Below are 115,343 nucleotides of genomic sequence, written 5' to 3'. Positions count from 1 at the left end.
CACCACTTTCACCCTCAATCTTGAATCTTGCCTCTTGTGAATGCTTGATTGGATAAAGCTCCATCAAAGCCTTGGCGGCATTTACTGAAACTGCCCTGAGAGGTGCCGGTGACAGACTTACCCCAAACTTGTCTTCGTAATTGCCCGTAGCAGTTTCCTCCATAACGGCTTTCAATGTCTCTGCAACCTGTAACTTAACTGCAATGGTCTCCATATCTGCATGTGTTTTTTCAACAAGTTTTTTTATATGAGCCTGGATATATGGTTTGGCCAGCAGTTGTCTTCCGGACATTAGAGCTTTATCTTCGTCCGCATAGAAAACCTCTTTATAACATTTGCCATGTTGTCCGGCGAACTGTATCCCTCCACATACATAAAGATTACAGAACTCTTCCTCTTCACGGGTTAGCCGCTGTTCTGTATCGTCACATTTTTTTTCATTTTTCATACTTTCAATAAATGATTTTGAACTAAGTCCGGCATAAGTAGAAACCGGACTTATGGCTCTTTTCAAAGAATAGACTTTTCAGGAGGTACAGGTTGTATAATTTCAGACTTTTTCTCAATCAGTTGTTCCATTAATGATTGATAGAAAATATCTGCCAAGGCATCTGCACAACTCTCCGCATCAGCCAGGGAATTGATTAGTTTCATGTTGAAGGCAATTCTCAGATCATACCCTGTAATAGCGGCCATCAGTTCGTTACCGTCATACCCTTGTACCCCGAATAGCATCTTGTCACTTTCTTTTTTGAATGAAATTATTTCCTCGTCTTCCATATGCTTAGAGCTTAGATTTTAAAGTGCATTCTTGTTTTTTCTTTTCTGGGCAGCAAAGTTTCTCCGCTCTCTCCGTTCATCCTTAAACGATTAGAACAAACAGCAACTACATGATGCGTTGCTTCAACATCTGCGTCGGCGTCATGTGCATCCTCCAGCTCAATCCCCAGCCGTTCAGCTAATAATTCCAGTTGATAAGAGGTGACTTCCGGATTATGTGCAAAGCACAATCGTCCCAGGTCAATGGTATCGATATAATGGGGTTGAAAGTTCCCATAAAAGTCTGTAGTACCTGCAAACACCTTCTCAAAGTCTTTTATTAATCCCGCATAGTTTATAATTTGCTGGAGAAAGCCTATATCAAATGTGATATTTTGTCCTATCAACACCGGCTTGGTTTGCTTTCCTTTGGTTAAGGTACAGCGCTCGCCCAAGCGGATAATATCCTTTGCTATTTCATGGATATTCACACCCTGCTGGATAAGCATGTCCATAGTGATACCGGAATAAGCCAATGCCTCCTGGTCATAGCCCATTGGCTGTGATCGCCCAAAGCCTTCCAGTTCCAGTTCACGCTTGTTCTTTAAGACCTTACGTTTGGCCGGGCCTCCAATTTCCTGTTTATCGTATGGTTGAATGTACCTGACATAGCGGTCAATGACCTGCCAGTTGTCCATCCGGACTGCATGCATTGCTATCTGTGTACATGCACTTTTGGTACAATCCAACCCTCCTGTCTCGAAATCAAGTACAATTCCGACGAAGATTTTAGGTTCTATTTTAGGTGCTGCCATACTAAAGCCGATTAAATTCACACAAGATTTTGTACTCGAACTCTTCTTTGGAAACATCATTCCGAATAATGCAGTCAAAGAACTTCTCACCTAAGTGTTTACGTCCTTTATCCCGCTTGAGCCGGTTTGAATCGATACCTCGCAAAATGAGGACATCCTGCGGACAGATAATCAGAACAGAAACAATATCATAACGTTCACAATGATTATAATACAGCATTTCTAGTCCACTCTCGTCTATGACGTAACAACAAATACCTTTACAGGGAACCTGCTCATGCAGAGCGAAATATTCATATCCTCCAAAGCTCGTATATGCCAGCATGTCTTGCTTATCCGGAAGCTGGGAAGCATTTATGAAATAATGCCCTACACCATCAGTTTCTCCAGGTCGTTTGGGGCGTGTGGTGTATGATACAATAGTTGGTACATTCAATTGATTTCGTAGAAATTCAGCCATATAGGTCTTGCCTGAACCGGAATCTCCAACGATGGCAATAATGATAGGTTTCATTTATAGACTCATAAGAGTGGATGTTTTGTAGGTTTGTAAATTGTTGGCGCCATTATAATCACTATAGCGAATGACAGCACTAATAATAATCACTTTATTGGTCACATCGGTTATTTCTTTCTTATGTTCGGTGTAGTAATCGTTCCACATAACCAGCTCTATCATATCATTGTTCTGTTGGAGTTTCAGTTTGCAGAATTTTTTCTTCTCACCGGTGTTTTTGTCTTTGTATGACATCTCAGACATTTCAGAGACTGTGACACAGACAACAATCCTTTTACCTTCATTCTCAAGAATGGAAGCATCACGTAATGACATATAACAGACTTTTCCTTTCAGTTTGTTTCTGGCTTCGGAATTATCATAGATACGATGATAATCAATACTGCCTACACCTGATACGGCAATTTGCTGCATGGACCAATAGTAATGCTTGTCTGTCAATGATTCAGGGAAATCTTCTTCAGAAAGCTGGAAGCTGAGTGCTTTGGCCGCTCGTGTCAGAATTGAGTACCGTTCAGTTATTGCCTTTACATTTTCCAATTTGTCAAAACAACCGGACAGGACTAAATTTTTGACATGACGGGCATTTACTGGAACGCGGACGGCCTCTTGCTCATTATCCGGTTCATCCCAATATTCGTATTTTTTCAATTTATATTTGAAGATGCGGTGGATAAAATTCTCTATAGAGGTGAAACGTCCGTTCTTTTCTCTTTCTTCCAGCATGTATTCTGCAGCCTTATCACCTAACATCTTGATTTTAGTCAGTGACCAAAAGATTTCATCTGTCTGGTAGTCAGTGAAGAACTGCTTCATGGATACGTTGATATCCGGAGGTACAATTTTAGCCCGACTGCATTGTTCCATTTCCGACATCAGCAGAACCACTTCTTTATCATCCGCCCACTGGAGAGCAATTGTATAGAATGCCGAGGGATAGTTCGCTTTCAGCCAGGCACCGGCAAAGGCCGTAAGCGCGTATGCGGCTGCATGCGACCGGTTAAATGAATACTTTCCTGCAACCTCAATTTTATGCCAAATTTCTTCTGCCTCATAATCCGGACAGCCGTTTTGGATAGCCCCGGCAAGAAAATCCGTTTTTAAGGAAGCCATCAAGTCTGCTTTCTTCTTTCCGATAGCCTTTCGCAAGTAGTCGGTCTTTCCCAGATCAAAGCCTCCGAGACTGTGTGCGATGGACATAAACTGTTCCTGATAACAATTGTGAACAATCATATTGTTGGCACAAAAACTATGTCTTTTCCAAACGCTTAGGTCATAAGTCATTTTCTCAGAACTCAGAGTAACAGATAACACTGGGCACCAGATTGGATACTGTCTGTATTCTTCATCTATTTTATCGTCCTGAGTATAAAATGTCTTGATACGATGTTCTCCGGGGATAAGTTTGCTAGCTTGTACCCAGCCTAACTGGGTCAATACCCGATGATCAGCCGTACAATATAGCTTTCTTCCCATAGAGGTTTTGATAAGAACTGTTTTCTTTATCCCCTTCTTGTATGTTCGTGTTACTTGCTGGAAAGTGCCGTCTTCTGTAAGGACAAAATCTCCGGGTATTATATTCTGAATCGGTTTACATCCCTTCCGGGTAGCTATTCTTGTATCTTCGGCGATGCACATGATTCCATATGTGTTTTTGGTAGCTTCATAGGTTCCGAAACTGTACACGGGGGCCACTTCGCCATGTTTGTACTTGATATAGTCATCCGTAGCCTTGATTTCCAGCGTTGCAGGACGATATAGCGCATTAATTGCAATCAGGTCTTCGATGCAGTCGGGTCTGACATCCGTAATGAAACGGGTAATCCCCTTGGAAGCAAACTGAAAGACATTTTGAGTGTGTCCTTCTGCCAATAGCTTATATGTTCTGGTATCCTCTATTTCGTTCTGAGTAATGGATTCAATACTGTAGTTTTTCCCATATACCCTGTTGACTATATTAATAACCGCGCTTAGTTTGGATAGCTCTTTAGTGGCAAGAACATCCTCCTTCAATAGCCCGATTTCATCCACCGCATATCCATCAAATTCCGATACCAATAGCTCATCCATCTTGCGAATTGGCAAAAAATCAAAACATTCAGCCGGTTCTCCGTCCTTGGTTTCTGGTGTTACAACAATGGCAGAGGCATGAATAGAAGTGGAGCGTGGTTGTCCCATAATTGTCCGGATATCCTCGATAACTTCAGGGTAATCATGGACAAACTTATTCACTTTCTTGTTCATCGCCGCCAATAAGAATAAGTCCGTCCAATTTTGTTCGTCATTAAAAATAGCAGTTATGTAGTTGACAATATTCAAGGGAACACGATAAACACGTGCCACATCTTTAATGACTGCCTTGAGTTTCATGCTCGAAAAGGTGCCGGCAGAAAAGACACGTTGTTTGCCGTTTACATTGTACCTCTGTTCCAGGTATTCTTTGATTTCCTGCCTTCTATCCGACGCATAATCGACGTCGATATCCGGGAGGGCGGAATGCCCTCCCTCCACAAGTCCCTTACCGACAAAGCAGTCTATTACCGGTAAAGCGCCCTGACTTTCCTTTAGGTTTATCCCTGATACCTTCATTTATTGATTTCATTTAAAGTCCATAGCAAGTCACGATTATCAAAAAGAATGTCATCGCCTTCACGAAGCTGGTCAGCATATACCTTCATTTGTCTTCCACTACGTATAATCTGAAACTCGGCATCCTTATAAAACCGGTAATCTTTTCCTTCAATCTGAACCCCGACATATCTTTCTCCGGGAAGCAATTCAATGTCTTCGCCAATGATGCTGACCGCTTCCGTCCAGTTCAAACCGCATCGCTCGGGCACTAGAAAACGTGAGAAAATTAAATCATACTTAACCGGGTCTATGGAGATAATGCCTAGCAGGTATGAAACCAGAGAACCACCAGCCGAACCACGGCCAATACCTGTCACAATTCCTAATTCACGTGCTTTTTTCACCATATCCCATTGTATTAAAAAATAGTCCACATTGTTTGTCGATTCTATGATATAGACCTCTTCCTTCAGGCGTTCCCTATATTTGGCGTGACCGTATGAAGGGATTTTTGCTGTCAATCCTTCTTCCAGCAGGCGAGTAAACATACGATGCCGGTTGCCATATTTCTTTTTTTCATCTGGCAACATTACATACTCCGGCATGTACATTTTACCTGTTTCATAGTAAGCCTTTGCATGGGTGGCAATCTCTACTGTATGGCTGCACATCCTTTCAAAGAGGACATCGATATCCCATTTTCCAGAGTCAAATAGCTGGCAGCACACACTGTAATGCTCATCCACGTCTTTAAAAAACTGATCTTCACTTTGCTCATGGGCTGCACCGGAAGCTATCTTATTCAGTATGATCTTGTTTTTCGCATCGTCCTTATCCAGGTAATAATTATCACAGATGAGTACTGGTTCCACGCTGAAAGTCTGTGTCTTATCTTCGTAGAAATGGTTGAAGAAAGTCAGTGTTGCTCGCAGTACTTCCACATCAATGCGCTCGGCCTTATACTCGCTTAAATCTACCTGATAGTATATTTTATTATCAAATGCAATATTCATGGCATAGAGTATCTGGGAATTTTTCTTCATCCAGTAGGAAGCCAGCTTGCCAAAGACCAATACATTTCCTTCTGCATGGGTAAGCAACCCGGACAGAGTTAACGTATTAGTAGGGGAGTCCACCATAATCTCTTTTTGGATGCGTAACAAATTCCGGAGGCCCTTTTGTGACTGGCAGTAAATCTTCATATCCACCTTATTACCCTCGTGCTCCAGAGTGAACGAGTAACCAAAAACATATTTCAATCCTGCTTTGGTACACTCTTTCTGCAAATTCAGGGTAGCCGCCATTGTATTCCGGTCACAGATTCCAATTGCATTCTGTCCCAGATACTTTGCTTTCTTTACCCAGTCAGACAATTCACCACTACCATTTAACAGCTCGTACGGGGTATGAACTCCCAGATTGACAAAGGGAACACTTACTTTGCATGGAGTGCGTTTGCCAATATATTTCAGGATATTGAATTTAAACTTCTCTCTCAGGTCATACCAATACCAATTTCTGCCGAACTGGAAAGCTATATAATAAATCTGTTCCTGCATGAGCACCTCGGGACTTTCCATCAGGTTAAACTGAAGGTTATTCTCTTGTCCCCTGAAGACGCAACGTGCTTCCGTTAAATCGGCCAGATACATCTTACCGAAGCCTGTCACTTCGACTACTTCATTGTCTATTTGTCTATAAGCAATCTTATTGGCTTCCAGCCATTTTTTGAGTTCTTCCATTATTTTGATTCCTGTAATTTAGTTAGTTTATACTCAATGGGAGTTTTCAGTCTTTCAGAGAAAATGTTATAAATCTCTTTAAAGTCCAGTTCTTCCCAGTCTTTCGAAGCGTCTTCGATATCAGCGATAAAGATGTCAAAATACGGGTTCATTTCGTCTGCCGCCTTTTTGATAGCCTCTACCGCATCACCGTCGTACCCTAGTACAATTGTCCGTACCCCTTTGCTTTGCAGCTTATAAATCTGGGCTCTGGATATTTTCTTGCCAAAAGTTGCCACTACAGTGATTTGGTTGTTATCGTATAAATTCAATTTACGTGTCAATGCTACAACATCAAATACCCCTTCCACCACAATAACCGTGTCCGTTTCTTCCTCTATGACTGAGTCGTAATTATAAAGCAGTTTGACAAAATCATTTTCAGTAGAATTACGGAATCTGGTTATCCGGTATCCGCCTTTACGTCTTATCCCGGCATTATGTCTGTCTATCTCGTCTTTGGTCCATATATGGCGCGACACATAGCCAACGACATCCCCGTCATCTATGACCGGGAAAATCACATACGAGTCAAATTTGTAGTTAAGCCTGCGGGTTGTCCCCGCAGGGAAATAATCAAAATCATCGTATGTGAAACCGCGGGACCGGAGATAATTATCGGTAAAGCATCTTTGGTAGAAATCCGGAAGTTCAATGATACCGAGCGTGTCGTCAATCGCTTCTTCCTCTTCACCCAGTGGGAACAATAATGTATCGTCCAGTTTGGCGTCCAGATCGACTGTTGGTGTTACAGCCAGGTCGGGTCTTTCTATACTTTCCAGCAATTGTTCCAGCGTGTATGTAGAGTGCATACATGAGAAACAATGTGCCATAAAAGGCTTCTTACGCGATGTCTCCTTGCCGATGTACACACCGAATTTCTTCTCTTTACCACAAAAAGGACATTTGGATATCAGATTTTTTCCGGCACCGTCCGGCTTGGCATCCAGTTCCCGGCTGATCTCTCGGATTAGGAAGTCCTTTTCTTCTTTTGACAACGCCATCTGCCATTACCGCTTTAAATTCATTGTCCTGCGTGCGTCATAAAAAATCTCGTTATCATAATCAGTTGCTATCTTTAGCGTCTCACCTTTTTTAAAGAATCGCGATTTGGCTATATGCAGCCTCATGGTGTCCTCCTTTCTTTCTGCTGCAGACTGGTTCAAACTTATCAGGTGGGTACACGGTCTTGATAGTCCCTTGGCTTCCGAGCAATTATATTCAGTTAATACATTATTCTCATCATTGAGCCATTCACGGTTTTCTATAGTAGCCTGGTAAGTGACTACCATCCAGACATTTTCATCTGCTGCAAGATCTTTCAGGTCATTCGCAACTGCGATCCTTTTGCTCCGTTCGTGTTCGGCGTCCCATTGACGACGGCTTGCGTCAGTCAGCAGGTCCATACTGTCCACTATCACGATATCGGGTGGTTGGTTGTTCAGCTTTCTATATTCGGCTATTGCATTCTTGACGTCTAAAGTAGATACGCGGCTGTTAAACCTGGGAAAAGTTCGTACGGTAATACTTCCTTTATAGTTTTCTATCTGGCGTTGGAACTCTGCCATTTCCTCATCTGTAATCCGTCCACGTTCAAAGTAAAAGCTGTTTTTGGAAATCAATCCTCCGCTATAGGCATCCAAAGCCTCCGCTTCAGAGCCTTCTAACTGAAGATGTAATACGTGAAGTCCGCTATCAATGCATGCACGGATACCCACGTGCTTGGCTATATGGGATTTTCCCACACCTGTCGATGCGAGAAAACAAGTCAGCTGTCCACGCAAACTACGCCCTCCATTCAGAGCGTCCAACTCGTGAACATAAAAACGGGTAACCGGAACCAGTGTAGAGTGTTGGCTTTCCAAATCTTTTTGCTTGTTCTTTTGGAACCGTTCGCCGAATGTTTTTCCTACGTCTACAAATGCAGAAGACTTTAGTGTAAATCCGGATAGCCAGTCAGCATATTCTCTAAGTTTTTCCTCTGCTTTTCCCTGTTTGCTCTGATTGTATAGTTTGCCTACTTCTGAATAAACAGCCTGTAATCTGACTCCCTTTATGTAAGATTCTAACATATCCAGAACCACTTCCTGGTTTTTCTCACCATCACATTCTCGAAATGTATCGATAAGTTCGATAGCGTCATAATCTCCATTGAACTGTTGTGACAGAACAGCGTATGAAGGTGGAGACTGGTAATTTCTGTAGTAGTTACCTATCCCTAGAAGTAGTTTCTGAAAGCTCTTGTCCGGCATGTATTCAGATTTTACATGCTGGACAAGTACATTACAAACTGCTTCGTAACGCATGGAGGTTGCAAAGAGTTCGTACAAAAAATCAACACTCAAAGGATTTATTCTTTCTGTTTTCATTTTTTCTTGTTAAATTCTTCTATTCTCAGTCGATATAGTTCCGGGTAATTGAGCCGGGTACGCTCCAAGCACACCTCCTTTTTTGTACATCTCTGACAGGAAGGTGAGAAAGGGTTCCATAGTAAAGTGGATGAAGCACATATATAGTACCCTATTGTAGTGGAAAGAGCACGCCTCTTGGTCGTTTCCTCATACTCCGGATTCACATACCTGAAAAGCGGATGTTGCTTTCTGTCTTTTATAAGTTCAAGCAGTTCTTTCCGGGACGTTCCGGTAGCATTAAGCCATTTATCCTCATAATACCGGTTACTTCTTCTGTTAGCCAGAAAACGTTCCACAGCTTTTTTCCCAAAAGAGTGGGGGACTTTCCATCTGTTTCTTAGATATGAATTGTCAAACCTGCTAATTGCATAGGCTTGGCAAGTACAATAATCAACAATCCTTTCTTCGCTGATCCCTTCGCTATACATTTCTCCCAATGTTTCCATGCAAGAACTAACAGCCCGGGTTGCAATACCCCCTTTGGGAAATGCGAATGCTGGCATGATAGAGTTCTGTATCAAAAAAGAGAATGCAGTAATAAAGGCTTTATTTCCGTTTTCCATCTCTTGTGAGTAATTCCCTCAACTGTTTTTTCGCAAGGAAAATCCTACTTTTAGTTGTCTCTACATTAGCACTTTTCAAGCTTCCCTTCTCGTGAAGAATCTTAGTTATTTCTTCCAGTTTATATCCGGCCAGTTGTAGTATCAATGCTTCACGGTATGTTGGTTTCAATGATTCCAATGTCGAAAGCACATCGTCTGAAAACAGTTCCCGGTAATTGTCTAAACTGATATGGTTGGCTGTCTGGTCATCTTCATCCAGTACGCTGTCAGCTATCTGGTCCAGATCGATAGCTCCCACATCGCCAGTCCGTTGGAAACGGTTACGTTTGTTCTCTATGCAGAATAAACAACGGGTGGCTACTGCATATATCCAGGTTTTGATAGAAAGCTGGGGGTTGTAGGAACTGACGTATTTATAGAAGTTGATCAGGACTTCATTGTAGTTATCCCGTATATTATCTTGATTTCCTGTATTTTTAATGCATATATGATAAATCAGGTTTCTGTAGGGATAAACATATTTATTGAATAAGGCTGTCCGTTTTTCTATGGATGCCTCGTCGGTCAAATAGTTACTGATTTCTGAGGATTTATCCATGATTGACCGGAGTTTACAGTTATTGAATAATCTGTTATGGTCAATTCATTGGAAGAAGGGAAGACTCTTGTATTCTTATTCATAATTAGTCTATATGGTATTTTCGTAAATAATAGTAATATATCAGACAGGCATCAGCTACATTGTTATCTGACGGCTCGAAATGGAAACGGCTGGCGCATGCGCACATCATTTGCGCCTTGTCTGCACGTCCGTTACCTGTTGCCCATTTTTTGAGCGTAGCAACATTCACGAATATGGGTTCCGGCAAATCAAGTTCGTCACAGACTTCACACAGAATTCCACGGAACTCGGATAGCTTTCGCATATCGCAAAAATGGTTGTTTACATTGACATCTTCCGCTACGATCTGCTTTATACTATATTGTTGGATGTAAGCTATCAATGTGTCTCTGAAATCTTTGTGTTGTTTGTTGTCATTTCTCCTTTTAGATTCTGTAAAATTCCATGTCCCATTACTGTGGATACTGTAATATCCGGTGTGTGTCGCAATGTCGAGTGCCAGAACTTGCTCTTTGCTTGGTTTGTTGTTAGTTGTCTCCATGTATGAATGATTGTCCATTGTGTTTGTTGATTATTAATGTGTGAGGGTAATTCTCTGCAATATTTCCGTGGCTGATGACCAGTGATGTTATCGCTACCCGGTTTAGTGCGAGGAAAATACAGGCTAGTCCGTTTTCATCGACAGCAGCCAGTATTTCATCAAGTATAAGAAGGTCCATGCCTTTGCCGTCTTCTGCACTGGAGTTAACGAGCTTGTTCATTGCCAGTATATTGGCGAGGTTGACCCGGGCTTTCTCTCCTTCACTGAATTTGTCGAAAGAACCGCAGTCGATCCCATTGCGCAACAAGCTGACAGATATTTTTTCACGGACTTTTCCTGACTTCAGAACGGTATAGCCACTGAATTTTACACGTATGTCACTGTCGATGTTTTCCAAAAATTCGTTGGTAACCTTGCTTAATGCCTCAATTTTGGTATTTGCCAGATAACTTTTGAATTGTAAAAATAGTTGGGCCTGTTCTTCAAATTTTTGCAGTCGTTTCTCAAATCCATTTTTTATGTTTAAGGCTTCTGAAGATTGCTTGCGATACTCTTTCAATGATTTCTTAAGAGAGAGTATTACATCGCTATCCGACATTCTATCCATATCACTCAACATTCCTTCCAACATGCTTATGGCATTATTGGCGGCTACTATATCTTGTTCCAAGTTATTTTTCTTTTTTTCTTTGATATGGTAAGAATCATCTATGCGTTCAAATGCTTCGTCAAATACTCTGCGTAGGATTGTACGGATGTCTTCCTGAATGAATGCGATGGCATCTGAAACCCTTTTCCGGTTAGCTTGGAGATTTTCACTCTTTTGTTTGGTCTGGTTTACCAATGTTTCCAAATCTGTCATCTGATCATTCCATTGTGTGTTTTGGCCTATCAATGCGCGTTTTTCACCTTTCAGATTCCCTTCAGCTCTTTCCATATCTTCTATGTCCTGATGGCAAGTATCCAATTCCCTGATAATGCTTTTGTTATGCAATTCATTTTCTTCAAGCTCCTTTCGTGCAGCGGGTATATCATAATCATCATCAGAAAGCAAAAACTCATACTGGCAGGCAGGGCAAGTGATAATCCCTGTCAGTTTCGCTTTGATGTTTTCAATGGCAGTTAATATGGTACGTCGTTCTTTCTTTAATAGTTCAGAATTTTCAGTGAGTTGTTCAATCCGGGTATTGAGTTCTTTCAGTTGCAGGTCATATTGTAGCACTTTCTCCGGGTACTTTTCACAGAAACCTTTAAACTCGTTTTGCAGTTTTGTATATGCAGCTTGTCGTTGCATTATCTCTGTTTCTGCTTTCTCTATTGCTTTGTTCCACTTGTTCAGGTTTTCTTCCTGTACCTTTATTTCATTCTTTTTCTGTAAGATAACTTCGTCCCATGAAGTAAGTGATTGCTCAATATGGGGCGTGAGCATACTTTTTAGTTTCATCAGGCATTCTTCCATTGGCAATTCGGAGTTTTCAAGTTCCTGAACCTGCTTGTCTGCAATCTCAAGTAGCGATACAGCCTGACGTACCAGTTCGATTTCTTCCCGTTTCTGACGAATGGCAGTACGTTTCTCGTTTATAGAATCATGTATGCCACGTATGTGTTCTGCTTTCGTCTGTTGTTTTTCTTCCAATAGTGATTCTTCCTTTTTGATTTGTTCCGTCAACAAACCGATACGTCCGTCAATACCAGCCAATGTCAGTTCGGCTTCCCTGAGCTTGCTCTCTACAGGCAGTTTGTCTTCTATCAGTTTTTCTATGGCCTTGTCTACGAGGATTGCGTTGGAAAAACGGTTAATGATTTCCTTTTTGTCCTTGTCGGAAGAAGACAGGAAATCCTGGTATTTGTGACGGGAAAGTATGAAGTTGTTGTACAATTCATCTTTGGTGATACCAAGCTTATTTAATATGTATTTATTATAGGCATCCACTGTAGGATGAACAGCTTCACCAGTATTTACGGAAACTCCATCGCGGAAGAGGCTGCATTCCACAACTGCCGGTCCCTTACGTGAAAGATGTCTTTCTATATAAAGCTCTTCGTTTGAAGTATCATTTTGTAGGTGCAAAGTAACCATACACTGTTCAGCCATATCATTGATAATCTCTTCATTCTTGATCCTGCGAAGAGGTGCTCCTGTAATTCCCAGCGCAACAGCTTCAACCAATGCGGATTTCCCTGAACCGTTTGATTTCTGTGAGTCGTTATCCATATTGTTGCCAAAAATCAATGTCGTCACGCCTTGGAACAGTTTATAATGAAGTTCTCTGAATGCACACAGGTTTTTAGCATGAATTGAAAGTAATTTCCACATAATCAATTGATTTTAGATAAATAAGCTAATCCGAATTCCATATCTTCTACTTCTTTTTCTTGACAAAATATTCCATAGTTGTCTTTAATCTTTTGATTATCGAACTTTTCAAACAAACTAGTCTCTGTTGTTTTCATTACATCCAAGTCTTCGGTAACCATTTCTATCTTGTTGGCTCCGGCGCTGATGAGTTTTTCCTTATCCAACCCTGATGCTTTGGCAGCCGTGGAATGGACACGCACTTTGACTCGGTAACGTCCGTCTTCCCTGATTTCTTCCAATCGGTCTGAAAGGTGGATATCCGCTTTCTCAATAGGTATATCAATGACCTGATAACGGATATTCACCTGGTTTTTTATAAACCGGGTCGATCCGTCTGCATAGAGTAGCGTATACCCTTTTTCTTCGTCTTCTCCAAAATTTCCTTGGCGGGAAGAGCCGATATAGAAAATATTATTATCTACTTTATTCCGGTTGTGATAATGTCCAACCAATACCTTGTCCCAACTGGAAAACATATTTGCAGGAAGCTCATCATCCGTGCTTCGTGATAGTCCTCCGCGAATCCCTTCGTGAATCATTAGAATCTTTTTGGAGTAGGGGAGTGCAAGTAGATAGGTTTCTAGCTCTTCCAGCTTTTTAATAAAGGAGCCGTTCTCCGGGAAATAAGAAATCATGCCTATTCCAAGATTTTCGGACAGGCGAACCTCACCCCATTCACTGATTACACGAACGTTCTCAAATGAATCGAATACATTGCAGTAACCGCGTAATGCTTCCTGGTTTACCTTGCAATGGTTACCGTTTATCATAACTACCTGAATTCCATACTTCCGGCATTTTTCAAGCACATCATGAATTGCCAGCAGGATATCCAGGCTTTGGGCTGATCTGCTGAGTACCAAATCACCCAAGAATAAAATAGTCTTGATATTCTGAGAAAGACAAAGTTCAATAGCTTCGTCCCAATTGATTAAAAAATCGCCGACCGTTTCTTTACCACAATGGCAGTCAGTTATAAGAAGAGCTATAGGGGTTGGATTATTACTTGTTTGATTGTTTTCTTCCATGTTCAAGAGGGAATGAATTACATTAATTTTCCATATAATTCATCTGGAAGGAACATACCCTTAAAAGGTACATTCCTTCAGAATCACTCAATTAAAACTAAAAAAGAATGAACATTTATTCCCTTCTGCGCCTTTCTCTGGTTGTTCTGGGTTTGGCTTCCTCTTCATTGCCTGTTTCTTCGGAGCCTTGTTCTTCGGAGCCTGTTTCTTGTACAACTTTAGTTTGGATATCTTTAGATGTTTTATCACCCCCTTGCATAGCTTCTTCAATCATATCCAATAGTTCTTGGTTGGAAGTGGAACGGGTGATGCGAACCGATAGGTGCTCCTGCTCTATAAATGCCCGAATGAGTCCCCGTAATTCTTGTCCTTCCTCTGTTTTATCCCCAAGCCCTTGTTCTTGCAGGTCTTCGAATTTATCAAACAGACTGTCAATAGAAACTGTACTGTTTTCTGCATTTTCCTTGGCATCCTTAGAGCGTTTGTCAAATGTGAACTCGCTAGTATCTTCTTTACTCAATTCTGAGGATAGTTTTTCGATAGCTTCTTTCATCTCTTCACTATCCATGATGTTCAGGTTGTACTTGTTGTCGCATTGCTTAAGAAATTCGACTGTAGCACCGAACTGGTAACGTGAATATCGGAAAATAATCTCCGGAATACGCGGAGTGTTTAATAAAGCAGTCAGTTCTTCTTTGCTCAGTGTATCCGTGTCTGCTTCATTGTCAATGCTGATCGCATATTCTGTCTTTGAGTTATTCTTCTTTTTCTCTATTTCTACCGGGTAAGCATTGGCGATAGAAGATATTGGACAAGGGTAAGACGAATTTTTGGCTAATTTTTTTTGCCAGAGTTTGAATTTCCTTTCATCCAGGTCCTTGAACTGTGAATGACTGAGTGTGAGCAACTGTATGCCTTTGGCACGTTCGTCGAGATCAAGGATATAAGTGGCATGGCCATATGAGAATTTAAGGCCGCCACCGAAGCTGCCACCGGCTATCTTTTCAGCCATTTTCTCATCCCCGTTGTCTTTTGCTTCACTAACGGCCATTCTCCGGTATGTATCAATTAAATCTACTGAATATCCGGCATCAGTTGTTCGTGGCACGGTTACGTAGGCATATTGCGCTTTGTTGCTTTTTGAGGGCTTTTCTAGTTCCAGTAGCATTTGATGAATGGGATATTCGTATCCGTTACGGTCTGTAGTGCCATCCGGATTAGGGGCAATAGGCAACACCCGCAAACGGTAAGTTCCCAATTTTTCCATCCGGAAAAATTCAGTCTTGGCAAAACCTTTGTTTTCTTCAGCAGCTCTGGCCTGGGCTGTTTCGTAGGATTCCTGTGATTTAAGGAACAGATCTTCAACAGACATACCGGCAAGTATGTCTTTTTCTTGCAAATTTTCGTCTTGCATAAATTTTTACGATAGTTAAATTGCCGAAACAATCTTACACAAAATGTCAGCGGGTTCGGTTTCACCGCAGAACTCAATTAACTATCTGGTGGAAGTTTGAGGATTGATGAGGAAAACGCCCTCACAAGCAGACAACTACCGAAATGTACCTGACGGACAGGTATCTCAATTGAATGGATTATGCTCTGGATTTTTCGAGCATGGCGACAAATATAAATGCTATTTTTGAATATGCCAAATAGCTCTGAATTTGTTTTCTTTTTTAAGTGTTAAGGTTCTGATAATCAAAGATGTGTTGAGACGTTTTTTAATAGTATTCTTAAACGATGGCTTGTGGATAGTTATTTCTTTAATAAAGTGCCGTTAGTTAGTTTAAACTTCACTAGACTTTTCTATCAAATAAATGCAAGAAAAGCAAATACAAGAAAAAGCATCTTATATCAGCTTTCTTAGCAATACATAACTAGCTTTGCACAGACTCGGGTTGCTTATTGTAAATACGCCTTATGTTTGGGTTATTTATCCATTTCATATATTTAATTTTTTTCCTGTTTTTCCGAATGTATTGTTCCAATTTTCTTTTGCGTATAGTTTCATAGTATGACTTTCTACTTGGCGTTAGCTTTTTCCCACGCTTACAATATAAGCCGGTTGTTTCATACTCAGATAAATAACGGCGAAACTTAGCTTTTTTAAAGGATGGATCACGTGACGCCTTGCAGACGAGCTTGATTAATTCACATGAGGGTGCTGGAAAGACACCGCCGGGAGTCAGGTTTATGATGACGTTAAAAACAACTGGTGCTTCGTGTTTAATCATGAATCCCAGCCGAGTTTCTTCAAACTGAAACCTTTTTAACGTGCCTTTAGGTCGTCCGTCTTTTTTTTGTCTTTTGTGTAGATTCGGTACTCCCGGATGGGTGATTCTCACATTTCTGCAAACCTTTGCTCTCGGCATATTGTTCCAAATTTAAAGATTTATCATTTATTGTAAATACGGTAGTATCCCTTGTCCGGGATATTTCCTGCCTGCTGTCCAGGTCATTTTGAATATTAACTTTCTTCATTTTTATTTATTTTAAACCATATATGTAAAGTTCATGTCTGTATCAACGTTATACCATCCACTTTCATAAATCACGATATTGCGGGTCCCCCCACGCAATATAAAGGATGTACCCCTATTATACTTGGCGTCATCATTCCAATCACAAAGAGTAGTTCTCATTCCATACGGAGGCGTTGAAATGCCATTTGGCAGGATTGCTACTGTTCCTCCCATGTTGCTGCCATCCCGGCGGGCTGTGTTAATCACCCCCTGGATGCATACAATGTTGCCTATTTGCCGGACGAAAAGCCTACGGGTATCTGTTCCGGAACCGGAATTTGCCATTTGTTTCCAGCCGGTATCTGCAATTTTGGTTTGATACTCTGGGGCATAGGCTGCACCAATATTCTGGCAGGCACTTTTCTTTGCGTCAGCATTTGGTAAAGAAAGGTCAGACAGCTTGCCATCCTTTTTCAAATAGTGTCCTGTAACATCCTCTTTTGACAGAACATTCAGTTTATCCCTGAGAACTTTTTGTGCGTCAGAAGAACTTTTTCCTTGACTGACTAAAAGGGTGATGTAATCCTGAAACAAGGAGTTTACCGATGCGTATTTCTTATCTGCTTCAGTTTTTGAGTACACATTTATGTTTGAAGCTATGCTGTTTTTTTCGGAGTCATTGTAACCTGTGAGTAAGCGTTCGGCCTTTTTAGCAAGTTCCTTCTTTACCTGGCTTGTCATGACGAAACCTTCTACTTCAGCATGGGATGTGCCTTCATCATCGACGTAAGCAAAAGAACCACCTTTTATAGTTTCCAGTTTTTGTTTCATTTCATCTGTAAAATTTGCACCGGTATATGCTGCGTCAGTGTTCAGCTTTCCCGCAAGAAGCTTGTCTATCTCGGTAACAGAATAAACACTCATGTTTTTACGGGCTACACCTTTGTCCGATAAATCAGAAAGATTGGATGATTTGGAAAGCTTCAACTCTCCGGTACCTTTTTTTTCTGCATTAATATTTAACCGGATTTGTGCCTGTTTCTCGTCTTTCAACTGCGCAGCTTGTTCTGCTGAAAGCCCATTTATTTCGTCAGCGGTTAATGACACCAATTCCAGTAGCTTTCCTTCTGTTTTAAGAAAGCGGTTATTCGATTCTGTTTTGGAAAAGACTTGAAGGTTTGTTCTCGCAATGGATTTATCATTCAGGTCACTCAGATTATAGCTAATATTCAGTTTCTTTTTTAATGCTTCTGTGATATTGGCGGTTGTGACATACCCTTCCTCACCGGAATCAATGTTACCTGATGTGATCGCATCCAGCTTTTTTTTGTATTCAGTAGTAAAATCCTCGCTTGAGAGCCCTTTACCGAGCACTATATCTACTTTCTTGGCCAGTGTATCTTTGAAGGTACCAGCAGAAACATAAAGCTTTGTAAGGCTAGTTCCCTTTACCTGCAAATCAGACTGTACATTGACAGAACCCGTACTATTGAGAATCAGATTTCCGATCATGTTACTGATAGAGAAATCAAAGTTATCCGTTCCGATATATCCTACTTCCGCAATATTTTCCTCAGAACTGTCTTTAAACCGGACTGAACCGGTAAGTTCAGAGTCTCCCTTCAGATATGAAGACGAAATCAGAGCTAATTGATTGTCTGCTGCTTTTACTGAAAAGTTTCCGGCGATATTGACCTTTCTCTCTTTACCAACCGTCTGGATAAGTGGTAAGGTGTTCTTTTTCCCATCGTAAACATTAAAATCCCGGAACTTGGTATTACCGTTTTTGTAACCTGCAACATTTATATTCACTGCCCCAGTATCTTTTTCATCATCATAATTAGCAATGGAGTTTTTATTGATGACTAGAGAACCCGTTTTGAGTGATGTACATGAAACTGACGGAACAAATATACCCGCAGTATCGATATAGGCAAGTTCTGTTCCCTGTTTTATAAAATGGATTGAGCCGTCTGTCTGAAGTAATATTTCATTAACCAGCAAACCGTTGTAATAGGCTCCCCAGGAAGCGTCACCATTCACCTTGACAATACCCTTGAATGAATAACTATTTGCTGGATTTACTACAGTCAATGCCGTTTGGGATTCTACTGTCTTATCAATGCCCAGCTTTCCTGTGATAACAAGGTCCTTTCGTATTGTTTGCTTGGAAAATGGTGTGTCAACCAGTACTGCGTATTTTCCGATGAACTTGTCTATAAACCGGGGAGCGTATTCTTTTCGTATCTCAATGAAATGAGGCAATTTACCTGTTAGTGTATCAGGAGTGTCCGGGACAATAGTTCCACCCAGGCATAAAAAATTGTTTCTGCCTTTCTTGTTCATTTCGTTGGCGTAAGTTACTGTGTCACTTAGATTCCGTTCATAGATATAATATGGAAATGAGGCGGTGGGGCAACCTTCAAAGTATCTTACTTTTCCGTTGAGCCATACATAACCGGATGCAATAGCGTTTCCTGACACTATACAGCCTGAAATAATGAAATCAGTGCATTCTGAAAAGATACTTGTCATGGACAAGGCCAGTTCTTGAAGATTAAGTATGTCATCGGCATATGTATATCTACCACCCGTTTCTGCTACGTATTCTTTCATTCTAAAGGTTTATTAGGTCTTATTTCTTGGTTATCAATCTTTATAAGATAAGTTTTACCAGCCGTCTTATAGGTATTTACTACATATGAAAGCATATAGACAAACTCTTGTTGTTCTATATGAATTGGCGGAACGACGATCATGAAACTAACTTTGTTTATTGCTTTTTCTTCCGTTAGATAGTAAAATTCCCTGGGACGTTCTATGTCCGGGGTAAAAGAGGCTATCTCTTCCATATTGTACCAGACTGTGAATGGACGTCCCGTTAACGAGTTCTCATGATATATATCTACACCGATAGAATGGCTTTCCTGAATAGTAATCCTTTCATCTTTAGCTGCTATATATTTTCCGAATTTGTGGTTTAGATACCATTCGAAATACATTATTTGACTTGTCATACGGGCTTCTATATGTTTTTCCTTTGCATATTCTATAAACCGCTCATTTAAAGTTTTTAACGGATACACAAGACTTTGGATAAATAATATATATCTTCTTCCCGTCAGGAAATGTGGAACCAGCTGATTCACCAGTCGGTCTGTGGGTAATTTATAACGCTTCATTCTACAAGTAGTTTGATTGCTTGTCTAAAGGCTGGTAAAGCACTTTCTTCCCCATTCCCGCTAGACTCCTTCAAAAATCCGGAAGAGGTCTTTACCATCCGGTAAATCTTCTTCAGTTCACCTATATGTCCGTCGCTATCATAGGTCGCAATAAAAATTCCCTGTTCCGGAATAGCCTTTTCATCAATATACACATCCGTCACATGTTCTGTACTGCGGATCGCTTCGATTATACGTGAAACATATACAGATGAATCGAACGGTGTATTCATAATATACAGCTTGAGTTTGTCTTCTATCTTGGTATATATTTCCGCTTCGGGAATCGCGCCATCATAAAACACGGTGACAATAGGTACAAGTACATCGCCTTCATAACTGACAACTTCAACCCGGGTACCTGCAAACTTAATCTTGTTTATATATGAATTGATAGGAACAAGTTCTTCTTTGGATATCGCTGTCAGGTTACCTTTTTCACCTGTTGCGATTTTAAGAATCAGTTTGCTGTCCAGATTATGGTCATCCACGCTTTCAGTGTAAGAAACCTGTGTGATCATCCGTTTTGTTTCATCTATATTGCTATATCCAAATGCTAATCCGTCTTCGCGTACGGATAATGTATCCCCCTTTTGGTATTGCAACAATGCATTTGTATAATAAACCGGAGTGCCGTTTATCCTGTTATTTATTGTGTTAGAAATGTCCACGGCGAAGACATCGAGTAATGTCTCAAAACTATGAATTATAGCAGCTACTACCCAGGTCAGACCGTTCATGATCGACAATTTTGAGTCACTGTTGAATTCGGTCAGTTCCATGCGTTTGTTTCTTTCTGCAATAGCCTCCGTATAAATGTCTTTTATCGTTCTGCTCATGGTTCTGTTGTGTAAATCTGGTCTTTAATCTGAAATTTCCAAAATCCTGCCGAATTCCATGCCTCTTCGTGAGTAATTATCCAGACAGCCTCCATACCGGAGGTTATGATATACCTGCCATTCTCATCTTTCCCGGGCTCTTCATAGCTCCCGGATGGTTGCATGGTGAGGATAATATTACAATTCCTTCGTCCTTCATAATGTCTTACCAGTGCAATCAGGTATTCATCCAGCTTTTGTTGCTTGATTGAGATTTTGCGTAAATCCAAATTCATCAGGCTTTTATGTCGGAGAAGAGGTAATAAATCAGAGGTTGTCAGTCCGGTTATATCCATTTCATAAGTGTTCTCTATAAGAGAAAGCCAGCTTATATTCATAGCAGCTTGTGTAAGAATGAATTTTTCTACACTAACCGGGCGGTTGCAATAGACTGATAAAGCTTGCATCGCACTGATATCCAGTTTCCGGAAGTGTACATCCTCACTATATATCCGTATCCTACGTTTATCAGAGATATTACTATCGAAAGAGTGGAAAATCCCCTTTTGTACATTTTCCAGAATCAAAACCTCTATGGATGTATTGTCTCCCCAGTCTATTTCTATTTTTCCTGTACCGGAGAAAACAATGCCTGCAGATGTTTTCTTATTATCCAAAATCAACTCCAGTATCTGAGGATAATCAGAGCTTTTGTAATAAACGTGTTGCTCGCCGGATGCCGGAATAGTCATATGTGACGTATTGTAAGCTACTATATCCCCATTGATAACATACTCATCTGTATATATCAGTTGAGCACCTGCCTGTAACTTGTCATCCAGTGATAATTCCGAATTATTAATCATCAGATCTACTATTCCTTCGATAGAGCCATGAATATGCATTGCTATATCATATAGATTTTGTCCGGTAGTAATTGTATAGTTACCCATTTTCTTTTTCTGTTACATCCAATACCAGTTCCCCAGTTTGGGAGTTCATGTATGCGTTATTAATTATCATCCCATCTGCTTCAAATTCTTGCAATAGCTTGGCTGACAGACCTGATGTTTCAAAATTTCCATGTAAGTAATTTATTAGTCCTACACCGGTTGTGGGGTATTGATACAAGCTACCGGTCAACGACTTAAGCAGAAATGTCTTGTTCTGGATCAATGACGGTTTAATAATGAAATCCGACTCTGCACCACTGTATAGATAAAGTTTCCCTTGACGTAACACCAGGGTAAAGATGCCATTACCGTTGAGCTTGCCGTATTCTGAAAGCCGTATGTCTCCTTCTTCTTGTCTGACAATGAACCAGTAACTGTTAGTGCTTCTATTCACAACGTATTGTCTGTTGTCATTCCCGGTGTCCAAAACAAACCTAACTTTTAAGAACTTGTATTCAGGAGTATAGGGAATGAATAGACGAACTTCATAACCATCTACATTCATGGATTCAAAATCAACGGGAACCATGATTTCACCATAACAATAGTGGTCATTATCCATCCCAAATAGTTCTCCCAAAGGCATGAAAGGGTATATGGTTTTGGAAGTCAGGTTATCCGTCAGGTTCACTTCTCCACTGGTCGCATCCATGTTTATGTCTTGTCGTGCCATAGCTGTTTAAAATTGAGGGGTGCCCCAATGCATCGGGAGCACCCCATGGGGAGAGTTAAGAAATATGAGTGAGTTCAAGAAAAGTATTATTCAGTTTTGCCATCCTGTATAGCATTGTAAATCTTTTCAACAACAGTCCACATATCATCCGGTAACTGTTCATCAGAGATTTTTTCGAAAGATTGTTTAAGGTAATTCATCTCTTCAGAAGTGAATTCAATCAAAAGGGGTACTTCTTTCTCAGTATCCCATTCGATACGTTTCGTCTCTTGGTTTTCCTTGAGCCCTACACATTCTCGTTCTTCGCTGGTAATTTCAATTTTGCGGAGAATCTCTTTCTTCGTATTGAACTGGCGGAAGTTACCTTCCTTTGGTAAAAGGGCCGGGATATACAGCCTGTCTTTGATGACTAATTCCATAAATCTTAATTTTGTTTTTCAAGAATAGAATATTCGTTTTCGATAAGTTTTATTTTTCTGCTTCCGTAGCGATATATTCTTTAATCTTAGTAACGAAAATATCAAAGTCACCAAAATATGGGGCCACTTTTACTTTAGATGCCAATGGAACGTTACAGTTTAGGCTGTCCTGTTCCAACCAAATGTTACCAATAAATGGATATTCACCGTTCTCTTCTGCTTCTAGTTTTAGGATTGTCATTTGAACTCGGTCGAGCTTTCCGTTTATGATTGTATACTCAATAGTATAGTTACCATTGGAGGTCATTTCAATGGCTGTTTTTGTTAGAATCGTGTTAGTTATATTCATGATAAATAGGTTTTGTAAGGAATAGCCAGACAACTATATAAAATGTTTAATACAGACTTACCATACATTCCTGCCCATAATTGTAAAGTCAAAAGGTGAGCCATCTCCCCCTCCTTTACTCCCCACATTTTGGATCACAAAATTGTTCGTGTTTCTTTCCAATAATCTGAAAAAGCCATAATATCTTTCATTTTGGCATCCTTGTGCTATAACTGTATAGTTGGTATGATTCAGGTTATGATAGAACCTATATTTTCCATTCCCCAAAAAATAACAGGATGTTACGGAGACCCCTTCTCCCCAAATTTTGCCGAAGCTTGTATTATCTCCGGCATTGAATTTGCATCCTATATATAGTACGCCCGGGACATTCCATTTTTCACTAATACGTTGTCCTAATAATACAGGACCATAACTTTCGATTGCAAATTTTGAGCCTGCATTGGCTACAATATATATGCCTCTGGCTCCTGCCGCATACGTTTGCAAATAGATGCCTGTACGGGCTGAATCTGCACGCAAGGAGAGAAGTGCACTGCTGGAGTTTATCGTCATGGAAGCATTGCCCATCAGCGATGAAAACATAATTGAAGAATCAGCTGCCGTATTTATTAGTTTGTTGCCACTAATTGTAAAGCCTGCTATTAATCCTGAATTGGCGGTGATGTTACCCTTAACTTCCACATTACCTTTTGAGTCCCATTTGATGTTCTTATTTGCTACATATCCGGAACCGTCATTGTCGAAAAGAATCTTGCCATAGCCGAAAGTTGCAGAACCATCCGCACGTAGTCCCCAAAAATCCTGTGTACCGTCGTCATTATATAAATATCCGCTGGAAGTAATGAATACCCGGTGCCCTCCGGCAGGAGCGCAGGCGTAGATAGAACCGGAGTTGATATTCCATCCCCCTATCTTTCCCGCTACTGCAGTTATCCCCGAACGGTCAAGTGTCGCCATTATATTATTTCCCGAGTCACGTAGCGAAATGCTTCCGTTATAACTGCTGCCACCTACCACTAAGGCGCTGTCGATAAGCATCTGACCTGCACGCACCGTTCCGGTATATATTCCGTTGGCATCAATGGTGGTGGTGTACCTCTCGCTGGAAGTCGTGTCAAACACGGTTGCATAAGCTACCTGCCAAATGATGGGGGCAGCCGAAGTTCCCTGTACACCGTCAAGATAAAAGAAGTTCGTGGAAGAAAAATTTGAAGTGCCGCACGTCACTTTGTACACATACTCTGCCCAATCACCTGTTCCTGCGTTGGGTGTTAGCCATTTGCTGCTGCCTGAAGTACCGATAGAGTTACTTGCCCATTGAATATTCCTTCCAACCGGTATTTTGGCTATAATTTTGGAAATAAAAACTTTCCGGTTGGAGCATGTCGTACCAAAAAAGAAGCCACCATTATCGGGTGAAGCAGTACCTGTGGTCTTAATCTCCAGTACCATTTTGCTGTCGTTAGGAGCACTGGATAACCCTGTCCGAGTAATTGTTACCGTACCGTTTCCACTATTATTATATACATTGATGCCGTTATTACCATTCCGGAATTCAGGGTCGCGATATATCATTTTCCCAAAAGCAGTTGCCAGAGCAAGCTCTTTGGCAGCATTGGCTTTTGCCGTCGCATCCGTAGCTGCTACACTGACAGCTTCCGTCTTTTTGGTATCCGCATAGTTTTTTGCGGAGTTTAAAGCATTTGTAGCTGCATTTGTCCAGTTCAGGGATACGGATGAGCCAAAGGTTACAGTTCCCGCTGCGTTCCAACTAATGTTTCCATTGGCGATTTGTCCCGACCCGTCGTTACCAAGTTTCCATTTCGTACCATTGGTGATAGAACCGTCACTTCCTAAATATACATTATTTTTGTATATCTGTGTGGGGTTAATCGTCCATCCGGCAATTTTGTTGTTTGAACCTAATTGAACAACGACTGTTCCTTTCGAATCTGTTGTGTAGAGTCCGAAATCTGTATTACTGTTATGGTAAATCTGTACCCTTTGTCCGCTTGTCGGACCTGATGAAGCACCATATACGACTACCCGTTTGTTTGCCTTGTCAAGAACAATTTGTCCTCCTGAGATGGAATTGCTGGTTATTGTCCAGCCACCGATTGATCCTTTTGTAAAGGCGCATGTTAATCCGTTGATATATCCGACATTTATGATATTGGCTTTAATACTCGTAGCATCCAGTTTCGTAGACGAGATGCTTCCCGCAGCTATCCTGTCAGCACTGAGCGTACCTGTGGTAATGCTACTTGCATTGATAGCAACCGCATTCACTTGGTTTGCTGTTAGTGTCCCCGTATAGATGCCCGTTGAACCGATGTAAGTGAGGGGGTGTGCTTTCAGGGTAGTATCGTTTCCTTGTGCCAGTCCAATAAAACGGTGGTAACGGATTTCTTCTTCCACAGCAGCCGTTAAGGTACGGGGTGCAGGAGCGTTCGCGGTACTTGTTCCGCTTTGGAAAATACGGTCCGAGTTATAAGCGATCTGGGGTGCGGGGGGAATGGGTGAAGGGCTGTACGTCGCACTCTCAATCGGCTGGTCGGAATACAGGTGGTAAACGGCTCCTCCATCGCCCCCGCCACGCAGGTAAACGGCGAACATACAGTAATTGCCGCAATAAGCGGCACCGGCAAACATACGTGAATAGACCTCCGACAGTTCATATATGTCCCATGAATAAGATGCACCGCCCCAACCTCCGAAGTTCACTTTCAATAACAGGCTCAGGCCACCTTTGTGTGTGGTACTTTTGTTATCCCAGTCAGTTGGCGCCTGTTCACTGTAGCCTCGGCGAATAAGGATATCCCTTTTTATCGTCTGGTCACCACCTTTGAAGACGATGGGATAATATTTACCCGATTCACCGTTCACTACGATTTTCTTGTAATATCGGTAACCGTAGTTCGTAGTTTTGGCACTTTCAATATCGTTCTTCCATTGCAGGGAAACGGATGTTCCGAAAGTCACTGCCCCCGCAGCGTTCCAGCTGATATTCCCATTGGCGATTTGCCCTGACCCGTCATTGCCGAGTTTCCATTTTGTACCATTATATATAGAGCCATCAGAGCCCAGATAAACGTTGTTCTTGAAAATCTGGTTCGCATTGATATTCCAACCGGCTATCGTTCCCTTGTTGAATGTGCATGTCAGGCCATTGACGGCGTTTGCCGTAACGACAGATGCCTGTATGCTTGCCACGTTTATTTCAGCCGCGGTGATCGTGCCGGCGGCAATCTTGGCGGCAGTAATCGCTTTGGAGCCTATCCTGTCCGCACTGAGTGTGCCTGTGGTAATGCTCCCGGCATTGATCGCAACCGCATTCACCTGTGAGGCAGTCAGCGTGCCCGTGTAGATTCCTGTACCGGAGATATGGGTCAGCTTGGGAAAGGAAGTTCCTCCCAAGGCTGTAATTGTCCCGTCGGCTTTGTCCGATACAGTCTTGATGCTACTGTCTGTATCTTCCGGTGCCGGGCTCCATCCCGTTGCTTTGGTGCCTTCCTCTATTTTAAAATCCTTTAGCCAATAATAGAGCCATCCCAGGTTTTCAATATCGAGGAAATGATAGACAGCATCCGTGTAATTACTTACATTGACCTTCAGTTCAAATTTCTTCCAAGAGGTTGTAAATTGTGCATTACCTGAGCAAGCGATGTCACACACATTAAAGTTGGGAGTACTTGTACCGTTGCTCTTTCCCAAAAAACTGACTACATAGGAGCCATTGCGGGTGATTATATTGTTAATCCTGATTGCACAGGTCAGGTCTTTTTTTCCAGTCAGTTTGAATCCATTCCGGGAGTCGGCGCTTTCTTCTTTCTGCACTGTCGGGGAGTTTATCAAGCTTGTGATGGAAGTACTCTTTTTATAGAAATTCCTACCACCGATTTGCAGGGCATTTACCTTGTTCGTAGCATCTGTGGCGGCAGAATTGATGGCTTCGGTTTTCTTGGTGTTCGCATACGACTTTGCAGCATCCAACGCATTACCTGCGGCGGCAGTGGCGGCATTGGTCCAGTTCAAAACAACAGAAGAACCGAAAGTAACATTCCCCGCCGCATCCCAACTGATGTTCCCACCTGCAACGGCACCCGCCCCAGTTGCATCTAGCCTCCATTTGAATCCTCTGATACCATTAGAACCAATACAGACCGAGCCTGCAGTTCCTGTATATGCTCCGGAGGAGTTATTTTTCGTTCCCCTGAAAATTGAGTCGGCATCCAGAGACCAGCCACCAATTTTTCCTTTAGTTACATTCAGCGTCAATGCCTCGATGTTACCTGCCGTTATCAGCGATGTTTTCAATGCCGCTACGTTGATACGCGCCGCATCGATGGTTCCGATTGTGATCTGGGAAGCATTGATACGGACGGCGTTCACTGTATTGGCAGAAAGCGTTCCCGTAAAGATGCCTGTGGAGCCTATATAGGTGAGCTTTGTTGCCCAGCCTTCCGTATTCGCCTTACTCGTGATGGCATCGGCAACCAGCTTGGCATCTGTGCCGGCTTTTTTGGCGGCAGCAACACTGCTGTCCACATCTTCGGGAGCGGGAATCCAGTCTGCCGTTTTACTGCCTTCCACTAACATAGGAAGAGCACACCAGTATGTCCCCACAGTTTGGAATCCGAAAAGGACCACTGCAGAGGTAGGGGTGATATTTTCAAGAACAACACGTTGCCATGAAGTAGTGATATTCACAGTTCTGATTCCGGAACCACCGATGCGTATTTTCATAACTGATGCAACCGAGCCTTTCACATACATCGAAAAGCTGGCAGGTGTACATATCTTGCCATTGATTACATTAAAATAAGTCCTTTGCGTGGCCGCGTTGGAATCCGTACACGCCGTGTTTTGTAATACCTTTAGCGTTCGGTAATTATTGTATAAAGTAGCAGTATCTATGGATACGGTAGTTCCATCAGCGGAAACTCCTGTCAGGTTTGACGTGAAAGCACTATTACGGATGTAATTGCGACCACCGATTTTGATTGCGTTTACCTTGTTGGCTGCGTCAGTAGCAGCAGCGGCAATCGCAGCGTTCTTTGCTGCATCCGCTTTCGTCTGTGCAGTGGATGCGGCGGAATTTATCACTTCTGTCTTGGTTGTATTAATGGCATTCACCCAGTTCATGGTAACGTCAGAACCAAATTCAATTTTTCCTGTAACAGAATTATACTTGATAAATTGATTATTACGCCCTAGTTGAACATTACCTGTACTATCAACAAAAAAAGTCTTATATCCATCTTTGAAACCACAAATACCATTAACCGTTTCCGTAATAATAGAACCTGATGCATTTAATGTGCTTAATGCAAAATGTCCTATGGCAATCCCCGTAAGAGTACCATTGGAATTTTTGGTACCGGCAAATAGCTTGGGAGTTATGACAGTACTAGTGTTTATGAGTGTCTTATTGGTATTCCATTCCTTAACCCAATCTAGCATATTGGCGTCAACACCTGCTGCTCCAGTATTGCCATTAGCTCCACTACGCGCTTTCGCGTAAGAAAATGATACACCAAAAGCCAGTCCATTTATTGTTATGGGGATATCTATAGTTCCACTTTCAGCTAAAGAGGTTCCAATGTTGAAGGTAATGGTGATAGTAGATCCGGATTTACTTAAAACACATCCGGCTATTGTTGGTAGAGTACCGATTACTGGAGTGACTACAGTTTTCCCTATAAGCGCAGAAATAATGGTAGATGTTTTTACTTCTGTATGTATCTTTCCATCTTTATCTGTTGATATGACACAACTTTGTCTGGATGACTTAATTGTATATCCATCATTACCATTTACTCCAGATTGCCCACTTCTGGATTTTGCCCATACAAACGATAAACTATATGTTATTCCTTTTATTATGACTGGAATCATAATAACTCCATTATCAGCTAGATTTGTTGTATTAGCTAATATGGAGAATGTTATACTCTTATAAGTATTGTTTACTGTTATTGAAGAAAAACCCGCAGGTTTTGTGATAACGCCAATTGTAAAATCAGTAAATTCCTTATTATCCAGCGTAGCTTTTACAAAAGAAGTAATAGTTACTGCATTCCGGATAGTGCCGTTTGCTTCTGATGTAAATACATAATTGTTGATTGATAAGGTCAATGTATATGAATCCTGAAGGGTGTTTATGGTAGCTTGTCCACGTGCCAATAATTTTTTTGCCATATAATTTCTTTGCCTCAGTAACTTGTTCTGAATAAAGAAAGGCAGCTTTTACTGCCTTTTCTATGTTTTAAATCTTTCTGTCAATTCTATTTTGATACTTCACACATCAAAACACCTTTACCTGTCACATCCGCTTTACTTACTGTGATTGATTTGCCTGTGTAAGTTTTGACGACTGAAGTTCCAGCTGTATTCCATAGCTTCCAGATATATGTATATGCTGTTCCTGCTGCATCTAACTCCTCGCCATTACGATAAAGGATTGCTTTGGCGTCAACATCGTTAGCATTGTTTTTTATAGTAAATCCTTTCTGGCTGACTATATCGACGCTAATGGGGTCCGACATGTCTGCAAAAGATATTATATCACAAACAACTTTATTTGCGGAAGCATTGCCAGTGCTTGTATCCGTATCTTTAATAGAACATTTGAAAGTTTCAAAATTGAGTACGGCATCTGGCGTTATAGTAATTTCATTTGTTGTCCAGCCGGACGTTACTCCACGTTGATTGCTCTGTGTAAGACATGACCAACCAACACCCAATACTGAACTATAATAAGGACATGATACTGCTGTGCCAGAAGTGGCTGCTGCAGTAAGAGTCGTAGTGAGTGTTACAACTTTGGTGCTTGTATTAATAGAAGATATTGTGTATTGTGAGGAACCTATTGTAACTTTACCACCTGCCTCCATATTCGCAATAGAGTTTACTGTTACAGTAGTTGCTCCTGAAGCTGCTGCGGCAGTTAAGGTCGTTGGAGAAAATACTCCTCCATCCTTAATTCCCCATGCATAGCTTACATTGGTATTATCAATAGTAGCCCCTCTCCACATGTCACAATGGGCAGAAAGTGTTGAAACTGCATCGTTTTTGAAAACGACACCTTGAGGTGCATATGCAACTGCACAAATGGTTGCTCCTGCATTCAAATGCTGTGTAAATTGAATTTCAGCTCTGAATGGGATTTCCAAACCGTTAGCATCGATGTATATGGACTCAAACGTATATCTCACCTGTGGAGCATTGACGGACATGTGATTAGCGCTAACGGTTAGTGCATATTTAGCTGACGCAGCGCCAATCGTACAACTGTCTTGACCACTTGTGATTAATACACCATTTTTATACCATTTGGTTGTCCCACTCTTTACTCCCGGGGTTAAATTTGCAGCATTACCAACAGAGCTTATCTGGTCTGTTGCCCCTTTTCCACTTATAAAAAGTGAAGGAGTAAGAATTAGATGTGAACTTGCTGCCCAGTTAGGAGCATATACATTGGTATCTTTATTATATACTTGCGTCAAAGGTTGACTGGAACCAAGGAAAGCCTGAATAGATACTGCATCGTTCTGATCGATAATAGTGATTTGTCCTCTTGCTACTTTTAATGCCATTGTCAGTGATTTAAGGTTTAAGATATATACAGAGATTAGTGCTATTAACTGGTACATAGTTTAAAAGAGGAGAGGGGTTATCTATAATGATTGTAATTATACTTTGCAAAATGATATATAATTGGTGTTATATTACGCTTAATGAATCTACCTTGTTAATAAATGTATCAATAAATCGGACTATGATGAAAACAAACGTGTTTTTGATAAAAAACGTTCCATTTGCCCTTCAAGAACGAACTATACTCATATACTGAATGTTTGAATTAAGGTATATTATTGGTATTAATATGCACGTCACACAAAAGCTATTTAACTAACTTATTTGATTTTGTATGAAATTTATTTTGATATTTGTTTTTGCGCTGATTGGCACACGGTTAAATCAATTGCATTCATATTCAACTATTTCTCATCTCTCCCTGCGACTAAATGGAAATGAACATCCGGACTATCAGTATATAACATATCCTATGACCTCATCTCTTTCATGGTTTGTTCCCTGGTCATATCCTTTTGAGAGTCTTGTCATGGGATTAATCATTTTTCTTATGTCGTACTATAGGTTAAAGCGTAGCAAAGAATTACTTTGTCATGAGAAGTTAAGGATTGCTCTGAATATGGTGCATAAGACTCAGACACCGTTGGCATTGATGCAAAACCTTTTATATGATATTGAATCTACCGATTTACCTTCAGATATATCGGGAAAGATGAAACATATACTCAGGTATAATAAACATGTTCTTGACTGTTTCCAGAATATTGTTGCGCTGAATATGCTTGTAAATAAAACCCGGACTAAATTACGGAAAAATGAGCTTGAGCTTTATACTTTTATTAGTTCGATACTCAAAAATTGCCAAATGTATGCTGATACCCGTCAGATTCAGTTGGATATCAACAGGGAACCTGGTTATATTAGCTGTCGTGTAAATGAAGTTATGATGACAGCCGCTTTGCAATGTCTTTTGTTTAGAGTAATTGATTCTACTTCCCGGAAAGGCTGTGTAAGCGTTAAAGTGTCACATGAGGGGGATAGTTGGAATCTTCTGATAACTAATAATCCGGAAATGGGGAAAAAAATGTCTCGATTAAAGCTGTCTATCCTGACAAGGGTACCGATATTTTGTTGCAGGACTTTCTGTGTTGTAAGAAAGATGATCCGGTTGCATGGGGGAGAAATGACAGGTGGCATAAGCAGAGGGGCGGCTTTTATACAAATCTGTGTACCGATGGAGTATTTTTGTAGAACAGAGCATTGTCCTGTAGTTCAGGAATCAATACGGAAAGGCTATAGTTCAACTTTTTCCTGTAATAGTCATTTGCATGTAAATTGTGTGTCTAAATCCGATAAGGCTCCTCATGTAATGTTAGTTATGGCAGACAAGGATCTTAGTGGTTACTTGGATGATACGCTTTCCAAAAACTTTCAAGTGTCGGTCTATGACGATCCGGAACGGATTTGTCCTTTTATGGGGCAGCGTAATCCGGATGCTATAATCATCGATGAGACAGTTAATGGTGTGTATGGAAGTGAACTTTGTGCTGAAATAAAGGAGGATGCCTGTATGTGTAATATTCCGGTAATTCTTTTGATAAGCTCTAATGCTGACTATTTAACGCATACAAGTTGTGGTGCCGATAGAATTGAACTGCGAATGGTAAATGTTTGTAAACTCAAAGCGGATATTGCAGCTCTCATAAACCATCGTATTGTTCAAAAAGAACGTTTAAAAGAATTTGCTGCCAGCACGCTTCCCGGAGATCACTCGGAAAAGGTGACACAGGGTGATAGTGACGCTATATTAGTAGATAAATTACAGAAATGTCTGGAGAAAAATCTTTCTACAGAAAAATATACTGTCGAGATGCTTTGTGCTGACATAGGAATGAGCCGGACTGCATTTTATAATAGAGTAAAACTCATAGCCGGGCAGTCTCCCACAAATTATATTCTATCCTATAAAATGGGAATTGCGAAAACCATGTTGGCATCCAGGCGGTATAGTGTCTCAGAGATTGCCACTTTGCTGGGGTATTGTGATGGCAAGTATTTTTCTAAAAGATTCAAGGATTTCTATGGCGTTTCTCCTATGCAATATGTCAGGGATGCTATGGGCTGACTTATATACGAAAGGTTTATGAATCAGAGAGTGTTATTTCACAATCAAAAACAGCCTTCCGGTATACATCTTCTGCCGATATCTCCAGTTTTTTACCTATGTGTTCTGTGGAGTTCCATAATTCATCACTTTGAAGGTTGTTACTAATTCTATTCCATTTAAAATTAGAATCCGGTATTCTATCCGTTACATCAATGCCTCCTTTAAAAACGAGTGCACTTAGTATGGTAGATATAATACCATTTCTGAAAGTCGCCCCCTGGCTGGAAGTGACATATACAGAATAAGCATCTTGTCCGTCATATTGCTTTGTTATGGTGTAGGTTGATACAAATTCCGTTTCTTCCCAAAAAGCCTTATAACGCAGTATAAGTATGTCCTGACCTTCCCAGCCATGAAATGTTGGAGTGACAATATATATACTGCCTGTACAAATATCTTTCCATACATTATCAGTGGAAAGATATTGCCATTTGTTGGCAATACTATTGAAATTATGTTCTGTTGCAACCAGTTCAATCTTTTCCGGTTGTACAACCTCCTTTGTTAAGGTGTCTGCATAGTGAAAAACATTTGCCCCCTCTATACTTACTGATTTAGGGAGGAGTTTATTATGTGTTTTCTCATCGAAGTCTTCCCAACGGATAGTCACGTCCTGCAAAGTAATCGTGTCTTCTGTCCATTTGAATCGGCCTCCTGCAAAGTACCCAGTACCATCCGGATTGATTACAAAAGACTTATTGCCAGCTTCGATAGAACCATCGGAATTTAGACGAAGTAAAGGATTTTGTATTGTACCACCAACACCACCTCTGCAAAACCAGGCGCCATATTCGTCTGTATCATTCAGAATGCCATCTGTTGCCTGATATAAAGAAGGCTTTTCACCCGCTTCCAGTTGAGGGGAACAAAAACAGATATTCCCCATATCATGTTTGAAACCTATTCTAAGTTCATTTTCTTCATTACAATTGACGACAAAAGAAATGTGGTATCGTTTCCATTCATTTTCTTTTTCAATGTGAATCTCCTGATAAAGCTTTTCATCCAAGATAAATGATAAACTACCGGCTTTTCCGGATTTTGCCCAGAATGAGAAGCAATATTTCTCTCCTATATGTCTTTTTTTCCACTCATAATCCTGGCAAATATACTCTGTTGTGGAAAAGGGGAGCTGAAAAACGTGTCCTATACCTGCAGGCGCTTTTTCTGAGTCAGATACCAAAACCGTCTGAACAAAGTTGCCGTATAGACTATTTATAAGGCTATTTTTGTGAATGCGGCCCACATAAAAAGTACTTGCAAACCCTGTTCTGTCTCCGGCGGTCAATGTTCCCGCTACGTTAACATTTTGGGTAGCATATAAGCTCTGAAAGTAGGCGCCGTAACCATCCAATACCCCAAAGAGAGGATCAACAATACCTCTTATTTTGCCAATGCGTGCCTTTGTCCCATTTGAAAAATTGGTAATATCCGAGAGTAGAACGATATTCAGGTCTGATATTTCACACCAGTCTTTTTCTTGCAGAAAAGATGTCATGTCAATTAACAGGCTTCGGGAATATTCTTCCGGATAGTCCACTGTAACTAACATCAGCTTATAACTCCATTCAGTATCTATATTTATTGTATCAGTTCCTTCGGGCTGCGTGCCATCTGTATATCCAAAACTAACTTGTACATTTTCTATGGGACAGGATGCTCTGATTTTATAAGATATAACGACGCGCTGGGGATGATGAACTCCCTTTTCCAATGTCTGTTTAAACCCGATAACTTCCCCAATGGCAGGTATATTTCTATTTCTTGTTATCCTGAAGACCCTATAAGCATCCAATTGTGAATCAAAATAGGTGGATGTTACGAAGTCAGCTCCTACACATGAATATCTTCTGCTATCAGCTTCGTTAGTCCGGCCTTCTCCCATAAAAGGATAGCATAGAGAGTTTTCAAAAGCCATTCCATCTATGATATCCATAAAAGGGGCCTCAGAGTCAGAAGCAGTTAGGTACAATGCACCACTCCGATCTGCATTGAACAGGTTGGTAGTACGTACAAAATCCAGTAGTTCACCATTTACAGGTTCATCGCCTTCAATAAGTGCCCCTATGAAATAAGAAGACTCTAACTCCTTTCCGGTTTTATCTAAAATTGTATCGATTCCGGTTTGCAATACAATCATCAGGGAGTAAATCAGATTTTTCCCATCAAGGTATTGTCTACGTACTACATCACCTACCTGTAAACCCTGAGTCTTGTGAGATTCAGGGTCAAGAAGGACTTTGTATCTGGCATATTTGTATAGTGACATGAAAAGTTGTTGTTTGGTTTATAGTTTTTCTACTTTATCGCCGCTGCAAGAATCACTTACCCATAAAGAACCGTTAGTTGTGTACATTTTCTGAACTTCCATTTCATAGATTCTCATTTTCTTACGTACTGTTACTTCATCAAAGGTTGCAGCTACGTTCCCTGTAGTTTCATTACGTAAAATAGCCCATCCCGAGCCCGCAAAGCCAGAGGAAAAATGCTCTGAACTCAAACTGTTTTTGAAGTATGCATTGCCATAATGCTTAATGCCTCCTGTTGCGGATAATAGGTAATTCTCACTGTTAAAGTATAGACAATTGTCTGTCAGTCGAGTGAGCGAACTGTCTATTCCAACATGTCCTTTTACTTCTAAAGGGATATTGGTATTTATAAAATCGGCATCCGATTTAATGAATAGACTGTATGAGGGGCTATTTAGGGGGCGATAAAGGCTTGTAGAAATGCCATGCTCGAAACCGGTACGGCATTCTGTTGTTTCGTTTATCTCAGGAGATGTATATTCTACCTGAGAGATAAAATCCAACCTTTCTTTGTTGCCTTGTAAAATGACTCCATTATAAGCGCCGAAACGTAATTTATGATGAATTACTATCCCCTCGTCTGCATCATCCACCCGATAGGAGGAAAGTAATTCATTGCCATAATGGTGACGTACTGTAAGAGCATCCGGAAAATAACCGGCTCCGTATTTACTTACCAGAATGTTGTCTCCGTCTATATCTGATAGTCCGGCAAGTAAGCGGATTTTATTAGTATGCTCGTTTGCAAGTAGTAAATCTCCGCCTACAGCGCCCAACTGGATATCATTTTCATTGGCACGAATCAATACTGGTATATTGTCGATTTTGATACCGTATCCCACAGCAAAGGATAAATACCCTGACAATGTCGTTCCTGCCTTATTAATATACAAAATGGTACGTCCATCTACACCTAATTCTGCTCCGTGAAGTGAATGTAGCATTCCGTTGAGGGTAGTAGAGCCTGTAACTTGTAAATTTCCGGATATCATTCCGTTCTTCATCTTCCAGTCTATAGCCGCCTGATTGGCATTACCGCTATGGTAAACAGGGTAACTACCAACTAAAACAGTGGATGGTGATATATATACTCCTGATTGTTTACTCCCAAATATGATTTCTCCATTTGAATGTATGGAGGCATTTCCTGTATCTAAATACGTACCATGAATATATGTTGTGGCAGTCAAGTGATCATAAGCAAGGACTTTTTCATCTCCCAAATAGAAATTATTTCCACCTATCCTAATATCTCCGTTGATCTGTACACCCGAACTATTTCCATCTTTATATAGAGAGAAGATACGGTTATTACCAATACCGGCCTCAAATCCATAGTTTGCCCGTAAAACTCCAGCCATGTCCCCACCGCTTTTTTTTAGATATCCTAAGAGTATGCCTCCATTATCACTACCTCCTTCACCTGCTACACTTCCTGAGATGGCGGCGGCAAAGCTAAATGCTGTGTTTTTAAGCCTTGCACTGGTATCATCACCTTCTACAACACCCCAGGGATGGGTGTCATCTTTCCTGTCCTGTGCATTGAAGAAATTACTATAAAGCTGTGAATAAATAGAATAGCATAAGCTAGCCGGATCTAACTTGCCGATATCAGGGTGTAATTCAATACTCATTTTGTATAAGCTGTTTTAGAAAGAAAGTTCTGAATCTTGGAAGTTAAGGATGTGAAATTAGGTATGTTCAATGCGGGCATTGTACCCATCAAGGTAGGCGTCGTAATTTTAGAACATTCTGTCAGGAACTCCAGCATTAACTGTGCCAGTTGATTACCTAATACAAGGGGCTCGTTAGCACTTTCTTCGCCAATAGTCACCTTCTTATCCTGGATAGTGACACTGGTGCTTCCCACTTTCTGTTCCAGTCTGTTTCCGGTCTGACTTACTTCCGACTTATCCAGTTTCTGCAAAATACTTTCCGGTGTTATATTTACTTCTGCCTTTTTGCCGTCTTTGTTTTTTGCCATAGTTTGTATTTCGGTTGCTGTGTATTTGGTTGCTGTTTCATTGCCGGTAGCTGGTAGCTCGTTATAATCAGGTGAGTTGTTATCATCCGGGTCTAATTCTTCTGTTTCTCTAACTCCGATAGAAGTCTCTTCATGGGCGGTTAACTGAATGACTTGCGCATGGGAGTAATTCAGAACATACGTGTAATGAGTTGCTGCGTCCATCACAATCGTAACATCTGAATATAGAAGGGGAATGATAAGGAAGCCACCTGAATTGTCCTGTAGTCCTGAAAGTAACACTCCTTTATGGATGATTGGTTCGGAACTTGCCGTTTCATCCGGGAATTCCCGAACATCTATGGTGCCGGCGTATTCCTCATATTCTTCATCATTCGGATTATTATGTACTTTAGCAACATAACCATGTACCATTCTTGCCGTACCCACGCCAGCGGTTCCGGAAGGTGCCATATCGATGCGTTCTATGCTTCTTCCCAAGGCTATCTTGCGAATAGCTTCGCGTATCATTCGTTGGCTGGACTTCCCATTTGTTTGTGTTTTTTCTTCCATTAGTGCTATATTTTATATATATGAAAGAATAGATTTTTCAAGGGAGAAAAGATGTACATGTGGTTTCGGTCTGATTTTTCTGTAATTACTGTTGTTTTTCGATATGTATTTTCTGAATTTTCTTAGTGAATTCGACCTTACTTTTCTGTGTTTATTGTTGATTTTCGGTCTGACTTTTATTGAATATATCTATAAATTCGATATGACTTTTCTTTGAATAATGTTTTGTTTCGATATGATTATTCTAAAATAAGTCATATATTTGCATTGTAAATCAATAAAATATGAACTTATGAGGCAATATTTTAAAAGACATATAGATAAGTACCTTGAAGAATGGAAAAATAGTGCCAACCGAAAGCCTTTGTTGGTGAGGGGAGCAAGGCAAGTTGGGAAGTCTTCAGCTATCCGGCATTTAGGGGAAAGTTTCAAGTATTATATTGAAATAAACCTTGAACGCCAAAAGGATATAAAGACGCTATTTGGAGACAACCTTAATGTGAAAAGTATATGCAGCCAGTTAAGTGTAATCTACAACACTCCGATTGTGCCCGGCGAAACTCTTTTGTTCTTTGATGAGATACAAGAATCTCAACGGGCCATATCATCCTTGCGCTATTTTTATGAGGATTATCCGGAACTGCATGTTATAGCTGCCGGTTCTCTTCTTGAGTTCACACTGAAAGAATTACCTTCGTTTGGTGTAGGCAGAATTCGTTCAATGTATATGTATCCTTTTTCATTCGATGAATTCCTCGAAGCACAAGGATTGTCATTACAAGTCAACTTTAAAAGAAATGACGCTGATTGTGAACACCCTCTTCCGGGGCCGTTACATGAAGATATGATCTCTCAACTCAGGTCTTATTATCTGGTTGGCGGAATGCCTGAAGCTGTAAGGATATGGGTGCAGACTGGTAACTATAAAGAATGTGCAATTGTGCATAATGATATATTGGATACTTATCAGGATGATTTTAAAAAGTATAAAACCCGTATTTCTCCTTTGCTGCTTGCTCAAACATTGAAGTCAGTTGCATTGCAAGCGGGGGAAAAGTTTGTATACGCACAAGTTGGCAATGACATCGGTGGGGCGATGGTGAAAGAGGCTTTGTCGTTGCTTTCATTGGCCGGGCTGGTGACTCCAGTGGTTCATACTGCTGCAAATGGCATTCCTTTAGGGGCGGAAATTAATGAGAAATTCAGAAAGTTCTTATTTCTCGACATTGGCTTGATGCAATCAATGCTGAAAATACAACCCAAAGATATCCTCATTGCTGATGAAGTAGATTTTATTAATAGAGGAGGGTTGTCAGAGATGTTTGCCGGATTGGAATTAATGAAGTATGATAGTTATCTGACAAAACCGGAACTTTATTATTGGCAGCGTACGGAGCGTGGCACACAGGCCGAAGTTGACTATGTAATTAGCCGGAGAGGAAAGATATATCCGATTGAGGTGAAAGCCAGCAATTCGGGATCGATGCAGAGTATGTATAAATTTATAGAGTTGAAGAAAAGTGATTATGGAATAAGGACAAGTCTGGAGCCTTTTTCTTCCTACAAGGATATAAAGGTAGTGCCTTTGTATGCGCTATCAAATAAAGTTGTACAAGGAGAGTAACGTATATTATGTAATATAGTTCAGGGGATTTCCGAGTCGGGAATCCCTGTTTTGTTTTTACCCGTTTTTCTCTGTTTTATTTCCCTTTATTCGATATGGGGTGCTGATTGTTTGTCTATATCCTTCTGTTCCGAACTTGGTAACCACTTCATCCACGATATACACTCCGTTTTTGGAGGAATTTATATCATCAATTAATTCAACCTGAACGGCGGTGTTTAGCGCCAGGTCACCGAATAAGGTGAGTTTGCCCGTTATACCATTTAGATTATAACCCTTGAAGTATTCAATGGCTTCCTCTACCAATTTGTCTGAGTTTATTTTCATATTAGAAGACATGTAGGGGACAATGGTATAGGTACTCAGATCGACTTTAGTTTTGGTTTTTGCTCCCTGGGCAGTAACATTCCCGGTTACTTTATGTGTTTTTTTTGATATTTGTGTGGCATTGACTGTTTGAAACTCCTTGCTGCCTTTCTTCTCTGGGGCATATTCGGGATTTAACCGTATGGTGACTTCAAAGAATTTTTCGTCTGTACCAAGGGCTTTGGCCGTGACAGCCAAAAACTTCGGGTCTGTCTTAACCACCTTCAAAGTGCTGTTTGCTACGTGATAGTCAAAATAGACTTTGAAAGGACCGGATTGCTCATTGCCAGGGAAGACCGGCTGGCTCTTGGAGGAAGAATATGGACGCCCCACGGCTATTGTCGGCATATCATCCGGTGAATTCTCATCGTATTTAAGAAAACAGTATACTTTGAATTTAGACCAGTCGGACAAGACATCGGCAACAGTGAAATTATCGGTTACCTTAATTTGTCCGATGTTGATGTCGAAACGTTTGGTTTCGCTGTGTATTTGAAAGCCGGTATCTTTTAGCAGGTTGTATTTCTCGCCTAATACATCGTTGACCTTTGTGCCGATGATGGGAGTTACAAATTTGGGGGCTTGTTTTAGTTTTAACTTATAGGCCATGTTTTCACAGTTCAGTTCAAACTGGTTGTCTGAGTTATAGCCGGTGATGTAACCCTCAAACATTTTCTTCAGTACCCCGTTGTATCCTAAAGATATGCTGATGCGTTGGCCGGTTTTGAAGGTGGAGGCATCCACTGCACTTTGGGAGGTGTGTTTCTCAATGATGATACCATCCTGCATCACTTCTGCAGTAATTCTTGACGCGTCTTTTCCTTCCAATGTAGCGGCTCCGAGTAGGGTGCTTTTGAAAACTGTTCCTTTTGGAAAAACAACCTTTGCTGTACCAATCAGCTTTTTATAGGATTCATTGATTTCTATCTCCTTTACTTCGGTCAGGGTGATGGGGTTGTTGATAGCCATCAGATTGGCAGGATCAGCATCTCCGATGACGATCCTGCAACAGAGTACATCAAGTGAACTTATAGCCATAACTTTGATATTTTTAATAAAGAGGACGGGTCAACGACTTCCGTACCGAATTTGACAAGTTTAATCCATTTGTTTGAGTGTTGAATGGCTTTATCTACTTTCTCCTGGTCGGCCAGTTTGAGTTCTACGGCCTCTGAAGGTTCAACGGCTACACAGTTCAGACTATAGGGCTGTATGTTCCTGCAATCTGAAGAAGAAAAGGTGTAGCTCTGCACGATCAACTGTGATATTTTGAATTGCCGTAATATTGTGTTGTCACAAGTGATAACTCCTTTGTATTGCATCAGCTTCAGGAACTTGGATACTTCTGCTTCGGGATAAATGTCGGGATACTTGCTGCTTATCTTTCCTGATATGCTGATTTCAAAGTCTCCGCCCGAGATAAACTCTTTGCGGCTGTAGTTTCTCCCTTGTACGGTTGTTAAAAGTATATTGTTGCGGCTGCTGACCTGCACAAGGGGCTGTAAGTCTACAAATGTGACTAATCCGTACTTTGAATTCAGTTCAACCTTTCCACTTTGCGAATCATAATAGGTGCCTTCATCGGAAATACTGAGCTCCAGATAGTCACTTACCAGATTCCCGACAATGGTGTCCGTGTAGTTTTTCTTTGTCGCTACGTCCTGCTGATCCTTAATCAGCTGGGCATATTGCCCGGCTTTGTTGGCGAGACTGCTTTGGGACTTTTCTTGGAGATACTTGTCGCGTACTTTCTGTTCCCAGTACTTCAAATATCTGGGGTAGGAGCGAAGTATACCATATGCCAATTGTGAGGCGGTTTGGATAACTGCGCGTTTGAGTATATGGCTGTCCTTGGATAGGTATTGCACCTGTCCGTCGGTGAGTTCGGCAAGTCCCATGTTCAAACTTCTTCGGGCTGCGTCGCTGATATATCCCCCGACACTGCCGTGGCTAATCACGCCACCACTCAGCAGGGTTGAGGTTGCAATTCTTCCTATACTAATAATTTTGGGCATACTATGATTGTTTTATCCCTCCCAGGTTGCATCGAAGTCGTGTACTACATCAATCAATGCCTGAGCGAGTTGTTCTTTAAGATTTTGTATTTCCGGATTCTTCCCATCTTCTGATTTCAATAGGTTAATGGCTTCGAGACTCATCAGGTTGGTGATATTTACAATCACTTGCTTCGGTGCGGCCGATGATAGCTTTCCGGTACCTGAGTAATTGCCTCCGGCAAGCCCGTCATCGGCCCCTGATGTTATGCCATTTGAATTGTAGGGAGAATCGTCCTTGTCCGGTTCATTAGAATATAAGTCAGGAGAGAATCCGGCTTTTTGCAGTATGTTCTCTGCCATTTCTGCTGAGCCACCAAAAGTTTGCCGCAGACTGGAAGCAAATGTGACAACCATGTTGTGTGCGGCTGACGCATTAGCCAATGCTATTTCTCTCTCTTCCTTGGTTGCTTTCTTTCCGGGGACTTTCTGTTTCCATAGTCCGTCCTTACCTCTCGAATATCCGAGTTTTATAAGTTCGGTGAATTTGAATCCTCCCAATGCCATAGCATAGCGGGCATTATGTTGTGACGAAAGGGCTGTCCTGTAGTTCTGTGCAATCTTAACGATTTCCGGAACAAGCTTTTCATTCATATAATCGGCATAATCGATTGTGCTGCTTGCCTCGGCAGCGGTCAATTTATCCATGCCCGATTTGTACAGAATTTTGCCGTTCTTATCCTCTGTCCATAATTTGCGGTTTAAGGTGAGTCCATCTTGCCCGAACACAGCTTTGGCGCTCCGGATAAATCCACCGATTTCTTCGTCGGTCTTTAGTTTTCCGAGGTTAGCATAGGCTTTTAGTATCCGTTCCTGACTGTCTTTCTCGGCAAGCGTGTGTATTGCGGCCTTTACATCGGACTGGTAAGCATCATCAAAGGAGTATGATGGTGCAGATCTGGTTTCAGCAGCAGCGGCTGAAGTGAAGAAAGCCGTCCACCAGTTTCCTGTAAAGGCGCCGATTTTTTGGCCGGATGCTTCTTCAAGCGTCTTTCCCTTCGTCACGTCATCAACGGCATTTTTAGTAGCAAGTGCCTGCTGGTATGTCTTCCTTAACGATTCGTATAGGCTATCAATACTTGGATACCGGTATTTTCTGTTGGCTCTGATTTCTTCCTGCACGGCATCTTTGGCTTCTTTAATCTTCCAGGTTTTGTATGCCACCCAACCAAGGGCGCCGACCAAAGCAGCGATACTTGCGGTCGCTGCCGCCGCTCCGGTTCCGATGGCCGATAAAGAAGCGGTTGCCCCAACCATTCCGTTGCCTGTTACCACCTGAGAAGCAAACAACGGACCGAAAGCGCTGCGTGCTGCCATCAATGAGCTGCCACCCATGAGACCGGAAGATAATAGTGCCTGGGTCATTGCTCCTTTACCAGTCACTCCGGCAGATTGTAGAGCCGATACGATAGCTCTTTTGTTGGCAAAGGTTAGTGTCTTGCCTGATATTTTTCCGCCAAGCCCGGTTAATCCGGTCAGAAGTTGGATGGTTGAGGCGGCAGCAGACTGTTTGCCTAAGAACCCCATCGCCACGCCTACATTGGTCAATGCTCCGGCAAGTTTGTAAAGCCGGGTTGCGACAAAACCAGTGAAGAGGATGGGCTCTATCCAATGGAAGTTCTTTACTATCCATGTGCCAAAGTTGGCAAGGGTTGACACGATGCTAATTAGTGTCCGGCCTATTTCGGCCAGTCCGCGGGCTAGGTCCGGGGTACTGAATTTGGCGAGAAAATCCTTTAATACCTGCCGGATAGAGGGTTCCATCAGTTCAAAGCCTGTCATAAAGCTTTCTGTAAGTTGGGAAGTAACCTGATACCAGAGTCCTTTTGTTGTTTGTTGCTTCACTAAGGCCAGCTCTGTTGAGATGCCATTTGAACCTTTATTCTGTACAGTGATTTCTCTAAGCTTTTCATAATTATTGATGAACTGCATGGCGGCATTACCACCGATTTTGCCAAAGATAGCCTGCATATCGGCCATTGTCGCCCCAGCTTTATGCAGGTCTCTAAAAATATCTGCCAGAGGACGGACCTTTTCTACTTTCTTGCCATATACATCGATAAAATGAGTAAACTTGACTTTTAACTTCTCCAAAGTTTCTGCCGCCTCTTTGGTTGGTTTGGCAAAACGGGTAGACATGGCCCTCAAAGCTGTACCTGCCATCGTACCTTTGATACCAGAGTTACCTAATACGCCAACAGCAGCTGCCGCCTCGGCAAAGTCAATGCCTGCGGTTTTCAGATAACCTCCCGCCATTTTGAAGCTTTCCGCCATTTCTATAATATTGACGTTAGAACGTGACACGGTTGATGCCAGAATATCAGCAACAGAATTCATACTGGTACTCTTAATCTTGTATCCGCTCATAATGTTCGTGGTCAAGTCTGCAATCTGACCTACATCATTATCACCTATTAATGCAAGGTTGACAATGGGGCGCATGGAGTTGTGAATCGTCTCCATGTCCATGCCGGCCATTGCCAGAAAGCGTGTTGCCTGTCCGATTTGTACCGCCGTGAACTTGGTGTCCACACCAATTTGCCGGACATGCCGGGACATCTTTTCAAACCGTTGCTCAAAAGTACCTAAATCGGAATCTGATACGCGCAAAATGCTTTTCGCAGATTCCATCACATTGGCATATTCTACAGCATCTCTCAGTTCGGATTTCATGAAGTTGTATGCCATGTATGCGTTGAACATGGAAAGGAAAGGGAGATTCCGAATGGACGGTGTCTTGGAGTATTGCATACGGTTAATGGCCGCACGACGTCTGTTCCCATATTTGGAGTCTTCAATGACAGATTGTTTCTGTGTCAGCCGTAATCTTTGTCCAGCAAGCTTCTGTTGTCTCTTTTCGTTCTGAAGCTTTTTCTTTTCGTCCTCCCGTTCCTTTTCAAGGATTCGGCGCATCCTCATCTTTTCAAGTTCCTCGAATTTCTTATCCCGTTTGGCGTAAATCTTTTCAAGGTTATTAAAAGACTTCAGTTTATTGCGTATTCTTTGGCGGAACTCTCTTTCCTGCTCGGCTTCTGCCTTTCTCACTATCCGTTCTTCTTCCTTCGCTTGTCTCTCACGTTGTCTTTCCTGTTGCTTTTGAGTCAATGGTTTTTCCGGGGTGGGGGACGTAGGCGGAACAACAGGAGGAAGAACAGGAGGCACAGAAATCGTAGGTACAGAGCCGGGGATTATTGCAGGAACGGTTGGTATTACTTCGGGAACTATACTGTTTTCTTTGCCTTTTTTGCTTTTTCCGTTTTGAATATTAAGGGTGATTTGCGAAGCCCCCTTTATGTTATGCAATAAAGTAAGTATCTCCTCCAGACGTAATTTGGCTGTATCGGTCTTTATCCGTATTTCCCTCTCGTTTTCGAGGTGGATAAGGGCTGAGTTGATTTTCCCGATGGCCTTCGTTATATTTTTCTGGGTTTCGGATATGGACAGGGCAGAGTCTTTGGCAGTCTTTTGGGCTAATGTCTCCTGGGCAGCTATTGCATTTTTATCAATAACTTTTTTGGCCTGTGACTTTATTGCCTTGGTATCCAGTTTCTGTCCGGCATTGATAACCAGATTGATGCCTGAACTCATTTCGCGAATCTCGGTCAACGCGGTTTTAATCCGCGTCAGCTTCTCTTCGGTCTGGTTGGTCTTGATGTTGAAATCGTAGGTATAGTCGCGTTTTCTTCCTTTAGGGCGGAAAACTTCATCGACTTCCTTCATGATTGTGTTGATATTGCCTGCGGCCAGTTTGAAGCCGGCGTTTGCTTTTACCAGTTCGCCGATAGCTTCGGCAAATTTGGTAACTTTTTTCACGCCTTCATCCGCTTGTACGTTAATCGAATAATTGACGCGATAATTTTGGGCTAGTTCAGAAGATGTAGCGGGTTGTGTCATCGGTTAGTTTTTGTAAAAAGGCCCCTGTCACACTTGGGAGGTATGCAGGGGCCATGGAGCAAGAAATGAATGAATTGTCAGGTAGTAAGTGTGTTTGTGCTTCTCGTAAGTATCAGTTGTTCATGGAGCCACAGGGCTTCTTCTGATAGCATAGCAAATTCTTCATCGTCGATTGTATTCAGATTAACAGATGGAAAGTAGTGACGTACGTAAATGGTTCTTTGGCGGATTCGCTGTTCCTCACGTACTATCCATTTGTCTAAAAATTTACAATCATACTTTGTCTGGTTGTGATAATCTCTGACAGTTGCGACATTAGCCCGAAAAGGAAAAGCGATTCATTGTCTACCAACTCCTTGTCCCCATCAATGAAAGAGTCTTTTGCCAGCGTACGCATGGCAGTTACTTCGTCTTTCTTGGAGGCTGCCATAAACTTCGAGAACTGCAAAAAACTTGGTTCGGCCATATATGCTACGTAAAACTCTTTTTCTCCGCAGTTTGTATCTCCGAAAACTACCATTGGGTAAATTTTTCTCAGCTTTTTTTCTGTTTTGAGCTTAATTGCTTTCTCTTTGATTTCAGTTTCCTGTTCCAGGGTCAATGTCATATCTTCCATATTTATATTTGATTAAGTACATTCAAGAGTAGAGTTTGGGGAAGTCTAAAGTTTAATCTCCCGGTTGTTGCTGTGTAATACGATGAATTTGCCGTCGATGCCGCAATTCCTCAACACTTCCGTGTTCTCCTTATTAAAGGCTATCAGGCAGGAGGGTGCACCTGCCGTTCCTCCCTGCTCACCGTTGACGTGGTAGAAGCGGAGTCTTCCTTTGATGAAGAGTATCGAGTCGGCTTTGCGGAATATCTCGTCGTGAAACAATCTCGTGTCAGTCCGGGCAAAGGTTAGGGCAATAGCATTCCCGTGTTCGGCACAGCGATGTATGAAGCGGACTATCAGGTTGGTGTCATAAGGAGGGTTGCAGAATACTCTGCCTGTCCATTCTTGCTCCAGTCCGTTGTCCAGTATCGTGTAATGGCGGTGTGCAGTGCTCCAGGGACGATTGACGGGTGAACAAGGGTCAAGGTCGAAATGCCCTAATTTTTTCAGTAGGTCCGGTGGGGTGAGCCATTCATTTTTGCCTGTGTGAGAGTTGCCTTCAAAAGTAACATTCATTGGGTTAAGGTTGGGTTAAGTGTCTTTTGTGTAAGTTACCTTGATCGTATAGATGTTTTTGGTGTGAAAAGTTTCAAAAAGGAGATAGGGGGCGTCCCGTATGACACACCTGTGTCCCCGGGTGTGACACAGGTGCGAGACCGGGGGGAGACATAGGTGCGAGGCGAGACGTGACACAGGTGCGAGACCATAAGGAACTAACCTCTCTAATTCTAATTCTATTTTCTATTAATCTGACTGTGTAACCTGTGATACCTACACAAAAAATAATCAATATTTGAAGGGATAATTCCCTGTTTTTCTTCTTTTAAACGCATTTTTTTTATTATCTTTGACAAATTAACAAAACAACCACGATAATGAACGAAGCCAAGAAAAATATTGATGATTCCTTCCGTCGATATTATCGTCCGCTTTGCTTGTATGCTATGCACTATCTTCGCGACATAGACTTGGTAGAAGACGTCGTGCAGGATTGTTTTGTAGAGCTGTGGGAAAGAGTGAATACTGAGAAGGAAATTATCAACGTAAAGGCTTATCTTTATATGATGGTGAGGAATCGATGCTTGGACACTTTAAAGAAAGACAATCAGATTGATTGCAATGTATCACCTTCCGATTTGGCAGGCATCATTCAGGATGAAGAAGCAGAAGAACGCTCGTTGATTGAAGCAAGATTATGGACGGCCATTGACTCCCTGCCGGAAAAGTGCCGGGAGGTTTTTCTCCTTAGTAAGCGTGACGGTCTGAAATATAAGGAGATTGCAGACAAACTGAATATTTCTACAAAAACAGCAGAGAATCAAGTGGCTAAAGCGATGAAAGTACTGAAAGAAGGAACCATCAAAATATATAATTTCTTTTTCGGATAATTTTTTTCATTTTTGCGTAGGGGATTTTTTATTGATTTCAGTCTTAGCTCAAACAAAAAGCTGAAGCATGAAGGAAATAGAAAAAAAGTGCCTTGATTTTGTACTGAGGTATTATAAATTTAGACGGTTCGATACCAATAAGGCTATCCGCCGTTTTGAAGAGAGAACTACGCAGGTACGTGCCAACTATCGTCCATATTGGTATTCAGGCGTTGCTGCTACTATTTTATTGTTCGTAGCATTCAGTTTTTATTTCTACAATACGGGGTCTAAAGACGACTGGACAAGACTTGCCTCCGGAGATTCAATAGAAACATTTCTGTTACCGGACAGTACTGCTGTGACATTATTCCCGAAGTCGACTGTTACTTATCAGTCTTCAGATTTCAGGAATAAACGTCATATCAATATGACCGGAAAGGTGTTCTTTGCAGTTACAAAAGATGCGAAACATCCCTTTGAAGTCTATGGGCAGTTATCCCGGGTAACGGTTTTGGGAACCCGTTTTCAGGTAAGCGAATCTTCACAAGAATCTAATGTATATGTAGTGTCGGGGAAAGTACTCTTTGCCGCAAAAGAACAGCAGGAAGGCGTAATACTGACTGAAGGAATGGAAGCTACATTAACTTACGGTAAGCAGAAGCCGGAAGTGGTGGCTCCCGGCAGCATTAATCAGACTGCATGGGCTACCAAAACATTCCTTTTTGACAACACTCCGATTTCCGAAGTTCTGTCTGAATTATCCGCTTTCTACCACATACAGTTAACCACAGATGATACCGGAAAGAGCCTTAATGGCGAGTTTACAACAAACAGCCTGGATGAAATCATTGATTTGATTGAGAATGTCCTGCAAATTAAGATACAAAAGAGATAAAGCGATGAAGCGAACTATCATTATGCTCTTTATAGCCTGTATCTGTTTCCCAGTACAAGGACAGGCACAAGTCAAGCCTTTGAGTACGGTTAAGGAACAGATGGAACTTGTCCACAAATTGCACCAGATAAACTTTATCTATGATTCCTCCTTGAATCTGGATATACCTTATCACGGAAAACCGCTACAAGGATTTGGCCTGGAACAAAGTTTGCAGGAACTGTTCAGAAAAACGGAACTGAAATGGGAAGTCAGAGGCAAATATATCCTCCTACATAAAATGAAGAAATATACCGTCAGCGGATATGTCTGCCAGGAAAACGGAGAGCCGTTGATTAATGCAACAGTCAAGGATGAAGCTTTGGGGATTGGAACACTAAGCAATAATTATGGCTTTTTCAGCATAACTCTGCCTGAAGGCAAGCGTGTTCTTAGCTTCTCCTTCATTGGTTTCGGGCAAAAAAAGGAAAATATAGTGCTGGACAAAAACATAACACTGAAAGTTTATCTTAAAGAGGACTATTCATTGGACGAAGTACTGGTTATCGGCGACCTTAACTCCCCAATACACACCACCCAGACAGGAAAAGTGTCTTTGACCGCACGTGAGTTACAAACAGAATATTCCCTGTTGAGTTCTCCGGATGTGATTAAGACGCTCCAGAATCTGCCGGGGGTAGCTTCGGGCACAGAACTTGTATCCGGGTTATATGTGCACGGAGGAAACCACGACGAAAATCTGTTCCTGCTGGATGGGACTCCTTTGTATCAGATCAACCATCTGGGAGGCTTGTTTTCAGCATTCAATACGGATATTATCAAAAACATTGAATTCTATAAAAGCGGCTTTCCCGCCCGTTATGGCGGACGCCTGTCTTCTGTTATTGACGTAAGAACCAATGACGGGGATATGAAAGAGTATCATGGGAGTTTTACTTTAGGGTTGCTGGACGGAAGAATCCAGTTTGAAGGCCCCATTGTCAAGAACAGGACTTCATTTAATATAGCTATGCGTAGAAGCTGGCTGGATGCGTTTTCCGCACCGGTCTTTTTTTTTCGGAACAAATCTAAAAAAGATGACCAGTTCACCGGAAGATACGCCTTTCATGACATCAATGCTAAAATCACCCATGCATTTTCAGACAGAAGCAAGGCGTACATAAGCTTTTATTCGGGTAATGACATGCTGAAAGTTGATAATAAGCAGGATATGCATGGATATAATAATAGCTCTGACGAGGAACAATACCAGGCGAAGTTCAATCTGCAATGGGGGAATCTGACAACGGCGATAAACTGGAGCTATCAACTCACCCCCAGATTATTTGCCAACTTCACCGGAGTATATGCCCGCAACCGTTCGTTGTATGACTACAAGGAAGAAGATAAATACCTGAACTCGGGACAGGTGACCGAAGTTACCCATATCGAGCGCCGCAACCATTCGGCCATTGATGATATCGGCTACCGCATGGAATTTGATTACAAACCGGGAGCGCATCAGCATATACGTATGGGCTCGAATTACCTTTACCACACTTTCCGCCCCCAGTCGCAGGTTGTAAAGGACTTCTCCGGAAACGATGCCCAAAAGGATACCATCCAGCACAGTAGTTCATTTTACTACAGGGGACATGAGTTTACGGTTTACGCAGAAGATGATATGACTTTTGGAAAAAAATGGCGGGCAAACATCGGGATTCATTATACTTTGTTTAAAATCTCGGATAAAACTTACCATTCGGTAGAACCGAGAGCCGCCGTCAGATATCAATGGAATGATCACACTGCCCTGAAATTATCCTATACTGAAATGAGCCAATTTATGCATTTGTTGTCCAGCACCTATCTTAACCTGCCTACAGACTATTGGGTGCCTACAACAAAAGATATCCGTCCTATGCGCTCACGTCAGTATGCGGCAGGCGTATACATGCGGTTGCCACATAATATGCATCTCAGTGTAGAAGGATTCTACAAGACAATGAACCATACAATAGAATATGATGGTGGCAATCGTCTGGCACCTTCTGCCGAGAACTGGGAAATGACTGTAAAGGAAGGAAAGGGAAAAGCTTATGGAGCCGAATTTGAGCTTTCATATCGCACGGCCAAAACATCCGTGGACTTCGCTTATACACTATCATGGAGCAAAAGAAAGTTCAGTGAAATTTATCAGGGATGGTATGATGACAAGTTTGATAATCGCCATAAACTGAATATAGCAGTAAGGCATAAGCTTATCGGGCGGATAGAGGCTTATGCGGCATGGACTTTCCACTCTGGAAATAAAATGACGATTCCCTCACAATACGTAAACGCACCGGAGATTCCCGGAATAAAAGAAAAAGAGCCGGCACAGTGGATTTATGAAAAGCCCAATAATGTGACGTTACCATCTTATCACAGGCTGGACGTGGGAGTTAACTTCCGCAAAACGACTAAGCGGGGGTACGAACGTATCTGGAACATAAGTATATATAATGCTTATTGCCGCATGAATGCCTTGTATGCCAAAGTGGAGAAATTACCGGATGGAAGGTTCAGGGGGAAAGCCACCGGGGTATTTCCCATCATTCCCTCATTCAGTTACACTCTAAAGTTCTAAAACGAAAATGAAAAAGATTATTTACCTGATACTGGCAGCCATATTGTCATCCTGTACCTATCATTTTGAATTGGACGAAGTGGATGCCTGTGAAAAGCTGGTGCTCTATTGTTTTCCTTCAAACAAGGATACGACAGTCATACAACTGTCCAAGAGTGTCCCGGTCAGCAAAAGAGAACCACTGGATAAAAGTGTACGCAATGCAGATATCCATTTCACGGTAAACGGAAAGGAGCAGGCCATTTATTGGAACGAGGACTCCACTTCATCGCTCCCGGCACAATGCTATTATACTTTAGGGAAGTGGGGAAAGAATGACTGCCTGCAACTACAGGCCGCTTCAACAGGACTACCGGCAATCACCGCCCAAACCGTCATGCCGGATAATTTTCCATTAAAAGAAATAAGACTGGCACCTAAAGGCGACAGTGATAATACCTTGCAGGTACTTGTAACCTTCAAAGATGATGGCGGAACCAATGATTATTACGGTATTCGTTTGATAAAAAAAGAAATAACAACGAAAGATGGCGACGAAGACGTTTCATTTCAATCTGTAGAATTTGACCTGAAAGACGAACCCTTGTTGAACAACCTGTCTGATCTGGACGAGATATTCATGTTCTCAAACCGCTTCTTCCAGAATCTGTATATATGGGATGATGAAAAGATTCCGGGAAAGGAATATACAGTCCGTCTGAATATGGATTATCAGAAAGATTACGACGTCGATTGGGATAATTTCAGCTATAGGGAGGAATACAAAATTTACCTCTACAAGCTCTCGCCGGAATTTTACAGCTACTTTAAAACACTGAATAATATAAATAACAACGATTTAGGCAACCACGGCCTTTCTCCGATGCTTCATCATTATACCAATGTATCCAACGGTATCGGGGTTGTGGGTGCTTGCCAAATCACAGAGACAGAATGGCTAAAAAATGTACATTAATAATAGCAATTGTTCTAATTCAAATCTTAAAAATTTATGAAGGTATTAAATTCACTTAGTAAACACGCCCATTTGGTGATGGCAGTATGCCTGGCATTAGGTATCGCTTCATGTAGTAATGAAGAGGAGATCGTATCTCAAAGCAATAACAATAGTTCCCCGGAGGTTGAAGTGTCCAGAATGAGTGACTGGTTGCCTGGCACAAGAAGCGCCTCTGATGGTTTGGCTGACATGCCGGTACTTCGTTTCCAAAATGAGCAGGTTTACAATCAGACGATTGAAAAACTTAGTAACATGACCAAAGAAAATCGCGACACTTATTTTGAAAAGTTAGGATTCGATGGTGCCTATACACTTTGGAACCGGGCTGACGAAGAGCTGGAACAGATTTTCGATACGGAAGATACCCTGCGGATTGAGAAGCTGATTAACGATTACAAGGTTAAATATGGCAATGTATTCTCGTTCAATACCATCGATTCCTACGATGTGACGCCTTACTTTACCTTTACTGACAATGAACTGTCACTTGTAGGTAATATAAAGGGGTATGTCGTTATCGGTAACACATTGAAAGCGCCTGAAGTCAATACACCAACCTATGAAGTTGACGAAGAGGCTGTATCAACAAGGGCATTGCGTCCGGGACCGATCCAGCCAGGTTATAAAGGTTTCAGAGATGCTTCTGTTACAATAAAGAACGGAAAGTACAGGAGTACAATGACCATCGGACGTATTGTAAATGGCAACTCTTTCGCCGTTGAGTTTAAAACCAAAAAGAAAGTGGTGTTCTGGAAGAAGAATGTCGCTGCGGGCTATTCTGCAGACTTGTCCATGCACAGCTCAAAATTCAACCATAGAAATAAAGTCTTTTGTCCTTACGGCAAAGAGATATCTATTTTGAACTTACGTATAGAAACCGTAGGCAATGTATTTGATGCCCATGTGGATAACTTTACAAGTTCACGTGGCAAAACAGTAGGAAGACAAGCTTTTAAAAACATAAAAATTATTTGATTATGAGAAAAATCGTATTTCTTTCTTTAGTCTTATTTTCTGTAAGCATAGGCAGTTATGCCCAGAATCTTAAAGTGGGTGTCACGGCTGGACTGAATATCAGTGCCCCAAGTGATTATGACTCTAAAACAGGATTTAATGTGGGGGTTAAAGGTGAATGGGGACTTCCCAATGTATCCAAAGGACTATATCTGGACTTTGGTGTGCTGCTCTCGTCACAGGGCTGGGAAAGTTCCGGATATTATGACACCCAGGAGAAACAGAGCATGCAGTGGAAGGGCAATCCTTATTTCCTGAATATCCCAATCCATATCGGATATAAATTCTCTCTGGGACACAATACGGCTCTGTTTGCCCACGTAGGACCTTACATTGGTATAGGGTTGTTCGGAAAAAACAAATTAGTTACCGAGACCGAAGCTGGTAAAAAAGCAACAACAACCCTGGCCGACAATGTATTCAGTGACAAGCAGGCCGAAAGGTTCGACTGGGGTATTGGAGGCAAGGTAGGTGTTGAATTTGCCAAGCATGTTCAGGTAGCCGTGGGATACGACTGGGGACTGAAGAACCTCAAAACTTCCAGCAACCCTGTTGACTTCAAAAATAAAGTGTTTAGCGTATTATGCGCTTATATGTTTTAGTTAACTGTTAAAAGGAAGGCTTGTAAAGCTCAGATTCTGGCAGTGTCGGATTTGAGTTTTACTATCCTCCGTAAACGAGAAGAAACAAAATGAATTATTTTCTTTATAACGCCCGAATGCCCGTTTACAGGAAATAGAATAAAGTAAGCAAACTAACATGTTGATTATGAATATACAATTCAGTGTTCATTACAACTCTTTATAAGGCATTACAAATAGTTCTTGGAAATTTTCCCGTAATCTTGCCAACGAATTCTGAAACAAAAAAATATGAGAAAAAAAATATCTTTATATACGATAGCATTTCTATCGTTTGGTTTATTAAGTTGCGAAAATGATGAGAATTTTGTGGATGTAAATCCAAAACCAATTGCTACCCAATCGGCAGAATCTACACAAGAGGGGTATTATGTACAAGCAATGGCCGAACTCCTGAATAAGGCAGTACAAAATCCAATCGTTTTTCAGAGCTTGCAGGAAGAAGCTGCCAAGCAAAAGGACGGAGATTACGACATCCTGCTCGCTCAGGTCCTTGAGGATGCAGGAAACGGAAATCATCTTTTAAATACGCTCACAAGTCGGTCAGTTACCATGTCTACATACAGTACAGAAAATGTTGCGGCACTGATTGATGGATTTAAGAAAAATGCTCCTTTGCTGAATATATATCTTCCTGATGGTCAGGAAATCGATGCAGCCAATGATTTTCTGACGGTCATACTGGACCCTTCTTTTAGTGATCAAGACGACCATGTAGTAAAAGCGTTCAATCGTCAGGGAGATATCATTGAAATTTCTGCAGATGAAGAGCCCGAATTACCTTATATGGTGGTTGGTATCAATGAACGTTATACATTGAAACAGGAAACGGCGTACACACGCTCCACTCAGGAAGCGATATTCTCGAATGAATATCATTCATACTATCTACCTGATTGTTTCAACCAGGAAAAGGTCGATGCATTCATTCCCCAGACAAGGGCAAATTCATATAGAAACAACAGAAGTGCATCCGACGTCATATCACGTGCAAGATTCAAATCAAGCAGTGCCATCAAGCAAGTGGAAAAATGGTTAAGGGGTGCTCCTGAGGTACATTTGACTGTCATCTATGCCGATTATTCACTACTCGATATTATCACGGGTCCCTTGCTGCACAATATGCAATATAATTTAGGAGACAACGGTTGGTACAAAGGAAAAAGAAGAAAGAAAAAACCGCGTGACAATTTCGGCAACTGGTATACCCTAAATTGGAATGGACTCCAGAAAAAGTATATGAAATATCATTTTCACGAAATGGATAACAGGTTTAAAGTAGCAATTAATGGATGGGAAATTGCATTCAGTGGCGGCGACCTGATCGGAGATTGTAAAGTAAACTATGCCGATCCACTTGGTACTACTTATCATATGGGTAACATGTTCGAAATTGACATAAGATAATCTTTTAAATAATCTATAGACCTGGGTACATAAACATTGTACCTTGGTCTATATAAATTAATCAATGGATATGAAACGATTAATATTACCTATTCTTTTTTTATTTGTATGCTCTTGCCTCTCATATGCTCAGAAAGGCTCCAGCCAATTCGGGCTATCAGCCGGTTATGAGCACTTCCCGGAATTACATGAAGGAAAAGGGTACAACATTGGGATTGAGTTTAAACAGTATATACACAATCGTTTTTTCGTAGTAGCCAACTTTCATACGGGCATAAATGACGGAAGCAAACATGTAAACTATACGACTCAGAATACTCCTTATAACTTTGACCTCAATAACAGTGTCAGAGATTACATGATAGGATTCGGATTAGGCGCCGATTTGCTCCAAAAAGGACGGCACAATATCTATATACAAGGTACAGCCGGATTAGGCAGTTCCGAACGTACGAAAGATGGTATTGTAACAAGCCCGGGTGGCAATTATGATATGGTTAAGACTTTTGAGGAGAAATCAATACGTTTTGCCATTTCCGCTACAGCCGGATATGATTACAGAGTAAATAACTGGTTGAAAATCGGTATAAACTATACAGGATACCAGATTGGATATGAATACAACAATTCATTTAATGCCAAGCTAAGTTTTATATTCCGATAGAGATATTAACGTAGGCCGGATGCAATAGCTATGTAAGCATTGCTCTTCAATGAAGACGGAATATTATACTTCAAATGAATTTTGAAACTAAAGAAAGCCCCCCATAATATTAACTAAAATCTTATGTATAATGAAATTTGAATATCTGAATGTAATATTCATAAGTTTGCTTGTCATGTCTTCTCTTTCTGCATGTGATAAAGAAGAAACTACTAATAACCGTAAAGTCCCCAATCATCCTGAAGAACCGGATAAAGGAAGATTTGACGAAGCTCCTTTTGCATGGGACTACCTATTTTCTACGGTTACCGAAGATGAGCTATTCATTGGTGACCTATATCTATCGGTAGATAACAGATATATGGTAACCCCTCCACCTTTGTATCTCGGTGCTGCTTACAGTGAAAAGAATTTTGGAATCTCTTTTAAACCGGAGATCATAGCTTCCAGAAATCCCTTAGATGTCATCTTTGATTTTACCAAGCCCTTTACCGGCACAATTGACAAAAAACATGGTTCAGTAGGGTATAAAGAGTTGCTGGCCGATGCCTTGGAATCAAAACAATATAAAGAGTACATTACAAACAGGCTTTCTCCATTTGATATTAAGCTGGTAGAAGTCTACACTTACGAAGACATAGAAAAAGCCTTTCCCAACAACGCATCATTGGGAGAACTTTTATCCAAGGAGGCTCAAAAAACATCAAAGAAAAAAGACATCAAAAGCAGGACAGCGGGCGTCCTGGCTAACAGGAGTTTTTCTGTATACGTGGATACTCCTGTTCAAGGATTCTTTGAAGATAAAGCCATGAATGAAAACCCTGAAAATCCGGTTTATATTCGTTCTCTTACATATGGGAAGACGGCATATTTTGTCATCCAAAGCACGTATTCCTATAAAGAAGTAGAAGAAGCAGTAAAATCGAAACTGTCCTTAAGCAACACAGTTGGCAAAGGAGTTGAAATTTTAAAGAATTCTACAATCACTCTATTTGTTGTGTCTGATAGCCGGCAGACGGCCAATGTATATACCAATTTTCAGGATTTGGATAAATTTCTGGAAACACCATTCAACGAACACCTGTATGGATATCCAATATATTGTCAGGGAGTATACACAAAAGACAATGCACCTCTATTATTAATCCATAAATTACTGAAGAATGAATACTAAGAAAATAGCAATCTTAATCATTGGAACTTTATTTTTGCTTGTACCTATTGTTAAGGCTCAAAGTAAGTTTCACGTTATATTAGATTACCACTATAACCTTGGCTTAAGTGAAAAGTACTGGGGAAAGACATTTAATCGGAAAGAAAATAAAATGCATGGTAACTCATTGCATTTTACCGCATTGTATGATATTACACAAAGAATATCGGCTGGTGCCGGTATAGGGGCTGATAGATACGAAGAACCGGGTTATAATACCTTTCCCGTTTATGGAACTTTCCGCTACCGTCCATTACCCAAATTTCTGGTTGGATATGTTTTTACGGACCTCGGATATGGTATTATCAAGAATGATAATGTGGCACAAGGCTGGATGTGGAATGTAGGGGTAGGTTACACTAAGATGTTCCGGAAGCATTTTGGCTTGAATTTCCAGTTGGGATATAACCTGAAGGAGTTTGGAGGAATACCGTCTTACGAGGTTGATTTTGTTAATGGAGAGTTTAATTATGTCGGGAAGAAAAGTAGTATCCGCCACTCTGTTTCATTCGGCATCGGATTGGTGTTTTAATAGTAAAAAAGACCGGGCTTCAATAAATGATGCCCGGTCTTTTCGGCTGTAAAAAATGAAAAGCGAGATGAAAAATGTAAAATTAATGTTTTATTTCAATAGTTGATTAAGATAGCTGATAATATAGTCGTCTGAAGGACGGGGAGCATTTACATTGATAATCGTTCCATCTTTGTCGAAAAGCATGAAACGGGGTATACCGTTGATTTTGTACTCTTTGCATAAGTCCGACTTAAAACCGTCCGGCACAATGAACTGCTGCCATTCCGGCTTGTCCGCTTCTAGTTTCTTTTTCCACTTATCCAGTTTTTCGTCTATGGAGATGCTGATGATTTCTATTTTTGAATTGCCTGCATAATGCTCAACCAGTTTCTCCATAAAAGGAATCTCGGCACAGCACGGACCACACCAGGTTGCCCATACGTCTATATAGACTACTTTGCCTTTTCCCACTACATCCGAAAACTTGGAAGAATTACCTTTCACGTCGCTGATAGCGAAATCCGGTGCGACGTTACCCGGCAAAAGTTTACCTATATTCGCACACATTGTTTTAAATTTCTCTATTTTCTCCTGATTGGTAGTTGTGTGTTGATATGCTTCGAATGTAACACTCTGGTAAGCGTCCGCTCCATTTTCCATATAACTTGCCATATACATATCGGCCATATAATTTATTACTTCCTGATTGGAGACACGTTGTTTCAGAATATTGAAGTATTGTACGCCGGGACCTGATGTCGGGTCAGGATGGCTTGTCTGATACCAGCCAATATACATATCCAGCAATCTGTTTTTGGCATTCTCCATATCGTTGTAGTCGATGCTTTCCGCAAATGCCAGGAAGTCTTTGTCTTCGTTTGTCGGCTGGCCCGCCTGATGTCTGCCCCGCATATAATTAAAAGAGGTAAAGAGTATTTTATCCTTCAGTTTCTTTTCTTCCTTTGCAATAAAACGCTTATCGCCGGTTGCTTTCAATTGTTCAGTCAGTTTTCCGGCAACGGACTCAAGGGCAGCTTTGAACGAGTTGAATGACTGATATCCCGCAGCTTCTTTCGGTGTCCACTTAGTCGGATTGGCAAAATCTTTATCAAAAGCCCGGAAGTATTCCGTAGCTTTCGTGTCTCCGCTGAAAATAACTTCACAACGTCCGATCACTGAATCAGCATTGGCCGCCAAGACGATGTGCTGCTTGTCACCATTCTTCAAATACAAGCGTAGGAATCCTTTCGCATCCTCGGATACAAACCATATTTCAGCACCCTCCGGAAAATCTCTGCTGTATGTGAAGCTTCCATCTTCCGCGATATCTACACTGTCTTGAACGAAAGACGAATCAGTGATCAGCATGCACTCTATGCCTGCCGCTTTATAGTCTTTAATCTCTCCGGTCAACGTCGCCGGACCTGATTTGCAGGCAGTCAATACCCCCAAGGCAAGCCCTGCAACGACTAAAATGTGATGTAATTTCTTCATTTAAACTTTTGTTTTATTACTGTTTTACTCATATTTATTCTGCTCGATAGAACCTTCACTGACCACAACCTCTGATGCAGGAATAGCCATTGTATAGAGGTACTTGTTGCTGTTAGGTCCCAGTGTATATTCTATTATGTTTCCGCTAAACAAAGGCGCATGCGTACCTGTCGGGTCCAATTCGTAAAACGTACGTTTGATAGTGATGTCATCATTCGGGTCGTCATTGAAATTGCAACGGCGGATGTCATGCCAACGCAAGGTGTAAGGAAACTCAAGCATGCGTTCTTTTAAAATAGCAGCAATCGCTTCCTGCTGATTTCCTGCTGATAAATTTTTCTTTTCTGCCGGAGCGTCATTGCTGATACGATAAGGGCGGAATTGGGTATTTAGGTAGCTGATCGCTTCGCTCCATTTACCCTGGCGTGCCATTGCTTCTGCCTTGATTAGTATTGCTTCGGCGGTGCAAGGACCGGATTCGAATATATCATCGGAAAAGTAAGTGTATCCGGTTGCTGTTTCGGGAACGCCATAAAAGTATGCGAAACCAAATACTGCCATAGTACTATAGTTAGGATAATAGAAGTATTTGTAGCGCAGGTCGTATGTTTGGTCGAAGCTATTTGTAAACTTGTCACTGGGCGAAGCCCATGTCAGCCCATGTGAAAACTCCCGTTTGTAGTATGATTTTTGCAGTTCGGGAGTTAATAAGCCCGTATTAGTGTTGTAGCTCTGATTGAACCAGTTTGTTGTTTTTGTCTCTTCATCTATTGCCGAGAGTTCTTCTTTGAGAAATGTATTGTCGTTAAAATCTCCCAGGTCAGCATTTAAGGCCAAGGCTTTTTCTGCGAATTCCTGGGCTTTGGCATAGTCACCTTTAGTCAGATAAAACCTTGCGGCAAAGCTGTTCACAGCGGAACTGTTTTCACGCCATGCCTTGCGACTGCCATTCTCTTTCAGTGGGATGGATAAATCCAGAGCCTGTGTCAGTTCGGATTCAATAAACTCATAGACTTCTCTTAAAGAAGCGCGGGGATATGAACTTTTGTATGTAAGATCCGTATTGATGGGTAAACCTAATTCCTGAAGATTAGCTTCGCAATAAGGTACACAATAACAGTTAGCTAATTCATAATAATGAAATGCCCGCAGGAAATGTGCTCTTTGGGCCAGTAACTCGCGTTGTTCTTTGGTTCCGCCCGTTACTTTGTCCATATAAACAAGCACTGTGTTGGCTATAAATATATTCCTGAAGCTAAGCAGCCAGACAGTATTGTTTCCATCCAATACATCTGTATATTTAGGCTGGAGACAATTCAAGTGAAAAAGGGTGTTGTCTCCACCTAATATCGTTGCCCAGTCAGCCTCTGCCGCCCACGCTGCCGGCAAAGAGAAACAATCACTCATATAGAGTTGTGCTGCATTTAAATCTGCATTGAGTTGCCGGTCTGTCCCTTCAGTACGTGCATTGATGATGGCTTCCAGTTGCTCGAAGGTTTTTAGTTCTATGCCGTTTCCTTTTCTGGGTTGCTCGTCAAGATAATCATTGCAGCTGAATAACACAACCGCCAGAAGAAGAATAGAATTTATCGTATATATCTTTCTCATAATCTATCAAGTTATTTATGTATTTTCAATTTTAATAAGCGAATTTGACTCCGATAGTATAGGTCGGCTGCAACCGGAAAGAACCGTAAGAATATTCGGGGTCTTCGTCCGTTGCCTTGATCGTGAACAGGTTGTTTCCTTGCAGATAACAAGTCAGGCGGCTGATTCCCCATTTATTCAGAATACGGTTGGGGACTGAATAGGATAAAGACAGCTCCTGCATACGTACATTGTTTGCGCTTTTTATATTGTAATCCATATAAGGAGCAAATGACGCATAGGCTGACAGCGCTATGGTCTTGTCTGTCGGCATGGGTATCACTCCTTCGTCGCTGAGCTGGCTATACTGGCGATTGGGGATAGAGGTGAGCGGGTCCGCATAGTTGAATGTGGTCTGACGGAACTTATGCCCGAACTTTCCTGTCATTGTAAATGACAGTTCCCACTCTTTATAACTGAAAGCATGGCTCATGCCGATGGTCCACGGGGCAATGGTAGTACCCATATATTCCAATGCATCGCGTCCGTCTACTTCGGGCGGAATACTGTTGATGGGGCTGGTATTGCCTTCCTTGTCTATATAAATGGAGGGAACGTTGCTTTTGCCGGTCCCGGATGTGGAATTTACTTCAGTAAGTCCTGCATACCGGTAAGCCCATAATCCAAAGATGTTGTAACCTTCAACGGCAGTCGGTCTAAGCATATCAGACTTGTCAATGTAGTTGACGTAGAACTTGTCTACCTTGTTTTTATTGTAGGCAAGGGTGACATTACCGTTCCAATGAAAATCCTTTCCGATAGGCAGGCTGCCTCCCAATTCCAACTCTATTCCGCGATTCGTTATTTCCGCTGCGTTGGCAGTGATTTTAGCTCCCGTGATGGCTATCTGGTCTGTGATAATAAATTGTCCGGAAGCAATGGGGACGGAAACATCTGCCATGATGTCTGTTCCTTTTTTATTATAAAAATCAAATTTGCCATAGAACTTCCCGTGGAACATAGACCAGTCGAATCCGATATTGACGGTATTGGTATGCTCCCAACTCATGTTCGGGTTACCGTAGGCAGTGAAGCGTGCGTAAGGTACTTCGGAATTCCTGCCTATCCCCATCATCTCAATCAGCGGATACATGGAAGTTGTTGTATTGGCATTTCCGTTTCGTCCGTAGGTAATACGCGGGCGAAGGTAATCCAGCCAATGGATCGATTTCATAAAGTTCTCGTTTGTCATGTTCCAGCTAAAACCGACCGACCAGAAAGGAGAATAACGGTATTTGGGGTCATCGGATATAAAATTGGACGCATCGGTACGATAAGAACCTGATATAGAGTATTTATCGTCGAATGTATAAGCTAAATTCGCAAATGCGGAGAAATAGCGCTGCAAAGCGTATGAGAATGAAGAACGGGTATCGATAACAGCATTTTTATTTCCGAAAATATCTTCTACTTTGGTGTTTTGAATAGGATAGGAAGTCAAGTATTCGTCATCATAAGCATATATGGGAGCAAACGTTCTCCTCTTTGCCTTATTCTGGCTGATTTCAATACCGCCGACAAAATTGATGGCGTGGCGTTCGGCAAACGTACGGTTGAAGTTTATCTGGTTACGCCAGTTGTAGGCATCTGTCGTAAATTTGTTTTCACGTAAAATGTTTCCCTTTTCAATGTTAGGTTTGGCTGTGTTATTCTTCCAATCGAGGGTAGAGTACATGTTTATCGTATTTCGTACGTTGTAAGTATCTTCAGAATACAGATTGCGCGTGTCTTGCTGCACGTATTCATATTGGAATTTAGTGTCGAATGTCAACCCTTCCAGAATAGTCGCCTTGAATCCCACCTGAAAACGTCCGTTCAGTATCTTGTCGGTGACATCACGTCCGTTTACTTCCCGTGCGATGTTGTAGCTCCAGTCCGAATAGGGAAAGTTAAACTTATTTGGTACGGTATTCACGCCGTCGGCATATTGTCTGAGGTAACTCATGTCAGCTTGCGAACCGTCTGTATTCCGAATCATGTCGTAAGGAGCCAAGGCCGTAAATTCTCCGGCGGATGCTCCTGACTGGTCGGCTGCTTTGTAGCGTGCTGTGGCAAAGATATTCATATCCAACCACTTAAGCAACTTCATATTTCCCCGATAGTCGAATTGGAAGTTTTGTGAATTATTCTTTTGATATCGGGAAATGTCATAACCGTACAGTAAGGATACATAATTATCCATACGTTCGGTTCCACCGGACAACGTGATATTATATTGCTGGTAGACAGGACGCCTCAAAAGTTCGTCCTCTATTTGCTTCTTGTTATCAAGTTGTGCCAGTGCAGCCAGTCCGGCATTGTATTCACTTTCTGATATCTCACCCAGATTTTTGTATTTATTATATAATACTCCTGCTTGTGTGTAGGCGTTTTCAAATACATCGGTAAGTGTAGCACTGGTTGGATTCGATGACGGGAATTTGGCTGGTCTCTGATAAGTTCCGAAAGTCTTTTTCTGGTATTCTATCGTCTCTTCGCTGGATAGGATATTGCGAAGATAGTCGATATCGGTCTTGCTGCCGATACGAACCTGGGCATCGACTGATACCTTTAATCCTTTTCCTTTTGTCCCTTTTTTTGTAGTAACCACGATTACACCGTTCGAAGCCCGTGCTCCCCAAATGGAAGCTGCCGCAGCATCTTTCAGGATAGAAATGCTTTCTACGTCATTCGGATTAATAGAGGAAAATCCTGTGGAGATAGGGAAGCCGTCTACTACAATCAACGGAGCTTTGTCGGATTGCAACGTTCCTTGTCCACGGATAGTGAAAGAAATGTCCCCGTCTGCTGTGGTTGTTGCCTGTACACCGGCAATCCGACCTACCAGACGGTCGGCAATCGTTGTGGAAGGCTTGTCCAGAGTGGCTTGTTTGATAATGTCGAAAGCACCGGTAGCCCGTTCTTTTGAGATGGTCTGGAAACCTGTTACCACTACGTCACTCAACATTTTTGCGTCTTCCTGCATAGCTACATTAACCACTGTATCATTTCTCGGAGTGATAGATTGTTTAGTCATACCTATGTAAGAAAAGACCATTAGATCGCTAGGGGCAGCTTCCAGCTCATAATGTCCGTTGGCATCGGTTATCGTTCCTCTGCTACGGTCATTCTCTATAAATATGGTGACTCCCATCAAAGGTTCCCCTTTCTCATCGATGACTGTTCCGGTTATTTTCTTTCTGGACGCTCCTTTTGGGCGTTCTTTTGCCTTGACTATCAGGATATAGTCTTCTTTTACTTCAAATTGCAGTCCGGCTGGCATACAAATTTCTTCCAATGCTTCTCTTAAAGAAACATTTTTTAAGTTTAGCTTCAACCGTATTTCGTCATTAATAATGTCGGATTGAAACATGATGGTAATTCCTGTCTGTTTCTCCACACTTTTTAATGCCTCTCTGACAGATATATCCGGATTGACAAGAGTCACACGTTTGGCTCCGTCCATTACATTGGCTGTGACAGGCAGTGCGAAAACAAAAAGCAATGTAAAGAGGAGGGGTAGCGACCAGATACGACTTTGCATCCAAGAAGCTTTTTGTTTAGTTTTTCCCATTTCTAGTACTATTAAGATTATTAAATGAAACATCGGGCCCGGATACGTTTTGCATACATATTTCAGGCTTATTTATATCTCTCTGTTCTTGTTTTATTTACTTACGGTAATAATTCCGTTTTCTTTCGCGAAGCGGACATTGGATATTTGCTGGATAATCTCTAATGAGAATCCCAATGGCTTGTTGCGGAACACTGCTCCGTCAAAGCAAATGCCACGCACATCCTTGTCTTTATAGACCACTTTCACTCCATACCATAATTCGAACTGCGACAGGATATTGTGTAGTGGGACTTGGGTGAATTCATACTTCCCTGTTACCCATGAGGTATATATGTCTGTATTTACTTCCTCAATAGTGATAGCGTTATCTTCCTGATTCACGGTCGCTTGTTGTCCCGGCGTTAATAGTTTGTGTGTGATGCCATTATTTACTTCTACCTTTCCTTTTACCAGGGTTGTAATCATATTTTGTTTTGGGAAGGCATATACATTGAACTGTGTACCCAGCACTTTTATTTCTTTTCCGTCCGCTTTTACAATGAAAGGTTGTCTCGTATGTGTCACATCGAAATAAGCCTCTCCATTCAGTTCTACGGTACGCTTGTCCTGCATGGATACCGGATATCGGAAAGTGGTGGTGGAGTTTAAGGTTACTTGTGTTCCGTCGGACAAGGTCAGAGAAAAAGTACTTCCTTCGGGAACTGTAATTGTGTTATATTGAATACTGGCTGTCGGTGTGGTATCCGATTGGTAACTTAATGAGTTATTCGTACCTTTGGCTACCACTTTTCCATTATCAGCAATCTCTTTAGCCTGTTCTTCATCAAGTATGATTTGCTGGCCGGAACTCAATGTCAGTGTCACCTTATTCTGTGGAAGGTTAGGGAATAGTTCTGCTAATGAGAGTTCCTCTGCCGATGGGAGTGAGGGGGTAGGCTGATCTAAATAAAAGTAGGCCGCTGTTCCCAGCAGAAACGAGAGAAAACAGGCTGCTATAGTTGAATAATAGAGCTTCCGGCGTAAATGATAGCGCTTTCGCTTCCGTTCAATAGCTTTCCAACCATCTGCGGGATTAGTCATCAGACTGGTCTCTTTCCTTTTTTCGGCTTTATATAGCTTGACGTAATTGGAAAAGAATAAGTAATTCTCTTCTGATTCTTTCATCCAACTTTGCAGTAGCCGAAATTCAGATTCGGTTAGATTGTGGGTCTGATATTTGTGGCATAAATCCACTAGTTCGTTCTCTGATAGTATTGTCATTCTTTCTTTTTTGTTTCCATGACGTAAAAAGAGTATAAATGGGTGAACGAAAATATAAAAAAATGCAGTTTATAGGTAAAAAAGTGAATAGAGTGAAATAAAAGGTTTGCTTCTCAGGAACTTCAAGGCCCTTGATAGATGGGTTTTAATGGTATTTACGGACAGACCTAATTCTTCGGCTACTTCTTTGTATTTCTTATTGTGTACTACTATCTCCATTAATACTTTGTATTCTTTTGGAGTCAGTTCCTTTAAATATTGCTTTAGACGACGTACTTGCTCTTCTATTTCCGTCTCATTGGGTTCGAAATCGGTAATATATGCGTCTTCTTCAATTTCTACGAAACGGTATGGCTGATGCTTGCGCAAATAATCGACGGAAGCATTGCGGACTGAATTAAAGAGAAAACTTTTCAGGTTATTATTGATGGTCAGATGAAGTTTCTTTTCCCATAAACGGATGATGAAGTCTTGGACGATATCTTCCGAAACTTCCAAAGAATCTGTATATTGAACAGAATAGACGCATAGTTGATTATAGTATTTGTCTACTACTTCTTTCAATGCTTTTTCGTCACCCTGTTTTAGTTTACTTAATATATAATCGTCCGTAGAAAACATGTGTTTTTGATTGTTTGCGTCCAAAAGTATGAAAAAATAAGTTTTCTTCCTATTCTTTGATCCCAGAATGTGAAATCATCGTTGCATTTTGTATTCTTACTTCTATTATTTGTTATCGTAAACTCAATGCCTATCGTCCAGAATTTGAGTTATTCGTATAAACTCTGATTGGGCCTATATATTAAATCTAAAGTGTTTTTACATTTTTTTTATGGCTCTGGATTATCTTCTATCTCAAATACTCATTTCCAAAAACAATAAAGCATCACAAATATGTGATGCTTTATTCAAAAATATAGTAAATAATCAAATAGTATCTCCATCCCTTATGTAACCTTTTTCTGGAAAGCAGTCTTGATTCTAAGATACTTATCAGAAAAAGGTTACATATTCTAAAAGGTTACATAAGCGCAGCTATGTCTATATAGACATAGCATCCCCGATAACTATATCAAAGGGATTTAAGTCAAACTCATGTGTAATATTTGTATCGTCTTGCTGGCTTTCCATACCATCTTCAGCAAAGATACACCCTTTTAAAGTAACGCTGGTAGTGGTCCAATCGTCGCTCGCCATTGGATTGGCAAAACTAATGATCAAATCAAACTCACCGATGTCCATTAAACTACCATAGGTACTACGTAACATCTGTTGTGTAGCATAGTCCATAGTGATTGAAGCCGTATAGGTTATGTTTCCAAATCCTCTACTTACAGGCTTGCCACCCATTCCGTAGTTGGATTCGATTTTACGCTTTTTGTTCCATTTGACCCCGCTAACCCCTTCAAGCGTCGTACTGCCTTCATCAATGGCTAATGCGGTAGAAGCAAGAGTAATCATGCTCCACGAGTAAGCTACGTTGTTAATTATTGCCATGCATTATTTATTTTGCGGTTAAACTGAGTCCTTCTTCCACGTAAATCTTAACAGCGACGCCAACTGGAACGATGACATATGATATACGTAAAGTGTCATTAACTAGTACATTTTGGTTAGCGTCAATAGTTACGGCATATCCGGAAATCTCCTGTGATTTTTGCATACCTGACAGTATATCACCTACTATACCCTTGAAGGATGTAATTTTAGAGGGGGCCAAAAAACCGGTACTGGGGTTCACCATCAAAGGGCTGTTGACATAGGGTAATAATGCAGCGCGTACTGCACGACGCGACTTGTTGATTGTCCTATTGCGGGCGATAGTTCTATAATCTCCAGCGGAGCATGTCTGATCCTTGGAAATGTAAACACCATTTTCACGACCGCTATACTTTATTGGAAAAATATATCCCTTATCGTCCAGATCGTCCAGCATTACAGGAGACAGAGATTCGTACCTGTTTAGGCTGATAAATTCCTCATCATCGGTTTGGTTGGTATCTCCAAAGCCGAACTCGATTTCTTGAAAACCATCAGAGAATAAGTTGAATTGTTTTACCCATGCGACTGATTCCTGTACATTAGCTTTCGCCAGACACCCCAAAACTGCACCTAAGAAGCCAACCGGAGTGTGATTGGTATTACACTTTTGCATGGTGGATATCAATTCCGAAGATGCCTGTCCAATGATAACACTAGTACGGCTTGCTTCACAGATGCAACTCGGAATCTTATTCAGGTCCACCTTTTTGCCTTCTATAGTATTTGCACCAGTATTGGAAGGATTGGCGGATAAGATAACCGAAAGCGGCTGGTTCTGTGATGCCATTGCAACAGCTTTGTCATTGATGGATTTTACGACGTTCAAACTATATTTATCAGCATTGCCATTGTCTTTCCACAGAGGCTGTTCCGTCCAAACTCCTAACTGATTAATAGTACCTCCGGATGCACGTTGCATTATCTCAATCGCGTCCCATGACACCGAGCAATCTGCGAACATGACATATAACTTTCCGCTTCCATTTATATTACCACTAAGTCGAAAAAACTCGCTTATGTGATAATAGGGGATTCCGTGAAAGAGATTCACATTGTTTTCTTCATCCTCCGTAGCCTTTACCCTTTCAATAATCCCGAAATCTTTAACAGCAGACTTTAGATTGGTAATATATGCCACATCGTTCAGCTTTAGTTTTGTTTCGTTGTTCTTGCCATATCCTGCCGTAAATAATGTTGGCTGGAGTGATATGTCAAACAGAAGACCGGTCACCTTTTCATTACCGGATGATACGTTAGATGGTATATTACCATCCGTATCTGATATGAATACATTCCCTAATGCCATTCTTACATGTATAAAGGTTTGTAAAAAGGATTTTTATAGAGGATCGCATTCTTTCTGATGTTCGGCAGTGTGTCAATAGTATAAACGCTTCCCTGCTTGTCGACATACAGTTCCTGATATTTGCAGTTAACTTTCAAAATAGCTGTTACTTGTGCATCAGGTTCATGTTCCGTCATGCCATTCTTAGCAGCCGTTTTTTTGAGTGGGACTACCGATGCCAACTCTTCCTGTTTCTCCTGTTCTTTTTGTTTTTCTTTGGGTGTTGATGCAGGAGTTTCTTCTTTTACCTCAGTGTTTTGTGTTTCGTCTTCTGCCGTATTTTTTAGTTTAGCCATAGTTTAGGTTCTTAATGTGAAGAAGGGAATGGAGTTTTGCCCCACTCCCTTGTAGATTAAAGAATTAAGATTTAAAGTTATACAGTCTTTTTGTAGGCAGTATGGATAACAATCTCTGCCGGTCTTACGATATTCACATCCATTTTCATACGGGCCAGGAAGAAGAAAAGTTCTGAATTTGACTGAAGGCGGTCGATCTTAACAACTTCAGTGTCATTGGCGTAGTCTACACCCATCCATAAGTTAGAATCCATGCCTGTTGAAAAATCAGCTAAAACAATGGTGTGTTCGGGAATCCCGACGATGGGGACAATACGCTTTCCTTTAAACTTGTATCTGTTTGTTTCTGTATTTTCGGAATATTTGTAAACCTTATTGGATGCATATTGGTCATATAAATCCCATGAATCCCATCCTATTACGTAACATAGATTGTTCTTTTTTCTGATTTGTTTGGGGCATTTCTTCCACATCGAATATAATGCCTGTTCTACCGCTTCTCCATCTGCTAGCTCTGTCGTGCCGGACACGATAACCTGACCTCCAGCCAGAGTTTCGGCATCTGTTGCACTCACATTATCTATGATACGTTTGATCACACCGTCGAAATATTTTTCTTTTCGGCTACCGATTTTCGTGCAATCTGCTGGTTCTGTGATGCCGGCACTTACTGTGCCTCCTTTGGCACCCGTCCAAATTGCATTGCCTATGTACTCATTCTTTTTCTCAATCAGAAGCCTAAGCATGGTTGCTTGGATTTTAGGATCGAGTTCGCGGAAAACCAGATTGCCGTCAGGTTGTGCGAATTTCCAGTATTTCTCGTAATCCCTAGGGTTAAACTCAAGGTAAATCATGAATTCTTGAGGTTCCAGGTATCTCTCTGTGAAAGTGTATTCATTTTCGCCATCAGGACCTTTGGCACCATGTGTAGAAAGCGGGGTTGGAATATTATCTTGAATAATATCTCCCAATTTAACCGCAGGTAAAGTATATTTATGTTGTATTCCACTTTTCACATGGATCAACCCTTCCTTGAATGTGTCATTGCCTTGGGCTGTGTAGGTCAACAAATCCTCCAATACCTCACCGGCGTAGCCATTCTGAAGTAGATTTACTGTGTCTGCCATACTTTGTGTTTTAGATTTAGGTTTTGTGTTGTTTGGGCTGTTTAGCCCATTTTATGTGCTTAGTTCTTGTGTGTCGTTGGTCTTTTATTCAAGCCTTTTGAATTCAAATTTTTCTCCTACAACGGCATTTACCTTTTCAGACATTTTCTCTTCTACAGTTTTAATCGTTTCTGTAGCAGCCTGAATGTTTTTTGGATCATTTGCAATCTCCTGGGTAATTTGTTCACGCGCTGGAATAGAACTCAACGTGCTTTCAGCCAAAGTAAAGTTAGCTTCTGCCATGCTTACCCATTGGGGTTTGGTTTCCTTGCCGATTTTCCCTGCTTCGATAGCATCATCCACCAGTTTGTTAATCTTTGAGTTTCTCTCTTCCAGTTCTTTTTGTTCGAATACAGTGAGTTTGCTCGTCACGCTTTCCAAATCTTTTTGCAGATTTTGTATGGTAGCATCTCTACCGGCAATTACAGTATTTGCATCACTCAGGTTTCGTTGTGTTTCGGTGAGTCTAGCTTCTACTGAGATTAGTTCAGAGATTCGTGCCATAACGTCTTTAGGTTCAAAAGTTTCTTTCATGCCTAATGATGCTGCTACGGCGGCATATTCAAATGGGATTGTTCTTTCTTCTGCCATATTAATTTTGTGTTCGTTGTTTTCTTTTTGTTCAAGAGTAGTTTTTTCTTCTTCATTTAGTTTATTTTCGTCTTCCACTGCGTCAACCGCTTCCAGGTTGAATGTTTCCATCATATTTTGAATTTTATCGATATCCTCAATGCCATTCATTGCATTTTTGACTTTTTCGCAAAGCTGCTTGGTTGTTTTCAGAATATTTTCTGCAGGGATGATACCGGCACTAACAGCTGTTTTCGCATCAAAGAATGTCCCATCCCGTCCGGCTTTCCCATCCATAATAGCCTTTACTTGTTCTTTCGTGAGCCCGAACCTTTTTCTATATATGGTTTCGATCTGTCCTACAAAGGCTTTCACCATATCGGAACACTCCTTATCTTCGGATTCCGGCAAGAAGGGGTTGTGGATCATCAATATGGAATAGTCACGCATCAGGGAACGGTTACCTGCTGCCCAAAGTACGGACCCCATCGACGCAGCCATACCCTCGATGATACATTCTGTTTTAATTTTAGAGTTTTGGATTGTTGAATAGGTACTCATTCCGTAAAGCACAGAGCCGCCCTCGGAATTGATGAGTACCCGTATCGCTGACGGGCGTATGACGTTTTCCAGAAAATCAAATTCAGAATTAAATATGGCGGTAGACTCCTCTGTTACTTTCCCGAAGAAGCGTATTGTCGCAATTTCGTTGGGGCGTACTTCTCCGACGATGTTTTTAAATTCATTTGTGTCCATAATTTAAGGTTAGTTTCACAAGAATAGATAAAGACAATTATAAATGTTTGCAGAACCTTGCCCGCTTCTTTTCAGGGTTACAGGTTATACACCTTCTTCCTCACCATCGGCTTCCGGATTTTCAACAGAAGGTCTGAAACCTGTTGCTTCTTCATAATCAGGTTTGGGGTGAACTTTATGCCCACCTGTATCGTGTCCCGGTGCGTCGGTGTGATCGGTAAAGGGCGGCATGACCAAATATCTCTCCACCCAATTTCGGTACTTCCATGCTGTAGACTCCCGGAACCAAACTTCATAGTCTATCCAATATGCTTGAAGCATATTAACTGTTCGCGGCATATCAAAGTATGTCAGATTACACCTTTCGTTCAGTGCAGGTTCATGGTTCTTTGCGTCCTGAATGGCGACATTGATACGTTGGAAAACAGAAAATGGGGCACATTCAACTGTAGAATCACGGTTATTGAGATTGTTCAGGATAAACCTAATGCGCATTGTGGCCCTGCCTTCACCCAGCCGCTGTTGCTGGACAAGGTATCTCACATTGATAAAATGGATGAATATGGCAGGAAAGGCAACTTCGTATTCCAAGTTTTCATCACGAATTATACGCTCAAATTGCCCGCTGTCTATTTCAACAGTTTTAAAGAAAGGCGGGCTGAGCGGGTTGTCTTCATCTTCCTTGACTGTATCGATAGCACGCCTTACCGCATCATACATGTTTATAAACGGGTTTTCTGAAACGGCTTCTTCCGTTACTATCCTCTTTATTTCCTCTTTATTTTCTACCTGAGGTTGTGTGTTCTTTTCTTTTAGCATATTATTTAGGGAATCCTTCAAAAATTTTGGGAACAAAATGTTGTAGTATATATTCATCGATATAGGGGCTGAACCCAATGAACTGTCTTTGAACCGGTTTGCGTTTACTTCTACCATTTACATGATACTTCTGGAACTCCGGGGCTGTATTGTGGACGGCGGCATATCCTTTGCCTTTGTACTTTTTACTGGCTTTTTGCCCGTGATTTTCTTCCAGTGTAAAGATGGTATAACTTTCACGATGCCGATTCCTTGTATGTCGTTGATTTGCAATATTTTGGATTGCTCCTAACAATTCTCCGGTATGTTTCAATATAGGATGATTACGCATTTTTCCCCATCTGGATGTTCTTGGCTTCCAGGGCTTTCCACTGCGATAAAACATTTGGTTGCTGAATGATGACTCAAAACATTCCTTTGTGTATTTTCCCGCATCAGTGATAAAATTATTCATGTTAAACTCTAACTTGCTGGATAACAGTGGTTCTCTCTTCTCGTTTACCCATTGTGCACAGAATTGTTCTGGGGTTAAGTCCATTATAGATAAAATTTATTTTTAATACGTTTAACAATCGCCTCTACCTTCTCCGGTAATGCACTCTTGAAATATGAGTGGGATTGAGAAAATATTTTCCCCTTGCGTGCGAGACTACCGAAAAATACCGGATTTACCTTTTTCTGATAATCTTTATCTCTTTTCAGGGATGCGTGTACGTTTGGCATAGAACCTTCTGTTATTAAATAGCATCTGCATCCGTGCTCAATTGGTGGAATCAATGCTTCCGGAAACTCGTACTTTGGAAAAGTGAGTCCTTCCATTGAAAGATGCCATGCGCGGACTCGTTCATCTCCCTGAGTCATGTAAGTGATGAGTGTTTCTCGCGGAATAGTAATCCACCATGCTGCTATCGTCGCCGCATGGAGAGTATCCTCATTCTCTTGTAAAGCATACACTTCGTTGTATTTTTTGCATAAGCCTTCATAAAGTTCTGGATGTTCTGTATCTATTTCATCAGGTAATTCCCTCATCAATGTATATTCTTCGGCAGCTGCAAAATCTACCAGATTGTCTATTGCAGCAACCAGAATATCCCTTTCCTCTTTCTCTTGTAAGGTAGTAAACTCATTATTGTTACGGAGCAAGTTTAGTGCCTTGTCAAAATTCATATGCATGCCATCGAATACACGATCCAAAAGAAATGATGCTCTAAGAGAAATCATTTCTTCCAAAATGTCATAAGAACCAGCGGTATCTTTCTGAGTTAGTATTAACTTCCGGAACAAGGGTAATATCAATAAGAACTCTTCATGCGTCTGGCTCTCTTTTTCTTTATCAAAGGCTTTCACTTCGCCGGCTTCCGGGAGCAGGAACCCGTCGTTTACTTTCCTGCTCCCATGATAAAATTTGCGACCTTGCTCTCTCTGGGATGCCCATAACGCCTGTAGTACTCCTCTTCTGACATGATACGCCTGTCATTCGATGAACTACCGGAAGCAGAAGGCAAACTACTGTCCGCAGATAACACATTGATCTGCCGACCTACATTTATCCCGAACTCCTTTTCAATCTCATCGGCACTAACCTCGTATTTGTCGGTTATCAGACCGTACAGCTTGATACGGTCTTCATTGTTCATCTCAATCCGATTACTGTATTTGAACTCCAATCCGGGTTTGATATATCCCATGTCTACCAGTCTTGGCAGCACTTCCTCATTCATCACGTTTTCGATGAATCGGCGATAAACTTCTATGCGTTCACGAAATATATCCTGATGTGCTTTAGTCGAGCCGACGTAACTCTGCATACCACCAGCCATACTTTCACTTCCTAAAATCAAATTAGCTACCTCGCTATTGACAAACTCGATGATGCTTGTATATATCTTTTCAGAGTTGCTCATTGTGAATGTCTTAATCTCAATTTCATCTTCGAGACCGGTAACAATGACTTTGTTTTGTGCAGCATTGGCGATATCTTGAGCTAAACGCTTCCTGTCGCCATTATTCTCACTAACTGTCTTTCCGTGTATGATGGGCTGTCCATAGGTGTGGGAAAAGTTTATATAGTTGGCTACTGTAAACTTTTTGGCGAGAATTAAAGGAGTCGTGGCTGAAAATAATCCAAGGTCTCTGCAGTTTATCAGTATGTAGTTTCTATTGTATGTTGCAGAATCAAGATCCCAATTTGGATACCAGATTCCTTGCCGTTTGACTACAACCTTCTGTTCCGGCAGTACATTCCTTCGTTCTACAATGTTCACTTCTGCCAGTTTTCCCGTTTTTGGATTTGTATTCGGCATAATCTCCAAAAGGGTGAACCCATATAACTTAGCTTCGACAATTCCTTTGATGATAGTGTCAAACTGAGAACCTTGTATTAAATGAGTCTGTTCTATATCCTTAACGTATTTCCCTTTTTCATTCTGTTTAGCTAACATATATCTGTCGCCTAAAATCTGAGATTCCAAAGTCTCAATAACAGAGCGGATGTGGGCATCCTGTTGGAGGCAGGCGTCATATAAGTCTATGAGTTGTGCCCGGTCATCTAATATTGTCCCTACTACGGTAGTTTGTCCCCGTATGGAACGGTACCGATTATTACGGTCTACTTCCCTTACATATTCCTGGATAGTCTTTTTGCTGGTACGAAAAATACTTTCCAGAAGTTCGTGGTTGAATGTGCCTTCTGTTGTCACCTTGTTTTTTATTGTTTTTTAAGAGGAATAGCATTCTGAGAAGTGACAAGGTTGTTTTTAACAAAAAAAGACATTAAGTTTAAAAATATAAACGATTGATACAGACCTGACTTGCATTCAAGTAATTTGGATGGCCTTTTCCAGTTCTATTATTAACAGTTGTATAATTTACTGTAATTCAGTATTAAAAGAGAAATAAATATGAGATATGTAGGTTAAATACACTCTTTTTTGAAAAAGTAAAGCTCTATATTTGCAAAGTTTTAACATTAATAAAAATAAGTATGAGAAAAAGAGAATGAACATTGAAAACATTACCTGTACTCAGATGAAGTACAGAGAGTTCCCGGAACTATTGTTCGCCACATCGGCAAAGGGCATTGCGTATGCAGACGCAACGCATTATATTCAAAACAAAGGGAATGCCGATAAACATACTGTAATAGATTTTAGTGCTCAGTTTGCATTCTGGATAAAATCCGTATGTGACACTTATGAGTTGAAGCCTGACAGTCTAATCATTATGAACGATAGGGGACATTTTTTAATTGACGAATCTTTAGCATTGGCACTGGTAGCCTACGTTGATCCAGCATTTGGAATACATATACTGGAAAGAATGTCGGACATGCTACTAGACGGTATTGTACTTTCAGATACATGCTTGGCGTTAATGGTTAAAGACAGATTATCAGAGGAACAAATAACTAAACTTTTAAAACATGATGAAAAAACCTTTTAAAGATTCGAAATTGGTACTAGTTTTCAATGGTGCACAAGTTCTTATCGGTATTCTAAGATCTCTAAACACGACCGCAGAGTATTCTGGTGGTAACCTTCAATCTATTTCATTTGCTTGTACCGGTCTTTATATTTCGACTGGCGGCTACTACTACCGCTACGCTAATGAGAATGTAGAAGTATCCCTGGAAGATATTGGTGCTTTGCAATTAAAAGAATTTGATAAGCTATGTGGAGAAACCAATAGAAGTTATCGTTCTGTTAGAGATATGGCTCATAGGCGTAAGGCTCATCATTCCAGAAACAAAAGAAGGCGGGAAGATGAAGACTAGAGAAGGTTATCAGGTAATCGACTTTAGGAACAAGCCGATACGAATTTTAAGAGAAGGAGGTGCAAATGGAACTTGGATATGTCTATATGACTTATGTAAAGTACTTAAACGACCAATGATGATGGAGACTAGGGAAGCACAGAACTTGTGTCCGTCCAGTAGTAGAATCATTTTTAAGAAGAATGATAAACCCTTGTACGCCATTCGCCCCAGAGATGTAAGTAAGCTGGTCTTTCTACTCAAAAATGAAAGTAAGCTGATGGAAAGACTTTGTGAGGAACTGGAAATATGGGCAGGAAGTTTTAGGGATAATGGAATTGACCTCTTTATTATCGACCAAAAAACGCCTGTTGTATTCACTTTCATGGATAAGTTTCCTATAACTTTCAAAATAGGTAACGGTAAAATATTTGTGAATGCGACAGAAATGGCTAAAGCTTATGGAAAATCCCCGGCTGTATGGATACGTTTTAAATCCACTTCGGAACTCCGTCATTCGTTGGTTTCCGGTGGAAAATCCACATCTTATGAAGGCCAGGTGATTACACTTAGAGGTATTAATGGTGCAACATGGATAGATGAGTTTTTAGTTCAGGGGTTTGCTGAATGGCTGTCAGCAGATTTTGCTCAGTGGTGTGGTGACAGGATATTGGAACTAAAAGTAGAACAATTTGATTCAGTGATTCAAAAAAATGAATCTATTGGTAAGCCGAGTAGGGGACACTCTGATTTGGTTAGTGGTTATTCAGTACCCCAAACAATGGATGAAGCTTTAAAATTAACTGTTACCCTTTTCGAAGAAATAAAGGAACTTAAGGAGGAAGCGGCAAAGAACAAGCCCAAAGTTGAATTTTATCAGAAATTCATAGAAAACCGGGATTATTTCAAGTCCAGTATAATTGCTGAAGAACTTCAAATAAGTACCCGGACATTACATAATTTCCTCTTGCAAGAGAAAATATGCATACGTAAAAATCAACAGTTAGTTGTACATGAGAATCATGCACTTCTTCAATGTGTAGTCCCATATTACTGGAAAAACAAGAAAGGGAAGACAAATACATATAACAAAGAAGTAAGATGGACGCCTGCTGGTCGTGAATATATTCTAGAACTATGGAAATCCAAAAATCTGGGTACACAAGCAAAGGAATAGTAATCAATATTTAACATGAAAGTAATGAGTGAATCTATATTTGAGAAGATAATACGGAAAACTGGACGTAAACCGATAGGTTGTAAATGTCAAGAGTGTAAAAAACAGTGTCTGAGAACTCCCTGCTTAGGAACTCCAGATGACATTTTGAGTCTGATTGATGCTGGTTTTATTGATAAACTTGCATTGACGGAGTGGGCTACTGGGTTGTTTCTTGGAAGGGTTAATTATACTATCCGAATGATTCAGGCACAAAAGCTGGAGAAAGGATGCATCTTTTTTGAGAATGGGTTGTGCCAGCTGCATGATCTAGGATTGAAGCCTACAGAAGGAAAGCTTTCACATCATACGATTAAACTGGATAATTACCAATTTAATAAATCCATAAGTTGGCAAGTTGCTAAAACTTGGATTGATGAACAGAATGTTGAAAAGGTATTGAACGTTTTTGCACGCTTTAATGAAGCACAGAGCTTGATTTTGAAAATACCAGATTTATAATTGTAGAAGTTTTAATTTAGAATTTTGAAAACAAAACAAAGAAGATGATGAGAAATGAATGTCTGAGAAAGTTTTTATACGTGGAATATCCTTTAGGTCTTTCATACCTTTTTACCCCATCAGAGACCCGTTTCATTTTGCATATGATAAATTTTGAATATCTTAAGAAGCATGGCTTTTCAACTAACTGGAGTAATGCAGAATATATAAAACGCATGGGAATCAGTAAAAATGCGTTTAATAACTCCGTAAAGAAACTCATCCATATGAAACTTTTGAGGAAGTGGAATAACAAACTGGGAAACAGGGTTTATTATTCATTCGATCTGGAAGTGTATGGGAAGTTGGTGAATATCCTTTCATGTACCAATAATGTTGATGAGTTGATAAAGTTTTGTGAGATGTATCTCAAACAGGGCAGATTAGTCGAAGATATAGCTGAAAGAGAAATTGTAAAACTGAGACATACCCGTCTCATTTCATCCCTTAAATATCCATCTTTCCCTGATCCCGATTAGAAATGCTGGAAATATGTCTGAATCCAGGGGGTAACTAAAATGGGTTACCCCCCCCCTTGGAAAACTATCATCTATATAATATATAAGTTATATATAAAGATATTATAATATATATTTATAGTAAGAGTATATATAGGGTTATTATATAGAATATTAATAAAGAAACTGTTCTTTTTCTAAGCCTTAGAAAAAGAACCAAAAAGAGAGGACTATATAGCAAACCCTATGGGTTTGTCTTTATATTAAAAAGATATTATATTGTTCTATAGGTATTTTAGGTGGTATACATTAAAACTAAAAGCTATTTAGAGTGTATCTTAAAATTATATATATGAACATCCTTAGGCAATATCTTCAATAGAACCGCTTTCTTTTTCCCTGTGCTGAATTTTGCCATGTAAATGGATGACGGATATGTTTTGAAGGCAAACGTTTAACTACGGGCTTCTTTGATGCGTTTTAAGGCATTGCCTTCAACTGTCGGTTTGCATAATTCACTCTTTATTATTTCTTGTACTTTGCGCAGAAAATCTTCGGCTTGTTTAGTGTCTGCAAAAATATTACCAAAAGCGATTCTCTCTTTACATGCAATCGAGTTGTTTCTACGTCCATGTTCAATCTTGCCTTTATCAGATATGTAACAGTATTCCTCGCCGTTATTAACGAAAAATTCAACAGGTTGTATCCGACTATAATAACCATTCCAGATTTTTCCGACTTGATACAATTCGTCTTTCAAAGCGCGAATGTCTTTTTTGGTGGCTGCAGCAAACTGATAACAATCCTTTTTTCCTATAACTTCATGCAGGGAGTATTGTATTGGAGAATTGTCTGATTTAACGCAATACATTACAATATCTCCAGTGTCTGTGATTTTTTTAAATATCCCTACGCCTTCATGGCTGGTGGTATAGGACCGGAATCTTACAAATTGGTTTTGCCTTGGGATATAGATACTTTTTACAAATTTATTTTGCCATAGATTCCAACAAAAGCCTTTATTTAGTAGCACTTGATGTAGTTTTAGAGTCTCTTGTTCTGTAGCCTCTCTATATCCGGATGTTGGTTTCTCAACGTTGTTGATGACCAATCCATCTTCTCCAAATAAGGCTGGTCCTAGGTAAATTTGTTCGGGAGTCACCATAGATACAATGCCAATTGTGACAAAAGGGTTTGGATAAACAAGTATTTTGCCTATTTCTGGGGAATCGTTATTAGCCCAAGTTAGGAACTCTTTGAAGGTGGTTCGTTTAAGATCATCATTATTGGCATTGAACGCAAATTGTATTCCCATCTGGGAACAATATTGAATAATTTTCTTTTTATCTACTACAGTCTTTGGCTTGATTGTCTTGATAAATGATAGAATTTGGGTCCTGTTTTTCATTTCAAGTTTCAAATACTAAAATATATTCTTGTATTATTTTGATTTTATAGAATTTATACATCTATTGCAAAGATACCATTTAAACTTCGAAATAAAAAAGTTCTATTTAAAACAATAAATATTTAACGCCATTAAATAGGGTATCAAACTGAACAAATAAGTAAATAGGCATAACTGTATATGCGAGACCTGAATGGAGTATTATATAAGGTTGTGTGTTTGAAAAAACACAATAACTTGATGAGAAAAACAAATAGTCTATTCATTCTCAGCTTTTGACTGCAAGTGTGTAATAATGATATAATTAGAATGTATGTGTAATAATATATATAAATATATAGATTCTGATTGCTCATCTAAATACAAAAAGCTATTTTGCTTAAATATAGAATGCATTATTTGTTATGTGTGTTCTTATATTCATACAAAAAATAAAATCGAAAACTATTTTGCTAGCAACGCTTAAAATCCAATTAAAAACGAGACTTGAAAATTTACCCTCCGGGCACGTATGGAATCACCACTCAGGGCACACCTACCCTAATCTTTATATTAAATTATTATACTGTTGTAAATCAAACGGTTATAAGGTCGTCTTTTATTAAAAGTCGTTCTAATTATGTCTATATATATTATTTGCTATCAATTTTAATCAAAAAAACCTTTTTTAGTCGTTATATACTATTTAAAAGCTATTCTCTGTTTTGCTAACTATCAGAAAATCAACGTTTAAAATATAATTACAAATAACTTTCAATTCGTTATTCTACTTATATTCCTGTTTTTTGAAAAAATAGAGAAAATATTTTTTTTTCAATAAAACAGGTAGTTTGTAAATAGTTGAATATCAATAGTTTATGAACATCTCTCGCGCGTAGGCGTACCTTATTGGCTTTCAGCCATTTACGGAATAATATTAGAAAAAAAAGATAGAAATAATTTGCTATTCCAAATTAGTTTATTACTTTAGTGTTGTTCCCAAACGGAAACGAGAGGGACAAAAACAAAGATTTAAAAGTTTATCGAAACGAAATTTTTTATTTGACTTTTTTACTATCGTTTGAAAAAGAGCTTTCACCGGAACGGAAACGAGACGGACAAAAAAAAGTTCTTTGTAGAGAACAAAAAGCAAAGTTAGTACTTTGCAGTGTGCGAATAATCCGTAAATATACTATTTACTTTTGGTACGACTAAAAAAAATAATTCGAGCAAATAAGCGGTAACGAACTGTTTGACGAAAAAGAGTTAAGGCTAAATTGTATTAGGCAAAATATATATTACGTAAAACATAGAGCACACAAAGCGAATTGCCCGCTTATTGGGTAAATCTTTTCGCTTGACTGAATGTAATTTTAACGTTCTTCTTTTTATCTATTCTGCATTAGAACGTATGAACTACATTCATTTAGTTATTTGCAGAATAGACAAAGATACACTTATCCGACTAACGTACTAAGTACGTCTTATCGTGGGGGTGGTTCGATTCCAGCCCCACGAACTATGTACAATTCAGTACATTTTAATACTATACCATTATGAAGACAATTAACGTAGTAGAAAAAAGAGAAATCGTGAGTGTTTATTCATTTACAGAATTTGCAGCTATGCTGTTAGAGCGTCCTGTTAGCAATGTCGTGTTACGTAATAGAAACAAAGACGAGCTAATTGTGCTTGAACGTGTGGCGCTTTACGCAAAAAGTAAAGTTCCTACGGTTGACGAGCTGAAAAATGCTTGGAAATCTATGTTTTATAACACATGGACTGTCAAATTCGAGATTGAGAGACTTGCGAAGAAGGACTTGCGTTGTGGAAACATTTTCCGTAACTTAGACAAGTTTGACATACTTATGTACAATGCCGGAGAATTAGTTTTTGACACATCAACGTACAATTTGGACTTGATAGAGAAACGGATTGGTATCACGCCTAAGTCAAAAACTCGTGAAGATTACCCGACAAACAAAATGCTGAAAGAACATTCTTACAAAATTGCGGAGAGTGCGTGGAGTATGCTTAACATTGAGGCACACGTACTGAAGCAACTGCAAGAAGTAGACGAGCCAAGTAAAACAGCTTCTATGGAGTCTAAAACTGCAAAGAAAACAGCTCCGAAAGCGACAAGAAAAAAGATTGTTGAAAATACAGATGAAAACGCCGAAAGAGCGGAAGCTGTAAAAGCCGTGAAAGCTGCAAAAACAGAAAAGAAGCAAGCGAAGAAAGAAGAAGTTGCAACGGTTGCAGCTTGACAACACACAATATGAACGGGATATTGCAAAAGCGGTATCCCGTGGCATAAAATTGGGGGTTCGATTCCCCCAATGTGTGCAATGACTAAAATGAAATGTTATGCGAGAAATGTATTGTCTTGGAGATTATGTTTCCCAAATCGGGAAACGTGTAAAAAAGTACAAGAAGAAACCAAGCATAGACCAAATATATAACATCCAAAAGTATTTGGGCGTGAATATACAAAAGTGCTTGGTGAATAATGTGCGTTTTACTGAAATCGTTCATCTGAACATATATCAGGATTACGTCACCATTGTGTCCGATTGTACGTATGAAAAAATGCAGCTATACTGTGACAAATTTAATAAGATAGGTGAGATATATGCTACCTGTTTTTGTGTTGCGGGGAAAGTTGCAGTGAAGTTTACCGCAGTGAAGTTTTTGCAGGTTTCGCTGATTTTAGCGGAAAAGCGCGGAGCCGATTTAAGGAGTAGAAACATCTGTATAACGCCTTAACACGTTATCAGTGTGCCCTGTTTTGCGAAAATTCCTTATTGTCTTTTTTACCAAAACGCAATCCTTTTCTTTTTTTGTAACACACGCAAAAATGAAACGCGATACACAAAGATTTTTTCCGGCGCGAATCACTGGGTTCGCGCCGTTTTCTCAAAAGCCTTTTTGAACTGTAATATACACTTTGCTGGGTTTGAACCCCAGGCAGTTTACTCTACAAATTTAACTTCTACAAACTTCTTTGCGTTGTGAAACGCCGTTCCCATCCCCCGACATAACACGGTTGATGCAGTGCAGTAGGACTGTTTAAATTGTACTTAGCTGTACAATCTGCATCCCGCTGTTATCCTATTTAATAGGGAGGTGAAGAGTGATGTTGTAAATTTGTAACTATCGGAATATTAAACAATAAAATAGATAAGTTATGAGAAATAGAAAAATCAGTCGGATTACAATCCTAAGCTATTTTAAGCGACAAGTCCAAAAGAACTTGAGTGTTCTTATTAAACTGCATGAAATAATACTTTATATTGGTGTAATGCTATTCCTTGTCATGTATATGATTGGGATTTTTTCACATGTGGTGCTCATGCTTTATATAGGAATACTTGGCTCTCTAATTTACGTGCTATTATGGTGTTATGTATCAGATATGCTATATAAAATTAAAAATAAGCGATAATATGGAAAAAATTAGAAAAATTATACCCGAAGAACGGAACTATACCGTCAAATGTGAGTGCAGTATGTGCAAGAACACAACTGAAGTAAAGGTGCGATATGGGGATTACCTGTTACGGTTTGCTATGAATAAACCGGCTCAAGATTGTTTTCCATACTTAAGTGTGCCGGAACGAGAAACCATCATTTCGGGTATATGCCTGGATTGTCAAAAGAAACTATTTGCGAATAATTACGATAAAAAAGGTAACTGGATAGGTGCATGTAGGTTAGCTATGCAATAGTGATAAGTAATAGTGGCAACAACTGTAACTTATAACTGTTTCAGTAACCTTTTTAAGCATTAAGGTAAAAATATGGATTAATATAAAGGTGTGAATTATGACCTATCAAGAACAACATAAGGCGCTGGAAAATCGGATTATTTCCAGCCTATGTGAAATCAAAGAATATCCATTACTGTACACAATAATAATTAGTGGATAACAACATAGAGCCATAAGAAAAATTAGGAACAACTCTATTATAAGATTCAGAAGAAACGTTAAGAAAGGCCGAAATAAATGGATACGGCGTTCCACATTACTAAATGCCAATAAGATATGCAAAGGATGGGAATATTAACATATTAAAATCAAAATAATGAAAACATCAGACAAACCGACAGCACATATTTTAATCAGGGCAAATACGAACAGTGAATGGGATTGCTGCGAGTTCGCACTTATTGATTTGTCAGAAGACTGGAGTAAGCTACAGGCAAAAAGGCTTGAGGCTGTCAAACCTTTCAAGGACGATTATAATTTCCAGTCAATGAGGTTTTATGACGGTTCGGTGGAATTCTTCCAATCGGGAGATGAAGAGCCTGACATGGAAGAGTTGCTGGCAGGCAAAGAGTGGGTATTTGTAGAACTGGACGACGACGAACAGGACGAGCTGACTCCACCCGAAAACAGCTTGGATTTTTACAAGATCGTGATATCCCGTGGTGGAAATGCCAGATATGAGGCATTCGGCAAACATACAAACGAAGAATTTTATACAATCGAATTTCCACTGCAACAGCTAACTGAGCAAACTATAAACAATTGCTAAGGATTTTACGTAGAGCTTCCGACCGAAGTATTATAGAGTAAATCAAAAATAAAAATGAAAGAAATTATAGCAAAATTGGTATCAACTAATTGTACCCAAAGATATTATGAGTTATCAGAGCCAATTTATCAAGGACGTAAATTTGGTGATGATGTTGATATTGTCACAGAACTTGAAGAACGTAAGAAAACGATGAAGCCGGGATCTGAACACCTTCTTCGTACAGATGGGTGTCACATTGTTTGTGTGTCAGATGCGTATACTCACATTGAAAGGCTTGTGTTTATTGGTGAAAAATATCCGTCAGGATATGGTAACACAGGTGTTCAAATAGACGGTTCTCACACAATGAGAATGTATGGTGGTGATAAAAGATATGTTTATCCCGATGAAGTATACCTAAGGCATTTGGGCATGGTAAACGGAGTGAGAATAGTCTTAGATGGGCGTGGAACAAAATAGTAATGAAGAAGAGGAACACAAAAAAAGGAGAGTTTATATGTCGTAGGCAGAGCCTTCCGACAAGTCTTTTTCTCTCAAAGAAAGTTATCGGCTTGCCTACTTTGAGATTATGAACAGACCAGCATACATTATCCGTAAACGGAAAATAAACAATGTTATTTATGTTGGCAGGGATAAAAGAGAGGCTAATAGACTTCTTAAATTCTTTAATAGATAACCCTCAAATTAAAATAGTAATGAAAGTGGTTTTTGATAAAATCCATGAAAGTAGAAGACTTGTCATTAAAGAGTGTAAATCATGCTTATATGGAGTTATTACTGATTTGCAAGGAAATGAATTAATGTCCGCAAGATTTTACTATAAAGACGGAGATGCTACAATATACCGAGTGAAAGAATATTATAACTTCAACCAAAACAATTAAGGTATGAGCAAAAAAGAAATTAAAGAAAAGTATCATGGTATGTTTGGAGTATTCACACATGATATGTATAAATCTAATGATGAAGATTACGCCAACGGTTTTTTAGGTGCTTTTGAGGATTACGGAAAAGCACTCAAATTTGCAAATGAGAAAGGAAAAGACACAGCTATACATTGGATTTAAAATGATTCGAATATGAACAAATATATTAGTCTTTCTTTAGAAGAGCTATCAAAAGAGGCGACTGCTTATTTTATGCGGCATAGAATGAATGGGGGAGCGAGTGAATTTGACAGTTCTATCAATGACATTTCACGTGCCATTATCCACGCATTTCATTTGGAGCATGGTAAATGCTTCTTGGGTAAAGTTAATCTTTACGACAAGGAAAGGGAGAATATAACAGAGTATCAGTTCACAGTATATTCCGGGCAATTAGTGTATAATTTTGAATACGCTTTTGTGATTCCACGCCCTGATGAAGAGTTGCTCCGGCTTATCATTGAGCACAACCTTCCTAAAGAGACTTTTAACAGCCAGGATACCTGGAATAGAGTAAAGCAAATCTTTACCCGGATTGAACAGATAGGCGGTGTGTCATTAACATGGTCCTGATAATCATCTGATTTAAAAACTATATTTTCTAATTTATAGTAAGGCGTGAGTACGATAGTGTTCACGCTTTTTTCACGGGCTTTAATATTGAAACTATGTCCGGATTGTACCCGGTGATGCCCACAAATTCCTATTATTTATATCTCAAAATTGCGTCGTGAGACGCCGTATCTGCCTTAGTTTGTAGCACTGGTGGTCTAGTGGGTTATGCCCTTAAATCGCCTTAACGGGCGAGCTATGCCCCAGTGTTTTTTAGAAAAACTGAGCAGAAAGATGAAAAATAATAAAAAAAGATTGGGATTTACTCACCGTAAGGGTAAAATGAATCTCTACTCTTGGAAAACAACATTGTAAAATCATTAAAAATATATCAGTTATGAAAGTATTGAAAGTAAAATTACATCATATTGATAGAGGACAGTGCATGGAGGTATGGTCGGTTAAACCCAAGAAAGGTGGTCCCCGCCGATACGTTGCTCGTAATACATCGGGCAATCACGAATGGAGCTGGCTCTGCGATGCTCCTTATGGATACTGTGAGCGTGACTTTGAATGTAGTCCTGGAATCATGTTTATCATTTGCGATAAGTATGGGCATGCTATTTTACGTGACGGGAATGATCGTACTAAATTTCCAAACTCTTTTCCCACATTGGAAGAATGTTGCGATACGGCATGGAAGGATATAGAAAAGAATCAATATATAACCCGTATTGGGTTTGGCGAATGGATTCTTAAACAAGCTACTGTTCCTCTACGAACCGGTACGGATGAACAGAACTGGAAAGACTGTTTTCAGGATATAGACAAAGTTGAGGTTTTGTCACGTTTCAAGTTTCTGAAAAGAGGAAAGGCTATTTATAAGTTAACAAAACGGCATACCGAGTGTGGTACGATGTGGTATGAATATTATGCTGGGGATTTTCCTTATAATGAAAATGGAGGTTTTGATAAATTCTTTGCTTATGAATATAAATGAAATATTGCTTACTGTAGCAGATGAAATAGCCCGTGATAATGGCTATATCCTGACTGATGAAAGAGTAATCATTGGAAAAAATGATTGGTTTTGGGGCAACAAGGCAGGGTTTCCTGATACTCAAGTAAAGTCCCGGACATACATTCTTCCGGCATGGGAGGACGAACAAGAAGGGGAGGACTATTTTACCCGTAAAATTTATTTAGATATGCATTGGGGAAAGCCTCGCATACATGTTAAGTATCCCGATGGGGCATTTTGCTGTCTTACTTACAGTAATGATGGATGTACTGAAGCACAGACATTCAGTCCAATCGGTTTAAAAAAGGCTCTCTGCATACAAGAGAAAATAGATAAGTTATATAATAGAGAAAAGTATGGCAGATAAAATTTTGGAGAAGTTTTTTGAGATAGACAGATGGACGAAGGCGATTGAGAAAGGCGTTGGCAAAGACATCCGGAAAGATCAGCTCATATTGCTGACCGATGAAAACACCCGGATAGCGATTGCTGATGCCATGCAGAAAGGGAAGTATGAAATCTCACCTCCTCACACCGCTCAGATACCGAAAGAGAACGGCGAGTTTCGCACGGTTTATGTGAACGAACCTATCGACCGGGTGATATTAAGCATCGCTAATGACTTGCTTTTCGATCTGATGCCCGAAATGGTTCATGTCTCGTGTAAATCCTACCAAATAGGGACCGGATGCGGCAAGGTTGTGACCGAAATAAGTAATAAAATGGCAGCTACTGAAAAAGACGGATACTTTGGCTGGAAGTCAGACCTCAGCAAATATTTCGATAGCGTACTGCTCCAGTATATTGACGAGGCGTTTGACATAGTAGAGGCAAAGCACGGTCATTCCACTCTGATTGACGTGTTGCGAAAATACTACCACTCGGACCTGTACTTCGACGAGGACAACAACCTTCAGCGTCAATTCCAGTCCCTGAAACAAGGATGCGCCGTGGCAAGCTGGCTGGCAGATGTGCTGCTGTATGAACTTGATGATGAGCTGTCGCAAATGAATGGCTTCTACACACGCTATTCGGATGACATGTTGTTCCTCGGAGAAGAGTACGAGAAAGCCATGAACGTGCTCCAGAGCCGGCTGGAAGAGAAAACTATGAAGCTAAACCCAAAGAAAGTGGAATATCTGACTACCGATAAGTGGTTCAAGTTTCTTGGATTCAGTATCAAAGGCAGTATGATCTCGCTATCTTCCAGCCGTATCAAGACATTCCAGAACGAAATAGAAAAGCGTACAATCGGCAAGCCGGGCGTATCACTGGCAAAAGCCGTTAATGCTGTGAACCGCTACCTCTACAAAGGCAACGGGGAGTTCAGTTGGGCTACTCAAATACTGCCGGTATGCAATGTGCGGAAAGACCTTGACGAGCTGAACAAGTTCGTAATGGATTGTCTGAGAGCCGTAGAGACCGGAAAACGCAAGGTGGGTGGTTTAGGTTATGTCAAGACCAAGAGCGACGGCTGCATAGTCCGGGGCCTGGGGCGGAACGTGAAAGCCAACCGCGGCAAGACTAACAGCAACATCCCAGGTTACCTGACCATTGGCTGTATGCAGAACGCCATATTGACAAGACGTGCCGTGTATAACACGCTGGTTGCATCATTATAGGAACCTACCGAACACACGGCGAATGATGAAGAGCAAGGAATTTTAATTTACAGATCTAGTATACCAGAACCCATACTTGATTCACCGGTTTAATCACCCGGTGAATCCATCCTGATTCTGGTTCTTTCCTGTAAATATCAAGTAACTAAAGCAATGTGTCACTTGCCTGACATCCATAATTAAACTGAAACACATCAGTGATAAAGTTCAAGGAATAAGAGTTTAGAGCCCGCGTGGTTAATCCAGCTTCTACAAAGTCTTGAAGGCCGTGTTATTCACCGCCTTCAGACTCTTCCGAGCTGGAAATACGCAGGAGACATCAAAAAAGTAAAGATATGTGTCGTTATTTAGAGAACTTTTTTTAGCACAATAGCGTGATTCAAGGAGTAGTATTTAGCGTGCCCTGCTCAATAAGCCCCCCCTGCGCGTCGGAACTCTCTACTGAGCACTCCGACGCGCCGCTATGGCTTCGAGCCGCGGCATACATCAAATGTTTAAAGATATGTGCCGATATTTTGAGAATCACGAAAAAAACTTACCACGAAGTGAAAAAGTCAAGGTTAGGATTTTAATAGTTCAGCTTTACAGTTACTGGGGACCGACTCCTGATTGTCGTGGCCGCCAGTAAAGAATAGCTGCTCATATCAAATTCGTAAAGCAATGTGCCAGCCTAACGAGACTGAATAATAACAATTTCTATGAAACATAAAACTTAGCACAAAGTGATGGGTCAAGATTAGGATTTCAATGGGACAGCCTTTAATTGCGGCCACCACCTCATCTCCAGCTATCGGCTGTATATGAGGTTAAAGGCCAGCACACACGCTGTACATATCAAATTAATAAAGTAATGTGCCTTCTAAATGAGACTCAATGGTAACGCAACCGGGTATTGTGCAAGGGGCCAGGTTCAATATACAGGATACTAGGTCCTGACCCAAGTCTCAGGACCTAGTTACGCTGTATAAATCAGAATAATAAAGTAATGCGTCAGTGGTTCGAGTACAAATAATTGATAATCATAAGAGTATATGGAAAATATATATCAGGAGACGATTCGAAATGTTGAAGATGGTGCAAAATTCAAAATAGACTTCCAGAGTCGAAGTCTGAAACTGAACGGCAAATACATCATACAAGATGGAGAGTTTGAGGGTAATTTAGGTGTTGATCCAAGCATTGATACAGATGAATTTCTGTCACAAGTTGAAAAGTTGTACTACCGCTACAAGAATTCTATTCCATCGGAGAGGAGTGAGAGTAAGTCACGTTTGTACTTCAGAGCATTGCCCGAAAGGAAGCTGAGTGATGATGCTATGTTATTTGGTGAGCACCGAGAGAAAGCTCAGTTTGAGTTGGAACTATATGTCCTTTGTCAGATTCTGAATGGTCTTAAATGGGAATCTGAAAAAATGGGCAAGTGGTTCTGGCAAAGCAAAATGGACAAAGATTTGGTAATACTTAAGAAATGGGTAGATCCAGATATCAATTAACAACCATTTATTAATTTCAAGATGAGTAAAAAGAAAAGAAAAACAAAAATTTTGTGTCCTCAATGTGGCGCAGAGTTCGCAATCGGAAAGAAAGAGTTTACCACTGTAGCAACAGTAGTTGGTGAGGATTCAAATTTGGGATCTATCTATCTGGCTATGGCCGGCCAGAATATACCAGTCAAACCACTTAAATCGTTCAAAACTGTACAGGAACGTATTGAAGCGCTACGAAATGTCGGGGTGGACGTAAGTCATATGTTTGCCATGGAGGGGGCGAATGGGGGTGGATATATCGCCTCAAACAGGAATGGAATACTTTCAGTACTAGAGGACGACGATCCAATTTTTAATCAAATCGTTGAACAAGGTACGGTCCCTAACAATCGCCTGTTCCGGCGCTGGATTATGGCGAAGATGTTCTATATGATGACTTATAAACCGTATCGTTCTAAAGAACCTTTGGGAGTAACACGCATGATTCACCGCTTAGGCTATGAATATCAGTGGAAAATGTTGCTGAACGAGCTATATGCCCAGATGAAAATGGAAGATAAGGATGCTGCAAATTTCGTAGATCGAAACCGTTGGTTTAATGTCGATGTGGTCATGGCTATGGCGGAAGATTATATTGTACAATTGAAAAAATATGTGGACGCTTTGAAAGAAAGAAAATGTAAGGGAGTGCCTTACAAGCGTATTAAAAGTCGTAACATATTCAAGGCAGACCTACAGAATAAAATCTACTATCCGTTGTATAAAGAAATAGCGCATATCAAGCAAGCACGTAATGTCACACAGCTTTATAACGCAGCAAAAAAGTTCAACGACATGCGCCTTAAGATGCCACACGACACTCCTCAAAGTAAAACATGGGTTGATGCATACAAGGGTGCTGGAGCGTATTACACGATGCAAAATCTTATCCGGTTTCATAACTGCAAAGCTATTGATGATACCAATAACCGCCTTGATAAATATCAGTCACTTGCTTTCATTACAGCAAAAGCAGAGATGTATAGAAACGATGAAGGTTGGCGCTTGTTGGCAGTCCTGAAGAAAATGTTGACTGATAATAATATTGATATCAGCAAAAAAATGGCTGAATGGCGTAAATAAGGAGTAAGCTATTGTTTGGTAGGCACGATGTGATGGACCAAGAAATTTTATGCCGCCTCCATGATAGATGTGACATGTCGATGACCTCGACAAGACTACATCCTCATAGGAGGCTGCAAATCGAAGAAATAAAGATATACCCCATTTGGTAGTCACATCTTCTTATTATCATATTGTTGTTTAAATAGAATTTAGAGGAGAGTTATCTCATTAATATATTTCCCAGTATTTTTAAAAATAGGTAAAATGAAAGAAATACCAATCAATCAACTTGCTAAAATAGTATGTGACTTACCAGTGAAAGAAAAAATAGTTGTCCGACAAAAGTCAACTAATGGACTCCTCGGAATTACGTGTTCAGATATTTTTGATAGTGATCTGATTATAATATCCCAAATTGGAGGTGGTTTTGCTGCCATATTTGATACTTCTACGGACAACGAAGAAGTAGAAATGTGTACGTGGTTACAAAATATATTTCAAAGTAGTGATTACGATAAAACAGTTTATCTGCTGGATAAAGAAGAAGTATTCCCTGAACTACAATCCATGAACGAATTATGGGGCGTTACTTTCAAGGTCAGCCAACCGAATTGTCATCCTTCCCGTACACTGTCTATTTCCGAATGTGCATTATTCCCTTCTCGTGAAGAAGCCGAGACATGGATAGATATTCACAGGGGTATGAGTTATGACTCAGCTTTCTATTCAGAGGATTGCAGTGAACCTAAAGCTGTTTTAATTGATAGTTGGCAACGTAACAACGAGGATAAAATCTCAATAGCAACTGTAAACAAAGTTGTTCCCAATTTTACAGGGCGTATAAATAACCTTCGTGAAGATATAATCTGCAATATCATTTCGATACTTAAGGAAAATGAACTTTCCAAGATTCTACTTGATGGAATAATCGAAGAACCAACATACGTGCTATGGTTTGGCGGTAAATCTTGGTATGATTCACCTGTTACCGCAGTGTCACTTACTGATAAAGGTATCAGCATTGATGTAGAAGATCAATTTGAAAATGTATCAACTACGCTCTACAGCAATGATGCGGATTTAGCGTTCAAAAATTTATCTTGGCTTGAAAGTATCCGTGACAATGTGCTGGAGGCAATCAAAGCTACAAAAGCCGTGCAAAAAGACATTCAACACTCGTTATGATACAGCAGATTGAATTTAATGACAAAGAATATATACTAAACCAATGCTGTGGTGAGAATCATGAAGGTGAAAACTTATTCGAATGGTGCGAACGTAGTAATGTAGGAGAATTTACACGATACTATGATAAAATCGTTTTTCATACAGAGAATGGTTTGGTTGCTGCCTATAGTGATAATTTAGAAAATTCTTGGAGTATATAAGGAAGAACATTTTATCTGAAAGTGGACTATGCCCCATGATAGTCAATAAGATAACGCCCCATAGTATAAGGAAATTTGTTTTACGTAACAACAAAAAAGAAAATAATATAACGAAATGGAAGGTCAAGATATTTACTTTGAAGAAGAGCAAGAAAGCACTGAACTTACTAACTTGAAGGCACGCTTCTACAGTGTCCGTCAAGAAGCTAGAAATTTTATTCTGTACCTTGTTGAGAAACATGGAGGCAAAATTGGTTCTGAGGAAAACCCTATCAGTCTTACTGTTGAATACTTCGGTGACGCTGGAGTAACCAGCGGATGTATTGAGAGTATTAGTTATAGTGATATTACTATGGAAGATAAAACGGAACCAGTCCCCCTCAGCAATTTGATGGTAGATCCTCTGATTTGTTTTTCCGAAGAATTGGAAAACTATTGCAAAGGAATGGAAAATTTGGAAAACTAATAGTATGACAAGAAGCATAAAAATCATAGATACCCAGTTTCATGTAGAAGCTGGGTATAACGGCGGCCATATGTCCCGGGAACAGTACGATGCTTTTTACAAGGAGCTGAAGGAAATGTTCACGGAAAAGGGGTTTCGTTATGAAGAAAGAGAAAATGGTTGTCCAGATGTTGTCCTGGGTAAAACCTGCCTTTATTGTCATCCGACTTGTTTGTCCGGTCCCGTGGAGGAGACTCATTTCCTTTGCTGGAGCAGATTCTTTCCAGTGGCAAGACATTCCGGTTTTATTTATTGGATAAGCACAATGAATTGCAGGACTTTACTCCAGATGAAGAACTGGAATATTATCGCACTTCTACAAAGTCGGTTGAAAACGACCTGTTCGTCGCTTTTAAAACAAATCGAAGAAGTTTATTCAAACTCAAAAGCGAGATTCTTGAATTGGAAGCCCCAAAAATACATTTGCCTACAATTCGTACTCCCTATCTATCCGGATATGGTTCCATTTCCAAACAATTTGTAAATGAGGTGTACAAAGACCTGGTGCAGAAAGGACTTTTGATTGAAAGTTCTAAAGTAACGGGTATACAAACGATTCTTTTGTGCCGGGCTGCCATTCAAAAGGAACTACGATTATTGGAGGTGCAAAAGTAATTGTGTCACTATCAGAGAATATGTAACAACAAAAGTATTTCAGAAAAGACAAAAAGGAAATGAGTAAAGTATTGCGTACAGCTAAGGTGAATCAGATAGACTATTACACCTTGGAACTATCTGGTTTAGGTACACAAGATGCACTGGCGTGTATTTTCGAATTATTTGGCGTTAGACTAAGCAAAGACAACATCTATGTCGATGAATATGAAGTTGAGCGCATACAGCTTCAGAAACTACAAGAGCACCTTTCCAGTCAAGATGATTTAGGAGAACATGCCCAAGATTTTGAATTATATCTTCGACAAGCAGAGATTGACAAAAGCAAGCTTTTGCAAATTATAGGAGAACTTATAACCCAAAGCAACCAGCGTAATCCTAAAATTCTTATTTCATGGTTTGATGAAGAAAATAATCCCAAAGATTTAAACTATATCAAGGATTTCTATACCCACAGTGAGGTATGCTTAGGTGAAACATTGGCTTCTATACCGGCAGACGGGCTGACCCTCGAAAAAGCATTTGAACTTTATATTGAGGCAATGAAATGGGGTGAAGGTGATCGCTTTTATCAAGTGACTGAAGAAGGTGATAGTATTGAACTCGGGTGTCAAGAGGACTCCGCAGAATCAGAATCACCATCTAAAGAATAAGAACAGTGACACTGTGGAAAGTTCTGAAAATAGTTAGTTCTCTACGACTGTAATATATTAAACTTTAAATAAAAGAATTGTTATGAAAATAAACTTGAACAAGCATATTTACGAGGGTTGGACAGTTGGTGACTTTATTGAAAACCTTGCATGGCAGGTAGAGTTAATTATGAGTGGCGGAGCCATACAGAAACCTTTTGCCAACAAACAAGAATTAACCGACTGGTGTAAGGACAACCAACCTTATTATAAGAAAAAGATTTTGGATGTAAATAACTATTTCGCACAAAAGTACAATCTTACATGACTAAAAGAAATAACATAAAACTGGAAACAGTGAATATATATGCTGAAACTGGTGACTTTGTATTTTGCACATATTGCGGTAAGAAAATGCTTCTACCGCGGGGGGCAGATAAGTGTCCAGAATGTAAAAAAGTCGGTCACCTGTCGTGGATTGATGGTGAGCCAGAGGAGGTTAATAGTGTAGAGCAGCTGTCTGGTCGTTACAAACTAAACGACACGGATGCTGAACTTGAAGACTACTTATCTCATGAAGTCTTGGTCGACGAATACCCAGAACATCATGTCGATACGGACGATTTAGTAGAAGGTGAGATTCTTGTTCGGATATGTCCTGTAAATAAGTATCCCACACTGGTGGAGTATAAAGGTGAAGAACGTTGCCTATGTCTGCATAATGATTCACAAGAAGAGGATCGTAAAGTAGTAGATAACTGGATAGCAACCCAGACAATACCAAAATTTGATAAGGACAATCCCGAATTATTTACTGCATGGCAGGCGGGGAAAGCTGAAATGCACATTGCAACACTCAGCTATTTCCGTGTTTCTGACAAACAATCTTTGGGTGGTTGCGACAATGTTTTCTATGAAAAGAGACAGGCTATGAGAAGTTTGGTAGATTATTTCGTGAATGAGAATATGGAGAAGCTGAAGGATGTATATTATGTTTGTGAAGTCCGTCTTTTTGCTCCGACTTTTGAAGAAAGGATGACCTACCCTGACACTCAGAGTATCTTCGATTTATCTGATTACAGTATGGTAAAACCGTATTATTCCCATCAAGTTAATTCTATTTAATATGAAAAAAGAACAAATTGATTGGCAGGCATACCGCAAGGAGCTGCTATCATCGTTGTCAAACGAACGTTTATGGTCTTTAGGATGCCCTTCGGGAGAGAATTTCCATCTGGAAAATATTGCGGATTTGGAAGATGAAATAGCGGCAATAGACCGTGGAGATTTTGATATGATATTGGAAAAACATGAGGAATTCCCTGAGCTATTCGATGATTGCCTGCTTTCAGATTCGGACTTTCCCACTACTATCAGTAATAATCCCGGTGAAAACTGATAAACTTAAAAGCACAATGGAAGAATTGGAAAGCATCAAAGAAAGCATGCAACGCCAGAGCGGTACGGTAAAGCTCACGGATGAGAAAGGAGAACCGATGGTGTATGATGAAGAAAAGAACTTGTTTATATCCGATCTGGTGATTGATAAGGAAGGCGCAGTATGTGCTTTGGTACCTTTAGGACACTTCAGTGACAATACCATTCGGTATATAGAAAAGTTAGTAAGTTAAAATAATCTTAGGATGATGAAAACTAAGAATCTCCTTACAGACCGGAAAATACGGCATTCCTCTCCTAGAGAGGGACTTGAAATGTTCCAGAAAGTTCATCGCTCTGTTGTGATGGCTGAATTTACGAATCTCGCTTCAGACAGGCTGTGGACAGGCTATATTGTTCAGAAGACAAAAGAAGCCCATCACTTTATCGCCATCAGCCAGGAGGGTTGTCGCTGGGTAGAGTCATACACAACAAAGACAGATAAACAAGTTGCCTGTACGCTTTACACCAGATATCTGGACATTGATATCAATGAGATATGGAACATAGCAATGGCAATTATCGAAGGTCCATGCTCCATAGAAATTCTCCGGAGGATGTGGGAATTGTTTGACGAAGTTCCTATTGACAAAGAGGAGGATATTGACCAAAACTTCTTGCTGTGGGAAGAAGGAACCGACCGATTTAGCATATGGGACTGGTTCGACAAAATGTGTCCGCATTGCTTAGCACGAGATATCATAGACTATAACCCTCAAGAAACGTAAATAAAAAAATAATCAATAAAAAAAACAGTGGTATGAATGATAGAATTTATAAGATAGAAGTAGACGGAACTGAAATAGAAGTTCGCGGATACAGTATAGAACGTCTGTACGGACAGCCTTCAGAAATAGAAGATGTTAACATATCGAGAGCAACGGTCATTGCCCAAAGGAAGGCAACTATGAACAAATGCCTGATAACGGCAACACCTGCATTTTACATAGGGTTGATGTCCGGCGAACTGTTAACGGATAAACCGGTCTTTTTCAGATTGTATGACTACAAAAAGATGTGGTACGTAACCCTCATGCTTCGCACTGATGGCTACTTCTCAGTCTATGCCTTTAATATGGATAGTCTCAGCGAATACACTCGTGCCTTTACGAGCCAAGAGGATGCTATACTCTTCTGTGCCAATATCTTTAACGAAAACGTGGCTGTTAAAAACTTATATGGAAATATTGAGTCGTTATTGAATGCTTGCCAGACGAGAAATGATTATGAAGACCGGGAAGAAGTAGCTGCAAAGATGCTGGAATCCTACCTCAATAATTCATGCTTTGAGTATGATAAGTTTGCCGCTACCATTTGCAGGATACATCCTACGCTCCAGCAGAACTATTTCCGCGCCGTCAAAGCCAGTATGCTTTATATGGCATCACGTGACAGAGGCGTCGATCCCCGTAACAAAGCATCTTATGAGATGTGCCGGAAATTGGTGCAAACACTGAATGAAACAGGACTACCTTGTATTTAATGCTTGAATTGTCATGGATATACAGCGAGTATTAAGGGATATGCCCTACCAGATTAAAAGTGCATTGACTCTGCATAATAAAATGAAGAGGCAACTGTTGACTGCCATTAAAGAATATCTTCGTTTTAAGTATAAGCAAACCACCAGCTTCTATCCGGATGACGAGGATGTTTCAGGATTATTGGAAGAAAATAGTTTTTCCCCTTGTGATGTTGCAGTTTTCAATAAGTATGACTGTGCCAGTAGTAGTGCCCTTAACAAGATTAGGCTTGAAAAGAATCAGCTTATAGTTGATACGGTTGAAAGTGGCAGTATCTTAAATGAAGAGGCACTATACTACGAAGACCTTATCAATATCTGTGATACTATTGAGAAGTATGAAAGGGCTATCCATATGGGTATTTCTCATAGAATGAAATACTGTCGTTGGAAAATTAGGGCGACCAAAATCTTGATGAACAAGACCGGTGAATCTTTAGAAGAGATTCTCGATTTTGTAGAGTTTTATTGGATGCCTGATATGCCGGAGGGACATAACATTGAATTATTCAAATCAATCATTAACCATTAGCAACGAGAAATAAGTATGAAGCATATCAATCTTACCCTGTATTCTTTCGATGAACTTTCGGAAGAATCAAGCAAAAAAGTCGTGGAGAATGAACGTTGGAACGTTATGGGAGATGTTATGGACGGGTATTCATCAGACTATAGGAACTCGTTGAACGAATTCGAAAGCTTGTTCCACATAAGATGTAATTGGGAGGTTAATTATTGTAGTTATTCCTTTAGCTTTAAACTGACATCTTTCGAAGCCTTTGAATGGCAGGGAGGTTATATAGAGCTTGCAACCATATCCGGTAAGTTGCTTCAACGTTTTCTGAGGAATTATATTTTGCCTCATTTGGAGAAGCCGGCATGTTATTTCAGTAAAATGAAAGGTGTTTATCCAAACTTCAGATATAATAAACGGTCTTCAAAAATTAAAAAAACTGTAGAGTGCCCTTTTACCGGACATATCTATGATATGTTACTTTTGGACCCCTTACTCAAATATCTCGCTTCACCTAACGATGGCACTACTTACGCAGAGTTGATGGATAAATGTTTACGCTCTTTCTTTAAGTCTTGGCATGAAGAATACGAATATTGGGCGGATGATGATGAGGCTGTTAAAGAAGAATTGCGTAATAATCAGTATGAAAACAGATTGTACTACAGTAATGGCGATGTATATACAGGTCCATTGGAATTAAGTGCTTAATTATAAACAAATATAGAAAACAAATCAACAATGAACAGTAAAGAAAAGAAGGAAGCAAGAGTCGAGAGATACAAAGCTCTTGCCGCAGGTGCGACAGCAAAATCCAGTGCTGCCTATCAACAAGCTTCAAAAATGTTGGGAGTCATTCCTCCCGGTCAACCGGTTCATGGCTTGGCAGACAGACGCTATCGTGAACGGATTAGTGGTCATATGGATGAGAGTGTTAAACTGGCAGATACGGCTGAATATTTTGAAGGTAAAGCAGAAGCTGCCGAAAAAAACAATGCCATTTATCTAGGCGATGATGACTGCGTGGAACGTTTGCAGGAGAGACTGGACGAACTGGTCAAACTTCAGGATAACATGAAAGCCGCCAATAAGATTGTCAAGTCCCAAAAACTGTCGAACGAACAAATTCGGCAACAACTCTCCGAATTGGGATTTTCAGACAAACAAATCAATGAAGTCCTGACTCCTTCATTCACGGGTAGAATCGGATTTGCCAGTTGTACTTTAACCAATAACAACAGACGAATCAGCGACACCAAAAAACGACTGGAACAAGCCAAGAAGATGAAAACTACCGAAAACAAAGAATATTATGTAGGGGAAGTCAGATTCGTTGAGAACAGCCGCAAAAATCGCCTTCAACTCTTCTTTCCTGAGATTCCTGACAAAGCGTTAAGAAAACAAATGAGCAACAATGGTTTTCGCTGGTGTAGTTCTAATGGTTGCTGGCAATCGTACCTGAAGAGATACAACGTCCGGTTCGCCAAGGAACTATTAACACCCAAAGAAACTGATACGGCAAACGTACCAGCATAAAACATCACACAATAAATCATCAAAGCGTAAACTTGAGGGCAGTGGATACATATCTACTGTCTTTTTTATTTTAGAGAAAATGTAAATGTCATATTATTCAACCAGTAATACTTAGAATCATGAATGTACAAGAAACTAATCCGAAAACTTTTGATTTCGTAACAAACAATGTAGAAGTGATGACACTCGACACCCTGCAACGTACTTATCAGGAAAATGACACTGCCGGACGCCCCATACAGGGCATCTATCACTTCCAACTCATCCACCGCATACTGGATATCTGCAAACAGCACAACATGGACTATGAAATCGAAGAAATCTTCGCTGCACAAAACAAGCAGAAGAACTTCCCCGGAGTCACCATCAACCCCCATTACGAAGCTATCCACGGCGAAAAAGCTGTCGAAGCACACGCTCTGCGCCGCGTATTCACCACTGTGCAGCTCAAAGACGGAGCAACGGACGAACTGACCACCACTCTCGCCATCGCCTTCCACCAAGACGGTATACAGGTAGCCATTGGACCGTGTGTAAAAATCTGCCACAACCAATGTGTACTTTCCGCACAACGAAGCGCGTGCAATTTTGGCAAAGATAAAGTCAGCACTGAAGAACTCTTCGGAAAAGTAGATGAATGGTTAGAGCAGTTTGACACTCAAATGAACGAAGACCGTGAACGTATCAGTCGACTGAAAGAAACGATCTTGTCTGCACAGGACATTTTCAATATCATCGGTTTGCTAACTACCTTTCGCGTTGCTCACGATAGTAAAGACAAACGTTTGTCGAAACTTGTGAAAAGTTACCCTTTGAACCAGGCGCAGATCACCGTCTTTACAGAAGACCTGATTAAGAAACAAGTAGAGAAAAGGCAACTGTCAGCATGGGATGTGTATAACGTAGCTACGAAAATCCTTAAGCCAAATCGAGCAGAAATCCCCAATATCCTCAACCAGAACGCTGCTTTCGCAGATTTCCTGTTCCAATATTATGCCAGTGGTAAAGAAAACGGTGTACTGCAGGACGGTATTATTGCCCTTCCAGAGTAATTTTATCAGCAAGTCAACAAAATGGAGGGGTTCACTGCCCCTTCATTATTCATCAAGCTATAGTAAAACCGTGAAAGTTAATGAACTGTAAAAGGGTAGATGTTCTACACCGGAAACAAATCAATATAAACTACTCGTGGAAAACAAATCATACTTAAAAAAGAAGCATATGAATGAATTAGCAACAGCTAAACGAGTAACTGCCGTAAAAGACAGAGTGAAAAAAGCAGAGTTTGACCAATTCGTTTTTGGCAAACTGGGATGCAATCGGATGTTTGACATGACTCCATCGGGTAACTTAGTTCATACCTATTATGGTCTGGCTGAATATGGAGACTTTATCCGCTTTTTTAATGGTGCTCCCTTTATCCAACTTAATATCGGAGGCCCTTTTGCTGCAGAGTTCGTTTGTGAAAGATTTTTGTGTAGTGTTACTTGGAATGAGTATGCTATACAAGTAGTTTTTTATGAAAGTAGAGAACGGTTATTGGAAACGATTCGTCAATCACAACAGATAGTCATTAATCAGTTTGAATGCTTCGACAATTTGCCAACCGGGATATTACTGGCTTTTAGTGATGAGATTTTCCATAGGTAAAATGAAAAATAATATCAAAATATAATAATGGTAAAAAGTTCAAGACAATTGACATGGCATGGGGTAGATATAAATCTTGCTACCAGTCTTATTGAAAAGGGGTTGGTAGTTCGCTATGTTTCCAAGAAAAGAAGTTGGCAATGTATTTACCGCAATGAATGCGAACTAGATAGATTTTCTTATGGCTGGATGAATGAAAATGATTTGAAAGAAATGTTTATCTCTGGGTGGGCGCAAAAGAAACTCTATGCCTTTTGTTATTATTTGGGAGTAAGTTGGGGAGAATGGTTGGAGCGTTCGTTCGCTCAACGCCTGAGTGATGTGATTGATTATTTTGGAAGTACAGACATTTTTGGACTTGATTACTCAGGTGGTGAATCATTTGATTCAATATGTAAAACATTAAAAATAACTTCTGAGCAATTATTGGAGTGTGCATAAATCACTTTTAAAGTAATGGAAAACTTCGGGAATAAGAATACAAAACATTGTGTAAGTTCGAGTTATACCGGTGATATTAAACAGAATGAACCATGAATAAGTATATATGTGTAAAAGAGTACACTCTCCAAGAGTATGACGCCTTGGGTCATGAAACAGATATATTTGTCGCTGTTGGTAGCATTATGGATGAAGGAAACAAATATCTAAACATGAAATATTGTCATTTGATTAATGAAAAGTGTAATGAAAAATCGAACAAATGAATAAATTACGAATCGTAATACAAAAGAGGTTGATGTAGCCACTTCCAAAGATTTCCTCTGAATACAATCAGTATGTATATGGCTAGGTTGGTTCGCTTAGGGAAACATATAGTTATTGTGAGAGTCCTACCCCGTAGTTGTACAATAAATAATAAAAAAATGAGTCAAGAATCTACTTCAGAAAAAGTATATAGATGTATAAATAACCTATATGTGTGGTTTGGTGAATTGTGTGCCACATGGGATGCTTGTGATGATAATAATCCGGAAGAAAGTGCTTTAAAGGACCGAATGACAAGGTTTTTCCCAAAGTCATTAAATGGATCTCTCAATGATATTGCCCATGATGTTTATATATGGGGGAATATGGTACAAAAAAGACAATCCCGACATCAAAGAAAAGTGCCTTTAGTTATTGAAACCTTACGTGATACGACTATTAAACGTCTTTGTTCAATTAGTACTATACCGGAAGGTCTACTACCACACAGTGTATATGTCGAGGATACAGATGTTACAAATGGGACTTTTTTCTACAAAGAATACAAGCTATTGAGTATCATTCCCCAAAATATGACCTGCATTCTTCTTGATCCTGAAACGAAACAGGAAGAAGAGGCAGAACTTGCCGACATCAATGTCGACTGGTTAGTCACCGTTTGGGAGCGATGCCAGGTGTTATCAGCTAAAATGTCGTTATGAGAACAGGAAAACCAACTGCGACTCAGATTTATAAAGAACTGATAGGAAAAGTCGATTGTAGACGCGGTGCTCCAATGGGACGTCCCAACGTGGGAACTAAAGAAGATGCATGCGGTAAACAGATTTATCGCCGGCATATTCCTCTTATTTATGATGGAGCCTATGACTCCGGAGGGGCATACTGGGGCTGCGGTTCTCCGTTGTATGTCGAATTCACACTTGACAAATCTTATGTCAATTTTTACAGAAACGAATAATATGGGAAAAACAACAAAAGAGAAAGTTCAGGGATGGATAAAAAGTAGTGTAAAATCCATGTTGGCAGAAGAGGATGGTGCAGTATATTTTTATGATATTAAGGGTGGAGTATCGCTTATGCTTGCATGGATAGACGGTGAGACCGAATCAGAAAACAAATTTTGTCACAGGAAATATACCATCGAAGTATCTGTCCGCAAAACAGGTTCGTCCTCTTTCGCGGAAGAATGGACCTACATCGGAGAAGGAACCACCCTACAGAACTCCGATGAGAACGATTGCTTTGCAACCGTTGCCGATTGTCTTATCAATATGGTCGCTCTCTATCTTAAACCAGAAATTTATTATATGCTGCCCAATAACGAACAGATCGAATTGCTCTCCGAGATGCAAAAGGCAAACTTTTATTTCAACGATTTTGACGAACCTGTCGCAGACCTTCGGCAAGCCTATCAGGAAACGAAGAATGAAGACGAACTAAAGGTCATTATACAACGTATAGAGGCACAATGTCTTGCTTTCGCAGAATTTCTCGGAACTCAAAGCGAAGAGATGCAATCGATGATTAATATTGATGATTTGTCTCTTGGCATAAAGGAAGCTCTATTAAAGGATTTAAGCTAAAAACGATTATGGCAAATTACACATTTGATATTTTCAAGTACAAGTTAGTGACTGAAAATGGAGTAACAGTTAAGAGCTTGACAGAGAAATGCAAACCGCTGACAGTGGAATCGACCAATTACATTGCAGCTACTTTCAAGGTAGAGAAAAAATACCCATCGGACAGATATGCACATAAACTTATCGATACCGATGCGGAAATATGTCCTGCCGACACATCCGTGTTTTAGCATAAAAACCGAATTGAAAGGAGAAAAGTAATGAGAAACAAAGAAATATACTCGCATGAGAACTACAGGAATATACTCAAAGAAGCACGGATATGGGAAGGAACCAATGACAGTTTTTTCTGCACCGGTTGCAGGCGCTATGTTCCTAAGAAGGAAGCTGGAGAACCCTGTCTCTTTTGCGGCAGCACGCATTGGAACATAAAAAATCCTCTCATTCAAAATATTATAAATATTGATGTTTTGACTCAATACATGTATGAAACCTTTCGGCATTGCATCGAACCGTTTGTAGCATTTGACAGGCTGGAATGGAAAAACGGAAACATTTTCTACAAGAGAGATGATACAAAACATCTGATAAATGATGATGAAGATCACTTCTTGAAAGAAATAGAAATGTGGTGTGTGTTCCATTGTATTACAGACTGTTTTCTGAGCATATGCGTCCGCTGGACAACAATTTAGATAAACTCTAACGGCAAGCCCATCGAGCTAACTTTTCTGAGATTCTTTACTTTTAGTTCTCCGGATGAAGTTTCAGATGAATACAACGACGATAAAGACGATGAGTTCTACTTTAATTTGTGTTACAACGAACTATTCAAGACCATAGGGTGTAAAGTCACCAAAGTAGATTTCAAAGCTTTGGGCGGGGATAATAAAGAGTTTGACGTTACTGCGCCTGTTTATGTTTGTTCTGATAGAATGATTCTTTCTTATGACAAGTTGCTGGCTGGCTTGTCTACTGATAACCTCCTGAATCACGGTTTGACAAATCTATGCATGGCTCTCTGATTTTGCCCTGATTCCTAACCATTGGGGATACGATGACTAAAATAACCAATAAAAAACTAATTAGAAACATTATGAATATAACAAAAACAATGGCCGAACAGGCTGCCATCAAGATGGTAGAACCAATCACTAAAAAGATAGAAGAACTAAGAGGCCAATTGAACCAGATTGCGTACGAAGCAATCATACCCACTATTCCTCAGGATGTACTCGATTGCTTCAAAAAGTGTCAAAGCTATTTTATGGCCCCTTACTATGTTTATGTATGTCATGGAAACTGGAAAATGCTGGTGCAAGGCTTGCCACTTTTTCCGGGGACTAAATCACTGTATCCCGATATTCAAATTGGCATTGAGGATATGGAACGCCTTAGAAAACTAGAAACTGAGATAAAAGAAATTAAAGAAGAGAAAGAGAAGACAATTCAATCAATTGTTGCAACTCTCATGTCTTTAAGAACAATAAAGAGGGTGAAAGAAGGCTTCCCTGAAGCATACAAGCATATGGAAGAATATAGTGAAGAAAAATGTACTGCTATTGCGCTTCCAATAAAAGACATTCTGTTTTCACTAAACAAATATGCACTCACAGCAAACTGATAACATTATGAAAGTATCTTATCACACCTATCATTCATTTAAGGGTAAAGATGGGAATGAATGTTCCATGGCATCTCAACTCTACATGACTGGTATTTACGTTATATACAACAACAATTCTGCACTTCAAGGCAGTTCAACTCCACAAAAAAATCCGGAAGTTACAGAACAAGTTGAGAAAGGATGAGCAGGTAGGACTTATCTCAGACCTTCATTTTGGACGTGAAATTATGGTATCTAATGATGGAGGATCTTGGAAAGAAGTTGTTGATCCCAAAACTATTTTCGTAGAACAAGGGAAGACCTATGATTGCAAGAGCAGCGTTACAGGAAACATCTATCATTTCACTATCATCGACCTGCAAGTAAGCGATGAAAGGCAGGATTGCTATCTAACTTTTACATCCGAACCTAAATGTGAGGAGCTATCTATGCTAAAAAACGGTGACAATACTTTCAAGTCGAATGTATTCTCTTTTCAAGATACTATTATTCCAATATTGTAAATTATGCCACAAGAACAATCTTATAAAAAGCTATTATCTTTAACAGAGGAACTGGAGATAAAGCAAAAGAATTTCATCATTGAAACCGTGAGAAGTCACGGCGGAATTATCACCTTCAAACCAAAACTGGAGGATGGCGAGGATAACGATACAGACCAAGATTTATATCCGATAACTGCAATCTTCTACGATGGGCACGAAAGTTACCCTAATGTAAGTATTACAGCCATTCACATATTGGACCGTCCAGAAATAGAAGATGTTGATATTTATGTGGATGGGATTAATCAGGATACTTGTGAAAAACAAGAAAACTTTAGTGTATGTCCTGTCGATTATGCTAATGTAGTGTCCTTTATTGGAAAAGTATTAGATTTAGACAAATAACAACAAAAATAGCCTATGAATTTTGCATCAGCCATGTTACTCACTCAAATTGAGCAACTGGAAAAAACAATAAAAGATATTTCGCCTGAGCAGCGACATATTATAGAGGAGATGAAACAGGGCATTACAGAACAGGGAAAATACTTTCCTGTTGACGCCCTGACTGTAAAGTCGATGCGTGAGCATGGTTACGATGTCACTGAAGAAGATTCCGGTGAGATTGAACGCATTGCAGACAAAATCGTCATAAATGAAGATGAACTTTGGGGAGCAGTTGAAATATATGCAAATGAGCGTATTAAGCAAATTACTGATGATTCTGAAGAAGAAAGTGAGGATTAATAAGGAGCTTAGCTTTCAGTTGCCAATCGATTGGTCCCTAATCAATAAGAGAAATGGTAATTGGGAGTTACGGAATCTTCCCCGATAGTCAGAATTTAAAGAGAATTAAAAATCAAGGAAAAGTTAGGAACGTATGAATCAGACAATAAAAAACAAGATGCAGTCACTCACGGTTTTCGTCGAAGATGGAAATGGCGAAACCTATATGACAAGTATAGAGGATGTGAACCAGGTAACTGTCATAGCTACTATGCTTTCTTCCCTGAAAGCTCCCGTTCCCGTGGGTTCCATATCAGCCATAGATATAAAGAAGCGTGTCATGGGGACATGTAAAGGTTGTAGGTTCCTGGATAAGAAAAATATGCTTTGCCGTGTTCCTACGATAAAAGGCAATTTTGCATTATGCTCAGAGAGTAACATCAGATGTTACCAATATCGAACTGAATAGGTATAATTGATAAAAAACAAAAACATGGACTATGTACTATCAGACGAAGAACTTCGTCAGACAATGCCTCGAAATGAGCATGATAAGGTATGCAAGGAATATTAACAGCAGATTACATCCTTGAAAACGACTGCGGATGAGCTTCAAACTCAGTATATCCTCCAATCCGGAAAATTCGACAAGCACTCCGAGACTGGAGAATTGGCATCACTTCTGGAAAGTATGCAGAAAAATGCCAAAAGGCTTTTACTCTCCCTCGTGGATAAACAAGGAGGAGATATCAATGATGTGGACAGATCTATATACTATCGTGACAGCAAAGGAGAGATTTGTGAAGCATTGATGGAGTGTATCGTAAGCTGCGGAGTTATCACCATAGAAGGTGGAGAAAAAACTCATATTGACAAGTTATTGCCAGATATTTTGTATGGACTGCTCAATATGCTATATGATGATTTTTCTCAAGAACCGGAAACCAATCAATAACTATACATCATGAAATATCTGCTAACTGAAGAAGAATATAAAGCACGGATTCAGATTAATCTGCACAGGAAAATCTGTCATGGATATCAGAAAAAAATAGATGCACTTAATTCTGTAATTGTCTTGACTCGTATTAAAATCAAACTGAAAGATGAAAACGAGAAAGACAATTTAGACTTGAAAGATGTCAATTTCCTATATGGATATATACGTAACAAGGCTATAGACTACATATTCTCCCTTGCAAAAAAGTATGAAAAGGAAATAAGCGCTCAGAAGTACGGGGCACTTAATTTCACTTTCGATTACGATGCAGACTGGGCCGGGATTATGCAGTGTGAGTTAGGGAGTATTGATTCACAGGAACGAACCATTCTGGATGATAACGACAATAAGATTGAACTGATAACCCTTACTACGGAATCTATCATCAATTTTGCAGTATATCTCGAAAAATATTGTAAGGCGGCATGATCAAGCCTGATATCATTTTAAAGTTGGAAGAACATGCCTCATATAAGTGCGATAAAGGTTGCATTTATAATCATCCAGCAGGAACTTTCATTATTAAGTACCTGATAACTAAGGATAGAGAAGTATCACATACTATACAATTTAAGATGGAAAATTCTTTATTATGGACTCTGGGTGATATTAATGATTTTCTCAGTATATACCATACTGATATTCGTGTTGATATGCTTAGTGAAAGGCGATACGGAGAACCTAAACTATCTAAACCTGTTGAAATCAAAGATATCTGTCAAGCTTTCAGTATACCTTATGTATATGGGAGACAGAACAATGTAAAAGCCTCCAATCTGATTTATATAAAAGGAGATGATATCTTTATGAAGATTCGTGACTATAATAGCCAAGTATTCCGTCCTCATCCGGAGTTTAGGAACGCACCTCTTAGCGTTATAGTAGAGCGATATTTCCCAGAGAAATCTGTTCGGCAGAAGTTTATCTATAATGATTGTTGGGGCAGCGTTGTTCTCCGTGGAGAAGCATGGATGTGTTTTAGGCATATAGTTCCTCTCATTAAGAAAGCGGATCTGCTCGTTAGTCTAAACGTCTTAATCAATTTAAGTAGAGAGTTTCCATACTTAGATAGTAGAGAATGGAATTTTTGTTGTGAAAACTTAATCAATCAAATTAAAAACGAATGTTTACCGACAAAAGAACTTTAAACAAGATACATGCTATCCTTGATGCAAGTGTATCTCATGCCACAATGCGACTACAGGATTTGATTCCGGTATTTATGGAGGTTCTTTGTGATACTCCTGAATATTTACAGTTTATGAACTCTGTACCAGCGTATGCGTCTGATGATAAAGCATCGGACTGGTGGAATAGCGAAGAGGCGATTATGTTGCTGGAATCGCTGTTTGATACCCTGGACTCATACGCTCCCGATGGATATAGCTTCTGCTCTCATCCAGGAGATGGTTCTGATTATGGATACTGGAAATTCACTGAAAACTAAATTAAAAAGAAATTATATGGCCGCAATCGACAAGCTGTATTGCTATTCAAAGAAAGATTTTATCATTTTCTATCAATGGTGTATTAAGTTTGACCATATGTGCCAAAAGGAGACGCAGAAGTCAATAATGGACTTCTTGTATACGGATTTGGAACATTATGATACTACTTTCTCCAGTTACGTTTTTGGGGTGCCTGTAGCCAATTTTCCAAACAGCATAGATATGTGGCTATTAAGGCATTGTCCGGTAGAGTGGGTGAGAAGTCGGCTGAGAGAACAACACTCATCATATCGGCTGAAACCTAGAGATATTGCACTATATCTTGATTGTGGTAAAGCCTAAAGAGAGATGCCATATTGAATGTTATAATTCATACTATGACTTTGTTTATGTCCGGACTATCAGGTTCGGACATTTTTTTGTACTAACACTAAAACATTAATACTTATACAATATGGATAAATTTAGTCCCAGTAAAGTAAAACGAACCCTTGGAATAAGTTACCTGGGGTGCTGTGATTCTTCTCCGAAACTTGTCAAGAGTTTAACGCATAAGAATGTGTTAACCTATGGTTTGTATCTCGCCCCAAGAGACCTTAGTGGGCATAATGTTTGCTCCAATTCTGATAATTGCTGTAAGTACTGCCTGAATGGTTCGGGTAGAAATAAGATTGAACTGCTGACATATAAAGAGGGCGGTCCCATACAGCAATCCCGTATCAAAAAAACGAAGCTGTTTTTTGAGGATAAAGACACGTTTATGCAACTTCTTATTCATGAAATCAGGCAAGCTAAAAGGAAAGCGGATGCTGCCAATATGAAATTTGCAGTCCGGTTGAATTGTACTTCTGATATTTCACCGGAAAAATTTACCCTGATGGGGGTAAATATTCTCCAGTTCTGTGAGAGCATACAGTTCTACGACTATACGAAGGTTTATGAACATACAAAACTCTCAGAAAAATATAGCAACTATGATGTCACCTACTCATACAGTGGTGAAAATTGGGAAATTTGTGAAGAACTGCTGAAGAAAGGTTATCGTGTGGCAGTCGTTTTTGAGAATGTTCTTCCGGAAGAATTTCGGGGATATCCAGTCATTGATGCTAATCAATATGATGCCCGGTTTCTTGATGAAGGCGGCTTGATTTGTGGGCTAACCTATAAGAAAGTAGCCAATGATTATGTGAATGGTAAATACCAACGGCCTGAAACAACATTTGTTACTCGACAAGAAGAAGCTGTAAGTAGCTGTGAGGCCAAATAGGAGATGTTCTAAATCTTTGAACTGACATCAATATCATCAGCTCAAAGATTTAGGAACGGGCATGAATATTATTTTTCCAGCTTTCTTTTTCGATATCCGTTAGGGGTTTCGCCAACAATCCTGTAAAAGGCAGCGTAGAAAGATTGACGATTAGAAAATCCTACCATTGCACTGATTTCTTCTACGTTCTTGTCTTTATAGCGTTTGTCTGTCATGAGATGCAAAGCTTCTTTGATACGATATTCATTCAGTACACATGAGTAATTCATACCGAAACGTGAGTTTATTACACCAGACAAATAGCGCGTGTTTGTGTGTAACTCTTTGGCTAACTCTTTTGCAGAGTAATCGGGGTCTTTGTACTTCTTTTGTACGACAATGATATTTAATATCTTATCGTATAGTTCATCGGCGAGTTCAGGGCGGATCATGTTTCTGTACTCTGCCTTTTTCTCTTTTTTCTCTCTCAGATTATAAGGGAGCTTTTTAGTGATTTTCTCATTTTCTTCCATAATTCTATTTTTTAAGGGTTGAATGTTCTGCTTCGTGATGATAAAAAAGCGCACCCTATTCAATGTAGTCTACTTGAGGTGCTGCAAACAACCCGGATACACTATCACTGAACGGGTGCGCATATCGTAGTTTTGAGAACATACGAATGGCCGTTCAGTTTATGTGTATCCATTTTAAAAATTGCAGCTTTCAAGTAGACACTAAACTGAATAAAGTAACTCACGTCGAGTCATGGTGCAAATATAAGAAAAAGACTATACATTATCCCAAAAGCAACGAATGATTTCAATCAATAAAATAGAAATAAAGATATTCGAAGAACTTTAAAAAGATATACACGTTTCCTGTTTAGGTTTTGAAGTATAAAAAGTATGAAGCTAATAATAAAGAAATGAGGTAAATCGAGCCTTAAAGTCGGTATTTGTTCTTTGACGTATTGGACTTACCACTTAAATATTAAAGTTTGGTATTACTTAAACTTTCCTGCATTAAAAGTTTAGTATTGCTTAAACTTTATATATATTTGTAACATCAAAATAAAGCAAATAGTAACAGTTAAAAAGTATGATTATGGATTCTAAAATTGAAATTATTTACAAGAATGCAGATATCAAAGTTGCCAATGGTCGAGAAAGGGTATTGAATCAATGCAAAAAAATATTTTGGAATGAAGCACCGGAAGATTGGGAAAAATTTGACGGTGAGTTTACGGTAAAATATAAGCAATCTATCGGTGTTCACGATTGTGCCATTATCGTGTTTCATTCCGCTAATTCTAAATGGAAGGAGATAATTACAAGAGAATTACGTTTAGATAAATCAGTATATTCTATCAACGAAATCGCATGATAAGAGAGGTGATAATAGAGGCAATGAAAATCCGTAAGATTAAATCAAAAGACCTTGCGGAATTAATAGGAGTAGCTAAAAGCTCAATGTCTCTTTTTTTTAATGGAAAAATGAATTTGGGACAAGAAAAAATAGAAATGATGTTGAAGTTCCTAAATATCGATCTTGTGATTAGATAGTATTTATATTTTAATTGTACCTTATGGAATCAGAATATTGATTTTATATAGCTAGTTTATAGGCGGTAAGTTCAAGACTTCACCGCTTTTTTTGTGTCCGAGCAGTTAAGTTCGGACATTTTTTTTTGACTAATAACAAGAATATGAATACACAACATTTAGCCCGTTCTCTTCGAGAACTTGTTACAAAGATGGAGCATGATAAGCGTATGGTGCGACGGGGTATCCCTTATATACATCTTCCAACAGTACCACGTTGGAGCCTTTCCCTCGTGATTTGTGAAACGATTGTCTTGCCTATTGTGAATGAATTATGCCGAGATACTGGGCAAATCATTACGTTCCAGTATGGGACTACCACCGGATTTTTCTATCTGATGCTCAAGTCTCGGAAATTTGCTATCCTTTATATTCCCAATCCTGCATCGGGACAGATATACATTAAGTTCCTGAATGAAAAGGGAGCTCAATGTATGCCTTCAAGACTTCTCAATGATGCTGACCAAATTACAGATTATTTGAACATCTTTAATAGACTAATATGATAAAGACCATTTACCGGTTGCCCGTTTATTGGGCATCTCCACTCATTAGTGATGACTATTCTGGTATTAATGACATGGAGAAGGCCGAAATTAGAAAGTTTTTGGAGAAAGTAGAAGGCAGTCCTGTTAGTGTTGATTTCACGACGGAAGGCTTTTACCATTATAACGATGCCGGGACATTGGCCGGCAATTGTGCAGATTTTCTATTCATTAAAGATTAACACTCAATATTATGGATACTATTAGGAAAAATGAAGAAAATTATTTCATAACATCAGACCGTCAGGAGCGGTTGAAAATATTATCACTTGAGGATTTTGCCTTGTTTGTGAAGCAGTTCCGGATAGGCGACAGCGTTAACGTTTATCTGAACATCGATAGGGAAAACAAAACTGCCAGTGAGTATATCGGAGTCAAGCTAACCACTTGGAATGAAGAAACTTTCTATCAGCTGGGTGGCTATAACTATGGAATCTGTACGATACAAGGACTGAATGAACCGGATTTTGACAAAGAGTTCGTATCGAATGTGAAGAAGGCTATCACTTACTTTGTGAATACCGAAACAGTCGGCGTCATGCTTAATCCGGGAGATAGCTGGAAGGAAGTCTGGGTGCATGATGAACTGGTTGCCAGCTTTGAAAAAGAGAATACTTATGTTGCTTTCGAACATGAGGACATTGATAAAATTGAAGCATACCTTTTAAAACACAACTGCTGCCTGATACCCATTACTGACATCAACGGTAACCAGAACAGTTCGCAAGAAATATGTGATGTATTCCGTGAGGAGCATCCTTGCATTTTGTGCGACCGCATTTCGCTGAAAGGTATCCGCCCGGCATTGGACAAACCAGTCATTGCTACCGGACATACTAGCGAAGAGTATCAATTGGAAAAACTTCGCAAAAAGCTGATATGTATAATCTCCAGAGTTGTTGAGAAGAATGAAATGTGTATTGGCACTTTTTATAAGAACATCGGCAAGCACCATTGTCAGGACAATATTGAGGAAGAATATGACAATGGAATCATAGTAAATCTCCGGAGCTGTGATTTTTCTACTTATGGTGGATACAATGCCGCTCATGTCTATGACCTTTATAAAGATACTGTCACCTTTCAGCTAATGTGTTCGCTCAATGGTGAGAGTGGTGATGATTACGACATGCCTATTGAGACAGTATGTCTGGAAGGTTTGCTCGAAATTGTTAAGTGGCTCAAGAAATTTGGCTTTTTGTCCGCCAGTGAGTTCGAGCCAATGGCCCCGATACTTTATTGTGCGGAATGTGGCTCGTCGAATGTAGAAACCCAGGCATGGGTAAAGCCTAATATTGGTAATGATTTTGTTGATGATGTCGGCGACCAAAAAGACAGTGGGAATAACTGGTGTCATGTTTGTGATAATTACACTCGGTTATGGAGTCATGAAGATTTGTTTGCAGAAATGAAAGGTTGGTTTGTTCATCTTACCAGCGCAGTTCTTGAAGAAATAACAGGTAACAAATTCGCTGGCAATTATGATGAATTTCGTCTGGTTTGCATGAAATACTGGGAGACTTTACCCGAAGAGCAGCAGATTGCTTTGTGGAATACTCGTAACAAAGATGAATAATAACCATTAGAGCCGATTACTGCACAATTGGTAATGAGGATTGAAATGTAATATCTTCATTCTCTTGGTTTGGTTTTCTGTTTATTTTCATACATTTGCAAGAAATGTATTATAATTAAATGTTTGCATGGAAGAAAATATAGAGATGGAATCTGATAATAAGGATCGTTGTGGTGATTTAATAATTGGTTCTTTTGACTGTGTTGGTGATGATATTTCGATTATTAATCATATTCATTCGATTCATTCCAAAGTATGTCAAGATGAGTGTAGGCGATTGTGCTCGGAAATCATATATAATGGCATTGATGATGCTAATGACTCTTGGATGTGGATCACTGGAAATACATATTTTAAAAATGCTCTTTTGTTTGATAATCAAGAGGACGTGGACTCTTTTAATAATTTAAGTAATGAGAGTTATACTGCCTATCTTAAGACCGATTGTTCAATTCATCATAAATGCAAGAAATGCGGAGGTGATGTGTTCTATTTTAATCCGGATAAAGAAAGAGAATATATCTTCAGCCTGGTGTGTGAAAATTGTGAGGAAGAAATATATGGAAAGGAAGCATTTAGAATAATGAAGAAGAAGAATGTGTTAAAGGTGGCTCAAGATTGGTTGGATTGATACGGCCACATAAAACTAATTAGATTCTACAGATACAGAGATATAATATTTTTTGTCTCTCAAACTTGTAAGCTCGCTTATTGTTCACTCGATGAATAAGCGGGCTTTTTTAGTTCGCCCAGCATGGGTATATTCTAATGGGTGCAAGTCCCTAACACGCCCTGATAGTGGGAAGTGTTTAGCCAACGCCAAGGGTGTCCATCGTGAGTTGGAATCTGAAGGAAGGTAGCGGCAAACATCTGGCCTGACGTACAGAAACCGGATATAAGGCTAAAGGATGTGGGTTAGTCTGCTAAACAAGACAAAGCCTTATAACTATCCGGAAACATCCAAAGTAAATCCGGCAGGTATAAGATGGAAAGAATGTATTCTTAACTGGGGAGGTCTCACAGACGTGCAGATGTTTTTTTTTTTTAGAAGCACGGAGTAAAGCTTGCTGTGAGAAGTCAGCAGACGACATAGTACCCGAAAAAAAAATCGGCATTCGGGGAAGGTCTGAACTTTATTTAAGCGAGTAGTCAATGAATGTTACCAAATAAAGGAACGAATGCAGAAAATATCAACATTGAGTGATAACTGCCGGCAAAAGGATAGGACGGAATCCGAAAGCTATGCCGGAGTGCAGACCTTTATTGGGATAACTGAAAACCACCTCGTGGAAGCGCAATTTACCAAAGATGCTTTATTGGAACGTATTGTGTCGCCCGCAAACATGAACCGCGCCTACAAGCAGGTCGTGGCCAACGGTAGCTGTGGAGGTGTCGATAAGATGGAAACGGAAGATTTACTTCCTTACCTGAAACTCCATAAAGACGAACTGATAAACTCTTTGTTGGACGGTAGCTATCGTCCCAATCCCGTCCGGCGGGTTGAAATTCCCAAGGATGGAGGTAAGAAACGTCAATTAGGTATTCCTACCGTTATTGACCGTCTTATTCAACAATCCATCAGCCAGGTGCTTAGTCCGCTTTACGAACGCCAGTTCAGTGACAACAGCTTTGGCTTCCGCCCTAAACGCAGTGCTCACCAAGCCTTGCGGCGCGCCCAATCTCATATCAATAGTGGTCATAAATACTGTGTTGACTTGGACTTAGAAAAGTTCTTCGACACAGTTAATCATAGCAAGTTGATAGAGATTTTGTCACGCACCGTGAAGGATGGTCGTGTTATCTCCCTCGTCCATAAATACCTCCTCTCGGGGGCAATGGTAGATGGTCACTACGAGAGCCGTGTTCAGGGAACTGTCCAAGGAGGACCTTTAAGCCCCTTGCTGAGCAATGTTATGCTCCATGAATTGGATACAGAGTTGGAATCCCGTGGGCACAAGTTTGTGCGTTATGCGGACGACTGTATGATTTTCTGTAAGAGTAAACGTTCTGCCCTGCGTGTAAAGAAGAGCATAAGCGCTTTTATTGAGAAAGATCTTTTCCTAAAGGTAAATCAAGATAAAACCAGCGTTGGTTATGTTCGTGGCATGAAGTTTCTGGGTTATTCTTTTTATGTAAAGAATGGCGAATGTCGCTTATCTGTCCATCCCAAAAGTTACCTTAAACTGAAAGTTCGCTTGAAAGAACTGACCGGAAGAAGTAATGGTATGGGGTATGAGCAGCGCAAATCAAAGCTTCATCTGTTTATACGTAGCTGGATTGAATACTTTCAGTTGGCAGATATGCAGAGTTATCTGAAACGTATAGATGAATGGCTTCGTCGTAGGATACGCATGTGTATATGGAAATACTGGAAGAAGGTCAAAACTCGGTTTGCCAATTTGCAGAAGTGTGGCATCAGTAAGTTCTATGCCTGGCAACATGCCAATACTCGCTTAGGGTATTGGTGTATAGCTGGGAGCAGAATCCTAACTTCTGCCATGGATAATGACAAATTGAAACTAGTGGGGTACCCTACCTTGATGGAGTATTACAGTAAATTGCATCGTAAGTAAAGAACCGCCACGTGCC

At 40.2% G+C, this 115,343-nt stretch carries 117 protein-coding genes (1 of these 117 only partly in view); 70 read left to right on the top strand and 47 right to left on the bottom strand.

The genetic code is table 11. The features are described from left to right. The 23 genes from HMPREF9447_RS03595 to HMPREF9447_RS03480 form a co-directional block, all read right to left on the bottom strand. On the bottom strand, positions 1–448 hold the 5' portion of the coding sequence (locus HMPREF9447_RS03595; protein ID WP_009128160.1) for a hypothetical protein. 53 nt of this gene lie to the left of the window's left edge; only the first 448 of its 501 coding nucleotides appear in the window; the start codon lies at positions 446–448; its stop codon lies off the left edge, out of view. A 62-nt stretch (positions 449–510) separates the two neighbouring features. Further along, positions 511–780, bottom strand: a complete 270-nt coding sequence (locus HMPREF9447_RS03590) for a hypothetical protein (protein WP_009128159.1) — start codon at positions 778–780, stop codon at positions 511–513. A gap of 11 nt (positions 781–791) precedes the next feature. Beyond that, positions 792–1,574: a 3'-5' exonuclease gene (locus HMPREF9447_RS03585; protein WP_009128158.1), complete on the bottom strand. Its 783-nt coding sequence runs from the start codon at positions 1,572–1,574 to the stop codon at positions 792–794. 1 nt (position 1,575) lies between these two features. Further along, positions 1,576–2,088, bottom strand: a complete 513-nt coding sequence (locus tag HMPREF9447_RS03580) for a nucleoside/nucleotide kinase family protein (protein ID WP_009128157.1) — start codon at positions 2,086–2,088, stop codon at positions 1,576–1,578. Beyond that, entirely contained in the window at positions 2,089–4,680 is a 2,592-nt protein-coding gene (locus HMPREF9447_RS28700; RefSeq protein WP_009128156.1) for a helix-hairpin-helix domain-containing protein, read from the bottom strand. Beyond that, complete coding sequence (locus HMPREF9447_RS03570) at positions 4,677–6,404, bottom strand: PHP domain-containing protein (protein ID WP_009128155.1); 1,728 nt, start codon at positions 6,402–6,404, stop codon at positions 4,677–4,679. The genes HMPREF9447_RS28700 and HMPREF9447_RS03570 overlap by 4 nt, the downstream gene beginning before the upstream one ends. Continuing rightward, the gene (locus HMPREF9447_RS03565; protein WP_009128154.1) at positions 6,404–7,447 is read right to left on the bottom strand and encodes a toprim domain-containing protein; all 1,044 of its coding nucleotides are present in this window, start codon (positions 7,445–7,447) and stop codon (positions 6,404–6,406) included. The genes HMPREF9447_RS03570 and HMPREF9447_RS03565 overlap by 1 nt, the downstream gene beginning before the upstream one ends. Before the next feature lie 6 nt (positions 7,448–7,453). Then, positions 7,454–8,812, bottom strand: coding sequence for a DnaB-like helicase C-terminal domain-containing protein (locus HMPREF9447_RS03560; protein ID WP_009128153.1), 1,359 nt, complete (start codon positions 8,810–8,812; stop codon positions 7,454–7,456). Next, a complete protein-coding gene (locus tag HMPREF9447_RS03555) occupies positions 8,809–9,417 on the bottom strand; it encodes a hypothetical protein (RefSeq protein WP_044137404.1) in 609 nt (202 codons plus the stop codon). The genes HMPREF9447_RS03560 and HMPREF9447_RS03555 overlap by 4 nt, the downstream gene beginning before the upstream one ends. After that, positions 9,401–10,015 carry an RNA polymerase sigma factor gene (locus HMPREF9447_RS03550; protein WP_009128150.1) on the bottom strand — a complete coding sequence of 205 codons (615 nt, stop codon included), beginning with the start codon at positions 10,013–10,015 and terminating at the stop codon, positions 9,401–9,403. The genes HMPREF9447_RS03555 and HMPREF9447_RS03550 overlap by 17 nt, the downstream gene beginning before the upstream one ends. Positions 10,016–10,100: 85 nt before the next feature. Beyond that, positions 10,101–10,598: a crossover junction endodeoxyribonuclease RuvC gene (locus HMPREF9447_RS03545; protein ID WP_009128148.1), complete on the bottom strand. Its 498-nt coding sequence runs from the start codon at positions 10,596–10,598 to the stop codon at positions 10,101–10,103. Beyond that, complete coding sequence (locus tag HMPREF9447_RS03540) at positions 10,567–12,897, bottom strand: hypothetical protein (protein WP_009128146.1); 2,331 nt, start codon at positions 12,895–12,897, stop codon at positions 10,567–10,569. Before HMPREF9447_RS03540 ends, HMPREF9447_RS03545 begins: the two co-directional genes overlap by 32 nt. Positions 12,898–12,899: 2 nt before the next feature. Continuing rightward, positions 12,900–13,967, bottom strand: a complete 1,068-nt coding sequence (locus tag HMPREF9447_RS03535) for a metallophosphoesterase family protein (RefSeq protein ID WP_044137402.1) — start codon at positions 13,965–13,967, stop codon at positions 12,900–12,902. Between the two features lie 115 nt (positions 13,968–14,082). Beyond that, positions 14,083–15,381, bottom strand: a complete 1,299-nt coding sequence (locus HMPREF9447_RS03530) for a hypothetical protein (protein WP_009128143.1) — start codon at positions 15,379–15,381, stop codon at positions 14,083–14,085. A 1,078-nt stretch (positions 15,382–16,459) separates the two neighbouring features. Beyond that, complete coding sequence (locus HMPREF9447_RS03520; protein WP_009128141.1) at positions 16,460–19,045, bottom strand: hypothetical protein; 2,586 nt, start codon at positions 19,043–19,045, stop codon at positions 16,460–16,462. Then, positions 19,042–19,611, bottom strand: a complete 570-nt coding sequence (locus HMPREF9447_RS03515; RefSeq protein ID WP_009128140.1) for a hypothetical protein — start codon at positions 19,609–19,611, stop codon at positions 19,042–19,044. The genes HMPREF9447_RS03520 and HMPREF9447_RS03515 overlap by 4 nt, the downstream gene beginning before the upstream one ends. Continuing rightward, entirely contained in the window at positions 19,608–20,489 is an 882-nt protein-coding gene (locus HMPREF9447_RS03510; protein WP_009128139.1) for a hypothetical protein, read from the bottom strand. The genes HMPREF9447_RS03515 and HMPREF9447_RS03510 overlap by 4 nt, the downstream gene beginning before the upstream one ends. Continuing rightward, a complete protein-coding gene (locus tag HMPREF9447_RS03505) occupies positions 20,486–21,421 on the bottom strand; it encodes a hypothetical protein (protein WP_009128138.1) in 936 nt (311 codons plus the stop codon). The genes HMPREF9447_RS03510 and HMPREF9447_RS03505 overlap by 4 nt, the downstream gene beginning before the upstream one ends. Then, entirely contained in the window at positions 21,414–22,094 is a 681-nt protein-coding gene (locus tag HMPREF9447_RS03500) for a hypothetical protein (RefSeq protein ID WP_009128137.1), read from the bottom strand. The genes HMPREF9447_RS03505 and HMPREF9447_RS03500 overlap by 8 nt, the downstream gene beginning before the upstream one ends. 86 nt (positions 22,095–22,180) lie before the next feature. After that, positions 22,181–22,513, bottom strand: a complete 333-nt coding sequence (locus tag HMPREF9447_RS03495) for a hypothetical protein (protein ID WP_009128136.1) — start codon at positions 22,511–22,513, stop codon at positions 22,181–22,183. Between the two features lie 49 nt (positions 22,514–22,562). Further along, positions 22,563–22,862 carry a hypothetical protein gene (locus tag HMPREF9447_RS03490; protein WP_044137699.1) on the bottom strand — a complete coding sequence of 100 codons (300 nt, stop codon included), beginning with the start codon at positions 22,860–22,862 and terminating at the stop codon, positions 22,563–22,565. Between the two features lie 57 nt (positions 22,863–22,919). Beyond that, on the bottom strand, positions 22,920–29,066 hold the full coding sequence (locus HMPREF9447_RS28895) for a beta strand repeat-containing protein (RefSeq protein WP_009128134.1): 6,147 nt from the start codon (positions 29,064–29,066) through the stop codon (positions 22,920–22,922). 86 nt (positions 29,067–29,152) lie between these two features. After that, on the bottom strand, positions 29,153–30,463 hold the full coding sequence (locus HMPREF9447_RS03480) for a hypothetical protein (RefSeq protein ID WP_044137398.1): 1,311 nt from the start codon (positions 30,461–30,463) through the stop codon (positions 29,153–29,155). A 335-nt stretch (positions 30,464–30,798) separates the two neighbouring features. Between HMPREF9447_RS03480 and HMPREF9447_RS03475 the strand changes: the two genes are divergently transcribed. Then, positions 30,799–32,589: an AraC family transcriptional regulator gene (locus HMPREF9447_RS03475; protein ID WP_009128132.1), complete on the top strand. Its 1,791-nt coding sequence runs from the start codon at positions 30,799–30,801 to the stop codon at positions 32,587–32,589. Positions 32,590–32,605: 16 nt separating this feature from the next. Here HMPREF9447_RS03475 and HMPREF9447_RS03470 read toward each other — a convergent pair whose 3' ends face one another. The 3 genes from HMPREF9447_RS03470 to HMPREF9447_RS03460 are packed head-to-tail and all read right to left on the bottom strand — an operon-like array spanning position 32,606 to position 37,476. Next, the gene (locus tag HMPREF9447_RS03470) at positions 32,606–34,900 is read right to left on the bottom strand and encodes a hypothetical protein (RefSeq protein ID WP_009128130.1); all 2,295 of its coding nucleotides are present in this window, start codon (positions 34,898–34,900) and stop codon (positions 32,606–32,608) included. 18 nt (positions 34,901–34,918) lie between these two features. Beyond that, positions 34,919–36,574: a hypothetical protein gene (locus tag HMPREF9447_RS03465; RefSeq protein WP_009128128.1), complete on the bottom strand. Its 1,656-nt coding sequence runs from the start codon at positions 36,572–36,574 to the stop codon at positions 34,919–34,921. Next, complete coding sequence (locus HMPREF9447_RS03460) at positions 36,571–37,476, bottom strand: hypothetical protein (protein ID WP_009128126.1); 906 nt, start codon at positions 37,474–37,476, stop codon at positions 36,571–36,573. The genes HMPREF9447_RS03465 and HMPREF9447_RS03460 overlap by 4 nt, the downstream gene beginning before the upstream one ends. A 292-nt stretch (positions 37,477–37,768) precedes the next feature. On the opposite strand from HMPREF9447_RS03460, the gene HMPREF9447_RS03455 reads away from it, so the two are divergent. Further along, entirely contained in the window at positions 37,769–39,100 is a 1,332-nt protein-coding gene (locus HMPREF9447_RS03455) for an ATP-binding protein (protein WP_009128120.1), read from the top strand. A 57-nt stretch (positions 39,101–39,157) separates the two neighbouring features. Here HMPREF9447_RS03455 and HMPREF9447_RS03450 read toward each other — a convergent pair whose 3' ends face one another. The 5 genes from HMPREF9447_RS03450 to HMPREF9447_RS03430 all read right to left on the bottom strand — a co-directional run bounded on the left by HMPREF9447_RS03450 (position 39,158) and on the right by HMPREF9447_RS03430 (position 46,585). Then, positions 39,158–40,504 (bottom strand): hypothetical protein, encoded by a 1,347-nt coding sequence (locus HMPREF9447_RS03450; protein WP_009128107.1) that lies wholly within the window; start codon positions 40,502–40,504, stop codon positions 39,158–39,160. Continuing rightward, positions 40,495–41,463 (bottom strand): DUF6046 domain-containing protein, encoded by a 969-nt coding sequence (locus HMPREF9447_RS03445; protein WP_394330285.1) that lies wholly within the window; start codon positions 41,461–41,463, stop codon positions 40,495–40,497. The genes HMPREF9447_RS03450 and HMPREF9447_RS03445 overlap by 10 nt, the downstream gene beginning before the upstream one ends. Before the next feature lie 30 nt (positions 41,464–41,493). Further along, entirely contained in the window at positions 41,494–45,414 is a 3,921-nt protein-coding gene (locus tag HMPREF9447_RS03440) for a phage tail tape measure protein (RefSeq protein ID WP_009128103.1), read from the bottom strand. Positions 45,415–45,673: 259 nt separating this feature from the next. Then, positions 45,674–46,030, bottom strand: a complete 357-nt coding sequence (locus tag HMPREF9447_RS03435; protein ID WP_009128101.1) for a hypothetical protein — start codon at positions 46,028–46,030, stop codon at positions 45,674–45,676. A 45-nt stretch (positions 46,031–46,075) separates the two neighbouring features. Further along, complete coding sequence (locus HMPREF9447_RS03430; protein ID WP_009128100.1) at positions 46,076–46,585, bottom strand: DNA N-6-adenine-methyltransferase; 510 nt, start codon at positions 46,583–46,585, stop codon at positions 46,076–46,078. Positions 46,586–46,944: 359 nt separating this feature from the next. Here HMPREF9447_RS03430 and HMPREF9447_RS03425 point away from each other — a divergent pair, with 359 nt between their 5' ends. From HMPREF9447_RS03425 to HMPREF9447_RS03380, 10 genes are all read left to right on the top strand, one after another. After that, positions 46,945–47,457: an RNA polymerase sigma-70 factor gene (locus HMPREF9447_RS03425; RefSeq protein WP_009128098.1), complete on the top strand. Its 513-nt coding sequence runs from the start codon at positions 46,945–46,947 to the stop codon at positions 47,455–47,457. Between the two features lie 67 nt (positions 47,458–47,524). Further along, positions 47,525–48,334 (top strand): FecR family protein, encoded by an 810-nt coding sequence (locus HMPREF9447_RS03420; protein WP_009128097.1) that lies wholly within the window; start codon positions 47,525–47,527, stop codon positions 48,332–48,334. Positions 48,335–48,338: 4 nt separating this feature from the next. Then, a complete protein-coding gene (locus HMPREF9447_RS03415) occupies positions 48,339–50,942 on the top strand; it encodes a TonB-dependent receptor plug domain-containing protein (protein ID WP_009128095.1) in 2,604 nt (867 codons plus the stop codon). Between the two features lie 7 nt (positions 50,943–50,949). Further along, on the top strand, positions 50,950–51,897 hold the full coding sequence (locus tag HMPREF9447_RS03410) for a DUF4249 domain-containing protein (RefSeq protein WP_009128094.1): 948 nt from the start codon (positions 50,950–50,952) through the stop codon (positions 51,895–51,897). A 36-nt stretch (positions 51,898–51,933) separates the two neighbouring features. After that, a complete protein-coding gene (locus tag HMPREF9447_RS03405) occupies positions 51,934–52,914 on the top strand; it encodes a DUF4848 domain-containing protein (protein ID WP_009128092.1) in 981 nt (326 codons plus the stop codon). 2 nt (positions 52,915–52,916) lie between these two features. Continuing rightward, positions 52,917–53,555: a porin family protein gene (locus tag HMPREF9447_RS03400; RefSeq protein ID WP_009128089.1), complete on the top strand. Its 639-nt coding sequence runs from the start codon at positions 52,917–52,919 to the stop codon at positions 53,553–53,555. A gap of 270 nt (positions 53,556–53,825) precedes the next feature. Beyond that, the gene (locus HMPREF9447_RS03395) at positions 53,826–55,001 is read left to right on the top strand and encodes a hypothetical protein (RefSeq protein ID WP_009128087.1); all 1,176 of its coding nucleotides are present in this window, start codon (positions 53,826–53,828) and stop codon (positions 54,999–55,001) included. Positions 55,002–55,071: 70 nt separating this feature from the next. Continuing rightward, a complete protein-coding gene (locus tag HMPREF9447_RS03390) occupies positions 55,072–55,665 on the top strand; it encodes an outer membrane beta-barrel protein (RefSeq protein WP_009128085.1) in 594 nt (197 codons plus the stop codon). Positions 55,666–55,795: 130 nt separating this feature from the next. Continuing rightward, the gene (locus HMPREF9447_RS03385) at positions 55,796–56,839 is read left to right on the top strand and encodes a thiol-activated cytolysin family protein (RefSeq protein ID WP_009128083.1); all 1,044 of its coding nucleotides are present in this window, start codon (positions 55,796–55,798) and stop codon (positions 56,837–56,839) included. After that, the gene (locus tag HMPREF9447_RS03380; protein ID WP_009128081.1) at positions 56,829–57,410 is read left to right on the top strand and encodes a hypothetical protein; all 582 of its coding nucleotides are present in this window, start codon (positions 56,829–56,831) and stop codon (positions 57,408–57,410) included. Before HMPREF9447_RS03385 ends, HMPREF9447_RS03380 begins: the two co-directional genes overlap by 11 nt. Before the next feature lie 90 nt (positions 57,411–57,500). Here the strand turns inward: HMPREF9447_RS03380 and HMPREF9447_RS03375 are convergent, their stop codons facing one another. The 14 genes from HMPREF9447_RS03375 to HMPREF9447_RS03310 all read right to left on the bottom strand — a co-directional run bounded on the left by HMPREF9447_RS03375 (position 57,501) and on the right by HMPREF9447_RS03310 (position 74,542). Next, entirely contained in the window at positions 57,501–58,886 is a 1,386-nt protein-coding gene (locus HMPREF9447_RS03375) for a TlpA family protein disulfide reductase (RefSeq protein WP_009128078.1), read from the bottom strand. 24 nt (positions 58,887–58,910) lie between these two features. Next, positions 58,911–60,494: a RagB/SusD family nutrient uptake outer membrane protein gene (locus tag HMPREF9447_RS03370; RefSeq protein ID WP_009128077.1), complete on the bottom strand. Its 1,584-nt coding sequence runs from the start codon at positions 60,492–60,494 to the stop codon at positions 58,911–58,913. Positions 60,495–60,525: 31 nt separating this feature from the next. Further along, a complete protein-coding gene (locus HMPREF9447_RS03365) occupies positions 60,526–64,086 on the bottom strand; it encodes a SusC/RagA family TonB-linked outer membrane protein (RefSeq protein ID WP_009128076.1) in 3,561 nt (1,186 codons plus the stop codon). Positions 64,087–64,179: 93 nt separating this feature from the next. Continuing rightward, the gene (locus HMPREF9447_RS03360) at positions 64,180–65,349 is read right to left on the bottom strand and encodes a FecR family protein (protein WP_009128074.1); all 1,170 of its coding nucleotides are present in this window, start codon (positions 65,347–65,349) and stop codon (positions 64,180–64,182) included. A gap of 69 nt (positions 65,350–65,418) precedes the next feature. Beyond that, positions 65,419–65,970 carry an RNA polymerase sigma factor gene (locus HMPREF9447_RS03355; protein ID WP_009128073.1) on the bottom strand — a complete coding sequence of 184 codons (552 nt, stop codon included), beginning with the start codon at positions 65,968–65,970 and terminating at the stop codon, positions 65,419–65,421. Positions 65,971–66,390: 420 nt separating this feature from the next. After that, entirely contained in the window at positions 66,391–66,846 is a 456-nt protein-coding gene (locus HMPREF9447_RS03350) for a hypothetical protein (protein WP_009128072.1), read from the bottom strand. A gap of 7 nt (positions 66,847–66,853) precedes the next feature. Continuing rightward, the gene (locus HMPREF9447_RS03345; protein WP_009128071.1) at positions 66,854–68,197 is read right to left on the bottom strand and encodes a DUF2586 family protein; all 1,344 of its coding nucleotides are present in this window, start codon (positions 68,195–68,197) and stop codon (positions 66,854–66,856) included. 2 nt (positions 68,198–68,199) lie between these two features. After that, on the bottom strand, positions 68,200–68,532 hold the full coding sequence (locus HMPREF9447_RS03340) for a hypothetical protein (RefSeq protein ID WP_009128070.1): 333 nt from the start codon (positions 68,530–68,532) through the stop codon (positions 68,200–68,202). Between the two features lie 77 nt (positions 68,533–68,609). Further along, entirely contained in the window at positions 68,610–69,659 is a 1,050-nt protein-coding gene (locus HMPREF9447_RS03335) for a hypothetical protein (RefSeq protein WP_009128069.1), read from the bottom strand. A gap of 84 nt (positions 69,660–69,743) precedes the next feature. Continuing rightward, entirely contained in the window at positions 69,744–71,024 is a 1,281-nt protein-coding gene (locus HMPREF9447_RS03330) for a Clp protease ClpP (protein WP_009128068.1), read from the bottom strand. 84 nt (positions 71,025–71,108) lie between these two features. Next, positions 71,109–71,843, bottom strand: a complete 735-nt coding sequence (locus HMPREF9447_RS03325; protein ID WP_009128067.1) for a hypothetical protein — start codon at positions 71,841–71,843, stop codon at positions 71,109–71,111. Between the two features lies 1 nt (position 71,844). After that, complete coding sequence (locus HMPREF9447_RS03320) at positions 71,845–72,381, bottom strand: hypothetical protein (protein ID WP_009128066.1); 537 nt, start codon at positions 72,379–72,381, stop codon at positions 71,845–71,847. After that, a complete protein-coding gene (locus HMPREF9447_RS03315) occupies positions 72,381–73,190 on the bottom strand; it encodes a structural protein (RefSeq protein WP_009128065.1) in 810 nt (269 codons plus the stop codon). The genes HMPREF9447_RS03320 and HMPREF9447_RS03315 overlap by 1 nt, the downstream gene beginning before the upstream one ends. A gap of 32 nt (positions 73,191–73,222) precedes the next feature. After that, positions 73,223–74,542, bottom strand: coding sequence for a phage portal protein family protein (locus HMPREF9447_RS03310; RefSeq protein ID WP_009128064.1), 1,320 nt, complete (start codon positions 74,540–74,542; stop codon positions 73,223–73,225). 298 nt (positions 74,543–74,840) lie between these two features. Here HMPREF9447_RS03310 and HMPREF9447_RS03305 point away from each other — a divergent pair, with 298 nt between their 5' ends. From HMPREF9447_RS03305 to HMPREF9447_RS28335, 5 genes are all read left to right on the top strand, one after another. After that, positions 74,841–75,284 carry a hypothetical protein gene (locus HMPREF9447_RS03305; RefSeq protein ID WP_009128062.1) on the top strand — a complete coding sequence of 148 codons (444 nt, stop codon included), beginning with the start codon at positions 74,841–74,843 and terminating at the stop codon, positions 75,282–75,284. Then, the gene (locus tag HMPREF9447_RS03300) at positions 75,265–75,615 is read left to right on the top strand and encodes a hypothetical protein (RefSeq protein ID WP_009128060.1); all 351 of its coding nucleotides are present in this window, start codon (positions 75,265–75,267) and stop codon (positions 75,613–75,615) included. Before HMPREF9447_RS03305 ends, HMPREF9447_RS03300 begins: the two co-directional genes overlap by 20 nt. Next, on the top strand, positions 75,605–76,771 hold the full coding sequence (locus HMPREF9447_RS27385; protein ID WP_052315159.1) for a phage antirepressor KilAC domain-containing protein: 1,167 nt from the start codon (positions 75,605–75,607) through the stop codon (positions 76,769–76,771). Before HMPREF9447_RS03300 ends, HMPREF9447_RS27385 begins: the two co-directional genes overlap by 11 nt. A 15-nt stretch (positions 76,772–76,786) precedes the next feature. Then, on the top strand, positions 76,787–77,272 hold the full coding sequence (locus HMPREF9447_RS03290) for a hypothetical protein (protein WP_009128056.1): 486 nt from the start codon (positions 76,787–76,789) through the stop codon (positions 77,270–77,272). Positions 77,273–77,487: 215 nt separating this feature from the next. Further along, positions 77,488–77,790, top strand: coding sequence for a hypothetical protein (locus HMPREF9447_RS28335; protein ID WP_148374780.1), 303 nt, complete (start codon positions 77,488–77,490; stop codon positions 77,788–77,790). A gap of 433 nt (positions 77,791–78,223) precedes the next feature. Here the strand turns inward: HMPREF9447_RS28335 and HMPREF9447_RS03280 are convergent, their stop codons facing one another. Further along, positions 78,224–79,177 carry a hypothetical protein gene (locus HMPREF9447_RS03280; protein ID WP_009128052.1) on the bottom strand — a complete coding sequence of 318 codons (954 nt, stop codon included), beginning with the start codon at positions 79,175–79,177 and terminating at the stop codon, positions 78,224–78,226. Between the two features lie 1,535 nt (positions 79,178–80,712). Here HMPREF9447_RS03280 and HMPREF9447_RS03275 point away from each other — a divergent pair. The 46 genes from HMPREF9447_RS03275 to HMPREF9447_RS03040 all read left to right on the top strand — a co-directional run bounded on the left by HMPREF9447_RS03275 (position 80,713) and on the right by HMPREF9447_RS03040 (position 109,053). After that, on the top strand, positions 80,713–81,423 hold the full coding sequence (locus HMPREF9447_RS03275) for a hypothetical protein (protein ID WP_009128050.1): 711 nt from the start codon (positions 80,713–80,715) through the stop codon (positions 81,421–81,423). A 100-nt stretch (positions 81,424–81,523) separates the two neighbouring features. Then, on the top strand, positions 81,524–81,922 hold the full coding sequence (locus HMPREF9447_RS03270) for a hypothetical protein (protein WP_009128049.1): 399 nt from the start codon (positions 81,524–81,526) through the stop codon (positions 81,920–81,922). Between the two features lie 1,320 nt (positions 81,923–83,242). Further along, on the top strand, positions 83,243–83,695 hold the full coding sequence (locus HMPREF9447_RS03255) for a hypothetical protein (RefSeq protein WP_009128041.1): 453 nt from the start codon (positions 83,243–83,245) through the stop codon (positions 83,693–83,695). 54 nt (positions 83,696–83,749) lie between these two features. Then, positions 83,750–84,157, top strand: coding sequence for a hypothetical protein (locus HMPREF9447_RS03250; protein WP_009128039.1), 408 nt, complete (start codon positions 83,750–83,752; stop codon positions 84,155–84,157). Between the two features lie 161 nt (positions 84,158–84,318). Further along, positions 84,319–84,582, top strand: a complete 264-nt coding sequence (locus HMPREF9447_RS03245; protein ID WP_009128038.1) for a hypothetical protein — start codon at positions 84,319–84,321, stop codon at positions 84,580–84,582. A 3-nt stretch (positions 84,583–84,585) separates the two neighbouring features. Further along, positions 84,586–84,765, top strand: coding sequence for a hypothetical protein (locus tag HMPREF9447_RS03240; RefSeq protein WP_009128034.1), 180 nt, complete (start codon positions 84,586–84,588; stop codon positions 84,763–84,765). Between the two features lie 12 nt (positions 84,766–84,777). Beyond that, complete coding sequence (locus tag HMPREF9447_RS03235) at positions 84,778–85,197, top strand: hypothetical protein (RefSeq protein WP_009128032.1); 420 nt, start codon at positions 84,778–84,780, stop codon at positions 85,195–85,197. A 376-nt stretch (positions 85,198–85,573) separates the two neighbouring features. Continuing rightward, a complete protein-coding gene (locus HMPREF9447_RS03230; RefSeq protein ID WP_009128030.1) occupies positions 85,574–86,176 on the top strand; it encodes a hypothetical protein in 603 nt (200 codons plus the stop codon). Continuing rightward, positions 86,163–86,564, top strand: a complete 402-nt coding sequence (locus tag HMPREF9447_RS27380; RefSeq protein ID WP_009128029.1) for a hypothetical protein — start codon at positions 86,163–86,165, stop codon at positions 86,562–86,564. Before HMPREF9447_RS03230 ends, HMPREF9447_RS27380 begins: the two co-directional genes overlap by 14 nt. Next, the gene (locus tag HMPREF9447_RS03225) at positions 86,554–87,819 is read left to right on the top strand and encodes an RNA-directed DNA polymerase (RefSeq protein ID WP_009128027.1); all 1,266 of its coding nucleotides are present in this window, start codon (positions 86,554–86,556) and stop codon (positions 87,817–87,819) included. The genes HMPREF9447_RS27380 and HMPREF9447_RS03225 overlap by 11 nt, the downstream gene beginning before the upstream one ends. A gap of 1,031 nt (positions 87,820–88,850) precedes the next feature. Beyond that, complete coding sequence (locus HMPREF9447_RS03220; RefSeq protein WP_009128026.1) at positions 88,851–89,312, top strand: hypothetical protein; 462 nt, start codon at positions 88,851–88,853, stop codon at positions 89,310–89,312. Positions 89,313–89,333: 21 nt separating this feature from the next. Then, positions 89,334–90,428 carry a hypothetical protein gene (locus tag HMPREF9447_RS03215; protein WP_009128024.1) on the top strand — a complete coding sequence of 365 codons (1,095 nt, stop codon included), beginning with the start codon at positions 89,334–89,336 and terminating at the stop codon, positions 90,426–90,428. A 246-nt stretch (positions 90,429–90,674) separates the two neighbouring features. After that, complete coding sequence (locus HMPREF9447_RS03210; RefSeq protein WP_009128022.1) at positions 90,675–91,595, top strand: hypothetical protein; 921 nt, start codon at positions 90,675–90,677, stop codon at positions 91,593–91,595. Between the two features lie 318 nt (positions 91,596–91,913). Continuing rightward, positions 91,914–92,264 carry a hypothetical protein gene (locus HMPREF9447_RS03200; protein ID WP_009128018.1) on the top strand — a complete coding sequence of 117 codons (351 nt, stop codon included), beginning with the start codon at positions 91,914–91,916 and terminating at the stop codon, positions 92,262–92,264. A gap of 195 nt (positions 92,265–92,459) precedes the next feature. Continuing rightward, a complete protein-coding gene (locus HMPREF9447_RS03195; protein ID WP_009128017.1) occupies positions 92,460–92,918 on the top strand; it encodes a hypothetical protein in 459 nt (152 codons plus the stop codon). Positions 92,919–92,977: 59 nt separating this feature from the next. Continuing rightward, complete coding sequence (locus HMPREF9447_RS27375) at positions 92,978–93,571, top strand: hypothetical protein (RefSeq protein ID WP_009128015.1); 594 nt, start codon at positions 92,978–92,980, stop codon at positions 93,569–93,571. An 82-nt stretch (positions 93,572–93,653) separates the two neighbouring features. Further along, entirely contained in the window at positions 93,654–93,878 is a 225-nt protein-coding gene (locus tag HMPREF9447_RS03185) for a hypothetical protein (RefSeq protein WP_009128012.1), read from the top strand. Further along, positions 93,875–94,675, top strand: a complete 801-nt coding sequence (locus HMPREF9447_RS27370) for a hypothetical protein (RefSeq protein WP_009128011.1) — start codon at positions 93,875–93,877, stop codon at positions 94,673–94,675. Before HMPREF9447_RS03185 ends, HMPREF9447_RS27370 begins: the two co-directional genes overlap by 4 nt. 1 nt (position 94,676) lies before the next feature. Next, complete coding sequence (locus HMPREF9447_RS03175) at positions 94,677–94,949, top strand: hypothetical protein (RefSeq protein WP_009128009.1); 273 nt, start codon at positions 94,677–94,679, stop codon at positions 94,947–94,949. Between the two features lie 16 nt (positions 94,950–94,965). After that, positions 94,966–95,181: a hypothetical protein gene (locus HMPREF9447_RS03170; RefSeq protein ID WP_009128007.1), complete on the top strand. Its 216-nt coding sequence runs from the start codon at positions 94,966–94,968 to the stop codon at positions 95,179–95,181. A 12-nt stretch (positions 95,182–95,193) separates the two neighbouring features. After that, positions 95,194–95,715, top strand: a complete 522-nt coding sequence (locus HMPREF9447_RS27365; protein ID WP_009128005.1) for a hypothetical protein — start codon at positions 95,194–95,196, stop codon at positions 95,713–95,715. A 32-nt stretch (positions 95,716–95,747) separates the two neighbouring features. Continuing rightward, entirely contained in the window at positions 95,748–96,470 is a 723-nt protein-coding gene (locus tag HMPREF9447_RS27360) for a hypothetical protein (RefSeq protein ID WP_009128004.1), read from the top strand. Positions 96,471–96,483: 13 nt separating this feature from the next. After that, a complete protein-coding gene (locus HMPREF9447_RS03155) occupies positions 96,484–97,041 on the top strand; it encodes a hypothetical protein (protein WP_009128002.1) in 558 nt (185 codons plus the stop codon). Positions 97,042–97,056: 15 nt separating this feature from the next. Continuing rightward, a complete protein-coding gene (locus tag HMPREF9447_RS03150) occupies positions 97,057–97,734 on the top strand; it encodes a hypothetical protein (RefSeq protein WP_009128000.1) in 678 nt (225 codons plus the stop codon). Between the two features lie 30 nt (positions 97,735–97,764). Then, positions 97,765–98,559: a DUF3560 domain-containing protein gene (locus HMPREF9447_RS03145; RefSeq protein ID WP_009127998.1), complete on the top strand. Its 795-nt coding sequence runs from the start codon at positions 97,765–97,767 to the stop codon at positions 98,557–98,559. Between the two features lie 119 nt (positions 98,560–98,678). Continuing rightward, entirely contained in the window at positions 98,679–99,611 is a 933-nt protein-coding gene (locus HMPREF9447_RS03140) for a DUF3871 family protein (protein WP_009127996.1), read from the top strand. A gap of 169 nt (positions 99,612–99,780) precedes the next feature. Further along, complete coding sequence (locus tag HMPREF9447_RS03135) at positions 99,781–100,209, top strand: hypothetical protein (RefSeq protein ID WP_009127994.1); 429 nt, start codon at positions 99,781–99,783, stop codon at positions 100,207–100,209. Positions 100,210–100,236: 27 nt separating this feature from the next. Continuing rightward, positions 100,237–100,650: a hypothetical protein gene (locus tag HMPREF9447_RS03130; RefSeq protein ID WP_009127992.1), complete on the top strand. Its 414-nt coding sequence runs from the start codon at positions 100,237–100,239 to the stop codon at positions 100,648–100,650. A gap of 92 nt (positions 100,651–100,742) precedes the next feature. Then, positions 100,743–100,916 carry a hypothetical protein gene (locus HMPREF9447_RS28330; RefSeq protein WP_009127990.1) on the top strand — a complete coding sequence of 58 codons (174 nt, stop codon included), beginning with the start codon at positions 100,743–100,745 and terminating at the stop codon, positions 100,914–100,916. Positions 100,917–101,075: 159 nt separating this feature from the next. Continuing rightward, the gene (locus HMPREF9447_RS27355; protein WP_009127988.1) at positions 101,076–101,618 is read left to right on the top strand and encodes a hypothetical protein; all 543 of its coding nucleotides are present in this window, start codon (positions 101,076–101,078) and stop codon (positions 101,616–101,618) included. Continuing rightward, positions 101,615–101,875 carry a hypothetical protein gene (locus HMPREF9447_RS03120; RefSeq protein WP_009127986.1) on the top strand — a complete coding sequence of 87 codons (261 nt, stop codon included), beginning with the start codon at positions 101,615–101,617 and terminating at the stop codon, positions 101,873–101,875. The genes HMPREF9447_RS27355 and HMPREF9447_RS03120 overlap by 4 nt, the downstream gene beginning before the upstream one ends. A 1-nt stretch (position 101,876) precedes the next feature. Beyond that, positions 101,877–102,500 carry a hypothetical protein gene (locus HMPREF9447_RS03115; protein WP_009127984.1) on the top strand — a complete coding sequence of 208 codons (624 nt, stop codon included), beginning with the start codon at positions 101,877–101,879 and terminating at the stop codon, positions 102,498–102,500. An 8-nt stretch (positions 102,501–102,508) separates the two neighbouring features. Beyond that, a complete protein-coding gene (locus HMPREF9447_RS03110; protein ID WP_009127982.1) occupies positions 102,509–102,730 on the top strand; it encodes a hypothetical protein in 222 nt (73 codons plus the stop codon). Between the two features lie 30 nt (positions 102,731–102,760). Continuing rightward, entirely contained in the window at positions 102,761–103,195 is a 435-nt protein-coding gene (locus HMPREF9447_RS03105; protein WP_009127980.1) for a hypothetical protein, read from the top strand. Positions 103,196–103,596: 401 nt separating this feature from the next. Continuing rightward, a complete protein-coding gene (locus HMPREF9447_RS03095) occupies positions 103,597–104,124 on the top strand; it encodes an Nmad5 family putative nucleotide modification protein (RefSeq protein ID WP_009127978.1) in 528 nt (175 codons plus the stop codon). Positions 104,125–104,131: 7 nt separating this feature from the next. After that, on the top strand, positions 104,132–104,311 hold the full coding sequence (locus tag HMPREF9447_RS28695) for a hypothetical protein (protein WP_044137384.1): 180 nt from the start codon (positions 104,132–104,134) through the stop codon (positions 104,309–104,311). Next, positions 104,298–104,630: a hypothetical protein gene (locus HMPREF9447_RS03085; RefSeq protein WP_044137382.1), complete on the top strand. Its 333-nt coding sequence runs from the start codon at positions 104,298–104,300 to the stop codon at positions 104,628–104,630. The genes HMPREF9447_RS28695 and HMPREF9447_RS03085 overlap by 14 nt, the downstream gene beginning before the upstream one ends. Before the next feature lie 3 nt (positions 104,631–104,633). Next, complete coding sequence (locus HMPREF9447_RS03080) at positions 104,634–105,017, top strand: hypothetical protein (protein ID WP_009127972.1); 384 nt, start codon at positions 104,634–104,636, stop codon at positions 105,015–105,017. A 15-nt stretch (positions 105,018–105,032) separates the two neighbouring features. After that, positions 105,033–105,359 carry a hypothetical protein gene (locus tag HMPREF9447_RS03075; RefSeq protein ID WP_009127970.1) on the top strand — a complete coding sequence of 109 codons (327 nt, stop codon included), beginning with the start codon at positions 105,033–105,035 and terminating at the stop codon, positions 105,357–105,359. A gap of 133 nt (positions 105,360–105,492) precedes the next feature. Beyond that, complete coding sequence (locus HMPREF9447_RS03070; protein WP_044137380.1) at positions 105,493–105,807, top strand: hypothetical protein; 315 nt, start codon at positions 105,493–105,495, stop codon at positions 105,805–105,807. Between the two features lie 120 nt (positions 105,808–105,927). Next, entirely contained in the window at positions 105,928–106,293 is a 366-nt protein-coding gene (locus HMPREF9447_RS03065; RefSeq protein ID WP_009127966.1) for a hypothetical protein, read from the top strand. A gap of 9 nt (positions 106,294–106,302) precedes the next feature. Next, the gene (locus tag HMPREF9447_RS03060; protein ID WP_009127964.1) at positions 106,303–106,767 is read left to right on the top strand and encodes a hypothetical protein; all 465 of its coding nucleotides are present in this window, start codon (positions 106,303–106,305) and stop codon (positions 106,765–106,767) included. Continuing rightward, the gene (locus HMPREF9447_RS03055) at positions 106,764–107,486 is read left to right on the top strand and encodes a hypothetical protein (RefSeq protein WP_009127962.1); all 723 of its coding nucleotides are present in this window, start codon (positions 106,764–106,766) and stop codon (positions 107,484–107,486) included. The genes HMPREF9447_RS03060 and HMPREF9447_RS03055 overlap by 4 nt, the downstream gene beginning before the upstream one ends. A gap of 113 nt (positions 107,487–107,599) precedes the next feature. After that, positions 107,600–107,785, top strand: coding sequence for a hypothetical protein (locus tag HMPREF9447_RS29000; RefSeq protein WP_240051142.1), 186 nt, complete (start codon positions 107,600–107,602; stop codon positions 107,783–107,785). A 16-nt stretch (positions 107,786–107,801) separates the two neighbouring features. After that, positions 107,802–108,128: a hypothetical protein gene (locus HMPREF9447_RS03045; protein WP_009127958.1), complete on the top strand. Its 327-nt coding sequence runs from the start codon at positions 107,802–107,804 to the stop codon at positions 108,126–108,128. 112 nt (positions 108,129–108,240) lie between these two features. Then, entirely contained in the window at positions 108,241–109,053 is an 813-nt protein-coding gene (locus tag HMPREF9447_RS03040) for a GP88 family protein (RefSeq protein ID WP_009127956.1), read from the top strand. Between the two features lie 68 nt (positions 109,054–109,121). On the opposite strand, the gene HMPREF9447_RS03035 is transcribed toward HMPREF9447_RS03040, so the two are convergent. Further along, positions 109,122–109,565 (bottom strand): helix-turn-helix domain-containing protein, encoded by a 444-nt coding sequence (locus HMPREF9447_RS03035; RefSeq protein ID WP_009127955.1) that lies wholly within the window; start codon positions 109,563–109,565, stop codon positions 109,122–109,124. Positions 109,566–110,136: 571 nt separating this feature from the next. Here HMPREF9447_RS03035 and HMPREF9447_RS03030 point away from each other — a divergent pair. From HMPREF9447_RS03030 to ltrA, 7 genes are all read left to right on the top strand, one after another. After that, a complete protein-coding gene (locus tag HMPREF9447_RS03030) occupies positions 110,137–110,415 on the top strand; it encodes a hypothetical protein (RefSeq protein ID WP_009127953.1) in 279 nt (92 codons plus the stop codon). Then, on the top strand, positions 110,412–110,594 hold the full coding sequence (locus HMPREF9447_RS29395; protein WP_009127951.1) for a helix-turn-helix domain-containing protein: 183 nt from the start codon (positions 110,412–110,414) through the stop codon (positions 110,592–110,594). Before HMPREF9447_RS03030 ends, HMPREF9447_RS29395 begins: the two co-directional genes overlap by 4 nt. Positions 110,595–110,737: 143 nt before the next feature. Continuing rightward, a complete protein-coding gene (locus tag HMPREF9447_RS03020; protein WP_009127949.1) occupies positions 110,738–111,139 on the top strand; it encodes a hypothetical protein in 402 nt (133 codons plus the stop codon). Next, positions 111,136–111,360, top strand: coding sequence for a hypothetical protein (locus HMPREF9447_RS03015; protein ID WP_009127947.1), 225 nt, complete (start codon positions 111,136–111,138; stop codon positions 111,358–111,360). Before HMPREF9447_RS03020 ends, HMPREF9447_RS03015 begins: the two co-directional genes overlap by 4 nt. 11 nt (positions 111,361–111,371) lie before the next feature. Then, a complete protein-coding gene (locus HMPREF9447_RS03010; protein ID WP_009127946.1) occupies positions 111,372–112,754 on the top strand; it encodes a hypothetical protein in 1,383 nt (460 codons plus the stop codon). A 127-nt stretch (positions 112,755–112,881) separates the two neighbouring features. Further along, positions 112,882–113,385, top strand: coding sequence for a hypothetical protein (locus HMPREF9447_RS03005; protein ID WP_009127944.1), 504 nt, complete (start codon positions 112,882–112,884; stop codon positions 113,383–113,385). A gap of 535 nt (positions 113,386–113,920) precedes the next feature. Further along, positions 113,921–115,327 carry a group II intron reverse transcriptase/maturase gene (gene ltrA / locus HMPREF9447_RS03000; RefSeq protein ID WP_044137375.1) on the top strand — a complete coding sequence of 469 codons (1,407 nt, stop codon included), beginning with the start codon at positions 113,921–113,923 and terminating at the stop codon, positions 115,325–115,327. Positions 115,328–115,343: the final 16 nt, after the last annotated feature.

Origin of the sequence: Bacteroides oleiciplenus YIT 12058, assembly GCF_000315485.1 — a bacterium.
Taxonomy (GTDB): Bacteria; Bacteroidota; Bacteroidia; order Bacteroidales; family Bacteroidaceae; genus Bacteroides; species Bacteroides oleiciplenus.
The sequence above is the reverse complement of the archived record's forward strand: the minus strand, read 5'-3'. Positions and strand labels throughout refer to the sequence as shown.

Bases quoted from the DNA above. Each gene is read 5' to 3' on its own strand.
- HMPREF9447_RS03075 (WP_009127970.1), top strand. From the start codon at position 105,033: ATGAATTTTGCATCAGCCATGTTACTCACTCAAATTGAGCAACTGGAA.
- HMPREF9447_RS03410 (WP_009128094.1), top strand. From the start codon at position 50,950: ATGAAAAAGATTATTTACCTGATACTGGCAGCCATATTGTCATCCTGT.
- HMPREF9447_RS03390 (WP_009128085.1), top strand. From the start codon at position 55,072: ATGAAACGATTAATATTACCTATTCTTTTTTTATTTGTATGCTCTTGC.
- HMPREF9447_RS03435 (WP_009128101.1), bottom strand. From the start codon at position 46,030: ATGGAAGATATGACATTGACCCTGGAACAGGAAACTGAAATCAAAGAG.
- HMPREF9447_RS03020 (WP_009127949.1), top strand. From the start codon at position 110,738: ATGAATACACAACATTTAGCCCGTTCTCTTCGAGAACTTGTTACAAAG.
- HMPREF9447_RS03105 (WP_009127980.1), top strand. From the start codon at position 102,761: ATGAGAAACAAAGAAATATACTCGCATGAGAACTACAGGAATATACTC.
- HMPREF9447_RS03250 (WP_009128039.1), top strand. From the start codon at position 83,750: ATGAAAGAAATTATAGCAAAATTGGTATCAACTAATTGTACCCAAAGA.
- HMPREF9447_RS03330 (WP_009128068.1), bottom strand. From the start codon at position 71,024: ATGGACACAAATGAATTTAAAAACATCGTCGGAGAAGTACGCCCCAAC.
- HMPREF9447_RS27365 (WP_009128005.1), top strand. From the start codon at position 95,194: ATGATGAAAACTAAGAATCTCCTTACAGACCGGAAAATACGGCATTCC.
- HMPREF9447_RS03290 (WP_009128056.1), top strand. From the start codon at position 76,787: ATGAAAGTAATGAGTGAATCTATATTTGAGAAGATAATACGGAAAACT.
- HMPREF9447_RS03275 (WP_009128050.1), top strand. From the start codon at position 80,713: ATGAAGACAATTAACGTAGTAGAAAAAAGAGAAATCGTGAGTGTTTAT.
- HMPREF9447_RS03240 (WP_009128034.1), top strand. From the start codon at position 84,586: ATGAGCAAAAAAGAAATTAAAGAAAAGTATCATGGTATGTTTGGAGTA.
- HMPREF9447_RS03300 (WP_009128060.1), top strand. From the start codon at position 75,265: ATGATGAAAAAACCTTTTAAAGATTCGAAATTGGTACTAGTTTTCAAT.
- HMPREF9447_RS03210 (WP_009128022.1), top strand. From the start codon at position 90,675: ATGAAAGAAATACCAATCAATCAACTTGCTAAAATAGTATGTGACTTA.
- HMPREF9447_RS03230 (WP_009128030.1), top strand. From the start codon at position 85,574: ATGAAAGTATTGAAAGTAAAATTACATCATATTGATAGAGGACAGTGC.
- HMPREF9447_RS27370 (WP_009128011.1), top strand. From the start codon at position 93,875: ATGACTAAAAGAAATAACATAAAACTGGAAACAGTGAATATATATGCT.
- HMPREF9447_RS03095 (WP_009127978.1), top strand. From the start codon at position 103,597: ATGAATATAACAAAAACAATGGCCGAACAGGCTGCCATCAAGATGGTA.
- HMPREF9447_RS03415 (WP_009128095.1), top strand. From the start codon at position 48,339: ATGAAGCGAACTATCATTATGCTCTTTATAGCCTGTATCTGTTTCCCA.
- HMPREF9447_RS03040 (WP_009127956.1), top strand. From the start codon at position 108,241: ATGGATAAATTTAGTCCCAGTAAAGTAAAACGAACCCTTGGAATAAGT.
- HMPREF9447_RS03130 (WP_009127992.1), top strand. From the start codon at position 100,237: ATGGTAAAAAGTTCAAGACAATTGACATGGCATGGGGTAGATATAAAT.
- HMPREF9447_RS03455 (WP_009128120.1), top strand. From the start codon at position 37,769: ATGAGGCAATATTTTAAAAGACATATAGATAAGTACCTTGAAGAATGG.
- HMPREF9447_RS28895 (WP_009128134.1), bottom strand. From the start codon at position 29,066: ATGGCAAAAAAATTATTGGCACGTGGACAAGCTACCATAAACACCCTT.
- HMPREF9447_RS03540 (WP_009128146.1), bottom strand. From the start codon at position 12,897: ATGTGGAAATTACTTTCAATTCATGCTAAAAACCTGTGTGCATTCAGA.
- HMPREF9447_RS03235 (WP_009128032.1), top strand. From the start codon at position 84,778: ATGAACAAATATATTAGTCTTTCTTTAGAAGAGCTATCAAAAGAGGCG.
- HMPREF9447_RS03520 (WP_009128141.1), bottom strand. From the start codon at position 19,045: ATGAAAGAATACGTAGCAGAAACGGGTGGTAGATATACATATGCCGAT.
- HMPREF9447_RS03215 (WP_009128024.1), top strand. From the start codon at position 89,334: ATGAGTAAAAAGAAAAGAAAAACAAAAATTTTGTGTCCTCAATGTGGC.
- HMPREF9447_RS03395 (WP_009128087.1), top strand. From the start codon at position 53,826: ATGAGAAAAAAAATATCTTTATATACGATAGCATTTCTATCGTTTGGT.
- HMPREF9447_RS03400 (WP_009128089.1), top strand. From the start codon at position 52,917: ATGAGAAAAATCGTATTTCTTTCTTTAGTCTTATTTTCTGTAAGCATA.
- HMPREF9447_RS03365 (WP_009128076.1), bottom strand. From the start codon at position 64,086: ATGGGAAAAACTAAACAAAAAGCTTCTTGGATGCAAAGTCGTATCTGG.
- HMPREF9447_RS28335 (WP_148374780.1), top strand. From the start codon at position 77,488: ATGGGAATCAGTAAAAATGCGTTTAATAACTCCGTAAAGAAACTCATC.
- HMPREF9447_RS03570 (WP_009128155.1), bottom strand. From the start codon at position 6,404: ATGGAAGAACTCAAAAAATGGCTGGAAGCCAATAAGATTGCTTATAGA.
- HMPREF9447_RS03360 (WP_009128074.1), bottom strand. From the start codon at position 65,349: ATGACAATACTATCAGAGAACGAACTAGTGGATTTATGCCACAAATAT.
- HMPREF9447_RS03515 (WP_009128140.1), bottom strand. From the start codon at position 19,611: ATGAAGCGTTATAAATTACCCACAGACCGACTGGTGAATCAGCTGGTT.
- HMPREF9447_RS03220 (WP_009128026.1), top strand. From the start codon at position 88,851: ATGGAAAATATATATCAGGAGACGATTCGAAATGTTGAAGATGGTGCA.
- HMPREF9447_RS03590 (WP_009128159.1), bottom strand. From the start codon at position 780: ATGGAAGACGAGGAAATAATTTCATTCAAAAAAGAAAGTGACAAGATG.
- HMPREF9447_RS03585 (WP_009128158.1), bottom strand. From the start codon at position 1,574: ATGGCAGCACCTAAAATAGAACCTAAAATCTTCGTCGGAATTGTACTT.
- HMPREF9447_RS27355 (WP_009127988.1), top strand. From the start codon at position 101,076: ATGAGTCAAGAATCTACTTCAGAAAAAGTATATAGATGTATAAATAAC.
- HMPREF9447_RS03155 (WP_009128002.1), top strand. From the start codon at position 96,484: ATGGATATACAGCGAGTATTAAGGGATATGCCCTACCAGATTAAAAGT.
- HMPREF9447_RS03530 (WP_009128143.1), bottom strand. From the start codon at position 15,381: ATGCAAGACGAAAATTTGCAAGAAAAAGACATACTTGCCGGTATGTCT.
- HMPREF9447_RS03175 (WP_009128009.1), top strand. From the start codon at position 94,677: ATGAAAAAAGAACAAATTGATTGGCAGGCATACCGCAAGGAGCTGCTA.
- HMPREF9447_RS03185 (WP_009128012.1), top strand. From the start codon at position 93,654: ATGAAAATAAACTTGAACAAGCATATTTACGAGGGTTGGACAGTTGGT.
- HMPREF9447_RS03340 (WP_009128070.1), bottom strand. From the start codon at position 68,532: ATGGCTAAACTAAAAAATACGGCAGAAGACGAAACACAAAACACTGAG.
- HMPREF9447_RS03325 (WP_009128067.1), bottom strand. From the start codon at position 71,843: ATGCTAAAAGAAAAGAACACACAACCTCAGGTAGAAAATAAAGAGGAA.
- HMPREF9447_RS27360 (WP_009128004.1), top strand. From the start codon at position 95,748: ATGAATGATAGAATTTATAAGATAGAAGTAGACGGAACTGAAATAGAA.
- HMPREF9447_RS29000 (WP_240051142.1), top strand. From the start codon at position 107,600: ATGAACTCTGTACCAGCGTATGCGTCTGATGATAAAGCATCGGACTGG.
- HMPREF9447_RS03055 (WP_009127962.1), top strand. From the start codon at position 106,764: ATGATCAAGCCTGATATCATTTTAAAGTTGGAAGAACATGCCTCATAT.
- HMPREF9447_RS03420 (WP_009128097.1), top strand. From the start codon at position 47,525: ATGAAGGAAATAGAAAAAAAGTGCCTTGATTTTGTACTGAGGTATTAT.
- HMPREF9447_RS03115 (WP_009127984.1), top strand. From the start codon at position 101,877: ATGGGAAAAACAACAAAAGAGAAAGTTCAGGGATGGATAAAAAGTAGT.
- HMPREF9447_RS03375 (WP_009128078.1), bottom strand. From the start codon at position 58,886: ATGAAGAAATTACATCACATTTTAGTCGTTGCAGGGCTTGCCTTGGGG.
- HMPREF9447_RS03385 (WP_009128083.1), top strand. From the start codon at position 55,796: ATGAAATTTGAATATCTGAATGTAATATTCATAAGTTTGCTTGTCATG.
- HMPREF9447_RS03045 (WP_009127958.1), top strand. From the start codon at position 107,802: ATGGCCGCAATCGACAAGCTGTATTGCTATTCAAAGAAAGATTTTATC.
- HMPREF9447_RS29395 (WP_009127951.1), top strand. From the start codon at position 110,412: ATGATAAGAGAGGTGATAATAGAGGCAATGAAAATCCGTAAGATTAAA.
- HMPREF9447_RS03380 (WP_009128081.1), top strand. From the start codon at position 56,829: ATGAATACTAAGAAAATAGCAATCTTAATCATTGGAACTTTATTTTTG.
- HMPREF9447_RS03150 (WP_009128000.1), top strand. From the start codon at position 97,057: ATGAAGCATATCAATCTTACCCTGTATTCTTTCGATGAACTTTCGGAA.
- HMPREF9447_RS03270 (WP_009128049.1), top strand. From the start codon at position 81,524: ATGCGAGAAATGTATTGTCTTGGAGATTATGTTTCCCAAATCGGGAAA.
- HMPREF9447_RS03245 (WP_009128038.1), top strand. From the start codon at position 84,319: ATGTTGGCAGGGATAAAAGAGAGGCTAATAGACTTCTTAAATTCTTTA.
- HMPREF9447_RS03030 (WP_009127953.1), top strand. From the start codon at position 110,137: ATGGATTCTAAAATTGAAATTATTTACAAGAATGCAGATATCAAAGTT.
- HMPREF9447_RS03545 (WP_009128148.1), bottom strand. From the start codon at position 10,598: ATGGACAATCATTCATACATGGAGACAACTAACAACAAACCAAGCAAA.
- HMPREF9447_RS03535 (WP_044137402.1), bottom strand. From the start codon at position 13,967: ATGGAAGAAAACAATCAAACAAGTAATAATCCAACCCCTATAGCTCTT.
- HMPREF9447_RS28695 (WP_044137384.1), top strand. From the start codon at position 104,132: ATGAAAGTATCTTATCACACCTATCATTCATTTAAGGGTAAAGATGGG.
- HMPREF9447_RS03010 (WP_009127946.1), top strand. From the start codon at position 111,372: ATGGATACTATTAGGAAAAATGAAGAAAATTATTTCATAACATCAGAC.
- HMPREF9447_RS03110 (WP_009127982.1), top strand. From the start codon at position 102,509: ATGGCAAATTACACATTTGATATTTTCAAGTACAAGTTAGTGACTGAA.
- HMPREF9447_RS03170 (WP_009128007.1), top strand. From the start codon at position 94,966: ATGGAAGAATTGGAAAGCATCAAAGAAAGCATGCAACGCCAGAGCGGT.
- HMPREF9447_RS03305 (WP_009128062.1), top strand. From the start codon at position 74,841: ATGAACATTGAAAACATTACCTGTACTCAGATGAAGTACAGAGAGTTC.
- HMPREF9447_RS03140 (WP_009127996.1), top strand. From the start codon at position 98,679: ATGAATGTACAAGAAACTAATCCGAAAACTTTTGATTTCGTAACAAAC.
- HMPREF9447_RS03495 (WP_009128136.1), bottom strand. From the start codon at position 22,513: ATGGAATTAGTCATCAAAGACAGGCTGTATATCCCGGCCCTTTTACCA.
- HMPREF9447_RS03475 (WP_009128132.1), top strand. From the start codon at position 30,799: ATGAAATTTATTTTGATATTTGTTTTTGCGCTGATTGGCACACGGTTA.
- HMPREF9447_RS27375 (WP_009128015.1), top strand. From the start codon at position 92,978: ATGAGTAAAGTATTGCGTACAGCTAAGGTGAATCAGATAGACTATTAC.
- HMPREF9447_RS03465 (WP_009128128.1), bottom strand. From the start codon at position 36,574: ATGAGTATTGAATTACACCCTGATATCGGCAAGTTAGATCCGGCTAGC.
- HMPREF9447_RS03505 (WP_009128138.1), bottom strand. From the start codon at position 21,421: ATGGGTAACTATACAATTACTACCGGACAAAATCTATATGATATAGCA.
- HMPREF9447_RS03370 (WP_009128077.1), bottom strand. From the start codon at position 60,494: ATGAGAAAGATATATACGATAAATTCTATTCTTCTTCTGGCGGTTGTG.
- HMPREF9447_RS03145 (WP_009127998.1), top strand. From the start codon at position 97,765: ATGAACAGTAAAGAAAAGAAGGAAGCAAGAGTCGAGAGATACAAAGCT.
- HMPREF9447_RS03060 (WP_009127964.1), top strand. From the start codon at position 106,303: ATGAAATATCTGCTAACTGAAGAAGAATATAAAGCACGGATTCAGATT.
- HMPREF9447_RS03460 (WP_009128126.1), bottom strand. From the start codon at position 37,476: ATGGAAGAAAAAACACAAACAAATGGGAAGTCCAGCCAACGAATGATA.
- HMPREF9447_RS03510 (WP_009128139.1), bottom strand. From the start codon at position 20,489: ATGAGCAGAACGATAAAAGACATTTATACGGAGGCTATTGCAGAAAGA.
- HMPREF9447_RS03450 (WP_009128107.1), bottom strand. From the start codon at position 40,504: ATGGCTATAAGTTCACTTGATGTACTCTGTTGCAGGATCGTCATCGGA.
- HMPREF9447_RS03070 (WP_044137380.1), top strand. From the start codon at position 105,493: ATGAATCAGACAATAAAAAACAAGATGCAGTCACTCACGGTTTTCGTC.
- HMPREF9447_RS03255 (WP_009128041.1), top strand. From the start codon at position 83,243: ATGAAAACATCAGACAAACCGACAGCACATATTTTAATCAGGGCAAAT.
- HMPREF9447_RS03470 (WP_009128130.1), bottom strand. From the start codon at position 34,900: ATGTCACTATACAAATATGCCAGATACAAAGTCCTTCTTGACCCTGAA.
- HMPREF9447_RS03200 (WP_009128018.1), top strand. From the start codon at position 91,914: ATGGAAGGTCAAGATATTTACTTTGAAGAAGAGCAAGAAAGCACTGAA.
- HMPREF9447_RS03430 (WP_009128100.1), bottom strand. From the start codon at position 46,585: ATGAATGTTACTTTTGAAGGCAACTCTCACACAGGCAAAAATGAATGG.
- HMPREF9447_RS03555 (WP_044137404.1), bottom strand. From the start codon at position 9,417: ATGGAAAACGGAAATAAAGCCTTTATTACTGCATTCTCTTTTTTGATA.
- HMPREF9447_RS03440 (WP_009128103.1), bottom strand. From the start codon at position 45,414: ATGACACAACCCGCTACATCTTCTGAACTAGCCCAAAATTATCGCGTC.
- HMPREF9447_RS03035 (WP_009127955.1), bottom strand. From the start codon at position 109,565: ATGGAAGAAAATGAGAAAATCACTAAAAAGCTCCCTTATAATCTGAGA.
- HMPREF9447_RS03490 (WP_044137699.1), bottom strand. From the start codon at position 22,862: ATGAATATAACTAACACGATTCTAACAAAAACAGCCATTGAAATGACC.
- HMPREF9447_RS03480 (WP_044137398.1), bottom strand. From the start codon at position 30,463: ATGGCATTAAAAGTAGCAAGAGGACAAATCACTATTATCGATCAGAAC.
- HMPREF9447_RS03225 (WP_009128027.1), top strand. From the start codon at position 86,554: ATGGCAGATAAAATTTTGGAGAAGTTTTTTGAGATAGACAGATGGACG.
- HMPREF9447_RS03005 (WP_009127944.1), top strand. From the start codon at position 112,882: ATGGAAGAAAATATAGAGATGGAATCTGATAATAAGGATCGTTGTGGT.
- HMPREF9447_RS28700 (WP_009128156.1), bottom strand. From the start codon at position 4,680: ATGAAGGTATCAGGGATAAACCTAAAGGAAAGTCAGGGCGCTTTACCG.
- HMPREF9447_RS28330 (WP_009127990.1), top strand. From the start codon at position 100,743: ATGAATAAGTATATATGTGTAAAAGAGTACACTCTCCAAGAGTATGAC.
- HMPREF9447_RS03335 (WP_009128069.1), bottom strand. From the start codon at position 69,659: ATGGCAGACACAGTAAATCTACTTCAGAATGGCTACGCCGGTGAGGTA.
- HMPREF9447_RS03425 (WP_009128098.1), top strand. From the start codon at position 46,945: ATGAACGAAGCCAAGAAAAATATTGATGATTCCTTCCGTCGATATTAT.
- HMPREF9447_RS03550 (WP_009128150.1), bottom strand. From the start codon at position 10,015: ATGGATAAATCCTCAGAAATCAGTAACTATTTGACCGACGAGGCATCC.
- HMPREF9447_RS03350 (WP_009128072.1), bottom strand. From the start codon at position 66,846: ATGGCAATAATTAACAACGTAGCTTACTCGTGGAGCATGATTACTCTT.
- HMPREF9447_RS03345 (WP_009128071.1), bottom strand. From the start codon at position 68,197: ATGGCATTAGGGAATGTATTCATATCAGATACGGATGGTAATATACCA.
- HMPREF9447_RS03565 (WP_009128154.1), bottom strand. From the start codon at position 7,447: ATGGCGTTGTCAAAAGAAGAAAAGGACTTCCTAATCCGAGAGATCAGC.
- HMPREF9447_RS03135 (WP_009127994.1), top strand. From the start codon at position 99,781: ATGAATGAATTAGCAACAGCTAAACGAGTAACTGCCGTAAAAGACAGA.
- HMPREF9447_RS03280 (WP_009128052.1), bottom strand. From the start codon at position 79,177: ATGAAAAACAGGACCCAAATTCTATCATTTATCAAGACAATCAAGCCA.
- HMPREF9447_RS27380 (WP_009128029.1), top strand. From the start codon at position 86,163: ATGAATATAAATGAAATATTGCTTACTGTAGCAGATGAAATAGCCCGT.
- HMPREF9447_RS03355 (WP_009128073.1), bottom strand. From the start codon at position 65,970: ATGTTTTCTACGGACGATTATATATTAAGTAAACTAAAACAGGGTGAC.
- HMPREF9447_RS03320 (WP_009128066.1), bottom strand. From the start codon at position 72,381: ATGGACTTAACCCCAGAACAATTCTGTGCACAATGGGTAAACGAGAAG.
- HMPREF9447_RS03560 (WP_009128153.1), bottom strand. From the start codon at position 8,812: ATGAAAACAGAAAGAATAAATCCTTTGAGTGTTGATTTTTTGTACGAA.
- HMPREF9447_RS03580 (WP_009128157.1), bottom strand. From the start codon at position 2,088: ATGAAACCTATCATTATTGCCATCGTTGGAGATTCCGGTTCAGGCAAG.
- HMPREF9447_RS03080 (WP_009127972.1), top strand. From the start codon at position 104,634: ATGCCACAAGAACAATCTTATAAAAAGCTATTATCTTTAACAGAGGAA.
- HMPREF9447_RS03405 (WP_009128092.1), top strand. From the start codon at position 51,934: ATGAAGGTATTAAATTCACTTAGTAAACACGCCCATTTGGTGATGGCA.
- HMPREF9447_RS27385 (WP_052315159.1), top strand. From the start codon at position 75,605: ATGAAGACTAGAGAAGGTTATCAGGTAATCGACTTTAGGAACAAGCCG.
- HMPREF9447_RS03120 (WP_009127986.1), top strand. From the start codon at position 101,615: ATGAGAACAGGAAAACCAACTGCGACTCAGATTTATAAAGAACTGATA.
- HMPREF9447_RS03015 (WP_009127947.1), top strand. From the start codon at position 111,136: ATGATAAAGACCATTTACCGGTTGCCCGTTTATTGGGCATCTCCACTC.
- HMPREF9447_RS03500 (WP_009128137.1), bottom strand. From the start codon at position 22,094: ATGGCACGACAAGACATAAACATGGATGCGACCAGTGGAGAAGTGAAC.